100 protein-coding genes and 1 tRNA gene (1 of these 101 running past the window's edge) are annotated in these 115,343 nt (G+C 60.5%); 46 read left to right on the top strand and 55 right to left on the bottom strand.

Annotation, left to right across the window (positions count from 1 at the left end; genetic code table 11):
- The first annotated feature begins 412 nt into the window (after positions 1 to 412).
- Positions 413 to 2,359 (top strand): M23 family metallopeptidase, encoded by a 1,947-nt coding sequence (locus ACQZ5G_RS16150; RefSeq protein WP_020811299.1) that lies wholly within the window; start codon positions 413 to 415, stop codon positions 2,357 to 2,359.
- Between the two features lie 87 nt (positions 2,360 to 2,446).
- Here the strand turns inward: ACQZ5G_RS16150 and clpB are convergent, their stop codons facing one another.
- The 6 genes from clpB to ACQZ5G_RS16180 all read right to left on the bottom strand — a co-directional run bounded on the left by clpB (position 2,447) and on the right by ACQZ5G_RS16180 (position 12,418).
- A complete protein-coding gene (gene clpB / locus ACQZ5G_RS16155; RefSeq protein WP_003522543.1) occupies positions 2,447 to 5,071 on the bottom strand; it encodes an ATP-dependent chaperone ClpB in 2,625 nt (874 codons plus the stop codon).
- A gap of 366 nt (positions 5,072 to 5,437) precedes the next feature.
- Entirely contained in the window at positions 5,438 to 6,226 is a 789-nt protein-coding gene (locus ACQZ5G_RS16160; RefSeq protein ID WP_003522542.1) for a DUF4167 domain-containing protein, read from the bottom strand.
- Between the two features lie 396 nt (positions 6,227 to 6,622).
- A complete protein-coding gene (gene prmC, locus ACQZ5G_RS16165) occupies positions 6,623 to 7,492 on the bottom strand; it encodes a peptide chain release factor N(5)-glutamine methyltransferase (protein ID WP_448738269.1) in 870 nt (289 codons plus the stop codon).
- The gene (gene prfA / locus ACQZ5G_RS16170; protein WP_338808553.1) at positions 7,489 to 8,568 is read right to left on the bottom strand and encodes a peptide chain release factor 1; all 1,080 of its coding nucleotides are present in this window, start codon (positions 8,566 to 8,568) and stop codon (positions 7,489 to 7,491) included. Before prfA ends, prmC begins: the two co-directional genes overlap by 4 nt.
- Before the next feature lie 130 nt (positions 8,569 to 8,698).
- Positions 8,699 to 10,966: a phosphoenolpyruvate--protein phosphotransferase gene (ptsP, locus tag ACQZ5G_RS16175; protein ID WP_448738270.1), complete on the bottom strand. Its 2,268-nt coding sequence runs from the start codon at positions 10,964 to 10,966 to the stop codon at positions 8,699 to 8,701.
- Positions 10,967 to 11,140: 174 nt separating this feature from the next.
- A complete protein-coding gene (locus tag ACQZ5G_RS16180) occupies positions 11,141 to 12,418 on the bottom strand; it encodes an aspartate kinase (RefSeq protein WP_003522538.1) in 1,278 nt (425 codons plus the stop codon).
- Between the two features lie 390 nt (positions 12,419 to 12,808).
- On the opposite strand from ACQZ5G_RS16180, the gene ACQZ5G_RS16185 reads away from it, so the two are divergent.
- On the top strand, positions 12,809 to 14,656 hold the full coding sequence (locus ACQZ5G_RS16185; protein WP_448738271.1) for a DEAD/DEAH box helicase: 1,848 nt from the start codon (positions 12,809 to 12,811) through the stop codon (positions 14,654 to 14,656).
- A 297-nt stretch (positions 14,657 to 14,953) separates the two neighbouring features.
- On the opposite strand, the gene ACQZ5G_RS16190 is transcribed toward ACQZ5G_RS16185, so the two are convergent.
- Positions 14,954 to 16,192 carry a saccharopine dehydrogenase family protein gene (locus ACQZ5G_RS16190; RefSeq protein WP_448738272.1) on the bottom strand — a complete coding sequence of 413 codons (1,239 nt, stop codon included), beginning with the start codon at positions 16,190 to 16,192 and terminating at the stop codon, positions 14,954 to 14,956.
- A gap of 60 nt (positions 16,193 to 16,252) precedes the next feature.
- A complete protein-coding gene (gene nspC / locus ACQZ5G_RS16195; RefSeq protein WP_080853826.1) occupies positions 16,253 to 17,350 on the bottom strand; it encodes a carboxynorspermidine decarboxylase in 1,098 nt (365 codons plus the stop codon).
- A gap of 273 nt (positions 17,351 to 17,623) precedes the next feature.
- Between nspC and ACQZ5G_RS16200 the strand changes: the two genes are divergently transcribed.
- The 3 genes from ACQZ5G_RS16200 (at position 17,624) to galE (ending at position 19,581) form a co-directional block, all read left to right on the top strand.
- A complete protein-coding gene (locus ACQZ5G_RS16200) occupies positions 17,624 to 17,968 on the top strand; it encodes a DUF883 family protein (RefSeq protein ID WP_003522534.1) in 345 nt (114 codons plus the stop codon).
- Between the two features lie 10 nt (positions 17,969 to 17,978).
- Entirely contained in the window at positions 17,979 to 18,416 is a 438-nt protein-coding gene (locus ACQZ5G_RS16205; RefSeq protein ID WP_174000406.1) for a hypothetical protein, read from the top strand.
- 181 nt (positions 18,417 to 18,597) lie between these two features.
- Complete coding sequence (gene galE, locus ACQZ5G_RS16210) at positions 18,598 to 19,581, top strand: UDP-glucose 4-epimerase GalE (protein WP_035239308.1); 984 nt, start codon at positions 18,598 to 18,600, stop codon at positions 19,579 to 19,581.
- 102 nt (positions 19,582 to 19,683) lie between these two features.
- Here galE and ACQZ5G_RS16215 read toward each other — a convergent pair whose 3' ends face one another.
- The gene (locus ACQZ5G_RS16215; protein ID WP_003522532.1) at positions 19,684 to 20,259 is read right to left on the bottom strand and encodes a PRC-barrel domain-containing protein; all 576 of its coding nucleotides are present in this window, start codon (positions 20,257 to 20,259) and stop codon (positions 19,684 to 19,686) included.
- A 236-nt stretch (positions 20,260 to 20,495) separates the two neighbouring features.
- Between ACQZ5G_RS16215 and ACQZ5G_RS16220 the strand changes: the two genes are divergently transcribed.
- On the top strand, positions 20,496 to 22,220 hold the full coding sequence (locus tag ACQZ5G_RS16220; protein ID WP_035239305.1) for a sensor histidine kinase: 1,725 nt from the start codon (positions 20,496 to 20,498) through the stop codon (positions 22,218 to 22,220).
- Between the two features lie 297 nt (positions 22,221 to 22,517).
- Here ACQZ5G_RS16220 and ACQZ5G_RS16225 read toward each other — a convergent pair whose 3' ends face one another.
- The gene (locus tag ACQZ5G_RS16225; RefSeq protein WP_448738273.1) at positions 22,518 to 23,501 is read right to left on the bottom strand and encodes a sensor histidine kinase; all 984 of its coding nucleotides are present in this window, start codon (positions 23,499 to 23,501) and stop codon (positions 22,518 to 22,520) included.
- Positions 23,502 to 23,602: 101 nt separating this feature from the next.
- Entirely contained in the window at positions 23,603 to 24,397 is a 795-nt protein-coding gene (locus ACQZ5G_RS16230; protein ID WP_448738274.1) for a response regulator, read from the bottom strand.
- Between the two features lie 138 nt (positions 24,398 to 24,535).
- Between ACQZ5G_RS16230 and ACQZ5G_RS16235 the strand changes: the two genes are divergently transcribed.
- The gene (locus ACQZ5G_RS16235) at positions 24,536 to 24,742 is read left to right on the top strand and encodes a NepR family anti-sigma factor (RefSeq protein WP_003522527.1); all 207 of its coding nucleotides are present in this window, start codon (positions 24,536 to 24,538) and stop codon (positions 24,740 to 24,742) included.
- The gene (locus ACQZ5G_RS16240) at positions 24,742 to 25,308 is read left to right on the top strand and encodes an RNA polymerase sigma factor (RefSeq protein ID WP_003508744.1); all 567 of its coding nucleotides are present in this window, start codon (positions 24,742 to 24,744) and stop codon (positions 25,306 to 25,308) included. The genes ACQZ5G_RS16235 and ACQZ5G_RS16240 overlap by 1 nt, the downstream gene beginning before the upstream one ends.
- A 59-nt stretch (positions 25,309 to 25,367) precedes the next feature.
- On the opposite strand, the gene ACQZ5G_RS16245 is transcribed toward ACQZ5G_RS16240, so the two are convergent.
- A complete protein-coding gene (locus ACQZ5G_RS16245) occupies positions 25,368 to 25,838 on the bottom strand; it encodes an Lrp/AsnC family transcriptional regulator (protein WP_448738275.1) in 471 nt (156 codons plus the stop codon).
- 175 nt (positions 25,839 to 26,013) lie between these two features.
- On the opposite strand from ACQZ5G_RS16245, the gene putA reads away from it, so the two are divergent.
- On the top strand, positions 26,014 to 29,688 hold the full coding sequence (gene putA / locus ACQZ5G_RS16250) for a trifunctional transcriptional regulator/proline dehydrogenase/L-glutamate gamma-semialdehyde dehydrogenase (RefSeq protein WP_448738276.1): 3,675 nt from the start codon (positions 26,014 to 26,016) through the stop codon (positions 29,686 to 29,688).
- A gap of 41 nt (positions 29,689 to 29,729) precedes the next feature.
- Here the strand turns inward: putA and ACQZ5G_RS16255 are convergent, their stop codons facing one another.
- The 4 genes from ACQZ5G_RS16255 to amaB form a co-directional block, all read right to left on the bottom strand.
- Positions 29,730 to 30,551 carry an ABC transporter ATP-binding protein gene (locus ACQZ5G_RS16255; protein WP_448738277.1) on the bottom strand — a complete coding sequence of 274 codons (822 nt, stop codon included), beginning with the start codon at positions 30,549 to 30,551 and terminating at the stop codon, positions 29,730 to 29,732.
- 8 nt (positions 30,552 to 30,559) lie between these two features.
- Positions 30,560 to 31,339, bottom strand: coding sequence for an ABC transporter permease subunit (locus tag ACQZ5G_RS16260; RefSeq protein ID WP_020009953.1), 780 nt, complete (start codon positions 31,337 to 31,339; stop codon positions 30,560 to 30,562).
- A 20-nt stretch (positions 31,340 to 31,359) separates the two neighbouring features.
- Positions 31,360 to 32,313, bottom strand: coding sequence for an aliphatic sulfonate ABC transporter substrate-binding protein (locus ACQZ5G_RS16265; protein WP_448738278.1), 954 nt, complete (start codon positions 32,311 to 32,313; stop codon positions 31,360 to 31,362).
- 241 nt (positions 32,314 to 32,554) lie between these two features.
- Positions 32,555 to 34,084, bottom strand: a complete 1,530-nt coding sequence (gene amaB, locus ACQZ5G_RS16270; RefSeq protein WP_448738279.1) for an L-piperidine-6-carboxylate dehydrogenase — start codon at positions 34,082 to 34,084, stop codon at positions 32,555 to 32,557.
- 202 nt (positions 34,085 to 34,286) lie between these two features.
- On the opposite strand from amaB, the gene ACQZ5G_RS16275 reads away from it, so the two are divergent.
- A complete protein-coding gene (locus ACQZ5G_RS16275) occupies positions 34,287 to 35,189 on the top strand; it encodes a LysR family transcriptional regulator (protein WP_448738280.1) in 903 nt (300 codons plus the stop codon).
- 12 nt (positions 35,190 to 35,201) lie between these two features.
- Here the strand turns inward: ACQZ5G_RS16275 and ACQZ5G_RS16280 are convergent, their stop codons facing one another.
- Both ACQZ5G_RS16280 and ACQZ5G_RS16285 read right to left on the bottom strand, forming a co-directional pair.
- Entirely contained in the window at positions 35,202 to 36,182 is a 981-nt protein-coding gene (locus ACQZ5G_RS16280) for a glutathione S-transferase family protein (RefSeq protein WP_448738281.1), read from the bottom strand.
- 104 nt (positions 36,183 to 36,286) lie between these two features.
- The gene (locus tag ACQZ5G_RS16285) at positions 36,287 to 37,174 is read right to left on the bottom strand and encodes a DMT family transporter (protein WP_448738282.1); all 888 of its coding nucleotides are present in this window, start codon (positions 37,172 to 37,174) and stop codon (positions 36,287 to 36,289) included.
- A 384-nt stretch (positions 37,175 to 37,558) separates the two neighbouring features.
- On the opposite strand from ACQZ5G_RS16285, the gene ACQZ5G_RS16290 reads away from it, so the two are divergent.
- Both ACQZ5G_RS16290 and ACQZ5G_RS16295 read left to right on the top strand, forming a co-directional pair.
- On the top strand, positions 37,559 to 38,890 hold the full coding sequence (locus tag ACQZ5G_RS16290) for a UDP-glucose dehydrogenase family protein (protein ID WP_078052652.1): 1,332 nt from the start codon (positions 37,559 to 37,561) through the stop codon (positions 38,888 to 38,890).
- Positions 38,891 to 38,976: 86 nt separating this feature from the next.
- Entirely contained in the window at positions 38,977 to 39,999 is a 1,023-nt protein-coding gene (locus tag ACQZ5G_RS16295; RefSeq protein ID WP_448738283.1) for an NAD-dependent epimerase, read from the top strand.
- A 2-nt stretch (positions 40,000 to 40,001) separates the two neighbouring features.
- Here ACQZ5G_RS16295 and ACQZ5G_RS16300 read toward each other — a convergent pair whose 3' ends face one another.
- From ACQZ5G_RS16300 to ACQZ5G_RS16310, 3 genes are read right to left on the bottom strand one after another with little or no spacing between them, the layout of a single operon-like run.
- Positions 40,002 to 41,048, bottom strand: a complete 1,047-nt coding sequence (locus ACQZ5G_RS16300; RefSeq protein WP_003522515.1) for a glutathione synthase — start codon at positions 41,046 to 41,048, stop codon at positions 40,002 to 40,004.
- Positions 41,049 to 41,058: 10 nt separating this feature from the next.
- Positions 41,059 to 42,936 carry a flavohemoglobin expression-modulating QEGLA motif protein gene (locus tag ACQZ5G_RS16305; protein WP_448738284.1) on the bottom strand — a complete coding sequence of 626 codons (1,878 nt, stop codon included), beginning with the start codon at positions 42,934 to 42,936 and terminating at the stop codon, positions 41,059 to 41,061.
- Positions 42,933 to 43,763 (bottom strand): N-formylglutamate amidohydrolase, encoded by an 831-nt coding sequence (locus tag ACQZ5G_RS16310; RefSeq protein WP_448738285.1) that lies wholly within the window; start codon positions 43,761 to 43,763, stop codon positions 42,933 to 42,935. The genes ACQZ5G_RS16305 and ACQZ5G_RS16310 overlap by 4 nt, the downstream gene beginning before the upstream one ends.
- A gap of 292 nt (positions 43,764 to 44,055) precedes the next feature.
- Here ACQZ5G_RS16310 and ACQZ5G_RS16315 point away from each other — a divergent pair, with 292 nt between their 5' ends.
- Genes ACQZ5G_RS16315 through ACQZ5G_RS16340 form a run of 6 tightly spaced genes read left to right on the top strand, consistent with a single transcriptional unit; the run spans position 44,056 to position 47,934 of the window.
- The gene (locus ACQZ5G_RS16315; RefSeq protein ID WP_078052649.1) at positions 44,056 to 44,277 is read left to right on the top strand and encodes a hypothetical protein; all 222 of its coding nucleotides are present in this window, start codon (positions 44,056 to 44,058) and stop codon (positions 44,275 to 44,277) included.
- Between the two features lie 18 nt (positions 44,278 to 44,295).
- Positions 44,296 to 44,856 carry a type 1 glutamine amidotransferase domain-containing protein gene (locus ACQZ5G_RS16320; RefSeq protein WP_448738286.1) on the top strand — a complete coding sequence of 187 codons (561 nt, stop codon included), beginning with the start codon at positions 44,296 to 44,298 and terminating at the stop codon, positions 44,854 to 44,856.
- A gap of 59 nt (positions 44,857 to 44,915) precedes the next feature.
- The gene (locus tag ACQZ5G_RS16325) at positions 44,916 to 45,356 is read left to right on the top strand and encodes a PPC domain-containing DNA-binding protein (RefSeq protein WP_448738287.1); all 441 of its coding nucleotides are present in this window, start codon (positions 44,916 to 44,918) and stop codon (positions 45,354 to 45,356) included.
- A gap of 53 nt (positions 45,357 to 45,409) precedes the next feature.
- Positions 45,410 to 46,270, top strand: a complete 861-nt coding sequence (locus ACQZ5G_RS16330; protein ID WP_448738288.1) for a TIGR02587 family membrane protein — start codon at positions 45,410 to 45,412, stop codon at positions 46,268 to 46,270.
- 7 nt (positions 46,271 to 46,277) lie between these two features.
- Positions 46,278 to 46,688, top strand: a complete 411-nt coding sequence (locus tag ACQZ5G_RS16335; protein WP_448738289.1) for a TIGR02588 family protein — start codon at positions 46,278 to 46,280, stop codon at positions 46,686 to 46,688.
- A gap of 19 nt (positions 46,689 to 46,707) precedes the next feature.
- The gene (locus ACQZ5G_RS16340; protein ID WP_448738290.1) at positions 46,708 to 47,934 is read left to right on the top strand and encodes an NAD(P)/FAD-dependent oxidoreductase; all 1,227 of its coding nucleotides are present in this window, start codon (positions 46,708 to 46,710) and stop codon (positions 47,932 to 47,934) included.
- A gap of 6 nt (positions 47,935 to 47,940) precedes the next feature.
- Here the strand turns inward: ACQZ5G_RS16340 and ACQZ5G_RS16345 are convergent, their stop codons facing one another.
- Complete coding sequence (locus ACQZ5G_RS16345) at positions 47,941 to 48,426, bottom strand: MgtC/SapB family protein (protein ID WP_448738291.1); 486 nt, start codon at positions 48,424 to 48,426, stop codon at positions 47,941 to 47,943.
- A 172-nt stretch (positions 48,427 to 48,598) separates the two neighbouring features.
- On the opposite strand from ACQZ5G_RS16345, the gene ACQZ5G_RS16350 reads away from it, so the two are divergent.
- Positions 48,599 to 49,099: a YciE/YciF ferroxidase family protein gene (locus tag ACQZ5G_RS16350; protein WP_020811535.1), complete on the top strand. Its 501-nt coding sequence runs from the start codon at positions 48,599 to 48,601 to the stop codon at positions 49,097 to 49,099.
- 75 nt (positions 49,100 to 49,174) lie between these two features.
- On the opposite strand, the gene ACQZ5G_RS16355 is transcribed toward ACQZ5G_RS16350, so the two are convergent.
- The 12 genes from ACQZ5G_RS16355 to ACQZ5G_RS16410 form a co-directional block, all read right to left on the bottom strand.
- Positions 49,175 to 51,511 (bottom strand): glucose/quinate/shikimate family membrane-bound PQQ-dependent dehydrogenase, encoded by a 2,337-nt coding sequence (locus ACQZ5G_RS16355; protein WP_448738292.1) that lies wholly within the window; start codon positions 51,509 to 51,511, stop codon positions 49,175 to 49,177.
- Between the two features lie 103 nt (positions 51,512 to 51,614).
- Complete coding sequence (locus tag ACQZ5G_RS16360) at positions 51,615 to 51,956, bottom strand: hypothetical protein (protein WP_448738293.1); 342 nt, start codon at positions 51,954 to 51,956, stop codon at positions 51,615 to 51,617.
- A gap of 494 nt (positions 51,957 to 52,450) precedes the next feature.
- On the bottom strand, positions 52,451 to 53,494 hold the full coding sequence (locus ACQZ5G_RS16365; protein WP_448738294.1) for a helix-turn-helix domain-containing protein: 1,044 nt from the start codon (positions 53,492 to 53,494) through the stop codon (positions 52,451 to 52,453).
- A 118-nt stretch (positions 53,495 to 53,612) separates the two neighbouring features.
- On the bottom strand, positions 53,613 to 54,398 hold the full coding sequence (locus ACQZ5G_RS16370) for a 3-hydroxybutyrate dehydrogenase (RefSeq protein WP_448738295.1): 786 nt from the start codon (positions 54,396 to 54,398) through the stop codon (positions 53,613 to 53,615).
- A 4-nt stretch (positions 54,399 to 54,402) separates the two neighbouring features.
- Entirely contained in the window at positions 54,403 to 56,355 is a 1,953-nt protein-coding gene (locus tag ACQZ5G_RS16375; protein ID WP_448738296.1) for an acetoacetate--CoA ligase, read from the bottom strand.
- Positions 56,352 to 57,236, bottom strand: a complete 885-nt coding sequence (gene mmsB / locus ACQZ5G_RS16380; RefSeq protein ID WP_448738297.1) for a 3-hydroxyisobutyrate dehydrogenase — start codon at positions 57,234 to 57,236, stop codon at positions 56,352 to 56,354. The genes ACQZ5G_RS16375 and mmsB overlap by 4 nt, the downstream gene beginning before the upstream one ends.
- Positions 57,237 to 57,249: 13 nt before the next feature.
- Entirely contained in the window at positions 57,250 to 58,845 is a 1,596-nt protein-coding gene (locus ACQZ5G_RS16385; protein ID WP_003522498.1) for a GMC family oxidoreductase, read from the bottom strand.
- A gap of 74 nt (positions 58,846 to 58,919) precedes the next feature.
- On the bottom strand, positions 58,920 to 59,927 hold the full coding sequence (locus ACQZ5G_RS16390) for a branched-chain amino acid ABC transporter permease (protein WP_003522497.1): 1,008 nt from the start codon (positions 59,925 to 59,927) through the stop codon (positions 58,920 to 58,922).
- A 1-nt stretch (position 59,928) separates the two neighbouring features.
- Positions 59,929 to 60,816, bottom strand: a complete 888-nt coding sequence (locus ACQZ5G_RS16395; RefSeq protein ID WP_448738299.1) for a branched-chain amino acid ABC transporter permease — start codon at positions 60,814 to 60,816, stop codon at positions 59,929 to 59,931.
- A 2-nt stretch (positions 60,817 to 60,818) separates the two neighbouring features.
- On the bottom strand, positions 60,819 to 61,520 hold the full coding sequence (locus tag ACQZ5G_RS16400) for an ABC transporter ATP-binding protein (RefSeq protein ID WP_448738300.1): 702 nt from the start codon (positions 61,518 to 61,520) through the stop codon (positions 60,819 to 60,821).
- Position 61,521: 1 nt separating this feature from the next.
- The gene (locus ACQZ5G_RS16405; RefSeq protein WP_059756888.1) at positions 61,522 to 62,307 is read right to left on the bottom strand and encodes an ABC transporter ATP-binding protein; all 786 of its coding nucleotides are present in this window, start codon (positions 62,305 to 62,307) and stop codon (positions 61,522 to 61,524) included.
- Between the two features lie 25 nt (positions 62,308 to 62,332).
- Positions 62,333 to 63,541, bottom strand: coding sequence for an ABC transporter substrate-binding protein (locus ACQZ5G_RS16410; protein ID WP_448738301.1), 1,209 nt, complete (start codon positions 63,539 to 63,541; stop codon positions 62,333 to 62,335).
- Positions 63,542 to 63,772: 231 nt separating this feature from the next.
- On the opposite strand from ACQZ5G_RS16410, the gene ACQZ5G_RS16415 reads away from it, so the two are divergent.
- A complete protein-coding gene (locus ACQZ5G_RS16415; protein WP_003522492.1) occupies positions 63,773 to 64,690 on the top strand; it encodes a LysR family transcriptional regulator in 918 nt (305 codons plus the stop codon).
- Between the two features lie 133 nt (positions 64,691 to 64,823).
- Positions 64,824 to 65,846: an LLM class flavin-dependent oxidoreductase gene (locus tag ACQZ5G_RS16420; protein WP_448738302.1), complete on the top strand. Its 1,023-nt coding sequence runs from the start codon at positions 64,824 to 64,826 to the stop codon at positions 65,844 to 65,846.
- Positions 65,847 to 66,033: 187 nt separating this feature from the next.
- Here the strand turns inward: ACQZ5G_RS16420 and ACQZ5G_RS16425 are convergent, their stop codons facing one another.
- Positions 66,034 to 67,152, bottom strand: a complete 1,119-nt coding sequence (locus ACQZ5G_RS16425; protein WP_448738303.1) for a mandelate racemase/muconate lactonizing enzyme family protein — start codon at positions 67,150 to 67,152, stop codon at positions 66,034 to 66,036.
- Between the two features lie 230 nt (positions 67,153 to 67,382).
- Here ACQZ5G_RS16425 and ACQZ5G_RS16430 point away from each other — a divergent pair, with 230 nt between their 5' ends.
- Both ACQZ5G_RS16430 and ACQZ5G_RS16435 read left to right on the top strand, forming a co-directional pair.
- The gene (locus tag ACQZ5G_RS16430; protein ID WP_448738304.1) at positions 67,383 to 68,057 is read left to right on the top strand and encodes a GntR family transcriptional regulator; all 675 of its coding nucleotides are present in this window, start codon (positions 67,383 to 67,385) and stop codon (positions 68,055 to 68,057) included.
- A 109-nt stretch (positions 68,058 to 68,166) separates the two neighbouring features.
- Positions 68,167 to 69,636: a mannitol dehydrogenase family protein gene (locus ACQZ5G_RS16435; RefSeq protein WP_448738305.1), complete on the top strand. Its 1,470-nt coding sequence runs from the start codon at positions 68,167 to 68,169 to the stop codon at positions 69,634 to 69,636.
- A gap of 50 nt (positions 69,637 to 69,686) precedes the next feature.
- Here ACQZ5G_RS16435 and ACQZ5G_RS16440 read toward each other — a convergent pair whose 3' ends face one another.
- From ACQZ5G_RS16440 to ACQZ5G_RS16475, 8 genes are all read right to left on the bottom strand, one after another.
- The gene (locus ACQZ5G_RS16440) at positions 69,687 to 70,532 is read right to left on the bottom strand and encodes an ATP-binding cassette domain-containing protein (protein WP_448738306.1); all 846 of its coding nucleotides are present in this window, start codon (positions 70,530 to 70,532) and stop codon (positions 69,687 to 69,689) included.
- Positions 70,529 to 71,368 (bottom strand): ABC transporter ATP-binding protein, encoded by an 840-nt coding sequence (locus tag ACQZ5G_RS16445; RefSeq protein ID WP_003522485.1) that lies wholly within the window; start codon positions 71,366 to 71,368, stop codon positions 70,529 to 70,531. Before ACQZ5G_RS16445 ends, ACQZ5G_RS16440 begins: the two co-directional genes overlap by 4 nt.
- 3 nt (positions 71,369 to 71,371) lie before the next feature.
- Positions 71,372 to 72,286 (bottom strand): ABC transporter permease subunit, encoded by a 915-nt coding sequence (locus ACQZ5G_RS16450; RefSeq protein WP_080819996.1) that lies wholly within the window; start codon positions 72,284 to 72,286, stop codon positions 71,372 to 71,374.
- Positions 72,283 to 73,290: an ABC transporter permease subunit gene (locus ACQZ5G_RS16455; protein ID WP_448738307.1), complete on the bottom strand. Its 1,008-nt coding sequence runs from the start codon at positions 73,288 to 73,290 to the stop codon at positions 72,283 to 72,285. Before ACQZ5G_RS16455 ends, ACQZ5G_RS16450 begins: the two co-directional genes overlap by 4 nt.
- 61 nt (positions 73,291 to 73,351) lie before the next feature.
- A complete protein-coding gene (locus ACQZ5G_RS16460; RefSeq protein ID WP_137453361.1) occupies positions 73,352 to 74,956 on the bottom strand; it encodes an ABC transporter substrate-binding protein in 1,605 nt (534 codons plus the stop codon).
- Positions 74,957 to 75,073: 117 nt separating this feature from the next.
- A complete protein-coding gene (locus ACQZ5G_RS16465) occupies positions 75,074 to 76,261 on the bottom strand; it encodes a M24 family metallopeptidase (RefSeq protein ID WP_448738308.1) in 1,188 nt (395 codons plus the stop codon).
- Between the two features lie 553 nt (positions 76,262 to 76,814).
- Entirely contained in the window at positions 76,815 to 77,564 is a 750-nt protein-coding gene (locus ACQZ5G_RS16470; RefSeq protein ID WP_269829390.1) for an SDR family oxidoreductase, read from the bottom strand.
- The gene (locus tag ACQZ5G_RS16475) at positions 77,561 to 78,175 is read right to left on the bottom strand and encodes a nucleoside 2-deoxyribosyltransferase (protein ID WP_059756911.1); all 615 of its coding nucleotides are present in this window, start codon (positions 78,173 to 78,175) and stop codon (positions 77,561 to 77,563) included. The genes ACQZ5G_RS16470 and ACQZ5G_RS16475 overlap by 4 nt, the downstream gene beginning before the upstream one ends.
- 176 nt (positions 78,176 to 78,351) lie before the next feature.
- Between ACQZ5G_RS16475 and ACQZ5G_RS16480 the strand changes: the two genes are divergently transcribed.
- The 4 genes from ACQZ5G_RS16480 to ACQZ5G_RS16495 all read left to right on the top strand — a co-directional run bounded on the left by ACQZ5G_RS16480 (position 78,352) and on the right by ACQZ5G_RS16495 (position 82,451).
- Positions 78,352 to 78,978 carry a ribonuclease D gene (locus ACQZ5G_RS16480; protein WP_035263279.1) on the top strand — a complete coding sequence of 209 codons (627 nt, stop codon included), beginning with the start codon at positions 78,352 to 78,354 and terminating at the stop codon, positions 78,976 to 78,978.
- An 84-nt stretch (positions 78,979 to 79,062) separates the two neighbouring features.
- Positions 79,063 to 80,292 (top strand): hypothetical protein, encoded by a 1,230-nt coding sequence (locus ACQZ5G_RS16485; RefSeq protein ID WP_448738309.1) that lies wholly within the window; start codon positions 79,063 to 79,065, stop codon positions 80,290 to 80,292.
- Between the two features lie 48 nt (positions 80,293 to 80,340).
- On the top strand, positions 80,341 to 80,649 hold the full coding sequence (locus tag ACQZ5G_RS16490) for a hypothetical protein (RefSeq protein ID WP_448733856.1): 309 nt from the start codon (positions 80,341 to 80,343) through the stop codon (positions 80,647 to 80,649).
- A gap of 254 nt (positions 80,650 to 80,903) precedes the next feature.
- Positions 80,904 to 82,451 carry a hypothetical protein gene (locus tag ACQZ5G_RS16495; RefSeq protein ID WP_448738310.1) on the top strand — a complete coding sequence of 516 codons (1,548 nt, stop codon included), beginning with the start codon at positions 80,904 to 80,906 and terminating at the stop codon, positions 82,449 to 82,451.
- Positions 82,452 to 82,691: 240 nt separating this feature from the next.
- Here ACQZ5G_RS16495 and rpsA read toward each other — a convergent pair whose 3' ends face one another.
- On the bottom strand, positions 82,692 to 84,392 hold the full coding sequence (gene rpsA / locus ACQZ5G_RS16500; protein ID WP_003522474.1) for a 30S ribosomal protein S1: 1,701 nt from the start codon (positions 84,390 to 84,392) through the stop codon (positions 82,692 to 82,694).
- Positions 84,393 to 84,562: 170 nt separating this feature from the next.
- Positions 84,563 to 85,222: a (d)CMP kinase gene (gene cmk / locus ACQZ5G_RS16505; RefSeq protein WP_448738311.1), complete on the bottom strand. Its 660-nt coding sequence runs from the start codon at positions 85,220 to 85,222 to the stop codon at positions 84,563 to 84,565.
- 199 nt (positions 85,223 to 85,421) lie between these two features.
- Here cmk and ACQZ5G_RS16510 point away from each other — a divergent pair, with 199 nt between their 5' ends.
- Entirely contained in the window at positions 85,422 to 85,808 is a 387-nt protein-coding gene (locus ACQZ5G_RS16510; protein WP_003522472.1) for a TIGR02300 family protein, read from the top strand.
- Between the two features lie 152 nt (positions 85,809 to 85,960).
- Positions 85,961 to 86,036, top strand: a tRNA-Ala gene (locus ACQZ5G_RS16515).
- Positions 86,037 to 86,112: 76 nt separating this feature from the next.
- Here ACQZ5G_RS16515 and ACQZ5G_RS16520 read toward each other — a convergent pair.
- Both ACQZ5G_RS16520 and ACQZ5G_RS16525 read right to left on the bottom strand, forming a co-directional pair.
- Entirely contained in the window at positions 86,113 to 86,613 is a 501-nt protein-coding gene (locus tag ACQZ5G_RS16520) for a thermonuclease family protein (protein ID WP_448738312.1), read from the bottom strand.
- 73 nt (positions 86,614 to 86,686) lie between these two features.
- Complete coding sequence (locus ACQZ5G_RS16525) at positions 86,687 to 87,061, bottom strand: PAS domain-containing protein (protein ID WP_035239294.1); 375 nt, start codon at positions 87,059 to 87,061, stop codon at positions 86,687 to 86,689.
- A gap of 206 nt (positions 87,062 to 87,267) precedes the next feature.
- Here ACQZ5G_RS16525 and ACQZ5G_RS16530 point away from each other — a divergent pair, with 206 nt between their 5' ends.
- From ACQZ5G_RS16530 to ACQZ5G_RS16560, 7 genes are all read left to right on the top strand, one after another.
- Positions 87,268 to 88,170, top strand: coding sequence for an NUDIX hydrolase (locus ACQZ5G_RS16530; protein WP_137005294.1), 903 nt, complete (start codon positions 87,268 to 87,270; stop codon positions 88,168 to 88,170).
- A 69-nt stretch (positions 88,171 to 88,239) separates the two neighbouring features.
- Entirely contained in the window at positions 88,240 to 89,211 is a 972-nt protein-coding gene (nadA, locus tag ACQZ5G_RS16535; RefSeq protein ID WP_448738313.1) for a quinolinate synthase NadA, read from the top strand.
- Complete coding sequence (locus tag ACQZ5G_RS16540) at positions 89,208 to 90,779, top strand: L-aspartate oxidase (RefSeq protein ID WP_448738314.1); 1,572 nt, start codon at positions 89,208 to 89,210, stop codon at positions 90,777 to 90,779. Before nadA ends, ACQZ5G_RS16540 begins: the two co-directional genes overlap by 4 nt.
- A gap of 1 nt (position 90,780) precedes the next feature.
- Positions 90,781 to 91,638, top strand: coding sequence for a carboxylating nicotinate-nucleotide diphosphorylase (gene nadC / locus ACQZ5G_RS16545; protein WP_448738315.1), 858 nt, complete (start codon positions 90,781 to 90,783; stop codon positions 91,636 to 91,638).
- Between the two features lie 150 nt (positions 91,639 to 91,788).
- Positions 91,789 to 92,040 (top strand): GlsB/YeaQ/YmgE family stress response membrane protein, encoded by a 252-nt coding sequence (locus ACQZ5G_RS16550; protein WP_003522465.1) that lies wholly within the window; start codon positions 91,789 to 91,791, stop codon positions 92,038 to 92,040.
- 12 nt (positions 92,041 to 92,052) lie between these two features.
- Positions 92,053 to 92,463: a DUF3597 domain-containing protein gene (locus ACQZ5G_RS16555; RefSeq protein WP_448738316.1), complete on the top strand. Its 411-nt coding sequence runs from the start codon at positions 92,053 to 92,055 to the stop codon at positions 92,461 to 92,463.
- A 22-nt stretch (positions 92,464 to 92,485) separates the two neighbouring features.
- Positions 92,486 to 92,674: a hypothetical protein gene (locus tag ACQZ5G_RS16560; RefSeq protein WP_003522463.1), complete on the top strand. Its 189-nt coding sequence runs from the start codon at positions 92,486 to 92,488 to the stop codon at positions 92,672 to 92,674.
- A 147-nt stretch (positions 92,675 to 92,821) separates the two neighbouring features.
- Here the strand turns inward: ACQZ5G_RS16560 and cydX are convergent, their stop codons facing one another.
- The 7 genes from cydX to ACQZ5G_RS16595 form a co-directional block, all read right to left on the bottom strand.
- Positions 92,822 to 92,944, bottom strand: a complete 123-nt coding sequence (cydX, locus tag ACQZ5G_RS16565) for a cytochrome bd-I oxidase subunit CydX (RefSeq protein WP_003508602.1) — start codon at positions 92,942 to 92,944, stop codon at positions 92,822 to 92,824.
- A gap of 22 nt (positions 92,945 to 92,966) precedes the next feature.
- Positions 92,967 to 94,124: a cytochrome d ubiquinol oxidase subunit II gene (cydB, locus tag ACQZ5G_RS16570; protein ID WP_448738317.1), complete on the bottom strand. Its 1,158-nt coding sequence runs from the start codon at positions 94,122 to 94,124 to the stop codon at positions 92,967 to 92,969.
- A gap of 6 nt (positions 94,125 to 94,130) precedes the next feature.
- Entirely contained in the window at positions 94,131 to 95,708 is a 1,578-nt protein-coding gene (locus ACQZ5G_RS16575; protein WP_448738318.1) for a cytochrome ubiquinol oxidase subunit I, read from the bottom strand.
- 67 nt (positions 95,709 to 95,775) lie between these two features.
- The gene (gene cydC, locus ACQZ5G_RS16580) at positions 95,776 to 97,467 is read right to left on the bottom strand and encodes a thiol reductant ABC exporter subunit CydC (RefSeq protein ID WP_448738319.1); all 1,692 of its coding nucleotides are present in this window, start codon (positions 97,465 to 97,467) and stop codon (positions 95,776 to 95,778) included.
- Positions 97,464 to 99,260, bottom strand: a complete 1,797-nt coding sequence (gene cydD, locus ACQZ5G_RS16585; protein WP_448738453.1) for a thiol reductant ABC exporter subunit CydD — start codon at positions 99,258 to 99,260, stop codon at positions 97,464 to 97,466. The genes cydC and cydD overlap by 4 nt, the downstream gene beginning before the upstream one ends.
- 17 nt (positions 99,261 to 99,277) lie before the next feature.
- On the bottom strand, positions 99,278 to 99,856 hold the full coding sequence (locus ACQZ5G_RS16590; RefSeq protein WP_003522458.1) for a GbsR/MarR family transcriptional regulator: 579 nt from the start codon (positions 99,854 to 99,856) through the stop codon (positions 99,278 to 99,280).
- 506 nt (positions 99,857 to 100,362) lie between these two features.
- Positions 100,363 to 101,394, bottom strand: coding sequence for an L-idonate 5-dehydrogenase (locus ACQZ5G_RS16595; RefSeq protein WP_448738320.1), 1,032 nt, complete (start codon positions 101,392 to 101,394; stop codon positions 100,363 to 100,365).
- Between the two features lie 220 nt (positions 101,395 to 101,614).
- Here ACQZ5G_RS16595 and ACQZ5G_RS16600 point away from each other — a divergent pair, with 220 nt between their 5' ends.
- From ACQZ5G_RS16600 to ACQZ5G_RS16610, 3 genes are all read left to right on the top strand, one after another.
- A complete protein-coding gene (locus ACQZ5G_RS16600) occupies positions 101,615 to 102,370 on the top strand; it encodes an SDR family oxidoreductase (RefSeq protein ID WP_003522158.1) in 756 nt (251 codons plus the stop codon).
- Between the two features lie 88 nt (positions 102,371 to 102,458).
- A complete protein-coding gene (locus tag ACQZ5G_RS16605) occupies positions 102,459 to 103,352 on the top strand; it encodes an NAD(P)-dependent oxidoreductase (protein ID WP_448738454.1) in 894 nt (297 codons plus the stop codon).
- Positions 103,353 to 103,511: 159 nt separating this feature from the next.
- Complete coding sequence (locus ACQZ5G_RS16610) at positions 103,512 to 104,495, top strand: aldose epimerase family protein (protein WP_448738321.1); 984 nt, start codon at positions 103,512 to 103,514, stop codon at positions 104,493 to 104,495.
- An 18-nt stretch (positions 104,496 to 104,513) separates the two neighbouring features.
- On the opposite strand, the gene ACQZ5G_RS16615 is transcribed toward ACQZ5G_RS16610, so the two are convergent.
- Positions 104,514 to 104,975, bottom strand: a complete 462-nt coding sequence (locus ACQZ5G_RS16615; protein WP_003522155.1) for an Lrp/AsnC family transcriptional regulator — start codon at positions 104,973 to 104,975, stop codon at positions 104,514 to 104,516.
- 167 nt (positions 104,976 to 105,142) lie between these two features.
- On the opposite strand from ACQZ5G_RS16615, the gene ACQZ5G_RS16620 reads away from it, so the two are divergent.
- From ACQZ5G_RS16620 to ACQZ5G_RS16650, 7 genes are all read left to right on the top strand, one after another.
- Positions 105,143 to 105,856, top strand: coding sequence for an aspartate/glutamate racemase family protein (locus ACQZ5G_RS16620; protein WP_080819962.1), 714 nt, complete (start codon positions 105,143 to 105,145; stop codon positions 105,854 to 105,856).
- Positions 105,857 to 106,627, top strand: coding sequence for a class II glutamine amidotransferase (locus tag ACQZ5G_RS16625; protein WP_035263410.1), 771 nt, complete (start codon positions 105,857 to 105,859; stop codon positions 106,625 to 106,627).
- 441 nt (positions 106,628 to 107,068) lie between these two features.
- The gene (locus ACQZ5G_RS16630) at positions 107,069 to 109,531 is read left to right on the top strand and encodes a glycogen/starch/alpha-glucan phosphorylase (RefSeq protein WP_003522152.1); all 2,463 of its coding nucleotides are present in this window, start codon (positions 107,069 to 107,071) and stop codon (positions 109,529 to 109,531) included.
- Complete coding sequence (gene glgB, locus ACQZ5G_RS16635) at positions 109,531 to 111,738, top strand: 1,4-alpha-glucan branching protein GlgB (protein ID WP_448738322.1); 2,208 nt, start codon at positions 109,531 to 109,533, stop codon at positions 111,736 to 111,738. Before ACQZ5G_RS16630 ends, glgB begins: the two co-directional genes overlap by 1 nt.
- A gap of 21 nt (positions 111,739 to 111,759) precedes the next feature.
- Positions 111,760 to 113,022: a glucose-1-phosphate adenylyltransferase gene (gene glgC, locus ACQZ5G_RS16640; RefSeq protein ID WP_448738323.1), complete on the top strand. Its 1,263-nt coding sequence runs from the start codon at positions 111,760 to 111,762 to the stop codon at positions 113,020 to 113,022.
- 5 nt (positions 113,023 to 113,027) lie between these two features.
- Positions 113,028 to 114,470 (top strand): glycogen synthase GlgA, encoded by a 1,443-nt coding sequence (glgA, locus tag ACQZ5G_RS16645; protein WP_448738324.1) that lies wholly within the window; start codon positions 113,028 to 113,030, stop codon positions 114,468 to 114,470.
- A gap of 4 nt (positions 114,471 to 114,474) precedes the next feature.
- Positions 114,475 to 115,343 carry the 5' portion of an alpha-D-glucose phosphate-specific phosphoglucomutase gene (locus tag ACQZ5G_RS16650; protein ID WP_448738325.1) on the top strand. The gene runs 760 nt beyond the window's last position, so only the first 869 of its 1,629 coding nucleotides appear in the window; its start codon is at positions 114,475 to 114,477; the stop codon falls past the right edge of the window.

The raw sequence follows: 115,343 nt of genomic DNA on the forward strand, positions 1-115,343 counted from the left end.
GCCAGCAGCGCCGCCGCCCTCGTTCAGTGAGCGGACTTATAAATCCACACCCTCAAACAAGTCAACACAGCAATATCAAAAAAAATCAGAAATGTGATATCTAACTGATTGTAAAAGGGAATTTCGTTTTCATGAGCTTATCGGCATAAAAAGACGCAACCACACTCCTGGTTTTGCACAGGAGAACAGGCCGCCAGGCATCAAGGCAGGGCTCGCGCCTTCTTTTAGCCCCCTTCCTCGCTAATTGCTTCGTCAACGAAGCGTTAATAAGAGACATGCCTGCGCGTGTCCTTATATGGGCTGCTGCGACATGTCCCGCTGGTGCGTCGACCGATTTGACTCCCAGCTTTGAAAGTTGCACACCTTCGCCTGAAGTTTCTGGAGAGCGTATGACCGACGGGGCACAGCTGGTATGACTGCGGATCGCAATGTGATCCGGTCGCTAGGCACGGAACCGCCAATTCTGGCGGAAGGGCGCCGTGCACCCGATCGTCGCGAAATTTCGCTTCGATGGCTTTCCGGCACGTTCCTCACCGGCATTACCTCTTCCATATTGATGGGCGTGGCGCTGTTTGCCGCTCTTGATGGTCGCCAGCAGCTTGCCATTCCCGCCGAAGCCTTCGCCAAGGCGGATATGGGCAACAATGCCACGGAAGCCGCCCGTCGCGGAACGCGCCTCGTCGCACCGAATATTGCGGCCCGGCCGTCCGACCGGTCGATCATGGAAGTTTCCACCGTCATCAATGAAGGCGACAAGGAAGTGGTCCGCAAGGTCCCCTTCTCCCACGTCAAGATTCCGCTGGCGTCAAATTACGCCAAGCAGGATGACTATCCCGCCTTCGATCCCCTGAATATTTTTGCCAGCAACGAAGACAAGGACGCATCGGCACCCGCGCCTAGCCGGACGGGAACGATCTATGGCTCCGAAGTTGAATCCGAAGTCAGCCTGAAGACTGTCGCCTTTCCCGTACAGCATTCCAAATATGCCTTCGCCGGCTCATTGAGCTTCGACGAGGTCGAGGAGGCGGTGCGTTCGAACGGTTCGATCCTGACGGATGGCAACGAGCAGCTGGCCGCGCTCTATTATATCGACCCACGCCGTTTCGATAATGACGACGGCGATGTCGACATTACCGCTGGCCTTGCCGCCCGTGTCGTCGAACAGAACATGTCGGTCTCGACCCCGCAGTCCGCCTCGGTGCCTGTCAAGGAATATGCCGACGACGTGATCCCTGCCCGCCAGACCGAAACCATCGAGGCCGCCCTTTTCGGCGCCGGCTATTCGAAGGCGCAGTCCTCGGAAATCGCCGGGCTGCTATCGCCGCAAATCCAGTCGAACAATGTCGAAAGCGGCGATGTGCTGCGCGTCGGCATTATTCAGGAAGACGAGAAAAGCGACATCGTGCGCGTGAGCCTTTACCGCAAGGGCCGGCACATGGTCACCATGGCCATCGATGACAGCAAGCGCTTCATCAAGGCCAGCGAACCGCCGAAACTCGATGCCGTGGCGACCGCCTTTGACAGCACCCCGGCGCCTGCCGCCGGACGCGATCTGCCGAGCGTTTATGACGGGGTCTACCGTGCGGCTCTGGCTTACGGCATGAACCAGGGCATGGTTTCGCAGCTCATCAAGCTTCTGGCCAGCAGCGTCGATTTTCAGGCGCAGCTCAAGCCGGCGGATACGCTGGAAGCCTTCTTCTCCGTGGAAGACGCGGACGGCAAGGCGACGGACAAGTCGGAACTGCTCTATGTCAACGCCAAATTCGGCGACAACGAGACACGTTTTTACCGTTTCCAGAACCCGGACGACAACAGCATCGATTATTTCGATGAAAACGGCAAAAGCATCCGGCAGTTCCTGTTGCGCAACCCGGTTCCGAACGGCCGCATGACATCCGGTTTCGGCATGCGCCGCCACCCGGTTCTGAAATTCAGCCGCATGCATACCGGCACCGACTGGGCCGCCGCCCGCGGCACGCCCATCATCGCGACGGGCAACGGCACTGTCGAAAAGGCCGGATGGGCCTCCGGTTACGGCAACCAGACGCTGATCCGCCACGCCAATGGCTATGTCTCTTCCTATAACCACCAGAGCGCCATCGCCAAGGGTGTCACCGAAGGTGCAAAGGTCCGGCAGGGCCAGGTCATCGGTTATGTGGGATCGACCGGCCTTTCGACCGGCGCGCATCTGCACTACGAGCTGATCGTCAACGGCACCAAGGTGGACGCGATGAAGGTGCGCCTGCCGGGCGGCAAGTCGCTTTCCGGCGAGGCGCTGGCGCGTTTCTCCGACGAGAGAAAGCGCATCGACAATCTGCTGAATATTGACGAGAAGCCCAACCAGGTGGCGAGCCGCTGATCTGCGGGGAGACCCGAACGACAATCCCGGTCATATGAAAAGGGCCCGGTCATATGAAAAGGGCTCCGTTTCCGGAGCCCTTTCATTTTATGCCGCATCGGCCGTTTCAGCTTCGGCCTCACCCTTGGCGGGCTTGACCTTGAACAGCAGCCGATCCGTGCCCGAGGTCACCTTGACCCGCGATCCATCCGGGACTTCGCCGCCGAGGATCATTTCGGCAAGCCTGTCCTGAACCGCCTTCTGGATCACCCGCTTCAGCGGACGCGCGCCGTAAGCCGGATCGTAACCCTTATTGGCAAGCCAGTTGCGGGCATCCTCATCCAGTTCGAGCGAAATCTTGCGATCACCGAGCAGCGAGATGAGGCGCTTCAGCTGGATTTCGACAATTGCACCCATTTCGTCGCGCCGCAGGCGATGGAAGAGGATAATATCGTCGATACGGTTGAGGAATTCCGGCCGGAAATGCGACCGGACCCGCTCCATAACCAGGTCGCGAACCGAATCCACATCGTCATTGTCGCCCATCTGCGTCATGAATTCCGAACCGAGGTTCGAGGTCATGATGATGATGGTGTTCTTGAAATCGACGGTGCGGCCCTGGCCATCCGTGAGGCGGCCGTCATCCAGCACCTGCAAGAGGACGTTGAACACGTCCGGATGCGCTTTCTCGATCTCGTCGAACAGCACGACCTGATAGGGCCGGCGGCGAACCGCTTCGGTCAGGGCGCCGCCCTCTTCGTAACCGACATAGCCGGGAGGTGCACCGATCAGCCGGGCAACGGAGTGTTTCTCCATATATTCCGACATGTCGAGGCGAACCATCGCAGTTTCGTCGTCGAACAGGAAGCGGGCGAGCGACTTGGTCAGCTCGGTCTTGCCCACGCCCGTCGGGCCGAGGAAGATGAACGAACCGATCGGCCGGTTGGGATCCTGAAGGCCAGCGCGCGAACGACGAACCGCCTTGGAAACCGCCTGAACGGCCTCGCCCTGCCCGACAACGGACTTGGCAAGCTCGTCTTCCATGCGCAGCAGCTTTTCGCGCTGGCCTTCCAGCATCTTGTCGACCGGAATGCCTGTCCATCGGGAAACGACATGGGCGATATTGTCCGCCGTCACCACTTCCTGAACCATCGAGCCGGCACCGCTGCTATCGCGGGCTTCCGCCGCAGCCAGTTCCTTTTCGAGACCCGGAATGATGCCATAGGTCAACTCGCCGGCGCGCTGGAACTGGCCATTGCGCTGGGCAATCGCCAATTCGTTGCGGGCTTCGTCCAGCCGCTTCTTCAGGTCTGCGGCATGGCCGAGCTTCTGCTTTTCCGCCTGCCAGCGGGCCGTCAGCGCATCCGCCTTTTCTTCCGTATCGGCCAACTCATCCTCGAGCTTCTTGAGGCGGTCGGCGGACGACTGGTCCGTTTCCTGCTTCAGGGCTTCGCGCTCGATCTTGAGCTGGATGATGCGGCGATCCAGTTCGTCCAGTTCTTCCGGCTTGGAATCCACCTGCATGCGAAGACGCGAAGCGGCCTCATCCATCAGGTCGATTGCCTTGTCGGGCAGGAAGCGGTCGGTGATATAGCGGTTGGAAAGCGTCGCAGCCGCAACCAGGGCCGAATCCGAGATGCGGACCTTGTGGTGCTGTTCGTATTTTTCCTTCAAACCGCGCAGGATCGAAATCGTATCCTCAACGGTCGGTTCATCCACCAGAACGGGCTGGAAACGGCGGGCAAGGGCTGGATCCTTTTCCACATGCTTGCGATACTCATCGAGCGTGGTGGCGCCAACGCAGTGCAGCTCACCGCGAGCAAGCGCGGGCTTCAGCAGATTGGAGGCATCCATCGCACCATCGGCCTTGCCGGCGCCGACCAGCGTGTGCATCTCATCGATGAACAGGATGATGCCGCCATTTTCGGCCTGCACTTCGTTGAGCACAGCCTTCAGTCGTTCTTCGAATTCACCGCGATATTTCGCACCGGCGATCAGCGCGCCCATATCGAGCGCCATCAGCTTCTTGTCCTTCAGGCTTTCCGGCACGTCGCCATTGACGATGCGCAGCGCAAGACCTTCGGCAATCGCCGTTTTACCGACGCCCGGTTCACCGATCAGCACGGGATTGTTCTTGGTGCGGCGCGAGAGCACCTGGATGGTACGGCGGATTTCATCGTCGCGACCGATCACCGGGTCGAGCTTGCCTTCGCGGGCCTCTTCCGTCAGGTCGCGCGCGAACTTCTTCAGCGCATCGAAGCCCTGTTCGGCATTGGCGCTGTCGGCCGTGCGGCCCTTGCGGATATCATTGATGACCTGATTGAGCGCCTGCGCCGTTGCACCCGCCTTCTTCAGAGAAGCCGAAGTGGTGGCGGAACTTTCAATCGCAAGCGCCTGCAAAAGACGCTCGACGGTAACGAAACTGTCGCCGGCCTTCTTGGCAAGATCTTCCGCAGTCGAAAATACCTTCGCAAGCGGAGCGGTCAGCGAAAGGCCGCCATTGCCGCCGGAAACCTTGGGCAATTTCGCCAGAGCCGCATCATTGGCAAGACGCGCTTCCTTGGCGTTGCCGCCGGCGCGCTCGATCAGCGATGCCGCCATGCCCTGTTCGTCATCGAGCAGAACCTTCAGAACGTGTTCGGGCGAAAACTGCTGATGGTTCTCCGCCAACGCAAAGGTCTGCGCCGATTGCAGAAAACCGCGAACGCGCTCGGAGTACTTTTCAATATTCATAGTCGAACCTCCATAAACCGGCCCGCCCGCTTTCGGCACGGCTCCGGGTGTTAGGGTTGAGGCTCCCTCAAAAGGCAAGCCCCGCTGCGACAGCCGTGCTTAAAGGATTTCACGATTGCCGCCTCTCGACGGTCGGTTGCCGGCGAATGCGGCTTCCGTCCGTCCTGCACGAATATGGGAGGCATTTTCATCGGTTTAAAGGGAGAAAAACCCATCATCCGGGAAATTTTCACATGATTTGACAGGCATCAATTCGCCACATGAAACCACGCCGATTGCTGGCGGAATGTGCATAGCCAACCACCAAAAACAAAAAACTCCGGCAGGCCGGAGTTTTTCGATTGCAGAGTGATTTGCAGAAACTGCTTATTCGGCAGCGTTCTCAAGCGTGGCGGGTGCCGCCTCTTCACCGGCCGGCGCATCTTCGCCTTCGGCACCTTCCGCAGCGGCGGTGCGGCGCGGGCGGCGCTGGCGCGGTCCGGTCGCACGGCGCGTCTTCGGTGCGCGTTCGCCCGCCGGAGCTTCCGCCTGCTGCTGCTCTTCCTCGACGGCCACTTCCATGGGCGTGCCTTCGATGACGGGCTGCGGCGCCTGGCTAGCGTCGTAAACCGGCGGCTGCTGTTCGGCGGCCACCTGTGGCTGGCGCGGCTGACGCTCCTGACGTTCGCGGCGGTCCGGGCGCTCGCGACGCTCCTGACGCTGTTCGTTCCGCTCAGTACGCTCCTGACGTTCCGGCTGCTGCGCGCGCTCGGCCTGTTCGGCCTGCTGCTGCGGTGCAACGACGCCTTCATCGCCGTCGTTCACATCCATATCGTCGCCATCGGCAGCATTGTACTCGCCGCGGTCGTCGCGCTGGAAGCGTTCCTGCATCTGGGCCTGAGCCGAAGCGATGATGCGGTTATAGTGTTCAGCGTGCTGCAGATAGTTCTCAGCGATCACGCGGTCGCCGGAACTCTGCGCGTCTCGCGCCAGAGCCGCGTATTTTTCCGCTATGTGCTGGGCTGTGCCACGGATTTTAACATCGGGGCCGGAACTGTCATAAGTCCTGGTGAGCGGGTTGCCGCCCTTGCGGTTGAAGTTGTTGTTACCGCCACCATTGTTATTGTTGTTGTTTCCACGCCCCCGGCCGCGCTTGTTTTGCTGTCCTGGCCTCATCAATTGCTCACCTGAATTCTGTTTTGCTGACAATCTGGTTGTTTTCATGCAATTCCGGGCGGAAAACCGCTGGAAATTTTTCCTGAAATTGCTCCATCACGCGCCTTGCCGAAGATAACCCCAGGGCAAGACCTCGCGTATGACGACCGGCTGCGCAAATGCTGCACCGAGCCGCCTGCGAACAAAGTTTACTGATTCACATGCCGGAAACGCCCAGCCTTTCAGGGCTCTTTAAAGAACCCGCTTCGGGACTGACCCATACCCTGACGAATCTGTGTTCGTCCTCAGCCACCCGGCATGTGGCCGCAAACTATCCCGCTTCCTGCGGAAATCCAAGCCTTTTCTTTTGCTGTGCAAAATATCCTTGCAAAAAATCCGCAGACATATCGCGAACAACTATCTCCGGAAGGTCAAAACTCTGTCGTTACCGCCATAATCCTTCACGGCGTCCAGAAGAGAGAAGCCGTGGGAAGCAAATATAGCGGAAACATCAAGCCTTTGATCGAAACCGATCTCCACACCGACAATCCCGTTTTCCACAAGAAAGCGGCCTGCATCGGCAGCGATGAGGCGGTACGGTGCAAGGCCGTCCTGACCTCCATCCAGCGCCGCCATCGGGTCGTGGATACGAACCTCCTGGTCAAGCGTTGCTACGATATCAGTCCTTATATAAGGCGGATTCGACACAATTATGTCAAAGCGGCCAGAGATTTTTTCAAACCAGTCGCTGCGTATGGCCTCGAAGCGCCCACCGAGATCGTTTCGGGCCGCATTCCGGACCGCCGTTTCCAGCGCATCGGCGGAAATATCGCTACCGATACCGGTTGCTTCGGGACATTCCTTCAACAGCGCCAGACAGATCGCGCCGGTCCCGGTGCCCATATCCAGAATGCGGGCGCTGCCCTTGGCGGAAACGGCTTTTTTCAGCGCCGGCAACAGCGTATCGACAAGAACTTCCGTATCCGGCCGGGGTTCAAGCGTCTCCTTCGACAAAAGAAGGTCAAGGCCATGAAATTCCCGGTGACCGAGAATGCGGTGAACGGGTTCGCCATTCGCCCGTCTTTCGATCATGGCCGCGATACGGGCGCTTTCTTCCGGCGTCACGACACGATCGGGCTTCATCACGAAATCGGTCAATGAAAAACCGACGACCTCCGCAATCAAAAGCCGCGCATCGAGAAGCGGATCGGCGATCCCCGCCGCCTGCAGCCTTTTGCGGGCTGCGGCAAGCGCGTTCGCAACACTCGCTTCAGCCGCCGTGCTCAAAGCTGTTCGCCGAGCTGTGCAAGCTGCCCCGCCTGATAATCGGCGATCAGCGCATCCACAAGTTCATCGATCTCGCCTTCGATCATCCGGTCCAGCTTGTAGAGCGTGAGGTTGATGCGGTGATCGGTAACGCGGCCCTGCGGAAAATTATAGGTGCGGATACGCTCGGAACGGTCGCCGGAACCAACCTGGCTCTTGCGGTCGGCCGAGCGTTCGCTCTCCACCTTCTGGCGCTCGATGTCGTAAAGGCGCGAGCGCAGAACCTGCATGGCCTTGGCTCGGTTCTGGTGCTGCGATTTCTCCGAGCTGGTGACGATCAGGCCCGTCGGCAGATGGGTGATGCGAACGGCGGAGTCGGTGGTGTTGACGTGCTGGCCGCCCGCACCCGAAGCACGCATCGTATCGATGCGGATGTCTTCCGGGCGGATTTCGATATCGATATCTTCCGCTTCCGGCAGCACCGCAACGGTGGCAGCAGACGTGTGGATGCGGCCGCTCGCTTCCGTTTCCGGTACGCGCTGTACCCGGTGCACGCCGGATTCGAATTTCAGCTTGGAGAACACCCCGCGCCCGCTGATCGTCGCGATAATTTCCTTGTAACCGCCTGCTTCGCCCTCGCTTGCGGAAAGCACTTCCACCTTCCAGCCCTTGGTCGAGGCGAAACGTTCATACATGCGGAACAGATCGCCGGCGAAAAGGGCTGCCTCGGAGCCTCCAGTACCTGCGCGAATTTCGAGAATCGCGCTTTTTTCGTCCGCCGCATCCTTCGGCAGCAGCAGAACCTGCATGTCCTTTTCAAGCTCGCCGATGCGGACCTCAACATCCGGCAGCTCCATTTCCGCAAGCTCGCGCATATCCTTGTCGGTCGACTTGTCGGCCAGCAGCGCCTCGAGATCGGCGGCCTCGGAAACCGCCTTCTCGTAGTCGCGGATTTTCTTCACCACCGGCTCGAGTTCGGAATATTCCGAAGCGAGCTTCACATAGACATCCGCAGCAGGCCCGGCCGACATACGCGCTTCGATCTCACCGAAGCGTCTTTCCAACTCGCGCATTTTTTCGACGGGAAGCTTCGCCACCAGTCACTCCAATAATGAAACAGATCTTTTAGAGCGTTTTCGCTTTTCTTCGAAACGCGAAAACGCTCTAACTTTTTGCTTTAACGCATTTCCGGACGGAAAACCGGGGTCCACTTTTCCTGGAAATGCTCTAGATGGGAATGGAATGCGTCGCGGCAAAGCGTAACAACACCTCGCGCGCGCTTTCCAGCGAATTATGGTCGTCCAGCGCCGCGTTCAGCTCTTCGGCCAGGCGCACGGCATCGAGCCCGAGCAGCATGGCCTTGACCGGGCCGATGGCCGTCGGCGACATGGAAACAGACCGGAAGCCGAGGCCGATCAAAGCCATGGCCGAAAGCGGCTTGCCCGCCATTTCGCCGCACAGCGTAACCGAGGTGTGGTGCCTTTCGCCGGCGCGGACGATATCGCGCAGAATGCGCAGGAACGGCTTGCCGAGATTGTCGAAACGATCCGAAACACGCGCATTGCCACGATCGACCGCCATCGAGAACTGGAACAGATCGTTCGAACCGACGGAAACGAAATCCACCTCCTGCATCAGCTCGTCGAGCTGCCACATCAGCGACGGAACTTCCAGCATCGCACCGAATTGCAGCTTTTTCGGCAGCGCATGGCTGAATTTCGAAAGATGCTGCACTTCCTTCTGCAAAAGGTCGCGAGCGGCGCGGATTTCCGACACTTCCGTCACCATTGGCAGCATCATGCGCAGTTCCGCACCCGAGGCGGCGCGCAGCAGCGCGCGCATCTGCGTGCGCATCAGGCCCGGCCGGTCGAGCGACAGGCGGATCGCCCGCCAGCCCAGTGCCGGGTTTTCCTCTTCCTGACCGCGCATATAAGAAACGACCTTGTCGCCGCCGATATCGAGCGTGCGGAAGGTGACGCTCTTGCCCTTCGCCTGCCGCAGAACGGAGCGGTAGAACGCCTCCTGCTCCTCGCCCTTCGGCATGTTGGAGGCGATCATGAATTGCAGCTCGGTGCGGAACAGGCCAATGCCGTCGGCGCCGGATTCGTCGAGCTGCGGCAGGTCCACCAAAAGGCCCGCATTCATCTTCAGATTGACCTTCTGGCCATCCTTGGTGATCGGCTCGACGTTGCGCAGCGCGCGGAACTGCTCCTGCCGCTTGGCGCGCAGGCGCACCTTTTCTTCATAGGCACGCTGCAAATCCGACATCGGGCGCAGATGCACCTGACCGTCATCGCCATCGATAATGATGGGATCGTTGTTTTCCGCCAGAGCGACGATACCGGTCGCCTGCCCGATGATCGGAATGCCCATGGCACGCGCCACAATGACGACATGGCTCGTCACCGCGCCATCTTCCAGCACCAGACCACGCAGTTTTTCACGCGGGTAATCGAGCAGTTCGGCAGCACCCATGGCGCGCGCCAGAACGATGGCGTCGAGCGGGAAATCCTGCTCCGGCCCACGACCGCCGAAACCGATCAACTGCCGCAGCAGCCGGTTGGCGAGATCGTCGAAATCATGCATGCGCTCGCGCAGATAGGGATCGGTCAGGCGCATCATGCGCGCCTTGGTGTCGCTCTGCACCTTCTCGACCGCCGCTTCCGCCGTCAGGCCGTTGCGGATCGCCTCTTCCATGCGCCGCACCCAGCCCTGGTCGTGGGCGAACATGCGGTAGGTTTCCAGAACCTCGCGGTGCTCACCCTCGGTCGGCACATCGCGACGCTGCAACATGTCATCGATGGACAGACGCAGCGAACCGATGGCATCGGCAAGACGCCGGATTTCCGTATCGGCATCTTCATTCAAGAGATTGGTGACGACGATGCGCGGATCGTGCAGCACGACGTGGCCGAGACCGATGCCTTCGCCATAGCCGTCGCCATCGATGGAAACGGCGCGCGTCAGGTCCAGCTCCACTCCGGGGCGGGTGATCTTCTTCAACTCGCCGCTCGCCACTATTTCGGCAATGAGCATCGCGGTTGTCTCAAGCGCTTCCACTTCATCCTCCCGGTATGTTCGGCTGGCCTTGTTCTGGACCACAAGAACGCCAAGAGTGCGACCGGAACGCAAAATCGGCACGCCGAGGAAGGAATGATAAATTTCCTCACCGGTTTCAGGAAGATAGCGGAAAGCGGGATGCGCCTGCGCATCGGAAAGATTGAGAGGTTGGGCGGAAGCGGCGATGGTGCCGACAAGACCCTGCCCCATTTTCAGCTGGGCAAGATGCACGGCATCCTTGTTCAGACCTTCGGTAGCGTAAAGCTCGAGCACGCTGTCGGAACGCAGCACGTAGACTGAGCAAACCTCCGCCACCATGTTGCTGGCAATCTGACGGACGATCTGGTCCAGACGCTCCTGCGGTTCAAGGTGCTCCGCCATCATTTCGCGCAGCCGCTTGAGCAGGACGCGCGGACCTGCGGAAAGGTCTCTCATCGCGTTTGCTCCCCGACACTTCCGATCCGAATGTCATAATATTCGGGAATCAAAAGGTCATTTAAAAATTTATAGCGCGAGAAGCGCGTCCCGCAAGGGACACGCTTTCATGAAACGCCACATCGGAAGAACGCAACTCCGAAGAATCGGAGCATCGGGAACCGATGTCTCGGCTTAGCTCTTATCGAGACCGTAGGCGGAATGCAAAGTGCGAACCGCAAGTTCGGCATAGGCGCCGTCGATCAGGATCGAAATCTTGATCTCGGAGGTGGTGATCGCCTTGATGTTGATGTTCTTCTCGGCAAGCGCCTTGAAGGCGCTGGCGGCAACGCCGGCGTGGCTGCGCATGCCGATACCGATGACCGAAACCTTTGCGAGACCGGTCTCGTTCTGCGCGACGTCGAAGCCGATCTGGGCCTTGTTGTCTTCCAGAAGCTTGATCGCCTTGGCAACGTCGCCCGAAGGAACGGTGAAGGTCATGTCGGTGCGCGAACCGTCTTCGGAGATGTTCTGCACGATCATGTCGACGTTGATATGCGCTTCGGCAAGCGGCCCGAAGATCGCGGCCGAAACGCCCGGACGGTCGGCCACGCGGCGCAGCGAGATCTGTGCTTCATCCTTGGCATAGGCGATGCCGGTTACGACTTCCTGTTCCACGATTTCATCCTCGTCACAAATCAAAGTACCGGGCGGGTTGATGAGGTCGCCCATGCCCGGCGCATCGGGATCCTCGAAACTGGAGCGAACGAAGGTGCGCACCTTGTGTACCATGGCAAGCTCGACCGAGCGAACCTGCAGAACCTTCGCGCCGAGAGACGCCATTTCGAGCATTTCCTCGAAGGCGATCTTCTTCATGCGGCGAGCCTTGGGCTCGATGCGCGGATCGGTCGTATAAACGCCGTCGACATCGGTATAGATGTCGCAACGATCCGCCTTGACGGCGGCGGCAATCGCAACGGCGGACGTATCCGAACCGCCGCGGCCAAGCGTCGCGATGCGGTTGTCCGGGCCGATGCCCTGAAAACCGGCGACAACGGCAACCTGGCCTTCACCCATGCGATGGATGATATCCGAACCGTCGATTTCGAGAATGCGGGCGGCGCCATGCGCATTGTCGGTGCGGATCGGGATCTGCCAGCCCTGCCAGGAGCGCGCATTGATGCCCATGGATTGCAGCGTGATCGCCAGAAGTCCTGATGTCACCTGTTCGCCGGATGCGACAACCGCGTCATATTCGCGCGCATCGAAAAAGGAGGCGGCGTTGGCGCCGGCCACCTTCGCGGCGTTCTGCACCCAGTCCACCAGCTCATTGGTTTTGCCGGACATGGCGGAAACGACCACGGCCACTTCATGGCCGGCATCCACTTCGCGTTTCACATGCCGTGCGACATTGTGAATGCGTTCGAGGTTCGCGACGGACGTGCCGCCGAATTTCATGACAATGCGAGCCATAGCCGTGACCAGTACCATCCCATTTTCCCGCCGGCTCGTTCAAAGAGCGGACGGACAAGAACAAACCCAGTCGGCTCTTCCTGACAAAGAGCCTCAAGTTGCGGGTCTCTTAGCGAAAAGGCGGGGGGCACGCAATGCCGTTTATGAACCATGCGGTACGCCTTTTTCGCAGCATCGCTCCGGAACAATGGCGGGATGAAAACGTCGACGGGATAAAGCACCCGCAAAAGAGCGTACCGCAGTGCACTGTACAAACCGGCCCATTCGCAGTATGAGCGCGGCAATGCAACCGGCCAGATGGCCGAAATGGCCTGTATCGGCTGCCCCGGAGACTTTAGGACCTATTGGTTTCGGGCGGATGCGGGCAGCTTCATATCCGAAAGACGGTAGATGACAGACACCCAGGGTATCGCCCCGGCGATCGCGCAGGCGTTGGAAAAACGCGGCTATAAAGATTTGACCCCCGTGCAGCAGGCCATGCTTGCACCCGAACTGGCCGATAAGGATGCGCTGGTTTCCGCACAGACCGGTTCCGGCAAGACCGTTGCCTTCGGCATTGCACTGGCGCCGACGCTGCTGCCGGAGAACGGCCGCTTCGGTCAGGCTTCCGCACCCTTGGCGCTCGCCATCGCGCCGACCCGCGAACTGGCCATGCAGGTCAAGCGCGAGCTGGAGTGGCTCTATGAATTCGCCGGTGTCTCGATTGCCTCCTGCGTCGGCGGCATGGATGTGCGCAACGAGCGCCGTGCGCTCGAACGCGGCGCTCACATCGTCGTCGGCACACCCGGGCGTCTTTGCGACCACATCAAGCGTGGCGCGCTCGATCTGTCGTCCATCCGCGCCGTGGTGCTGGATGAAGCCGACGAAATGCTCGATCTCGGTTTCCGTGAAGATCTGGAATTCATTCTGGAAGAATCGCCGGAAACCCGCCGCACGCTGATGTTCTCGGCAACCGTTCCGCGCAGCATCGCCAAGCTTGCGGAAAGCTACCAGAAGAACGCCGTGCGCATCGCCACCGCTTCCGAACAGAAGCAGCATGTGGATATCGAATATCGCGCCATGCTGGTGACGCCGGCCGACCGCGAGAACGCCATCATCAATGCGCTGCGCTTTTATGAAGCCCGCAACGCCATCGTCTTCTGCTCCACCCGAGCAGCCGTAAACCACCTGACCGCCCGCCTGAACAATCGCGGTTTTGCCGTCGTGGCCCTTTCCGGCGAACTGACCCAGAACGAACGCACCCATGCGCTGCAGGCCATGCGCGACGGCCGCGCCCGCGTTTGTGTGGCGACCGACGTTGCCGCCCGCGGTATCGACCTGCCGGGTCTCGAACTCGTCATCCACGCCGACCTGCCGACCAATTCCGAAACGCTTCTGCACCGCTCCGGCCGTACCGGCCGCGCCGGTCAGAAGGGCGTCAGCGCCATCGTGGTGCCGATCAACCAGCGCCGCAAGGCAGAGCGCCTGTTGGAAGGCGCCAAGGTCAGCCCGGCATGGGTTCGCCCGCCTTCGGCCGAAGAGATCGTCGAGCGTGACGGCGCCCGACTTCTGGCCGACCCGTCGCTGACCGAGGCCGTGGCCGAGGACGAGCGCGATTTCGTCACCAGGCTGCTGGAGCGGCACGGCGCTGAAAAGGTCGCCGCCGCATTCGTGCGCCTGTATCACGCCGGACGTTCCGCGCCGGAAGACATCGCCGAAGTCTCGCTCGACAACAACCGCAAGCCGCGTCGTGACAGTTTCGAGACGGTCGAAAACAATGCGCCGCGCCGTGAACGTTCCGACTTCGCCGACAGCGCCTGGTTTTCGCTGTCCGTCGGCCGCAAGCAGAGCGCCGAACCGCGCTGGCTGATCCCCATGCTCTGCCGTTTCGGCAAGATCACCCGCCAGGATATCGGCGCGATCCGCATGCAGCAGACGGAAACTTTCGTGGAACTGGCGGCCGATGCCGTCGACCGTTTCACCTCCGCCATCGGCAAGGACATGACGCTCGAAAAGGGCATCCGTCTGAAAGCGCTGGAAGGCAAGCCGGAAATGACCGGCGGTTTCCGCGAAGACACGCGCCCGGCCAAGGCGCAACGGAAATTCAGCAAGTCGGACAATGCAAGCGGCCCCCGCGATGACCGCAAGGGCGACGACAAGCCCTGGAAAAAGAAAAAGCCCTTTGGCGACAAGCCGAAATACGAGGGCAAGAAGGACAAGCCCTTCGAAAAGCGCGGGCCGAAGCCGACGAAGGGCTGAGGACGCCCTTCGTTTTTAGCTCTTGCAAGAAAATGGGTCCCTTTTTGTGGGACTCAAGCCGGTCGACGACCTCCTCCGTCATGCCGGACCTGATCCGGCATCCAGCCACGACGCGTCTGCGTCGTGAGAAGACCCTTTTGCGATCAAAGACTTGATCGCGCTAGACCCCGGATCAAGTCCGGGGTGACGGAGTGGGGATGCGAAAACTTTGCAATCGATTCAGGTCGACAGATTCAGCAAAAAAGCCCCGCTTTCGCGGGGCTTTTATTTTGTCTCAACTTCTCAGAGCACCGGCAATCAGAACTCCAGCGCGCGATCGCCGCTTTCGTCCTTGATGCGGTTCGGCAGACCAATCTTGTTCAGAAGGTTCAGGAACGGCTTCGGCGGCAGTTCTTCCACATTGGCCATCTGCTTCACGTCCCATTCGCCAGTGGCGATAAGCATGGCAGCGGCGACCGGCGGAACGCCGGCGGTGTAGGAAATGCCCTGCGAGCCGACTTCTTCATAGGCTTCCTTGTGGTCGGCCACGTTGTAGATGAAGACTTCGCGTTCCTTGCCGTCCTTGATGCCCTTGACGATATCGCCGATGCACGTCTTGCCGACATAATCGGGGGCCAGCGAAGACGGATCGGGCAGCACGGCCTTGACGACCTTCAGCGGTACGACTTCGAGACCTTCGGCGGTCTTGACCGGCTTTTCGGACAGGAGGCCGAGGTTTTTCAGCACGGTGAAGACGTTGATATAATGATCGCCGAAACCCATCCAGAAGCGCACATCCGCGCCGTCCATGTTCTTGGACAGCGAATGCACTTCGTCATGGCCGGTCATATAGGCCTTCTGCTTGCCGACGATCGGCAGGTCGAATTCCTGGCCGACTTCGAACATCTGGTTCGTCTGCCACTCACCCTTCTGCCAGGAGTAAACGACGCCGGTGAATTCGCGGAAATTGATTTCCGGGTCGAAGTTGGTCGAGAACCAGCGGCCGTGGCTGCCGGCATTGATATCAACGATATCGACCGAAGTGACCTTGTCGAAATAATCATCCTTGGCGAGACGCGCATAGGCGTTCACCACGCCCGGATCGAAGCCGACGCCGAGAATGGCGGTAATGCCCTTTTCCTTGCACTCTTCCGCGCGCTTCCACTCGTAGTTTCCGTACCACGGCGGCGTCTCGCAAATCTTGGTCGGATCCTCGTGGATCGCCGTATCCATATAGGCAACACCCGTGTCCATGCAGGCACGAAGAACGGACATGTTGACGAAAGCCGAACCGACGTTGATGACGATTTCCACGCCGGTTTTCCTGATCAAGGCTTTCGTCGCCTCGATATCCATAGCGTCAAGCGCATGGGCCTCAAGTTTCACATCTGTCTTGAGGCTCTTCTTTTCGCGTACGGACTCGACAATCTTGCGGCACTTTCCCAAAGTCCGTGACGCAATATGAATGTCTCCCAATACATCGCTGTTCTGGGCGCATTTATGCGCCACGACCTGTGCTACGCCACCGGCGCCGATGATCAGAACGTTCTTCTTCATTTCAGGTGATGCCTCCTTTTCCCCGCAGGGATGAGCTTCGTTTCATGTTAAAAACAGGGTTTAAGACAGGCTTTGCTCAAAGTCTGCAAAGTCGAATTCACGAACGGCGCGAACGGTGCCGTCCAGTTCCTTGATGGCGATGGTCGGCATCTTCACGCCGTTGAACCAGTTCTTCTTGACCATGGTGTAGCCGGCCGCGTCCTGGAAGGAGATGCGGTCGCCGACCTTCAATTCCTTGTCGAAGCGGAAGTCGCCGAAAATATCGCCCGCAAGGCAGGATTTGCCGCAGACCATGTAGGGATGCTCGCCTTCGTTCGGCGAGACCTTGGCGGTTTCGCGGTAGATCAGCAGATCGAGCATATGCGCTTCGATGGAGCTGTCGACGATGGCGAGGTTCTTGCCGTTGAACAGCGTGTCGAGAACAGTCACCTCAAGCGTCGTGCTTTTGGTGATCGAGGCTTCGCCCGGCTCCAGATAGACCTGCACGCCGTATTTTTCCGAGAAGGCCGCCAAGCGGTCGCAGAACTGGTCGAGCGGATAATTGTCGCCGGTAAAGTGGATGCCGCCGCCGAGGCTCACCCATTCCGCACGCGACAGAAGCGATCCGAATTTCTCCTCGATCTGCGTCAGCATGCGGTCGAACAGGGAAAAATCGCTGTTTTCGCAATTATTGTGGATCATGAAACCGGAGATACGGTCCATGACCTTGTCGACCTTGGCGACATCCCATTCGCCCAGCCGGCTAAAGGGGCGCGCAGGATCGGCAAGATCGAAGCTCGACGAGCTGACCTGCGGGTTGAGGCGCAGACCGCGCGTGATGCCGGAAGCCTTGTCGGCGAAACGCTCGAGCTGACCGATGGAGTTGAAGATGATCTTGTCCGCATTCGAGATCACCTCGTCGATTTCGTAGTCGGCATAGGCGACGGAATAGGCGTGCGTTTCACCGCCGAATTTCTCGCGGCCGAGACGGACTTCATAAAGCGAGGACGAGGTGGTGCCGTCCATATATTGCGACATGAAATCGAACACCGACCATGTGGCGAAGCACTTCAGCGCCAGGAGCGCCTTGGCGCCGGATTTTTCCCGCACATAGGCAATCTTCTCCATGTTGCGAAGAAGTTTTGTCTTGTCGATGAGGTAATAGGGCGTCTGGAGCATGTCGTTTCACATATTGATTGAAGTCAAGGTACGTCTCGATGATGGGCCTTATAGGATGCTTGTGACAGGAAAACAAATGTCCGGCACCGAATTCCTCGAAAATCGCCCCCGAGCCGAAGTGCCATCAAGAAAACCCGTCCCGTTGCGGAACCAAGCCGGCATCGGCGCGTTTGACTAACGGACAGGCGGGTGTTTCGGCCGCCGAAACGAAGCTTCACGGACGACGGTGACGTGTCGTCGTCCCATCAATGATGTTCAGGAAGGACCTCCCCTATGGCAAGCGTGCGTAGCAGCGTCAGCGACAAGATCCAGCAATCCCTCGAAAACGGCGATGCGGCCGATGTGGCAGCGCAGCTCGCCCAGCTTCGCGAAGATCTGGCTAGTCTTGCCAAAAGCGTGAAGGCGCTCGGCGTCGGCGCTTCGCATGAGCTGAAGGCGCAGGCCGCCCGTGTGGCGGATGACGCCCTCACCGCATCCGGAGAAATGGCCGACAGCGTTCGCAATGAGATCTCCACGCTCAACGATAACCTCACCGACCACGTCCAGAAGAACCCGCTCCAGTCCCTCGGCATCGCCGTCGGCGTCGGTTTCGTGCTCGCCCTCCTGACGCGTCGATAAGGCCGCGCTCATGCTTGAGGCATTGCTGGTCTATCTGGGGGAGACCCAGCGCGAGGGGCGTGTCGTTACACGGCGATTGCGCGCGACCATAATCCTGTCGGTTCTGACCGGGATATTTTTTCTGATCGCCTTCATCGCCGCCGTGGTGGCGGGGTCAATCTATCTTGCCCGGCATGTGGGTGCAGGCCCTGCGGCGCTCGTCGTCGCCGGGAGCGCGTTCCTGCTCGGCGTCATCATGCTGGTGGCGCTGGCGATAGTCAAACGTCCGAGGGTCTATGCCGCACGTCCCGCTGTCGCGCCTTTGACGGCGGCGCCGCTTGCCGCAGCGCCGCTCGCCCTGCAATCGCTGCTGACGCTAGCGATCCAGGCACGTCCCTATGCGACGCTCGCCGTGGCCGTCGCGGCCGGTTTCCTGGCCACAAGGGTCAATACGAAAAAGTCCAAGTAATTTCTTGGCGACACGATAAGGCAAACCGCGCGTCCAGACGATGGATGCGCGGTTTTTTTTATGTTACCCGCGAAGGATAGACTGGTTGATGGCGTTACCCGCCATGCCGCCCTTATTTGAACAAAGTGACATACAGTCTCGGGCGGTCTCGGCGCGTCCGTAATTTTCTGAAAGGCAATTGATGAAGAAGAAAGTCCTTGTCGTCGGCGGTGCCGGCTATATCGGTTCGCACACCTGCCTTCTCCTGTCTGAGCGAGGATATGAACCGGTCGTTTTCGACAATCTGTCCAACGGGCATGAGGAATTCGTCCGCTGGGGACCCTTCGAACAGGGCGATATTCGCGACCGGGCGCGACTGGACGAAGTCTTCGCCAAACACCGGCCGGAAGCCGTTCTGCATTTCGCCGCGCTGATCGAAGTCGGCGAATCCGTCAAGCAGCCCGTGGCTTTCTACGACAACAATGTCATCGGCTCGCTCAACCTGCTCTCCGCCGCCATCGATGCCGGCGTCACGGCCTTCGTTTTCTCGTCCACCTGCGCAACTTACGGATTGCCGGAACAGGTGCCGATCGACGAGACGCACCGGCAGGCGCCGATCAACCCCTATGGCCGCACCAAATGGGTGGTGGAGCAGGCGCTGAAGGACTACAGCACCTATAAGGGGCTGCGTTCGGTGATGCTGCGCTACTTCAATGCCGCCGGCGCGGATTTCGAAGGCCGCATCGGCGAATGGCACAAGCCGGAAACCCACGCGATCCCGCTGGCCATCGAGGCCGCCCTCGGCCGGCGTCAGGGCTTCAAGGTGTTCGGCACGGATTACGACACGCGCGACGGCACCTGCGTGCGCGACTATATCCACATTCTCGATCTCGCCGATGCGCATGTGCGGGCGGTGGATTATCTGCTGGCCGGCGGTGAGACCGTCGAACTCAACCTCGGCACCGGCACCGGCACCACGGTGAAGGAACTGCTGGCGGCGATTTCGGACGTTTCCGGCCGCCCCTTCCCCGTTGAATATACCGGGCGGCGCGATGGCGATTCCACGACGCTTGTTGCCAATAACGACAAGGCGAAGGAGGTTCTCGGCTGGGAACCGCGTTATTCCCTGTCGGACATCATCAAATCCGCCTGGGCGTGGCATTCCTCCCGCAATGCCGGGGATTGAACAGCCGGCGAACAAACAAAAAAAGACACCGGCTGTTGGCCGGTGCCTTCCGCTGGACAGCTGATTGAAGCCGGTCCCGCTCCTGCCTCCCAGGGACGGGAATTAGGGCTTGGTGGCGGACGTCGTCGTGCTGTCAGGAGCCGCCGGCGTTGCCGCATTCTTTTCGCTGGCCTTCTGTTCCAGCGTCTTGAATTCGGGAGCGGCCTTCAGCGTTTCCGCCGTTTCCGTCGTTGTCAGGCGGATGGTGCCGTCCTGCGCGTTGCGCGTCATCGTCACCTTGTCCATCGGAACAGCGACGTCCTTTGCGCCGATACCCAGGAAGCCGCCAACGCCGATCACGGCCGCAACCAGACCACCGTCTTCTTCCATGATCAGGTTGGTGACGTTACCGATGCTTTCATCGGCCGCGGTATAGACCGCCTTGCCGATATAATCGTTGGCGCTGACCTGCGTTTCGCCCTGTTCGGTGAGATAAGCGCCGCCTGTCGTTGTCGCCGCGCTGTCATTTGTCGCGGGAGCGGCAGGCGTCATCGGGGTGGCGGGCGGGGTTGCCGGCTCCGTCTGCGCACCCGGATTTGCAGGCGCAGGCTGGGTCGTGCCCTGAGCGATGGCCAGCGGCGCGAAAGCCGTCGTGCCCATCAGAGCGGCAGTGACGAGGATCGTAAATTTCTTAGCCATTTCGTACCTTCCTTTCATCGTTCTCAACTGGCCGGCGGTGATGAATTTCATGTCCGCTCCTCGGCCGGTTCGTCTGGCAAACGGGTTGGTCGTTGAAATAGTTCCGATTTTTTCAACCGAGCCAGTGCAATTGTGACCTACCGCAACAACCGAAGGTAAAAATCAGGCATTGCTAAAGGGGGAGGGCACGGTATTATCCGTGTCGTAACAATGCCATAACTGCCGGAGTTTTTTGTATGCCTCGACCCGGCGACAGACTGAAAGACATGATCTCGGCTTTGCGTCGGCGCAGTGCGAATTTTTTCCCGACCGCCTCCATCGGCACCTATCTGGTGGTGATGGCTACCGTCATTACCCTGCCGCTCATTCTTTTCGGCGGCTATCTGATGCTGCGCCTCGAGGCGGAAAAACGCGACGACCTGCAACGGGAAACCATCGAGGATGTGCGGGTGGTCTCCCGCAACATCGACCGCCGCCTGCAGGAAATCGCCACCTCGCTCAATCTCCTGTCGCAATTCCCGGAACTTGAGAGCGGCAACCTCGCCGCGTTTCAGGGGCGCGTCGCCGACAGTCTGAAGCGGGAGGGCCTCTACGCCATTCTCGCCACCAAAGATGGTCAGCAGCGTCTCAATACGCGCGTGCCCTATGGCCAGCCGCTCGGCAAGGTGCCGGCGGAAGCCAATCTGGCTAAAGCGATCGACTCCCGCCGCATCACCGTCTCGGACATGTTTTTCGGCTCGACCAGCAAGGAATGGGTGTTCAACGTCACCATGCCGCTCGGCCCGGACCTGGACCCCGCCGGAGACGCCCTGATCCTGACGCAGAATACCAGCGACCTGAGCAGGCTCATCCCCACGGAAAACCTGCCGCGCCACTGGGCGGTCGCCATCATTGACGGCAACAACCGCGTTGTCGTCTCAAGCGCGCCCGAAGAGGCGGAAGTGGGCAAGCCGTTTGTCACCCCCGATGTCCTTTCGGAAATGCAGGCCTTCAGCGGCAATTTTTTCGACGGCAAGGGTAACCTCTATGCCTATGCTCAATTGCCGGGCTGGCAATGGAAGACGGTGATGTGGGGTCCGCTCGCCGCAAGTCAGGCGGCGCTGATAGACACCTGGCGGCAGATGATGATCGGCAGCCTGATGCTGGTGCTGATTGCCATTGGCGGCGCCTATCTGGTCGGCCGGCAATTGCGCAGCTCCATTCGTGACCTGACCCTGATGGCCGAGCGCATCGGCGAAGGCGAGATCGTCGCACCCGTCGATACCAAGATAAAGGAGGCCAACCAGGTCGCCATCGCGCTCTCCAACGCGTCCTTCGACAGAAGCCAGTCGGAAGAGCGGCTGCAACTGCTGCTTCACGAGCTGGTTCACCGTTCCAAGAACATTCTGACGCTGGTTCAGGCGATGATACGGCAATTGGGACGCGAAAATAAAAGCATTCCGGAATTTCAAAAGGAGGTCGATCACCGCCTGCGTGGCCTTGGAATGTCGATCCGGGCATTGGCGGAAGTTCAATGGCAGGGTCTGCCGATCCGCAAGCTGATCGAGACCCACCTCGATGTTTTCGGCACCGTGTCGCAGCGCATCGCGCTGGCGGGAGACGATTTCATGCTTTCTCCGGAAGCGGCACAGAATTTCGGTCTTGTCATCCACGAGCTGACGACGAATTCCATCAAATATGGCGCATTGTCGGTTCCATCAGGAAAAATTACCGTGCGCTGGCAGTCGCTTGAAAAAGACGGACGGCAGATGATCCATCTCGTCTGGACCGAGACGGGCGGACCGCCGGCCAGAGAGCCGAGCCGCAAAGGCTTCGGCACCACGGTCATCAAAAGGCATGCGGAAGGCGCCTTCGGCGGGCAGGTGCTGACGGAATATCGTGAATCCGGCTTCGAGTGGTCGCTGGAAGCGCCGATGCGTTACTTCACGCCCAAACGATCGGAACAGACAGGCACGCATTGAGGCCGAAACTTGCGGACCTATCCGCTGTGCAGACGGCAAAAAAGCCGGGGCAAAAATGGCTGGTATTTTGCGCAACGTTAAAAAAACGCATTTTTTGGGAACCGAATCCGGCTGGGCGTGTTTTTACTGCAGGCCAAGCAATTCCCCCGTCCCCGCCTGAAGCTTGGCTGAAAATAAACAGGTTTCGCCCCTGAAAACCTGTCATAAAAATAGCACGGCTCTTTCATGAGCCGTGCTTTTTGTTTTGGTTTTCATGAAATGAAAGATGAACCCGGCGCCGCGCGCGATCTTGAGATTTCAGGCATCCGCGCCGTCGCCGGAAGGAAATTTCAGCCGGTAGACGATCCGCTCCGGCGTCAACTCGTATTTGGCGCTTCCCCCCAATGCGGACGGAACCACCTTTTCCAGCACCACGCTGCCGAAGCTGCCGCGCCGGGTCTCCGCCGGCTCTTTCGACGGCATCATCGGCTCATTCCATTCAACGATATAAAAATCACCCTCCTGACGACATTGCAGGGATATGGGCGGGTGATAGGCGAGATTGCCGCTATGGCTGACGGTATTGACGACGAGCTCATGGAAGGCGAGCCCGATATAAAGCGCGCCATTCGGATTGAGCAGCAGGTTTTCGCCTTCCATATGGATGAGGTTCGGATATTCCGGCACATAAAGATCGAATTGCTGGCGCAGCAGCTCGAATATGCGCGCGCCCCGCCAGTCCGAATCCGTGATGAGATCCTGACTCTGGGCAAGAGCATGCAGTCGGCCGCGGAACTTGCGCAGGAAATCATCCTTGGTGAGGCTGAAACGGGCCGTCTGGCCGGCAAGGCTCTGGATGATCGCCAGGAGATTCTTGGAACGGTGGCTGACCTCGCGCAGCAGCGAGCGCAGAAGCTGCTCGCGCCGCCTTTCCGCGGTCACCTCGCGAATGGTGGTTTTCATCACCACCTGGTTCGTGTGGTTAAGGGTGGAATGAACCTGAAACTGGAAGACGCGATCATTGCCGGCATTGACTTCCAGCATGCCGCGGCTGCCCGCCGTATTCATGTCCTTCTTGAGATCGGCCAGCCGGGCGGAGAGATCGTTACCGAACAGATTTTCATCGGTGGGGCGAGATTCTGCCGGAATTTTCCAGACATCCGGCAGATTGGCCACGAATATATAGTCGCGGTTCCAGTCCTGCAGCATGACTGTCTCACCCGAATCGAGCAAGGCAAGGACAAGCGAATCGTGAAGTTCGCTTTCGTCCCTCTCCGCGTTATGCCATGCCAGCCGATGCAAATTCGTCTCCTTGCAGAAAGCCGCGGGGCAGCCCCACGACCGTAACCGCCAACGCCCGGGCACCAGAGTGGTTCCCGGTCAGCCTGCGGTTTCGGCAAAATTCACGCCGCGACGCGTGAGCTTTCGTTGAAAAACAGGGCCTGGCTGATAAGCGCTTTCACCATGTCCGGATTAAACGGCTTCGTCACAAGGAAGGTCGGCTCCGGCCGCTCGCCCGTCAGAAGACGCTCGGGGAAAGCCGTGATGAAGATTACCGGCAGCGTGGTCATCTGCAGGATGTCCTTCATCGCATCGAGACCGGAACTGCCATCGGCGAGCTGAATATCGGCAAGGATCATCTTCGGCTGGGTGCGATGGAAGAGATCGAGCGCTTCCGTGTGGGTGCGGGCGATGCCCGTGACGCGGTGGCCGAGATCGGTGACCATCTGCTCGATATCCATGGCGATCAGAGGTTCGTCCTCGATGATCATGATATCGGTCGCCACCTGCCGGGCGATTTCAGACGCTGCCTCGTCGATCAGCTTGCCGACCTGATCCTCGGAGACTTTCAGAACCTCGGCGGTTTCCGAAGGTGTGAATTCTTCGACCGTGGTCAAAAGGAATGCCTGACGGGCCAAGGCCGGCACGGCGGAGAGGTTGGCCGAGGCGCGTTTTTCCCATCCCGACAGGTTTTCGTCGGTCTTAATATTGATCGTGACGGAACTAAAGATCGATACGAACAATTGATAGAGCGAAACACGATCATTGCTAGTCTGCGGAAAAATGCTGATATCCGCGATCAGAGCTTCGAGGGTGGCGGCAACATAGGCATCGCCCGTCGATTGTGAGCCGCAAACGGCACGCGCGAACCTGCGCAGATATGGCAGGTGCGGTGCGATGCGTGTAGAAACTGACATGGAATTCTCCCCTTTCATGCGGTCTGCAACGCAAACCCACGATAGCAACGTGCGCATTGCAAAAAAAGTTCCGGACCGCCGGAACTATTTTTTTCACGGCGCATTCTTTGCCACGACGCAAAAGGAATACCGGACGTTATGAGCATATTTCAATCGGACCAAGATCAGCCGGACAATTCGGCCGCCCCCCAGGTTCCACACTCCGGGCGGGCGGTGATTTCCCGTAAGCTCAGGGAGCTTTATGATGCCGTTCAGGATGAAGGCATCCCTGACAAATTCCTCGACCTTCTCGAAAAACTCGATGAAGCCGAAAGCAGAGCCAAAATGAAGGCTTCGGAGGAATGATGGCGAAAGAGCCGGAGCAGACAGAATACAATTTCAAACGGGAAATGCTGGCGGCGCTGCCGAACCTGCGCGCCTTCGCGATTTCGCTCATCCGCTCGCGGGACCGTGCCGACGACCTCGTGCAGGACACGATCATGAAGGCATGGGCGAAACAGGACAGCTACCAGCCAGGCACCAATATGCGCGCATGGCTGGTGACGATCCTGCGCAACGAGTTCTACAGCCAGATTCGCAAATCCGGCCGTGAGGTGCAGGATACGGACGGGGTCTATACGTCCCGCCTGTCGGTGCCGCCGGAACAGCATGGTTCAGTCGACCTTCAGGATTTCCGCGCGGCACTCGCAAAGTTGCCGGACGACCAGCGTGAAGCGATCCTGCTGATCGGGGCTTCGGGTTTTGCCTACGAGGAAGCCGCCGAGATTTGCGGTTGCCCCGTCGGCACCATCAAGAGCCGGGTCAGCCGCGCAAGGCTGCGCCTGCAGGAATTGCTCGGCATCGAAAACGAAAACGAGTTCGGCCCGGACGCGCAGATGAGCGCGGTCACCGCCGCCGCCACGGCGCGCTGAGGAAAGTGAACATCAGAAACGGGCAGGCAAACGTCTGCCCGTTTTTTCATGTCTGCTTTTCAGATGCCGGTTTCCTTGACCGATTGCATGACCACGAAGGTCGAGGTGTTGGCGACGGATGGCAGGCTAGAGATTTTCTCGCCGAGCACCCTTCGATACTTGCGGATATCGCTGGTGCGCACTTTCAGGAGATAATCGAAGGCGCCGGCGATCATGTGGCACTCCTCCACTTCCTTGATCTTGCGCACCGCCGTGTTGAACTCCTCCAGCGCCTTTTCCCGCGTATCGGAAAGCTTTACCTCGGCGAAGGCGATGTGATCGACACCGAGTTTCTGCGGATTGAGCATGGCGCGGAAGCCGAGAATATAGCCCTCATCCACCAGCCGCTTCAGCCGCGTCTGGCAGGGCGTCTTGGAAAGACCGACCCTTTTCGAGAGCTGCAGCACGGACATGCGCCCGTCTTCGCTGAGCGCCTCGAGAATCTTGAGATCGAAGTGATCCAGATCGTCTGTTTTTTGACTAGTAACCATGTGATTTTACGCCATATCTCAAAAATAAAAGTTCATATTGCCTGTTTTATCCTGAAAATAGGGCCATAGCAATTTCTGCGGTGATGATATTGTCTGCGACAGGATGACAAGCGGCGGGCGGAGGACACGCTGCCGCCGACGGTCTGTCTTCAACAGCGTTTTCAGGATTTTTAGAATGGCCGATGGTGCAAGCAACGCCGGTGTAGTGGCGAACGGTATCTTCCAGAATTTTGCGCCGCCGGTGCGCGAGCAAAGCCTGCTGCGCAAGGCGATCACCGCCGCCTATCGCCGTCCTGAGGAAGAATGCCTCGCGCCGCTGATCGAGGCGGCAACGGTGACGGCTGAAGAGACGAAAGCCATTCGCGACACGGCCCGCAAACTGATCGAGGCATTGCGCGCCAAGACCAAGGGCACCGGTGTCGAAGGGCTGGTGCAGGAATATTCGCTCTCCAGCCATGAGGGCGTGGCGCTGATGTGCCTTGCCGAAGCGCTGCTACGCATTCCCGACACCGCCACCCGCGACGCGCTGATCCGCGACAAGATCGCCCGTGGCGACTGGAAGTCCCATATTGGCGGCGGGCGCTCGCTCTTCGTCAACGCCGCCACCTGGGGTCTCGTCATCACCGGCAAGCTGACCTCGACGGTAAACGATAGCGGCCTTTCGGCGGCGCTGACAAAGCTGATCGCTCGCGCTGGCGAACCCGTCATCCGTCGCGGCGTCGATATGGCCATGCGCATGATGGGCGAACAGTTTGTGACCGGCGAAACCATCGGCGAAGCGATCAAGCGTTCGAAGCCGCTGGAAGAACAGGGCTTCCAATATTCCTACGACATGCTGGGCGAAGCCGCGACCACCGCCAAGGATGCGGAGCGTTATTACAAGGATTATGAAAACGCCATCCACGCCATCGGCAAGGCATCGGCCGGGCGCGGCATCTATGGCGGTCCGGGCATTTCCATCAAGCTTTCGGCGCTGCATCCGCGTTACGCCCGCGCGCAGGCGGAGCGGGTGATGGCCGAGCTTCTGCCGCGCGTCAAATCGCTGATGCTGCTCAGCAAGAAATACGATATCGGCCTCAACATCGATGCGGAGGAAGCCGACCGGCTGGAACTGTCGCTCGATCTTCTGGAAGAGCTGGCGCTCGACAAGGACCTTGCGGGCTGGAACGGCCTCGGTTTCGTCGTGCAGGCCTATGGCCGCCGCTGCCCCTTCGTTCTCGATTACATCATCGATCTCGCCCGCCGCTCGGGCCGCCGCATCATGGTGCGTCTCGTCAAGGGCGCCTATTGGGATGCGGAAATCAAGCGCGCGCAGGTGGAGGGGCTGGAGGACTTCCCCGTATTCACCCGCAAGGTCCACACTGACGTCTCCTACATCGCCTGTGCCCGCAAGCTGCTCGCCGCGCGCGATCTGGTCTTCCCGCAATTTGCGACCCACAATGCGCAGTCCATGGCGACGATCTACCATCTCGCCGGCCCCGGCTTCAAACTCGGCGACTATGAGTTCCAGTGCCTGCATGGCATGGGCGAACCGCTTTACAGCGAAGTCGTCGGCAAGAAGAAGCTCGACCGGCCCTGCCGTTTCTATGCCCCCGTCGGCACCCACGAGACGCTACTGGCCTATCTCGTCCGCCGCCTGCTGGAAAACGGTGCGAACTCCTCCTTCGTCAACCGCATTGCCGACCCCGCCGTACCGGTGGATTCCCTGCTGGAAGACCCGGTTGCCGTGGTCAAGGCCTATGCCGTTCCCGGCGCGCGCCACGACCGCATCGCCGCCCCCGAAGGCCTGTTCGGCCCGGAACGCAAAAACTCCGCCGGCCTCGACCTCTCCAGTGAAACGACGCTCGCCGCACTGGACAAAACCCTGAAGGCAGGTGCTGCGACGGAATGGAAAGCGTCGGCACCGCAGGCAGGCGGCAACACGCGCCCGGTTCTCAATCCCGGCGACCACAATGATATCGTCGGCCATGTGACGGAGCCCACCGAATCCGATGTCGAGGCGGCAATGCGGCGGGCGGCGGCCTCTAGCTGGCCCTCCACCCCGGTGGAAGAACGCGCCGCCTGCCTGGAGCGCGCCGCCGACGCCATGCAGGCCGAAATGCCTGCCCTGCTCGGCCTCGTCATGCGCGAAGCGGGAAAATCCATACCCAACGCCATTGCCGAGGTGCGCGAGGCCATCGACTTCCTGCGTTATTACGCGGCGGAAGCCCGCAGGAACTTCAAATCCGGCGAAACGCCGCTCGGCCCGGTCGTCTGCATCAGCCCGTGGAACTTCCCGCTTGCGATCTTCATCGGTCAGGTGACGGCGGCACTGGTTGCCGGCAATCCGGTTCTGGCAAAGCCCGCCGAAGAAACGCCGCTGATCGCGGCGCAGGGCGTGCGCCTGTTGCATGAGGCCGGCGTTCCGCAGGATGCCGTGCAGCTTCTGCCGGGCGACGGCAAGACAGGGGCGGCCCTTGTTGGTTCACCTCTTACAGCCGGTGTAATGTTCACAGGCTCGACGGAAGTGGCGCGGCTCATTCAGGGCCAGCTTGCCGGCCGGGTTCTGGCCAATGACCAGCCGGTGCCGCTGATCGCCGAAACCGGCGGCCAGAACGCCATGATCGTCGATTCCTCCGCACTTGCCGAACAGGTCGTCGCCGATGTCATCGCGTCTGCTTTCGACAGCGCCGGCCAGCGCTGCTCGGCATTGCGCATCCTCTGCCTGCAGGAAGATGTGGCGGACCGCACGCTGACCATGCTGAAAGGCGCGCTGCATGAATTGCGCATCGGCCGCACCGACAAGCTTTCCGTCGACGTCGGCCCCGTCATCACCGCCGAGGCGAAGGGCATCATCGAAAAGCACATCGAGGGCATGCGCGGGCTCGGGCATCGCATCGAACAGATCACGCTTGCCGGCGAAACCGGCAAGGGCACCTTTGTGCCGCCGACCATTATCGAGATGAAATCGCTCGCCGATCTGAAACGCGAAGTCTTCGGTCCGGTGCTGCACGTCATCCGCTTCAAGCGCGACAATCTCGACCGGCTGATCGATGAGATCAACGCTACCGGCTATGGCCTGACCTTCGGCCTGCATACCCGTCTCGACGATACGATCCAGCACGTTCTCTCCCGCGTCGCGGCCGGCAATCTTTATGTGAACCGCAACATCATCGGCGCGGTCGTCGGCGTGCAGCCCTTTGGCGGACGCGGCCTCTCCGGCACTGGCCCAAAGGCCGGCGGCCCGCTTTATCTCGGCCGCATGACACAGGAAGCGCCGAAGATCGACCGCATTGCCAGCCAGCAGGATCAGGCCGCCGTCGATCTCGCCCGCTGGCTGGATGAAAACGGCGAGACAGTCGCGGCCGAAGCCGCACGGCAGGCGGCAGCTCTTTCCGGCCTCGGCTTCGAAACCGAGTTGGCCGGTCCCGTCGGCGAGCGCAATGTCTATGCACTGCATCCGCGTGGAAAGGTTCTGCTGGTTCCGGCAACCGAACAGGGGCTTTACCGCCAGCTTGCGGCAGCGCTTGCAACCGGAAACGCGGTTGTCATCGATAATGCCTCGAGACTGGAGAAATCCATTTACGGACTGCCGGCAACCGTGACCTCGCGCATCGTCTGGGCGGATGACTGGGAAAAATCAGCGCCCTTCGCCGGCGCGCTGGTCGAGGGCAACGCGGAGCGTATCGTGGCGGTCAATAAAAAGATCGCCGCCCTGCCCGGCCCGCTGGTTCTAGTTCAGGCCGCGGCAACGGAAGCGCTTTCCGCGGAAAGCCAGCCCTATAATCTCGACTGGCTGGTCGAAGAAGTCTCCGTCAGCGTCAACACCACGGCCGCCGGCGGCAATGCCAGCCTGATGAGCATTGGCTGATGATATCGTCCGGCGGGGTCTCGGCCCTGCCGGTTCATGCCTTATCCGTTGGTCTCGCCACGGCCGAAGAGCTGGTTCAGAACCTGCTCTTCCAGCCTTGCGAATTCCGCAGTGCCATGACGGCGCGGACGCGGCAGTTTCACATCGAGATCGAGCGCGATGCGCCCTTCATCGATGACGACGATGCGATCCGCAAGCGCCACGGCCTCCGATACATCATGCGTGACGAGAACGGCGGTGAATTTCTGCTTGCGCCAGATGCGCTCCAGCAGAAGCTGCATTTCGATGCGGGTGAGCGCATCGAGCGCGCCGAGCGGTTCATCCAGCGCCAGGATTTGCGGATGGGCCACCAGCGCGCGCGCCAGCGCCACGCGCTGCTTCTGGCCGCCGGAAAGCACATAGGGCCATTCGCCAGCCCGGTCTTCCAGACCGACCTCTTCGAGAATTGTAAGCGCCTGCTCCTGCGCCGCCTCGCCCTTGGCGATGCCGGTCAGCCCCACGGAGACGTTGCTCGCGATACGTTCCCACGGCAGAAGACGCGGCTCCTGAAACATCATGCGGGTGCGGCTCGATGCATCTTTCGAGACGGTTCCGGTGGTCGGCGTGTCGAGGCCGGCCAGAATGCGCAGGAGCGTGCTCTTGCCACAGCCACTCTTGCCGATGATGGCCAGAAACTCGCCTTCCCGCACATCGAGATCGATGCCGCGCAGAACCGGTTTGTCGCCGAAGCTCTTCGCCACATTGCGGAAGCTGAAGGCGACCTTGCCTTCTGTCGTCTTCTCGCGTTGTTCGATTTTCCCTTGGGACGGGAGGGATGGCGGGGCATCCGGGCGTCTCAGCGTCGTAACATTGCCGGTCGACATGGGTTACCTCAGACTTTCTTGAAGGCTGGATGCCATTGCAGGAAGATGCTTTCGAGGAAGCGGGCGAAACTGTCGGCCAGCTTGCCGAGAAGCGCATAGATGAGGATCGACAGTACCACGACGTCGATCAGCAGGAACTCGCGCGCCTGCATGGCCATATAGCCGAGGCCGGACGAGGAAGAGATGGTTTCGGCGACGATAAGCGTCAGCCACATGATGCCGAGCGCATAACGCAGGCCGGTGAAAATGGCGGGCAGCGCGCCGGGCAGGATCACCCGCCGGAACAGCGTGAAGGGCGACATGCCATAGGTACGGCCCATTTCCACCAGTTGCGGATCGACACCCTGAATGCCGAGCAGCGTGTTGATGTAGATCGGGAAAAACACACCGAGCGCGACGAGGAAAAGCTTCGCCTCCTCATCGATGCCGAACCATAGGATGACCAGCGGAATGAGCGCCAGATGCGGAATGTTGCGGATCATCTGCAGCGTCGTATCGGTGAAGCTGCGGGAGAATTTGGAGAGGCCATTGGCCAGGCCGAAGATGAAGCCGATGGAGCCGCCAATGGCGAAACCGGCGAGCGCGCGGGCGGAACTGACGCCGATATTGGCGACAAGCTCACCCGAGAGCAGAAGCCGCCAGAAGGCTTCCGCGACAGCCGAAGGGGCCGGCAGCACATTGGCGGAAATCAGACCGGCCCGCGCCGCCGCCTCCCAGCCTGCAAGAATGAGTGCGGGGAGCAGCCAGCCTGTGATGCCGCCAATCTCGATACGCTTTCCGGTGCTCATGGCGTGCCCTCGGCTCTTGCTCAGTTCGTCGCGCCCGACCAGACGGCATCCTTGATGCTGATCTGTTTCGGGATCAGACCGAGACGATAAAAGCGGTCGGCGGTTTCCTGCTGGCTGGCGACGATCTTGTCATCAATTTTGGTAATGCCGAATTCCGAGCGGTTCGCGGCGAGCGTCTGCGCCTCCAGCGGCACACCCGTCACCTCATGCAAAGCTGCGGCGACCTTGTCGCGGTTGGCGGCGGACCATTTCGCCGCCTCGCCCAGAGCATCGATGGTGATGTTGATCGTATCCGCATTGGATTTGGCGTAGTCGCGATTGGCGAGGAAATAGGTGCTGACAGCGAGCACATCGCTGGTGCGGGCCAGAGTGACCGGCTTGTAGCGGGTTTCGGCAATCGCATAGAAGGGATCCCAGACGGCCCAGGCGTCGATCTTGTCGCTGGCGAAAGCTGCCGCGGCATCGGCAGGGCTGAGATAGACCACCTCGATATCGCTGAATTTCAGGCCGTTCTTCTCAAGCGCCGCCACCAGCAGATTGTGCGCGCTGGTGCCCTTGCCGACGCCAACCTTCTTGCCCTTGAGATCGGCAACCGATTTGATGCCGCTTTCGGGCTTGGTGAAGATCGCCTCGCCCTTGCCGTTCGAAGGAAGGGCAGCGACATAAACGATGGCGGAACCTGCCGCCTGACCGAAGATCGGCGGCGCGTCGCCCGTCCAGCCGACATTGATGGAGCCGACATTCAGGGCCTCCACCAGCGGCGGGCCGGCGGTGAATTCGACCCAGGAAACCTTCACGCCTTTGGCCTCCAGCGCCTTTTCGATGACGCCCTGCTGGCGGGCGATCACCGGCAGGCCGGTTTTCTGATAACCGATCTTCAGCTCTTCCGCTGCCTGGGCCTGAAAAGGCAGAACGGATAAAGCAGCGGCAACAAGAATGCTGGCGGAAAGGGCGCGGCGGGTGACGGCTGGCATTTCATCTCCTTATCACCGGCGCTCTTGCCGGGTTGCGATATGGAGTAATGCTAGGGTTTTCCATTAAAACGATAGAGAGACGATAATTCAATATGAGCAATATTGCGGGAATAAAATTCCGCGCAAAGACCTCTTTTCCGCAAATCGTGGCGGGCGCCCTCGTCCGACCCATCGAATAGAAATGCCGGCGCGGATGGAGCCGCGCCGGCATGATGGATCAATTTTTCTACAGAGTAGGCGATTATTCGATATCGAAGGAAACGCCCTGCGCCAGCGGCAGCGCCTTGGAGTAGTTGATGGTGTTGGTGGCGCGGCGCATATAGGCCTTCCACGCATCCGAACCGGATTCACGGCCGCCGCCGGTTTCCTTCTCACCGCCGAAAGCGCCGCCGATTTCCGCACCCGAGGTGCCGATATTGACGTTGGCGATACCGCAGTCGGAGCCTTCCGACGACACGAACCGTTCCGATTCCTGCATGTCGCGGGTGAAGATCGATGAGGAAAGACCAGCAGCGACGGCGTTATGGTCGTCTATCGCCTGATCGAGATCGCTGTATTTCATGACATAGAGGATCGGCGCGAAAGTCTCTTCCAGCACAGGCCCAGCCTGCTTCGGCATTTCGACCAGAGCCGGCTTGACGTAATAGGCATCCGGCGCACCCGTATCCACGCGGCCGCCGCCATTCACCACGCCATCATGGGCTTTCGCCGCTTCGAGGGCCTTCTGCATGCCGTCGAAAGCCGCCTTGTCGACCAGCGGGCCGACGAGTGCGGAGGTTTCCAGCGGGTTGCCGACGGAAACGGAGGCATATGCCTTTTTCAGACGCGGCACGAGCTGGTCATAGACGCTGTCATGCACGAAGAGACGGCGAAGCGTGGTGCAGCGCTGGCCGGCCGTGCCCATTGCACCGAAAGCGATGGCGCGCAGCGCCATATCGAGATCGGCGGAAGGGCAGACGATGCCGGCATTGTTGCCGCCGAGTTCCAGAATGGCGCGGGCGAAGCGTTTCGCAAGGCGCGGACCGACATCGCGGCCCATGCGGGTGGAGCCGGTGGCCGAGACGAGCGGCACCTTCGGATTGTCCACCAGAGCTTCACCCACGGCACGGTCGCCGATCAGAAGCTGCGAAAGACCTTCCGGCGCATCGCCGAAACGGGCGGCCGCGCGCTCAAAGATGCCCTGAACGGCAAGCGCCGTGAGCGGGGTCTTTTCCGAAGGCTTCCAGACCACCGAATTGCCGCAGACGATGGCAAGCGCCGCGTTCCACGACCACACCGCAACCGGGAAGTTGAAGGCGGAGATGACGCCGACGACACCGAGCGGATGCCAGGTTTCCATCATGCGATGGCCGGGGCGTTCGGTGGCGATGGTAAGACCATAAAGCTGGCGGGAAAGGCCGACCGCGAAATCGCAGATATCGATCATTTCCTGCACTTCGCCGAGGCCCTCGGAGGGAACCTTGCCCGCTTCCAGCGATACGAGACGGCCGAGATCGGCCTTGAAGGCACGCAGCTCTTCGCCGAGCAGCCGGATCAGTTCACCGCGACGGGGCGACGGCACATTGCGCCATGTCTTGAAGGCGGCATCGGCCCGGTCGATCACGGCTGCTACACCCTCGACCGAAACGGTCTTGAGGCTTGCGACCTGTTCACCCGTCACCGGGCTGAAGGAGGCCATATCGCCGCCGGTATAAAGATCGCGGGCAACGCCCATCCTGTCGAGCAGGGCCGCGGCTTCCTGTTTCACGTCGAGCTTCGTGGTCGCATCCATGTCCATCGTCCTTTTGGCTTAAAAGGGGAGGAAAGGCCGTTTCGATACGGCGCTTTCAACTCCCGTCACTCTTCTTTCCCCGAATTTGCCATTCGTTCTATGAAATTGGCGTTTTACACCGTTCCATTCTTTCCCGTAATCATATATGGCCATAACGACCCTTTTCCAATGAGGAAAGCGGGTAAGTTGATGCGAGAATGGAATGGATCCGCGCAGAAGACTGGTCCCTGACATCGTTACCCTGCAGGCGTTCGAATGCGCGGCACGGCATGGCAATTTTACGCGTGCGGCGGAAGAACTCAACCTCACGCAGAGCGCGGTGAGCCGGCAGATCGGCGAACTGGAAGCGCAGACCGGAATGCAGCTTTTCGAGCGCATCCGCAGGCGGGTGGTGCTTTCGGAGGCGGGGCGTAAATTCCTGCCCGATGTGCGGCGCCTGTTGCAGCAATCCGAACAGCTGATGGTGCGCGCGGTCTCGGCCGGAACATCGCACGCATCGCTTTCCGTCGCGACATTGCCGACATTCGGCAGCCGCTGGCTGATGCCGCGCCTCCACCGCTTCATCGACGTCAGTCCGGAAATAAAGATCACCATCGGCTCGCGCTCGCACCCTTTCGATTTTGACGAGGAAGGTTTCGATCTCGCCATTCATTATGGCCAGCCGGTCTGGGCGCATGGCACCTGCACATTTTTGTGCAACGAGGTGATCGTGCCGGTCGCAAGCCCCGCCCTTGTGCGCCGCGCCGGCGTGAACCAGCCGCAGGATCTGACCGGGCAACCGCTCCTGCATGTGACGACGCGGCCGAAACTATGGACGGAATGGCTGGAGATGAACGGTGTGACGGCGGAGAATGCCTATCAGGGCAGCCGTTTCGACCAGTTCTCGATGATCATCGAGGCAGCCGCAAGCGGCATCGGTTTTGCTCTTCTGCCGAAATATCTCATCGAGGCGGAGATCGCCTCCGGCCGCCTCGAAATCGTCTTCGACATTCCCTTGCAGACTGACAAGAGCTATTACGTGGCCCTGCCGGAAGGACGGCAGGACAATGCGCTGGCCCGCGCCTTTCAGGCCTGGTTGCTCGATCAGGTCGGCAAGCCGGTGTAATCCGTCATCCGCTCAGTTCGAAGGGCGGAGAGAAACGTCATACAGCCCCGGAAGATCGGGACCGACGGGCACGATTCGGGTCGGGTTGAGCGCCTTGATGGAATAATAACCGCGCTTGATATGGTCGATATTGACCGTATCGCGCACGCCGGGAACATTCAGCACCCGCATCATATAGGCCTGAAGGGCGGGATAATCGGCGATACGGCGAAGATTGCATTTGAACAGACCATAATAGGCGGCATCGAAACGAACCAGCGTCACGAAAAGCCGGACATCTGCTTCAGTCAGCAGATCGCCGAACAGGAAAGGTCCGCCTGAGACGAGGCGGCTTTCGAGCTCCTGAAGCATTGCGAACACATCGGTAAAGGCCTCTTCATAGGCGACCTGCGTGGTGGCGAAACCAGTTCTGTAAACGCCGTTGTTGAGGCGCGGATAGATGTGGTCATTGAGAGCGTCGATCTCATCGCGCAAAGCTTCCGGATAGAGGTCCACGCTATTGTCGGCCAGAGCGCCGAAACCGGAATTCAGCATGCGCAGAATATCGGCGGATTCGTTGTTGACGATGGTTTTCGTCTTTTTGTCCCAAAGCACGGGCACGGTGGCGCGGCCGGTATAGTGCGGATCCGCGCTGGTATAGACCTCGTGCATATAGGTGAAGCCGTTGAGCGTATCACGATCCGACCCCGGATAGTCGCCGAATTTCCAGCCCTCGTCGGAAAGCGCCGGCTCAACCACGGAAACAGAAATCACCTCTTCCAGCTTCTTCAGCTTTCGGCCGATCAGCGTGCGCGATGCCCATGGGCAGATCAGCGCGACGTAAAGATGATAACGGCCGCTTTCGGCCGCAAAACCGCCCTCGCCCGTCGGCCCCGCCGAACCGTCAGGCGTTACCCAGTTGCGGAAGCCGGAGGTCTGGCGAACGAAGCCGCCCTTCTTGTCGGTTGCCTGCACCGGATGCCATTCGGCGGTCCATTTTCCATCCACGAGCATTTGCGGCTCTCCGTTCATCTAAAGATGAAAGCCTTATGGGCCGGGTTGCCGCCGCTTCACAAGCCGCGCTTCGGTTGACGCACTGTTTCCGATCAAGAGTGAGTTCAAAGCCGATTGCGGAAAAACGGGTTCCAGCGCACGGTGCCGAGCCTCACCTTTTCGCGGATCATGGTCAGAAGTCCCGATGCGGCGATGACGGCCAGACCAAGCACGGCGACCGCATCCGGATATTCGTGGAAGAAAGCCATGCCGATCGCCACGGCCCAGAGGATTTGCGAATAATGCGACGGCGCGATCTGGCTCGCTGGCGCGATGCGGGTTGCGACCAGAAGGGTGATCTGCCCCGTGGCCGTGCAAAGGCCGATGAAGGCGAAGGCCAGGAGCTGGTGCAGATTTGGCATAACGAATTCGGGGATGGAGGCAATGCCATTGAAGGTGAGGCCGTAGATCAGCAGCACGCCCATGATCGAGGTGCGCTTTTCCTTGCCGGCAAGCGAGCGCAGCAAAACGATGGTCATTGCCGCCAGGAAGGCGACGCCAATGGCGGCGAAATGTCCGATTTCGAGTGTCTTGAAGCCTGGCCGCACGACGAGGATCACGCCGACGATACCCGCCAGAACCGCCGCCCAGCGCCATGGACCGATATTCTCCTTCAGCACGACGGCGGAAAGCACGGTCACGAAGAGCGGCGACAGGAAGATCAGCGCATAGGCTTCCGCCAGCGGAATGGTGGTGAAGGCATAGATGCCGAAAATACCGGCGAAAAGGCCGGAGATGGCGCGCCCATGCACGGCGAACGGCCGGCTCATGCGCCAGAATTCACGCCACCTTTCCTCGCGCGGCTTACTGAAGAAAATGAAGATGCCGGAAAACAGAATGCTGAAGAAGCCGATTTCGAAAACGCTGATCTGCGATCCAAGCGACTTGATGGTGGCATCGCCCATGGAAAAGGTCGCATAAGCGAACAGACCGAGCAGAAAACCCTTTTGCATTTGAACGTCCCCAAACACCGACCGCAATGCAAAGCATCCCCCGGCCGCGTGGAACGCGACCCGGACGCCCCTTTCAAGGGACAGACAGTCTGGCAGATTTGATCCTCAGCCCTATGGCTAGACCCGGCTACCTATGAGTGCAAGCCGGAAAAACGGCAAAATTGCCCGATTGGACCCGGCCAGTGCAAATGGCTGCAAGGTGCGGCAAATTTGTCCCGCCATGGTCATCACATCCCCGTCATGGAAAGAGGTTAGCCGGTGTTGATCGTGGCGCTTGGCGACGGGCATGAAGGCGGCTAAATATTATCGTGCGATTTTCATCCGCCGATTTCCCCGGCTGATATTGCTGCGTTAACATGGCCTCGCTAACCGAAAGGAAAAAGAATGCGGATTGTGATGATCGGTTCGGGTTATGTCGGCCTTGTGTCCGGCGCGTGTTTTGCGGATTTCGGCCATGATGTGGTCTGCGTCGACAAGATGCCGGAGAAGATAGAGGCCCTGAAAAACGGCCATATTCCGATCTTCGAACCGGGTCTGGAGACCATTGTCGCCAACAATGCAAAGGCCGGGCGGTTGAGCTTCACCACCGATCTTTCCGCAGCCGTCGCCAATGCCGATGTCGTCTTCATCGCGGTCGGCACGCCCTCGCGGCGCGGCGATGGCCATGCCGATCTTGGTTATGTCTACGCGGCAGCGAAAGAGATCGCCCATGCGCTTGACGGTTTCACGGTCATCGTTACCAAATCCACCGTTCCCGTCGGCACTGGCGACGAGGTGGAGCGTATCATCCACGAGGAAAACCCCTCGGCCGATTTTGCGGTTGTCTCCAACCCGGAGTTCCTGCGCGAAGGTGCCGCCATCGAGGATTTCAAGCGGCCGGACCGCATCGTCGTCGGCCTATCGGACGAGCGCGCCCGCCCCGTCATGACCGAGGTTTACCGCCCGCTCTATCTCAACCAGTCGCCGCTGCTCTTCACCACAAGACGCGCTTCCGAACTGATCAAATATGCCGCCAACGCCTTTCTGGCGATGAAGATCACCTTCATCAACGAGATGGCTGATCTCTGCGAAAAGGTCGGCGCCAATGTGCAGGATGTCTCGCGCGGCATCGGTCTCGATGGCCGAATCGGCCCGAAATTCCTGCATGCCGGGCCCGGTTATGGCGGCTCCTGTTTCCCGAAGGACACGCTGGCGCTTGCCAAGACCGCGCAGGACTATGATGCACCGGTGCGGCTGATCGAGACCACCATCGCCATCAACGACAACCGCAAGCGCGCCATGGGCCGCAAGGTCATCAATGCGGTGGGCGGCGATGTGCGCGGCAAGAAGATCGCCGTGCTTGGCCTTACCTTCAAGCCGAATACCGACGACATGCGCGACAGCCCGGCAATCGCCATCATCCAGACCCTGCAGGATGGCGGTGCGAAAGTGGTCGGTTACGATCCGGAAGGCATGGCGAATGCCCGCCATCTGATGGAAGACATCGAATACGCGGCCGGCCCCTACGAGGCGGCGGAAGACGCCGACGCCGTGGTGATCGTGACGGAATGGAACCAGTTCCGCGCGCTCGACCTGCCGCGGCTGAAGGCGATTATGAAACATCCGGTGCTGGTGGATCTGCGCAATATCTACCGCACGGATGAGGTCGCCGCGCATGGCTTCATCTATGCCGCGGTCGGTCGCCCGCATGAAGGCGGTTCCGACAAGGGCGCATAGAGGTTTCGTTTTCGCCATTTCATTAAAAGGTTTTCTGCGCTTCGGTCAGACCGCAAACGCACCAACGAATTCGGGATATAATCATCATGCGTTATCTGGTTACCGGCACGGCTGGCTTCATCGGCTTTTATGTTGCGAAACGGCTGCTGGATGCCGGCCATTTCGTGACCGGCTTCGACGGCATGACGAAATATTACGATGTCAGCCTCAAGGAAAAACGCCACGCCATTCTTTCCCGCTCCAATGGCTTCCGGGCCGAAATCGGCATGCTGGAAGATACGGATGCGCTGAAGCGTGCGGCCGAGGCCGCCGAACCTGAGATCATCATCCACCTCGCCGCACAGGCGGGCGTCCGTTACAGTCTTGAAAATCCGCGGGCCTATATCAATTCCAATCTCATCGGCTCATTCAACATGCTGGAGCTCGCCAGAAGCCTTGAAGTCAAGCATCTGATGCTGGCATCGACCTCCTCCATCTACGGCGCCAACGAGAAAATACCCTTCGCGGAAAGCGACAAGGCCGACGAGCCGATGACGCTTTACGCCGCCACCAAAAAATCGATGGAGCTGATGGCGCACAGCTATGCCCATCTGCACAAGCTGCCCACCACCGCCTTCCGTTTCTTCACGGTCTACGGCCCGTGGGGACGGCCGGACATGGCGCCGATCAAATTCGTCGATGCCGTTTCCAACGGCCGGCCGATCGATATTTACGGGCAAGGCAATATGAGCCGCGATTTCACCTATATCGACGATCTGGTGGAGGGCATCGTCCGGCTGAGCACGGTCATCCCTTCCGAGGAAAACCGTGTTACACTGGAAGGTGTCACCGACACGCTCTCGCACCACGCGCCCTTCCGCGTGGTCAATATTGGCGGCGGCCAGCCGGTGGAGCTGATGCATTTCGTCGAGACGGTCGAAAAGGCGGTCGGGAAACCCGCGATCCGCAACATGCTGCCGATGCAGCAGGGCGATGTTCCCCGCACCTTCGCCTCGCCCGATCTTCTGAGGGCCCTCACCGGTTATGTGCCGCAAACCCCGGTCGAGGAGGGCATCAAGGCCCTCGTCGCCTGGTATCGCGAGATGCACCCGGCCGAATTACGGGAATAACCTCACAGCGTCGCCAGCAGGCGGTTGGAGATGGTGCCGCCGGAAGCGCTCTGCATGGTGATCTTGGTTTCCACGGCCTCAATGATCGTGTCGCTGAAATCCATCTCCGTCAGATCGCGGATATTGGAAAGCCCGCCCGGGGAAAACACGTTCACTTCCAGTATCTTGTCACCGACGATATCGAGCCCGACGAGGAACATGCCGTCCTCCACCAGCTTCGGCCGCACCATTTCGGCAAGCGCCACGATTTCATCCGTCACCTTCACGGCTTCCGCCGTGCCATGGGCATGGATATTGGAGCGCAGGTCGCCCTTGGCCGGCACGCGGCGAAGGGCGGCATATTTGCCTTCACGCATCAGCGGACGGCCGTTCATCATGAAGAAGCGGATGTCGCCATCCTTGGCGGCCGGCAGATAGGCCTGCGCGATCAAATAACCTTCGAGGCTCACCGCCTCGAAAATCTGGTTGAGATTGGTCTCTTTGCTGGAGCCGATCTTGAAGACGTTCTTGCCGCCGGAGCCCTGCAGCGGCTTGACGATGACGCCCTTGGGGTGCGCGTCGGCAAAGGCGCGGATTTCCTCGACATTGCGCGAAATGATCGTGGTCGGGCGGACGATTTCGGGAAAACTCTGGAAATAAAGCTTGTTCTGCGCAAGCGCCAGACCTTCGGGATCGTTCAGCACCACGACGCCCCGCTGTTCGGCAAGCCGTCCGAACAGGATGCCGGCATGCACCGCCCATGGCCGCGTCGTCTGGTCGAGCGAGGGATCGTTGCGCAGCATCAGCGCATCGATTTCCTCCACATCCATGGTTCGCCGCTCCAGCGCCTTGTCCTGAAGCGTGGAATGGAACGTCTCGCCTTTCTTGATTTTACCCTTCGGCAGCACGGTGGCGTGAATGGTCAGGCTGTCGTCCGAGCGCAAGGTGAAATCGCCGGGCGTTAGATAGACCACCTCATGGCCGCGATTGAGCGCGGCCATGGCAAGCAGGCCGGTCGCGTAGTTCGGTCCCTCGGTTTCGATGGAATTGACGAAAAATGCGATACGCATGAAGCCCCTCCTATAATGTCGCCAGTTCGGCAATGGATAATCCCGCCCGTATTTTTTCCAGCCGCTCATTGGCCTTGGCGGGCAGCAGAAATGCGGGCCTGACGCCCGGCGGGCGAAGCAGGCCGCGCAGGGCAAGCTCCTGCATCACCGGAAAATGGGCGGCGGCGATCTTGCCCATCCAGAACGGATCGAGCGCCCCGCCCCTGCGCAGATGGTCCAGCACCTCCGCCAGCCCGCGCAGATAGATCGCATCCTTGGAAAGACCGCCGCCGCGATAGATGCGCAGCACCATGTTGAAGGCCCCGGCCTCGTCGAAACCGTAATCGCGGGTCATGGTGCGGAAGGTCTCCACGAAGCTTGCCCCATCCAGCATGGCGGCGCAGCCGATAACACGGCCGGCGATCAGCCGCAGGCGCTCACGCGTCATGCCGCCGGCCAGATGTTCCGCCAGCACCGCCAGCCCTTCCTGCACGCCCTCATAACCGGAAAGGCCGGTGCGGAAGAGCCGCAGCCCCTGAAACGAGCCGTTGAAATACGTCAGAAGATGCACGCCGATCTCATGCGACAGCAGCGCCTCGACACGGCGCTGCTCCATGACGGTGTGGCGGGAAATCAAAAGCTTCTCGCCCGTCACCATCAGACCCGGCGGCAGGTCGTCGCGGATTTCGACGCGTGCCTTGAATTCCGGGTCTTCCGCAAGATAGGTCTCGACCATCTCCCGCGACTTCTTGGCGACCGCGTAACAATCGACCATGGCGATTTCGCTGCTTTCCTCCCTGCGCGGGCAATCCGCAAGCACCCGCAGCGCCAGCTGAAGAAGAGCCGGTTCGACAGCGCCATAAAGGGCGCGTGAAAAATCGGTGAAGGTGCGGTGGTGCAGATTGGCGAGCATCGTCAGCTGCAGATCGATCTCCTGCTGTTTCTCCCGGTAGAGATTATAAAGCACCGGGTCTTCCAGATGATCGAACACGACGGAATAAAGCTTGCGTTTCTGCTCCTCGACATCGACGCCGAGCGGCCGGTAGAGCAGGCGCGGCGCGAACTGAAAGCCGCCATCGCGAAATTCCTCGAAGGCCCGGCGGGCATTGATGGGCGTGACGGAAAGCAGAAAATCGAAGGATGAAACAATATCGTCGACGGACCGGTCGGCGCGCCTGACGGCATCGACGAAAGCCTTGCGCCCCAGCGCACGGTGGCTGGTAACCTTGAGCGCGTCCTTGCCCGAAGCGAAGGATGAAAAAGCCTGCAGGCCGGCATCGAAAAGATCGGCGATCATCGTCACCCGCAGGCCCGGATAATCCGCACCGGATTCCGGCTGGCGGTAGATCGGCGCAAAACGCACGCTGATGCAGGGAAAATCGAGGCCCGCTTTCTTGAAGCGCAGAACGGGATCGGCATCCGGTTCCGGCCGGGTGATGCGCGGCGTGCGAAAACGCACTTCGGCATCGCAAACCGCCTTGATGAAGACCCGGCGGGCATTCTGCGTTTCGGGTTCAGCCGTCGCCGAGACGGAAACCTCATAATGCGGCAGGAAAGGCGAATCGTCGGCCAGCAGGATGTCATGCTCCAGCTCGCCGATATCGAGGACGATGAATGCGCCGAAGCGCTGCCGCATGACCGTGCCAACGGCCTCGATCAGCGGCGCGGCCTCCTGAATGGTCGACGCGATCAGATAGGAGGCATGGGCGGCGGCGATATCGCGGGCGGCGAGATTTTTCGTGCCGCCGGTCAGATGCAGGCAGAGGAACGGCAGCGGCCGGTCGATATGCAGACGACCGTCTTTGCCGACATCGCGGCGGATGGCCTTGCCGGCCTCGAGGCAGGACACGACATCATCGACCAGATCGGCGATGGGAGACGGTGCGCTGCGGGCGGGAGAGAGATTCATCGCCGCGACCTCAGGCACTCTTCGAGCACCGGCTGGAGTGCTGTTATCGCTTGGCGAATATCCGCCACCACACGCGCATCCGGCTTTCCCGTCCACTCGTCCATGAAGAATTTCTTGAACTCGACCGCGATGGCGCAGCCATTTTCGGCGAACCTTTCGTGGATGAAACGGGTCTGCTCCCCCTTGCCCTGAAACGCCACGTTCTCGCGAACATCGAGGCGGCGGCCGCCGATGGTCACCGATGCGAAGTGGTGTCCGACCGCGCTCACGATATCGCCCCAGCGGCTGCGATCCATGGAAAAGGTGCCGATATTGATATCGGGCGCCTCCGCCTGCGCCGTCGGCGGCGCAGCGGCGCCCTGCCGACGATGATTATAGCTGTGTACATCCAGCACGACGAAGGCGCCGTGCCGCCTTTCGATTGCAGAGAGCACGGTCTCCAGCATCGCATAATAGTCGGCGTGAAAATCGAGCGATTGCCGGATAGCTTTCTGCGCCGGCTCTTCTTTCCAGACCTCAAGCCCCCAGGATTGTTCCGGCTTCAGATAGATCGCCTGATCGGCCGCACGGTTGAGATCGATTTCGAAACGCGAATGGTGAACGACGAGACGGTTCGTCAGCCCCGCGATCATCTCACCGGTGAAAGGGTCTTCCTCCCGCAGCCGCTGTTCCGGGGAAAGGGCGATGAGCCCGGATACGTCCGGTCTAATGCGATGACCGTCGTGAATGGCCGTGCCGATAACCGGTGAGTTGCCGAAATCGATCGACCAGAAACCCTTGTTTTCGTTGTCACCGCGGTATTTACCGTCACTCTGTCTGGCTGCCATGCTGCCTCCCCTGCATCGGGGATAAAACAGCGGGACATGCCCGTTTGTTCCGGTAAAAAATTGCGCGCGATACATTCGGCTTCGGCAACGACGCGCTGGAAAAAACTGCGGAACCTTACGGGAAAGCTCACGTTGTTCCAGCAGGAGGGGCTGCCGTGTCAAGCGGACGCGATGGCGCTGAAGAACATCGGGATTTTTCCGTTTTCTCCCGGTGGCCAACGAAATGGCAGCCGAGCTTCTTACCCATCCGGCACCCCTCCGTTCCCGCTTTCCACGCACAAGGAGCCGCGACATGGAAAAGACCGAAACACGCAAACTTGCGGAAGAATATTTGCGTCTCGGCGGCACGCGTCAGGTGATGATCGACGACAACAAGACCTTCGTGCGCCAATGGCAGCACGAACCGGCGGAAGCCGAACGGTTCTGGCAAACGCATATCGAAAATCTCGACGCGGAGCGGCTCAAGGACGTGGAATTTTTCCTGCCCTCCATCAATTCCGACAAGGAAGACTGAACCCGAAAGGAGACACACATGACTGCTATCAACGCTACAAAAATCCTCATTCTCGCAACGGACGGCTATGAGCGTTCCGAATTGCGCGTGCCCTATGACCAGCTGAAGGCCAAAGGTGCAGACGTGCAGGTCGCCTCCATCAAGGAGGGGGAGATCAAGAGCTGGGACAAGAAAGACTGGGGTGACAGCATCGCCGTCGATCTATCCGCCAAGGCCGTAAAAACCGAAGATTTTGACGCGCTGGTTCTACCCGGCGGCCAGATCAATCCGGACGTTCTGCGCCATGACGAGGATGCGATGCGGGTGGTGCGTGATTTCATCAAATCCGGCAAGGTGGTGGCCGCCATCTGCCACGCACCCTGGCTGCTTGTAGAAGCCGACGCCCTGCGTGGCCGCGACGCCACCTCCTATTGGTCGATCAAGACCGACCTCAAGAACGCCGGCGCAAACTGGAAGGATGAAAAGGTGGTGACCGACAAGGGGATCATTACCTCCCGCAGCCCTGACGATCTCGACGCCTTCGTCGCCAAGATCGTCGAAGAGGTCGAGGAAGGCCGCCACGAACGCCGCGCCGCTTAAGACACACCCTATTCCCGTGCCGCCGGTTTCCCGGCGGCACTTCTATTTGGGAGGAAGACATGAAAAGCAGATTGCTGGCAAGCGGCGCGGAGCGCACCTTCATCCTCGTCATCGATCCCGAGGAAGAAGCCTTCGAGGCCATCAGGCGCTTTGCCAAGGCCGAGAATATCAAGGCCGCCTCGGTGAGCGCGATCGGCGCCTTCGCGACGGCAACACTCGCCTTTTTCGATCTTTCGACGCAGGACTATAAGGAAATACCGGTCACCGACCAGAGCGAGGTTCTGAGCCTGCTCGGCGACATCACCCTTGACGAGAACGACACGCCCAATCCGCACCTGCATGTGGTTCTGGGGTTTGCCGATGGCTCCACGAAGGGCGGCCATTTTCTGAAGGGCATGGTGCGGCCGACGCTGGAAGTCGTCATCCGCGAAACACCTGCGGAATTGCGGCGCAGCTATCGCCCGGAATTCGGCATCGCTCTCATCGATCCCGCGAAATAAACCAACGGAACCGGAAAAACGCCATTGCGTTATCGCTGTGGACAGGGGGCGGCATGGTGACGGCGATCAATCGAAGAGATGCGGATGATGACGAGGTCGGGCAATTTCTGATCGGCCTCGCGCGCGGCACGGCAGGTGCATTGCTGTTTGCCCTGCCCATGCTGATGACCATGGAAATGTGGTTTCTCGGCCTTTACGCCAATCCCTGGCGGCTTCTGCTGCTCTGCATCCTCAACCTGCCGCTGCTGCTGCTTCTCGCCCGCCGCATCGGTTTCGAGAATATTCACTCCTGGAACCAGGCGCTGCGCGATGCGATAACGGCCTATGGGCTGGGCATTGCCGTCAGTGCCGCCGTGCTGCTGCTGTTCGGCATTCTAAACGACCAGATTACCGCCTCCAATATCGTCGCCAAGATTGCGCTGCAATCCGTTCCAGCCAGCATCGGCGCGCTGCTCGGACGCAGCCAGCTCGGTCAGCATTCCGACGCGGAGGATGAAGAGGAGGGCGAATATTCGGGCGAGACGGGTTATCTGCACGAACTGTTCATGATGGTGGTCGGCGCGCTTTTCCTCAGCCTCAATGTTGCGCCGACGGAAGAAATGATCCTGATCGCCTATAAGGTGACGCCCTATCACATTCTGGCGCTTTGCCTGCTGTCGGTCGCCATCATGCATGGCTTTGTCTACGCGCTTCACTTCAAGGGTTCGCACCAGCTTCACGAAGGGCAGAAGTGGTGGCAATCCTTCATCCGCTTCACCCTGCCCGGATATGTCATCGCCATCGCCATCAGCATCTATACGCTCTGGACCTTCGAGCGCCTCGACCACACCTCGCTGTCGCAGATCATGAATGCCGCCGTCATTCTTGGCGTCCCCGCCTCGATCGGCGCGGCCTCCGCCCGGTTGATCCTGTGAGGACAAGATGACGATATCCAAGGGCCGCAAACATACGGAAAGCCCCGAGCCTCACTGGGTGGAATGGCTGACGGGCGCCATCTGCGCACTTCTTGTCGCCGCCATGCTCGGCTGGATCGGTTATGACATCTATCGCTACAGGCCGGAGGATGCCCGCTTCGAAATCGCCGTTACCGGTGTGGAGGCGCAGGCCGGGCAATACCGGGTGCGGTTCGATATCCGCAATCTGTCCATGACGACGGCGGCGCAGGTGCAGGTGCGCGGCGACCTGCAGCAAAACGGCGCGACTCTGGAGAGCGCCGATGTGACGTTCGATTACGTCGCCTCGGAGTCTCGCGATACCGGCACGCTTTTCTTCCGCAACGATCCCCGCAGCGCAACGCTCACCATCAATGTCGCCGGCTATACCGAGCCGTGACACCTTTCAGGATGATTTCATGCCGACATCGGAACTGACGAAAGAACGCGACCTCAGGGATTCAAAGCCCGTGTGGGCGGATACGCCCCGCATTGGCGTCCGCAGCAGGCACACGCCGGAGGCCGACCATTACGACACGATCGTCGTCGGCGCCGGTATCAGCGGCGCGCTGGTGTCCCACGCCCTGCAACGACCGGGTCAATCCATGCTGATTGTCGACCGGCGCGAACCGGTCATGGGCAGCAGCGTCGCCAGCACCGCGATGATCCAGCACGAAATCGACACGCCGCTGACACAGCTTCGAAAGATGATCGGCAGGCACGCGGCCGACAGGGCATGGCAGCGTTCCGCCCACGCCGTCCTGCGGCTGGAGGAAATCGTTTCTTCGCTCGGCATCTCCTGCAGCATGAGGCGCAAACAGGCCCTTTATCTGGCTGGAGACGAAATGGGATCGCGCGCATTGAAGGCCGAAGCAGAAGCCCGCAAAGAAGCGGGCATCGAGGCCCGCCTCCTCACCGCCGCGGAACTGAGAGAGCAATACGGCTTGCACCGGACCGGGGCCATCCTCAGCGATATTTCGGCCTCCGCCAATCCCGCGCAGCTGACGGCCGGCCTTCTGCGCCACACGGCGGGCGCCGGCGCCGAAATCGTCTCCCAGCTTGAGATCACCGATCTCAGGTACCTCGGCGACGAGGTTGTCCTTGCCACCGCCGGCGGCAAAATCCTTTCAGCGCGCAATGTCGTTTTCTGCACCGGCTATGAATTCCTGAAAATGCTGGAGAGCCCGAAACACCAGATCATTTCCACCTGGGCGCTGGCGAGCAGAAAGGGGCTCGACCTACCCGACTGGCTGGAGAACCATATCGTCTGGGAGGCCTCCGATCCCTATCTCTACCTGCGCACCGACCGCGAGGGGCGGATGATCGCCGGAGGCGAGGACGAGGAAAACCCCACCGCCTACCAGTCGGAGCGCAAGCTCGCCACCAAGGCGGAGACAATCCGCCGCAAGATCGAAAAGCTTCTTGGCATCGATATGGGAAAGCCGGAATATCGCTGGGCGGCCGCCTTCGGCACGACCACCACCGGCCTGCCGCTGATTGGCGCGATGCCCGGAATGAACAACGTCTATGCCGTGATGGGTTTCGGCGGCAACGGCATCACCTTCAGCCAGATCGCCGCTGAAATCGTGGCCGCCGCCATCAATGGCGGCAAGGACCCCGACGCCGATCTTTTCCGCTTCGGCTGATCTCGTTCATTCCCCCTTGATGCCCGCCGCCACCTGTATGCGGCGCAGCATCCACAGGACGACAATGCCCATTCCCGAAGCAAGAAAAGCAAGCGGCCACATGCCAAGACCGGCCGAGAGGCCGATTGCCGCCGAAAGCCACATGCTGGCGCCCGTCGTCAGGCCTTTGACATCGCCTCTGGTATAAACGACCACACCCGCCGCGAGAAAGGCGATGCCCGCCGTCACGGCCTCCACCAGCCGGATGGGGTCGAGCCGTGCGGCCTCATGACCTTCCGCCATCGTCTCCATCATGTGAATGGTGATGACGCAGAAGGTGACGGCGGCAAGGCCGATCAGCATGTTGGTGCGCAGGCCGGCCGTGTTCTTGTGAAACTCACGTTCCAGACCGATCAGGCCGCACAGGATGACCGCGCCGAATACACGCACCAGCAGCACCTCGAAGGGGATGGAAATATTCATGGAAAATTCTTCTGCAAGGCTCTGGGGCACTGTCGCGTCTCCTCCCGAAATTTCTTCACACTAAGTTCGCAGAGGCGTGTTGGTTCCGCGCGGCAATATAAACGTTGCGCGCAACCGAGCCGGAACCATGGGCGCAGCAAAGGGTTTGTTTCCCGTGCGCATGGGCGCACGTCATGCATTTTCACACATGGGAGAAGGAACAATGGCCGAGAAGAAACTCGACGACCTGTTTTACGATACGCTGAAGGATATCTACTACGCCGAAAGGCAGATCCTGAAAGCCCTGCCGAAAATGGCGCGGGCGGCGACCGATCCGAAGCTGAAACAGGCCTTTGAAAAACACAAGGAAGAAACGCAGGGACACATCGAACGCCTGCAGGAAGTGTTCGAGATCATCGGCAGGCGGGCGCAGGGCAAGACCTGCGAAGCGATCCAGGGCATCATTGCCGAGGGTGAGGAGATCATCGACGATTTCAAGGGCACCGCGGCTCTCGATGCCGGCCTCATCTCGTCGGCGCAGGCGGTCGAGCATTACGAGATCGCCCGCTACGGCACGTTGAAAGCCTGGGCGGAAAAGCTTGGACACGGCAATGTCGTTTCTCTGCTGGACGCCACGCTGAAGGAAGAGTCCAAGACCGATGACGCGCTGACTTCGCTCGCCAAGACCTCGATCAATGCGGCAGCCCAGAAAAAGGCGGCATGACGCTGTCTGCGACACCAACAAAAAACCGGAATGGTCGCCGATTCCGGTTTTTTTGTATCTTGAAACCTGCAGAGATTACGGCAGGGTATAGGCGATCACATAGTCGCCCGGTTTGGTTCCGACGGAGCCGTGGCCACCCGCAACCATCACCACATATTGCTTGCCGTCATCCAGCGCATAGGTCATCGGCGTTGCCTGACCGCCGGCCGGCAGGCGCGCTTCCCAAAGCTGCCTGCCGGTGGTCAGATCATAGGCGCGCAGGTAGTTGTCGACGGCAGCACCGAGGAAGGCGACGCCGCCCTTGGTGATCATCGGCCCGCCAATACCCGGCACACCCACCTTGAAGGGCAGCGGCAGCGGCGTCATGTCATGGACCGTGCCGTTCTTGTGCTTGTAGGCGATATCGCCGGTGCGCAGATCAGCACCCGCGACATAACCCCATGGCGGGGCCTGGCAGGGGATCTGCAGCGGACCGAGGAACGGGCCCATGAACACGCCATAGGGTGCGCCGTCATTGCGGTTGAGGCCCTGTTCGCTACCTTTTTCGTCCTGACCCTTCGGCGGAATGTCGGCGCGCGGAACGAGCTGCGAGGTGAAGGCGAGATAGGTCGGCATGCCGAACATTACCTGACGCTCGGGATCGACCGCCACGCTGCCCCAGTTGAAGGTGCCGAAATTGCCGGGATAGATGATCGAGCCGGTCAACGAGGGCGGCGTATAGCGGCCCTTATAGTTCAGCTGATGGAAGCGGATGCGGCAGGCGAGCTGATCGAACATGGAGACGCCCCACATGTCCTTTTCCTGCAATGGCTCCGGTTTGAAGGACAGGGCCGTCGTCGGCTGCGTCGGAGAGGTGAAGTCCTCCGGTATGGCGCCGCCCGGCGCGGGCTCTTCGGTGATCGGCAGAAGCGGCTCGCCGGTGCGCCGGTCAAGAACGTAGATATCGCCCTGCTTGGTCGGGCCGACGAGAGCCGGCACGGTCTGGCCGTCCTTGGTGATGTCGAGCAGCACCGGCTGGGCCGGCACGTCCATGTCCCAGAGATCGTGATGAACCGTCTGGCGCACCCAGCGATCCTTGCCGGTGTTGATATCCAGCGCGACGATGGAGGAGGAATATTTCTCCACATTCTCGCTGCGGCCCATGCCGAGCTGATCCGGCACCTGATTGCCAAGCGGGATATAAACGAGGCCGAGGCCTTCATCATAACTGAAGACCGACCAGCTGTTGGGCGAATTGGTGGTGTAGGTTTCACCCGCCGCAATCGGTTCGGTTTTCGCCGGGTTGCCGGAATCCCAGTTCCAGACGAGCGCGCCGCTGTTCACATCGAAAGCGCGGATGACGCCGGACTGTTCCTGCGTGGAATAGTTGTCGTTCACCGCGCCGCCGATGATGATCTTGCCCGCCACGATGACGGGCGGCGAGGTTGAATAATAATAACCGGCGGGATTATATTTCATGCCCTGCTCGAGATGCAGCACACCCTGATCGGCAAAGGACGTGCAGACCTGACCGGTGGCGGCGTCGAGCGCGATCAGCCGCGCATCCGAGGTCGGCAGGTAGACGCGCTCGGCGCAGGCCGTGCCTTGAGCGGCATTCGGCTCGGCATAATAGGAAACGCCACGGCATGTCTGATGCTGGCGATCCGGATTGAGACCGACATTGGGGTCGTATTTCCATTTTTCCTTGCCGGTGGCGGCATCGATTGCGATCGCCCAATTATGCGGCGTGCAGATATAAAGCGTGTTGCCGATCTTCAGCGGCGTCACCTGATAGGTGGTTTCCCCCACATCATCGGGCAGCTTCACATCGCCCGTCTGGTAACGCCAGGCTTCCTTGAGCTGCGAGACATTGTCGACATTGACCTGGGTCAGCGGCGAATAACGCTGGCCATAGGGCGTGCGGCCATATTGATGCCAGTCACCGTCAGGCACATTGCCGCCATAGGCGGGCGTGGCCGAGGCGGTTTCCTGAGGCAGGGAACCTGCCGTATCGTGCGGATCCTGCGCCATGGAATATCCGGCCACGACGATGGAGGCGAGGACGGAAAGGGCAAGCGGCCAGGCATTCGGCCCGTAGCTAAGCCCGGTCGGGCTCGAAAAACCAAGCGGCTTTCTGACCCATGGAACCAGAAGCCAGAGGCCGATGAGAATGATGATGCCGCCGCGCGGGCCAAGCTGCCACCAGTCGAAGCCGACTTCCCAGATGGCCCAGGCGAGCGTCGCGACAATGAAGACGGCATAGACGTGAAGGGCTGCGCGATTGCGCTTGAACAGCAGAATGGCCGTCAGCAGAAAGGCCAGTCCGGAAAGCACGTAATAAAAGCTCCCGCCCAACATGACGAGCTGAGAGCCGAAACCGAACAGCGCAAGACCGATCAGCGTGAGAACAACTGCAGTGACGGTGACTGCCATGAATGAAACCCCCGATTCCTGTCACTTTGCGTGAAATGAAATCGGGCGCGATCTGGTTCCATGAAAATTATCATCGGAACGAAAAAACTTCACGCCATGGTGGTCACGGGTTTTGCGGTGCTCCGGTCGAATCCTGCGGCGCGGGATTTGTCTCTGTCGATGACGGCGGCTGGGGGCGGCCATTCGCCGGATTGTTGTCGAAGCTTCCGGATCCGGACGGCTGCTGCGGCACGGGCGCAGTCTCGGTCTGCGGGTTCTGCGGCAGGTTTTCGTCGGGTTCGAAAACCGAATATTCGACAACGGCCCAAACCACCAATGCGAGAAGCACGCTGACGATCAGAATGACAAGGACGGGACGTCCGCGCGATCCCTGCCGCGCACGCGTTGCCGTTTCGCTTTTCGGAGTATCCCGACTGTCGAGATAGCTGGCATTTTCTCTGGCCATGTCTTTCACTCCCTGTAACCCTGTTGATCTAATCCTTGGGGTAAGGGTTTTGTTCCAGATCGCCGGAGAACGACGTTAACCGCACTCGGCCGGCCAACGCGCCCTGTCACAGTCTTCCGCATCCAGCGCGCTGAAGCTTTGCCCAAGGCCGAGCCAGGAAACCGGCAGGCGTGCTTCGCCGTCATCCGTTTCCGATGGATCGTCTGAGGAACTGTCAAAATTCGCCGACGGCGGGGGCGATGGCGGCCTGTGAAATGTGGCGCCGGAAAAAGAGAGGTGTTGTTTTACCGCACGGCGCCATTGGCGACACAGGTCCAGAAAAGCGAGGATTCTCAACATCATGATTGTCAGGCAATATATTGATAAAAATAACCTGCCCTGTTTGGCACGTCTGAAAGACATGCGCATCCCCATCGCGCCGCAACCGCAGCGAATGGTCGGATTGTGCCAACAAACCGTCATAAAGTGTCAGAAGGGCACCCCTAAAAGCGTGGTCAGCGGCCGAGTTGCACGATCCAGCGGGTCCATTCCGCGCTATCCGGCTTCACAATATCCGACGTGAGGTCGCGGTTTTCCGAAGCGAAATGCCGCATCTGGCGCGGCGAAAGACCGAAGGTCTTCTTGAAGACGCGGCTGAAATTTTCCGGATTGGTGAAACCATAGGACGCCGCCACCTCGGCAATCGTCATATGCGCCGATTGCGGTGCCCGCAGAAAATCCATCGCGCGTTCAAGGCGCCGATGGGTGAGGCAGGCCGAAAACCCGCCCAGCGGCTCAAACAGCCGGTAGACGGTGCGTCGCGACACGCCAAATTCGCCCATCACCTTTTCCACTGACAGGGCCGAATCGAGCAGGTGATTGTCGATGTAGCGCCGGATGGATGCCCTGAGCGCCCGCTGCACGCCCTGCGCATTTTCGTGCCCGACATGATTGTTGATGGCGGCCGCAGCAAGCTCCAGAAGCGGCGAGACCGTCGCTGCGCCCTCACTGGCGTTCATTACGTCGAAATGGCGATAGATGCTCGTCATCGTTTCACGCAGCAGCGATACCAGCGGCAAACCGGCCGGCAGAACACGTTCATGATGATTGCCGGAACCGACAAGCCTGCCCTCCAGCAGCCGGCGCGGCACGACGAGGCTGAGATGGTCATGGTCGGTCGTGGCGGTGGCAAGCGGCTGCGCCATATCGATGAGATAGAGGTCGCCGGGGCCTGCTGTCTCGCCCGATCCGCGCCGCGACATGCTCTTCCCGTTGGCGTAGAATTGCAGGAGAAAACCGTCCATGCCGTCGCGGGCAAGCTTGTGGCGCGAACGGTCGAAATCCTGCGCCGAGGACTGGGTACGGCCGAGCGCGACATTGCCGATGAAAGCCGCATCGACGCTGGCGAAGAAACCGTCATCCTGCGGGCGACGTAGGCGGGCATCGAACAGCACGTTGATCGAATCCCGCCAAAGCCCCATGGCGTCGCGTTTCGGCACCTGGCGCGTATCGAAGCGGGAGCGCGCCAGCGGCGCTTCAAAAGACCCTGTGTTCATCATGATGCTTTTCCGTGAACACGGCGCTGAACCCGCCGTCCACGAAAACTATACAGGATTGAAACCACTCAACAATGCCGGAAGCCAATGAGACGGTTCGCTTAAAGCGCGTGCGCGAAAATTATTTCGCGGTCCAGCCGCCATCGATGGAAATGGTGGTGCCGGTGATGGAGCGCGCCATATCGCCGGAGAGATAAAGCGCCATTTCCGCCACTTCTTCCGGTTGCACAAACCGCCTGGTCGGCTGGGGCGCAAGCATCACCTTCTTCACCACCTCCTCCTCGCTCATGCCATGTACGCGCGCCTGATCGGCGACCTGGGCGGCGACAAGCGGTGTCCAGACATAGCCGGGGCAGATGGCGTTGCAGGTGATGCCGAGTTCGGCCACTTCCAGCGCCACGCTTTTCGTCAGGCCCACCACCGCATGTTTGGTCGCCACATAAGGCCCCTTGAAGGGCGAGGCGCGCAGGCCGTGCGCGGAAGCGATGTTGACGATGCGGCCCCAGCCCCTTTCCTTCATGCCCGGCAAGGCCGCATGGATGGTGTGAAACGCGCTGTCGAGCGAGATGGCGACGATGCGGGAGAAATCGGCGAAATCGAACTCATCGATCGGCGCAACCTTCTGAATGCCGGCATTGTTGACGAGGACGTCGATATGACCGAATTCGGCGATGACGGTTTCCGGCAGATGCGCGCTCTCGTCATAATGGGCGAGATTGGCTGAAAAATAGACCGGCCGGTGCCGCGCCACTTTCGCAACCGCTTCAAGGGCCTGTGCGCCCTCCTCCGCTTTCTCCACGCCGTGGACGGCAACCAGATACCCCGCCTCGGCGAAACGCTTGGCGATGGCGAGCCCGATGCCGCTGGTGGAACCCGTGACGAGCACGGTTTTCGGTTGATCCTCCATCGGCCTAGTCCTTCAGCTCCGGCAGGTTGCGGAAAAGTTCGAGCGCTTCGGGATTGGCGAGCGCATCGGCATTCTTCACCGGCCGACCATGAATGGTGTCGCGCACCGCGATTTCGGAAATCTTGCCGGAGCGCGTGCGGGGAATGGCGCTGACGGCAATGATCCTTGCCGGCACATGCCGCGGCGTCGCACCCGAACGGATGCGGCTGCGGATGATCTTTTCCAGCTCTTCCGTCAGGGCTGCACCGCCCTTCATGCGCAGGAAGAGGATGACCCGCTGGTCGCCGTCTATATCCTGCCCCACGGCAATCGCCTCCTCGACTTCGGGCACGGTTTCCACCTGCCGGTAGATTTCCGCAGTCCCGATGCGAACCCCGCCGGGATTGAGCGTCGTATCCGAGCGTCCATGGATGACATAGCCGCCGGAGGGGCGCATTTCGGCGAAATCGCCATGCGCCCAGATGCCCGGAAACCGGTCGAAATAGGCGGCCTGATAGCGCGAACCGTCCTCATCGCCCCAGAACTTCACCGGCATGGACAGATGCGCATTGCGGCAGACGAGTTCGCCGGCAACACCGCGAACGGAACGGCCCTCATCGTCCAGCGTGTCGATATCCATGCCGAGCATCGCACCCTGCAATTCGCCGCGATGCACCGGCTGCAAGGGATTACCGCCAAGGAAACAGGCGCAGATATCCGTGCCGCCGGAAATGGAGGCGAGGTGCACGTCGGCCTTCCAGTCGCGATAGATATAATCGAAGGATTGCGGGATGAGCGGCGAGCCGGTGGAAAGAATTGTCCTCAGCGACGAAAGATCGTGGCTTTCGCGCGGCTTCAGCCCGGCCTTCAGGCAGGCATCGATAAACTTCGCCGACGTGCCGAAAGTGGCGATCCGTTCGGCGTCGATGAGGTCGATCAGCCGCGCAGGGTTGGGATAACCGGGATTGCCGTCATAGGTGACGAGCGTAGCGCCAAGCGCCAGACCGGAGACCTGCCAGTTCCACATCATCCAGCCGCAGGTGGTGAAATAGAAAAAGCGCTCCCCTTCCTGAACATCGCATTGCAGCTTCAGCTCCTTCATGTGCTGAAGAAGCAAACCGCCGCCGGAATGGGTGATGCATTTCGGTTTGCCGGTGGTGCCCGAGGAATAAAGGATCGCCAGCGGCGCCTTGACGGGCAGACGGTTGAAGGCAATCTCGCCCGCCGCATAAGGCGCGACGAAATCCTTAAGCGTCACGCAGCCGAGATCGGCAAGGCTTGCGGGCACGGCATCGCCGATCAGCACGATCCTTTCAGGAGTTGCACTTTCCGCCACCGCCCGAATGGTCGGGCCGACATCGATGCGTTTGCCGGCATAACCATATTCCGGCACCGCGATGAGGATTTTCGGGCCGATCTGCGACAGGCGGTCGGAGGCTCCCGCCGGGCCGAAATCCGGCGAGCAGGACGACCAGATCGCCCCGATGGCGCTGACAGCCAGATAGCTGACAATCGCCTCGATATCATGGGTGACGATAGCGCCGACGCGGTCGCCTTCGCTCACACCTGCATGGGTAAGCGCCTGCACCATGCGGGACACTTCGTCGTAAAGCTCTCTGCGGCTAATTTCACGCCGTGTGCCATCGTCGCGATGGGCGATGATGGCCAGCCGCGTGTCGGCATCGCGAAGCAGGTTCTCGGCATAATTAAGCCTCGCGCCTGGATAGAACTCCGCCTCCCGGATCGTCGCGCCCGGTTTGAACGCCGCGTCGCCGCGCGTGCCGATAATGCCGAGTTCGTCCCACAGCGCATCGTAAAATTCATCCGGCGCGTCGATGGACCAGCGCAGCAGGCCGGCATAATCACCGGCGACCTGCCCGTGCAGCTTTGCCGTTTTCGTCGCGAAGGCGAAAAGCGCCGAGCGTTCCAGCCTCTTCTCCGGCGGCACCCATAAGATGTCGGATGGCGCGTCCGTCATGCTTCGCTCCCGCGCAGCATTTCGACGATGGCGGAAAAATCGCGCCCGCCGCTCCCCTCGTCGACGAAGTTCTCATAAAGCGCCGCCGCAGCCGCACCGAGCGGGGTGGAAGCCCCGGCTCCATTCGCGGCCTCCTGCGAAAGCTTCAGATCCTTCAGCATCAAGGCCGCCGCAAATCCGGGCTGGTAATCCTTGTTGGCGGGCGATGTCGGCACCGGTCCCGGCACCGGGCAATAGGTGGTGAGCGACCAGCATTGCCCGGAAGAGGTGGAGGCGACATCGAACAGCGCCTGATGCGAAAGCCCGAGTTTTTCGCCCAGCACGAAGGCTTCGGAAACCGCGATCATGGAAATGCCGAGGATCATGTTGTTGCAGATTTTGGCTGCCTGGCCGTTACCGCCATTGCCGCAATGCACGATCTTCTTGCCCATCGCCTCCAGCACCGGCTTTGCCGCAGAGAAAGCCTCCGCTTCGCCGCCGCACATGAAGGTCAGGGTGCCCGCCGCAGCCCCGCCCGTCCCGCCGGAAACGGGCGCATCGACCGAGTGGCAACCGGCGGAAGCGGCCAGTTCGTGCGCCTTAAGGGCGCTTTCCATATCCACCGTCGAGCAATCGATGAGCAACGTTCCAGCAGGGATTTTCCGAACCAGATCGCCATAGACGGAAACCACATGTTCGCCCTTCGGCAGCATGGTGATGATCACCTCAGCCGCTTCGATAGCCTCGGCGGAATCCGCCGCTACGGGAATGCCCGCCTCTTTCGCCGCCGCGCGGCAGGCTTCGGAAAGATCGTGACCCCTGACGGCATATCCGGCCTTGACGAGATTGGCGGCCATGGGCAGGCCCATATGTCCCAGCCCGATAAAAGCGACGGTCTTCATCGGAGCGCTCCTTTCAGCGATTATCCGCAAGGATCATGTCGGCGGCCTTTTCGGCAATCATGATCGTCGGGGAATTGGTATTTCCGGATGTTATGCGCGGCATCACCGACGCGTCGGCGACGCGCAGCCCGGCGAGCCGGCGGAATTTCAGCCGCGCATCGACAACGCTTTCCATGTCCGAACCCATGCGCAGCGTGCCGACAGGGTGGAAGATGGTGGTGCCGATATCGCCCGCCGCCTTTGCGAGATCATTGTCGTTTTCGAAGGAGGGACCCGGCTTGTATTCCTGCGGCTTGAAGCGCGCGAAGGCCGGTTGGGCGACGATGCGGCGTGTCAGCCGCATGGCGTCTATGGCGACCTGGCGGTCGCCTTCGGTGGAAAGATAGTTCGGGCGGATTTCCGGCTGCATGGCGAAATCCGGTCCTTTCACATGCACTGAGCCCCGGCTTTCCGGCCGCAGATTGCAGACACTTGCGGTAATGGCCGGAAAAGTGTGAACCGGATCACCGAACTTGTCGAGCGAAACCGGCTGGACATGATATTCCAGATCGGCGGTTTCCTTCTCGGGTGAAGAACGGGTGAAGACACCGAGCTGGCTCGGCGCCATCGACATCGGCCCGGAGCGCGTCAGCGCATATTCGAGACCGATCCGCGCCTTGCCGAACAGGGTGGAGGCCCTTTCATTCAGCGTCAGGACGCCGGAGACCTTGTAGACCATGCGCAACTGCAGATGATCCTGCAGGTTTTCGCCCACACCCTGAACCTCCGCCACCGTGTCAATACCGGCCGCCTGCAGCACATCGCCACGGCCGACACCGGAAAGCTCCAGAATATGCGGCGAGCCGATGGCACCGGCGGACAGCACCGTCTCGCGCCGCGCCCGCATCTTTTTCAAGACGCCGTCATGGTGAAATTCAACGCCGGTGACACGACCTTCTTCGATGATGAGACGCTTGACATGGGCCTTGGTCAGAACCGTCAGGTTCTTGCGACCAAGCGCCGGCTTCAGAAAGGCTTTCGCCGTATTCCAGCGCCAGCCGGCACGCTGGTTGACGTCGAAATAACCGGCGCCTTCATTGTCGCCCCGGTTGAAATCATCGGTCGCGGGAATGCCCGCCTCGCCCGCCGCCTTCTGGAAGGCGTCCAGCACATCCCAGCGCACGCGGGCCTTTTCCACGCGCCATTCGCCGCCGGCGGAATGCATCTCGTTCTTGCCGCGATAAAAGTCTTCCGACTTCAGGAAATAGGGCAGGATATCGTTCCACCCCCAGCCCTCGCAGCCAAGCTGCCGCCACATATCGTAATCGCGCGCCTGGCCGCGCATATAGATCATGCCGTTGATGGAGGAGCAGCCGCCAAGCACCTTGCCGCGCGGATAGATCAGCGAGCGGCCGTTCAGCCCCGGCTCTTCCGCCGTCTTGAAACACCAGTCGGTGCGCGGATTGTTGATGCAATAGAGATAACCGACCGGAATATGGATCCAGTGGTAATTATCGTTGCCCCCCGCTTCCAGCAGCAGCACACGGTTGTTCGGATCTTTCGAAAGGCGGTTGGCGAGAACGCATCCGGCACTCCCCGCTCCGATGACGATATAGTCATATTCGCCCATGCTCTTCTCCATACGCCACCCTTGCCGCGCCGTCCCGGACGCGGAGGAGGCCTTGTCTGTGTTTTCAAAAATGTCTAGCTGCGGTGCTGAAAGCCGAGTTTTCTCCCGAGCCGCGACGCGTAAAATTCACCGATCAGACCGCGCCGGAACACCAGAACGCAGGCCATGAAAACGAGGCCGGTAATGATGGTGACCGGGAAATCCGATGTCGCGAGATAATTCTGTAGCGTGACAACGAGACCCGCACCGAAGATCGGACCAATCATTGTGCCGATGCCACCGAGCAGCGTCATCAGGATCACTTCGCCCGACATCTGCCAGGTGACGTCGGTGAGCGTCGCGAACTGGAAGACCAGCGCTTTGAGACCGCCCGCAAGACCGGCCAGCGTCGCCGACATCACGAAAGCACCGAGCTTGTAACGCTGCACGCTGTAGCCCAGCGAAATGGCGCGCTGCTCGTTTTCGCGGATCGATTTCAGGATCATGCCGAAGGGTGAGTTGACGAAACGCCAGATAACCAGAAGCGCGAGCACAAAGGCGGCCAGCACCGTGTAATAGATGTTGAGCGGCGCATTGAGATCGAGAAGGCCAAAGAGATGGCCGCGCGGCACGCCCTGCAAGCCATCCTCACCATGGGTGAAGGGCGCCTGAAGGCAGAAGAAATAAAACATCTGCGACAGCGCCAGCGTGATCATGGCGAAATAGATGCCCTGGCGGCGGATGGCGAAGAAGCCGATGACGAGGCCGAGCAGCGCCGCACCCGCCATGCCGATGACAAGGCCGATCTCGGGCGTCACGCCCCATTCCTTCACCGAATAGGCGGTGAAATAGGCTGCACCGCCGAAAAACGCCGCATGTCCGAAGGACAGAAGGCCCGTGTACCCAATCAGCAGATTGAAGGCGCAGGCAAACAGCGCGAAGCACAGCAGCTTCATCAGAAAGATCGGATAAACGAACATCGGCGCGGCGATGAGGACGGCAAGCCCTGCAAGAATAAGCACGGTCTTGATGGTGCCGGCAGTCGTCGAAACCTCCGTCTGCGGCATTGCTCCGGCAGTGGGGCTATGGGTGGCTTTGGACATATCAGGCGTCCTTTCCGAAAAGTCCGGCGGGGCGGATGAGCAGCACAAAGGCCATGATGACGAAGATGACGATGTTGGAGGCTTCCGGGTAGAACACCTTGGTCAAGCCTTCGGCGACGCCCAGCATATAACCGGTGACGATGGCGCCCATGATCGACCCCATGCCGCCGACCACGACCACCGCAAAGACGACGATGATGAGGTTCGTGCCCATCAGCGGCGAGACCTGATAGATCGGCGCGGCGAGAACTCCGGTGAAACCGGCAAGGCCGGCGCCCAGCGCGTAGGTCAGCGTCAGGAGAACGGGCACATTGATGCCGAAAGCCTGCACCAGCGTCGGGTTTTCCGTCGCAGCGCGCAGATAGGAGCCAAGCCGCGTCTTTTCGATCAGCGCCCAGGTGGCGATGCAGACGATGAGCGAAATGGCGACGACGAAAGCGCGGTAATTCGGCAGGAACATGAAGCCGAGATTGGTGCCGCCGGCAAGCTCGCGCGGCACAGAATAGGGTTGGCCCGCCGCGCCATAAAGCCAGCGGAACGTGCCTTCCACCACCAGCGCCAGGCCGAAGGTGAACAGCAGCCCGTAAAGCGGATCGAGATCGTAAAGCCGCGACAGCAGGAAGCGTTCGACGATCGCGCCGAAAAGCGCCACGACGAAAGGTGTGACGATGAGCGCCACCCAGAAATTGATGCCGAAATACTGAAGGCCGAGGAAGGCGACGAAAGCACCGAGCATATATTGCGCGCCATGGGCAAAATTGATGACGCGCAGCAGGCCGAAAATGACGGCAAGGCCAAGCGACAGCAGCGCATAAAACGACCCGTTGATGAGGCCCACCAGCAATTGCCCGAGCAGTGCCTGAATTGGAACGCCGAAGATCATCGTCATCGTTAAACCCCCAGCACCTTGTTGAGCTCGCCCATGCGGCCGGAAAGCTCGCTGACCGGAAAATTGCTGACCATCTGGCCGTGATCCATCAGGTAGAAACGGTCGGCGATACGGCTGGCAAAACGGAAATTCTGTTCGACCAGAACAATGGTCATGCCGCGGCTCTTCAGCTTTTGCAGCACCTCGCCGATGCGCTGAACGATGACCGGGGCAAGTCCCTCGGTCGGTTCGTCAAGCAGCAGCACCTTCACCCCGGTGCGCAGGATGCGCGCCATGGCCAGCATCTGCTGCTCGCCGCCGGAAAGCTTGGTGCCGGGGCTGGTGCGGCGTTCGTAGAGATTGGGAAACAGCTCGTATATCTCATCGAGCGTCATGCCGCCGGATGCGACGACGGGCGGCAGCTTCAGGTTCTCCTCGACGCTCAGCGTCGCGAAGATGCCGCGCTCCTCCGGCACGAAACCGAGGCCGTATTTCGCCGTGCGATGCAGCGGCACCGGCATCAGATCCTTGCCACCCAGCTTGATGACGCCCTTGCGGTTGCGGATGATGCCCATGATGGTGCGCAGCGTCGTGGTCTTGCCCACACCGTTGCGGCCGAGAATGGTGATGGTTTCGCCCTCGCCGACGGTGAGATCGACACCGTGCAGGGCCTGGCTTTCGCCATACCAGGATTTCAGGTTGGAGACTTCGAGCATTGCCGCCATATCAAGCCTCCTCCGTGCCCATATAGGCCGTGCGCACACGCGGATCGGCGGCAACGGCGGCATAGTCGCCCTCCGCCAGAATTTCACCGCGTTGCAAGACCGTGACGTGGTGGCAGATATCGGCCACGACTTTCAGATTATGTTCGACCATCAGCACCGCGCGGGTTTTGGCTACCTCGCGGATGAGTTCGGCCACATGGGAGACATCCTCACCGCCCATGCCGGCCATCGGTTCATCGAGCAGCAGAACCTTCGGATCGAGCGCCAGCGTGGTGGCGATTTCGAGGACCCGCTTGCGGCCGTAAGAAAGATCGGCCGCAAGCGCATGTTTTTCCCGTGTCAGGCCGACCATGGCGATCAGCTCCTCGGCGCGGGCGTTCAGCCTGTCGAGCGAGGAGAGCGGCAGCCAGAACTGCGTTGCAAGGCTGTTCGGCCGCTGCAACGCCACCCGCACATTTTCCAGAACCGTCAGATGCGGAAACACCGCCGATATCTGGAAAGACCTGACGAGGCCGAGACGCGCCACCTTGTCCGGTGGCGTCCTTGTTATATCCGTTCCCATGAAGGTGATCGCCCCGCCTGTCGGCTGGAGAAACTTGGTCAACAGGTTGAAGACCGTGGTTTTGCCGGCGCCGTTCGGACCGATAAGCGCATGCACGCGGGCATGGTGGACGTCGAGATCGACGTTTTTCACGGCCGCGAATGCGCCGAAGGTCTTGGAGAGACCGCGCGCCGAAAGAACGACGCGAGGTTCGGCCTGCCCGGCAAGGGCGGGAGCGATCGTCATCAAGCTTTCCCCTTTTTATTCTTCTTTACTGCGTTACCAGCGGGCAACCGCTCTTTGCGGGGTCCATGAAGGCTTCCTTGCCGGGGATGGTGGCCAGTACCTTGTAATAATCCCACGGCTGCTTGCTTTCCTCCGGCTTCTTCACTTCCATGAGATACATGTCGTGGATCATGCGGCCATTGGCGGCCACATGGCCGTCCTTCGAGAAGACGTCATTGACCGGCATTTCCTTCATGGCCTTGGCGACGGCATCGGCATCGTCGGTGCCGGCCTTTTCGATGGCTTTCAGATAATGCAGCACGGCAGAATAGGTACCGGCATGGACCATGTTCGGCATGGCGCCAGTGCGTTCCTTGAAACGCTCGCCGAACTTGCGCGATTCATCGTCGCGGTCCCAATAAAAACCTTCCGTCAGCGTCAACCCTTGAGCCGCTTCGAGACCGAGGCCGTGGACTTCGGCAAGCGTGAAGAGAAGCGCCGCAAGCCGCTGGCCACCCGCCACGATACCGAATTCAGCCGCCTGCTTGATGGCGTTGGAGGTATCGAGACCGGCATTGGCAAGGCCGATGACCTTCGCGCCCGAAGACTGCGCCTGCAGCAGGAAGGAGGAGTAGTCCGTCGTTGCGAGCGGATGGCGCACGGAACCCAGAACCTTGCCGCCATTGGACTTGACGAAATTGGCGGTATTTTCTTCAAGCGAATAACCGAAGGCATAGTCGGCGGTCAGGAAGAACCAGCTGTCGCCGCCCTGCTTGACGAGCGCGCCGCCGGTGCCGACCGCCAGCGAATAGGTGTCATAGGCCCAGTGGAAACCATAGGGGCTGCACTGCTTGCCGGTCAGCTCGGTGGTTGCCGCGCCCGTATTGATGGTGATCTTCTTCTTGTCCTTCGACAGCGCCTGCACGGCAAGGCCGACCGACGACGAGGTCAGTTCCATAATCGAATCGACCTGTTCGGTATCGTACCATTGGCGGGCGATATTGGAGGCCACATCCGCCTTGTTCTGGTGGTCGGCGGTCACCACTTCCACCGGCGCATCGAGCACCTTGCCGCCGAAATCCTCGACCGCCATCTTCGCGGCTTCATAAGAGTATTTGCCGCCGAAATTGGCGTAGACGCCAGACTGGTCGTTCAAGATGCCGATCTTGACCTTGCCGTCCGAAATCTCGGCGGCATAAGCGGCGGTGCCAGCGGCCAGCGCCATGGCCGTGGATAAAACGATACTCTTGCGCATGACTTCTCCTCCCAGAGATGATTGCGAGCCTCAGATTGTCTGTGCAACGGTGAACGAACCGCGTGGGGGACCTGCATGCCATTGCACCCGAATGGTCACACCGCCCTCCTCAAAGCGATGCATCCTGAGCCTAGACTTCTCGAATTCGGCCGTTGACACAAGAGCGGGGCATCATCAAATTGCGAACAGGAACTGTTCATTTTTGAACAGAACTCTTGATGGGAGACAAATATGGCCACCCCTTTCACCTGGGACGACCTGCAATATTTTCTGGCCGTGGCCCGCACCGGACAGCTCTCATCGGCAGCCCGAAGCCTGCGCACCAGCCACGCCACCGTCTCCCGCCATATCGACCGGCTGGAATTCTCGCTTAAAACCAAGCTGTTCGAGCGAAACCCGCGCGGTTATGAACTCACGACCGTCGGGCGGCGGCTGGTGGATACGGTCGAGCGTATCGAGGCGGAAGCCGAAAGGCTGCAGTCGGATATTTCCGAAAGCGGCAGCCTGCTGCGCGGCGTGGTGCGGCTCAGCGCGCCTGAAGGTTTTTCCAATTTTTTCTTCGTGGAGAGGCTGAAAGACTTCGCCGTCACCCACCCCCACATCATGGTGGAGATGGTGACGATCCAGCAAATCATGGCGCTGTCCAAAAAGGAGGCGGATGTGGCGGTAACGCTCGATCCGCCAAAGGCCGGTCCCTACATCAATGAACAGATCATCGATTACACGCTGCATATCTATGCCTCGCGTTCCTATCTCGCCGGGCAGCCGAAAATCGTAAAGCGCGAGGACCTGCTCGACCACTTCTTCATCGGCTACGTGCAGGACCTGATCTTTTCACCGGGCCTCGATTATATGCGTGACGTGCTGCCGGGTCTGCGGCCGAGTTTCCAGTCCTCGAGCATTTTTGCGCAGCTGACCGCAACGCTGAGCGGCAGGGGGCTGTGCATCTTGCCGAATTTCATCGCCGCCCGCTTTCCGGATCTGCAAATGGTGCTTCCCGGTGAAGTGGAGCTGCGGCGAGGCTATTGGCTGACGAGCCACCAGGACCTTGCCAACGTGCCGCGGGTGCGCTCGCTTATGGATTTCATTCTCACCACGGCCCGCGCCCACCAAAATCTCTTCGTTCTCGACCGAAAGACGACCGCCTGAGCGGCATCGTTCACATTTCGGCGACACCGTGTCTACCGGTGGCGAATTGGAGAATGCGCTCAACTGCTTATATGACTGACAACAACGAAGCCGGCTGGCAAAGCCGGCATCCTCCGACATCTGGAAGGTCATCATGAAAAAGATCGGATTTTTATCCTTCGGCCACTGGACGCCCTCGCCCCAGTCGCAGACCCGCTCGGCTGCGGACACGCTGCTGCAATCGATAGACCTCGCCGTCGCGGCGGAAGAGCTGGGCGCCGACGGCGCCTATTTCCGCGTGCACCATTTCGCCCGCCAGCTTGCCTCGCCCTTTCCGCTGCTGGCCGCCGTCGGCGCGCGCACGAAAAAGATCGAGATCGGCACCGGCGTTATCGACATGCGTTATGAAAACCCGTTCTACATGGCGGAGGATGCCGGTTCGGCCGACCTCATCGCCGGCGGACGCCTGCAACTCGGCATCAGCCGCGGCTCGCCGGAGCAGGTGATCGATGGCTGGCGTTATTTCGGTTACCGTCCGGCCGAGGGCCAGAGCGAAGAAGACATGGCGCGTCAGCACACCGAAGTCTTCCTCGAGCTTTTGAAGGGCGAAGGTTTCGCTGAACCGAATCCGCGCCCGATGTTCCCGAACCCGCCCGGCCTTTTGCGGCTGGAGCCGCATTCCGAAGGGCTGCGCGAGCGCATCTGGTGGGGTTCGAGTTCCAATGCAACGGCGGTCTGGGCGGCAAAGCTCGGCATGAATTTGCAAAGCTCCACCCTGAAGACCGATGAAACGGGCGAGCCTTTCCATGTTCAGCAGGCGCAGCAGATCCGCACCTTCCGGGAAGCCTGGAAGGAAGCAGGCCACACCCGCGAGCCGCGTGTGTCGGTCAGCCGCAGCATCTTCGCTCTCGTCGACGACCGCGACCGGTCCTATTTCGGTTACGGCAACGAAGGCGACGACAAGATCGGTTATATCGACGACAAGACGCGCGCGATCTTTGGCCGCAGCTACGCCGCCGAGCCGGAAAAACTGATCGAACAGCTGAAAGCCGACGAGGCCATCGCCGAGGCCGATACGCTGCTCCTGACCGTGCCGAACCAGCTGGGCGTCGATTACAACGCCCATGTGATCGAGACGATTCTCAAGCAGGTGGCGCCGGCTCTCGGCTGGCGCTAAATTTGGAAAAATTGCATCATCCACACTCCGTCACCCCGGAATTGATCCGGGGTCCAGCGCGATCAAGTCGTTGATCGCGAAGGACTCTTTTCACGGCGCAGACGCGCCGTAGCTGGATGCCGGATCTAGTCCGGCATGACGGAGGACGGGCTTTCCCTCCCTTAAAATCCGGGCTGTATACCGCTGCTCATTTCACCGCCTTGCCATAACGGGCGAAGCTTTCAGCCAGCGGCGTGGTGCTGGCGCCGGGGTGCTCCGGACGTTTGTAAACGCCATCCCGCACATGGATCGGCTCCTCGAAATGATCCTTGATCCAGGGAATATATTCGAGAATGGTCGAAGCCGGGTGCCAGTAGCTCAGATGCACATGCACCTGGCTCATCTCGCCGGCATGCGGCACCACGGGCAGGCGATGGGCGAGCGCGAGATCGGCAACCTGAATATATTCGGTGATGCCGCCAAGCCGGGTCACATCAGGCTGGACATAGGCAACCGCACCGGCATCGATGAATGAGCGGAACGCATCCACCGTGTAAAGCTGCTCCCCGAGCGCAATCGGAATGGACGTATTGCGCGCCAGCCGCGCATGGCTCGTCACATCGTCATACCAGAGCGGCTCCTCGAACCAGTAAATGTCCAGATCCTTCGCCGCCGCGCAGAAACGCTGGCATGTGGGCAAATCCCACTTGCCGTTGCCGTCAATGGCGATGCGGATGGACGAACCGACACGCTTGCGAACGGCGGCAAGGCGGGCAATGTCGATATTCGGATCGTCGTGCCCGACCTTGATCTTCAGCCGGGTAAACCCATCCTCCTCCACCGCTCTCGCGCTACCCGCCAGCAAATCCTCCAGCGTGAAGGAAAGCCAGCCGATATCGGTATTATAGGCCTCCACCGCCGCGGTACGCGCGCCGCCGAGATAGTGCCAGAGCGGCACGCCCGCCTTTTTCGCCTTCAGGTCCCAGAGCGCAACGTCAATTGCGGCCAGCGCCAGATGGGTGATGCCCGCCCTGCCGACCCATTGCAGTGCCGGATAACGGGCCAGTTTCGTCCACAGCCTCGAGTGCTCCGATGCATCCTCCCCCAGAAGCAAGGGCGCGTAACAATCGCTGATGCAGGATGTGATCAGCCTGTCCGACGGCAGATGCGCGTGGGTGCCGGTAAAACCATAGCCCTCAAGGCCATCGCTGGTGGTGATCTTTGCACCGACGACGCCCCAATGGGTGATGCTGTGGGTGGAATCGGAAATGGATTCCGATGTCAGCGGCAGGTGCAGGATGAAAGGTTCGACAGCGGTAATTTTCATGATCGGTCATTCCTCGATTGCTGATTGCTTGCGGGGAGGAATAGACGCCGCGTCCCCGCGACCATGGCCGCGAAGATGGCTTTCGGGAAATCGCCAGACCGCCCTCCTCCAGCAGCCGGCTTCCGATGACGGATAGAGCTAAAGGAAAAACGGCTTTTGTAAAATAAAAAATTTTTTATTTTTAATATTCAGCCATTGCCAGTCCTTCGAAGCTGGGCAATGATGCCGCCATGAACTCGCTGGTCAAAGTCACGCTCGCCGAACAGGCGCATCAGGAACTGCGCGCGCGCATCGTCAGCGGCAAATTGCGCGGCGGCGAACGCCTGCTGCCCAATGAGCTTGCCGCCGATCTCGGCATCAGCCCCACGCCGGTGAAGGAAGCCTGCCTGAAACTCGAGGCCGATGGGCTGGTGGTCAATTCCTCCCGGCGCGGCATGGTGGTGCGCGATTTCACCGTGGAGGATGTGGAGGAACTTTACGCTGCCAGAATGCTGCTCGAAAAAGGCGCGGTGGAAGTGGCCTTCGACGCCGGGCAACTGGACGGAGCGCTGCACGCGGAACTTCTTAAAAGCCTTGCGAAACATCGTGAATTCGCCAAAGGTTCAACGCTCGACGAATTGTCGAAAGCGCTTTTTTACGACCGCAGCTTCCACACGACCCTTGTGTCGGCGGCGCGCATTCCGGTCATTTCCGGCTCGCATGAGCGCATTCTCGACCAGACCCACACGGTTTTCGTCTCGATCCTTGGCGACTACGCCCGCTCGGTCGAGGAGCATCAGAATATCGCCGATGCCATCGCCGCCGGCAGCAAGGCCCAGATCGTCGATGCCCTGTGGCGGCATCTCGAGCGCAGCCGCCAGAATACGCTGCGCCAGGTCCGGCTGCTCAAAGAGGCTGGCGCCTGATCATTCCGCATATTAGGGGAGGAACCGACATGATGCGCCACAAGCCGGACACCGCAATGAGAGCGGCGCGAGCCACAACCGCCCCGTTCCGCATGGGGATTTCGCATCGATGACAGACCGGCTTTCCGCTGCAACCCTGCCCCGCCTGCCGCAATCCGTCACGACACCCGCCTATGACCGCCGAAGCGTCACGCCCGGCATCGTCCACCTCGGCGTCGGGGCCTTTCATCGGGCGCATCAGGCGGTTTTCATCGACGATTGCCTTAATCGCGGCGAAACCCGATGGGGCATCGTCGCCGCATCGCTGCGCAGCCCGGACACGCGCGACGCCATCGAGCCGCAGGATAATCTCTACACTTTTTGTCTGCGAGACGGTGAGAGCGAGCGCCTGCGCATCATCGGTTCGATTCTCGAAACCATCGTCGCCCCGGAAGAGCCCGAGCGGCTGGTGGAGCGGATGGCCGATCCGCGCGTCCTCATCGTCACACTGACCGTGACGGAAAAAGGTTACCTGACCAATCTCGCCTCCCGCAGCCTGCTGCGCGATCATCCCGATATCGTCCATGATCTCGAAAACCCGGAGCGGCCGCGCTCCATCTTCGGCTTCATCCTTGCCGCTACACGGCGCAGGCGCAGGCAAGGTTCTCAGCCCCTGACGCTCCTTTCCTGCGACAACCTGCCCGCCAACGGCCATGTGCTGCAAAAGCTTCTGCTGGAATTTGCGGAACTGGCAGATCCGGAACTGGCTTCCTTCATCGAAACCAATATTACCTGCCCCTGCTCGATGGTGGACCGGATCGTTCCCGCCACCACGGATGCGGACCGGGAGGCGATTTCGGCCGCACTCGGCCTCAGCGACGCCTGGCCGGTGGTGGCCGAACCCTATTTCCGTTTCGTCATTGAGGACCGTTTTCCGCATGGAAGGCCGGCGCTCGAGAAATCGGGCGTGGAATTCGTCGGCAATGTCGAGCCATACGAGCATATGAAGCTCAGAATGCTGAACGGCTCCCACAGCGCCATCGCCGCCATCGGCCAGATTGCCGGCCTTGCGACCGTGGCGGATGCCTGGGGTGAAAAACCCGTGCGCGATTTCATCGACGCCTATTGGCGCGAGATCGAACGGACGCTCGACCCCGCCGTCGACGGGGCGGAATTCGCAGCCGGCCTGCGGGAGCGTTTCGCCAATCCCTCATTGCAGCACAAGACCATGCAGATCGCCTCCGATGCATCGCAGAAAGTACCACTGCGCATTCTTGGCCCCTTGCGTGAATTGCTTGCGGAGAAGGCTGAAAGCCGGACGGTCATTTTCGCCGTCGCGCTCTGGATCAGGTCCTGCGCGGACAAGAATGAAAAGGGGCAGCCGATCACCATTCTCGATCCCGCTTTCAAGGAGTGGGATGCGCCGGATCAACTGGCAATGGCGCCGGATGCGGTCGTCGACCATTTTCTGACTTTCGAACGCACATTTGGCAGCGACCTGCCCAGGAACGAAACCTTCGTCCCAACCCTGAAAGCCGCCTATCGCGACATTCGGGAACACGGCGCACTTGCGGCAATCGAGCGTTTCCTGAAGTCCTGAAAAAGAACAGGCCGGAAATCCGGCCTGTTCCTAACCTCGGTCGTCGGCCTTCAGGCTGTCGCTGCCAGCCGTGCCGCCTTGCGGCGTTCCACGCGGGCGCGGATGGCATCGACATCCGTGATCGGTGTCGCGGCGAAGAGCTGGCGGGTATAGGGGTGCTTCGGATCGGCGAAGAGTTCCTCGCGCGTGCCCTGCTCCACCGCCACACCCTTCGAAATGACCATCACATCGTCAGCGATGTAACGCACCACAGAGAGATCGTGGCTGACGAAAACATAGGTCAGCTCGAATTCTTCCTGAAGGTCGGCGAGAAGGTTCAGCACCTGCGCCTGCACGGAAAGATCGAGCGCGGAGACCGGCTCGTCCAGCACCAGCAGCGCCGGGTTCAGCATCAGTGCGCGCGCAATGGCGATGCGCTGGCGCTGGCCGCCGGAGAACATGTGCGGATAACGGTTGAAATGCTCAGGACCGAGACCGACCTTCACCAGCATGGCTTCGGCCCGCTCGCGGCGCTCGGAAGCCGGTATTTTGGTGTTGATGACCAGCGGCTCCATCAGCACGTCTCCCACCTTCTGGCGCGGATTGAGGCTGCCATAGGGGTTCTGGAACACCATCTGCACCTTGGAGCGCATCTCCGTATCGGGACGGCGTCTGGCGATATCGACCGGCTTGCCTTCGATCTTCAGTTCGCCGCCGGATGCCGGATCGATCAGCGCGATGATGCGGGCCAGCGTCGATTTACCGGAGCCGGATTCACCGACGATGGCCAGCGTCTTGCCGCGCTCGACAGCAAAGTCGATGCCCTTCAGGGCCTGCACCGTCTTGGCGCCGCCGAACAGGCCGCCGGGAACGTGATAGTCGCGGGTAATGCCCCTGCCTTCGACAACGATACTCATTGAACGCCCTCCTTGCCGAAGAAATCGGAAACCGTGGGCAAACGGTCGCCGGTCGCATTTTCCGGCAGGGCCGAAAGCAGTGCCTTGGTATAGGGATGCTGCGGAGCCTCGAACAGGCTCAAGACATCCGCCTCCTCCATCTTGCGGCCCTTATATTGCACCACGACGCGGTCTGCGGTTTCCGCCACAACGCCCATGTCATGGGTGATGAGGATCAGCGCCATGCCATATTCCGCCTGCAGGTTCATCAGCAAATCGAGAATCTGCTTCTGGATCGTCACATCGAGCGCGGTGGTCGGCTCGTCGGCGATCAGCAGGCGCGGTTTGGAGGCGATCGCAATCGCGATCATCACGCGCTGGCACTGGCCGCCCGACATCTGGTGCGGATAGGCCTTGAGCTTGGTTTCCGGCTCGGGAATGCCGACAGCCCGGAACAGCTCCAGGGCGCGGGCACGCGCGGCAGCGCCGCTCATGCCGAGATTGAGGCGCAGAACCTCCTCGATCTGGAAACCGACCGTGAAGGACGGGTTGAGCGAGGCGACCGGCTCCTGGAAGATCATGGTGATCTCGCGACCGATCACCCGGCGGCGCTCCTGCGGCGACATCGCCAAAAGGTTCTTGCCGTCGAAGGTCATCTCGTCGGCGGTAATCGTCGCCGTATCGGGCAGAAGCCCCATGACAGCGAGCATCGATACCGACTTTCCGGAACCGGACTCGCCGACGATGGCCAGCACCTCGTGCTTGTCGACGGAGACATCGATGCCGTTGACGGCCGTGAAGGCTCCGGTGGCGGTTGCGAATTTGACGGTGAGGTTCTTGATTTTCAGCAGGCTCATCGCTCAGCTCCGCTTCAGTTTGGGATCGAGCGCATCGCGCAGGCCGTCACCCATGAGGTTGATGGCGAGCACCGAGATCAGGATCGTCAGGCCCGGAAGGGTCACGACCCACCAGGCGCGCAGGATGAATTCACGCGCTTCCGCCAGCATCGTGCCCCATTCGGAGGCAGGCGGCTGCGCGCCCATGCCGAGGAAGCCGAGAGCCGCCGCATCGAGAACGGCGGACGAGAAGGAAAGCGTCGCCTGAACGATCAGCGGCGCAAGGCAGTTCGGCAGGATGGTCTTGAACATCAGCCGGAAATTGCCGGCGCCTGCCACGCGGGCGGCGGTGACATATTCGCGCCTGAGTTCGCTCATGACCGCCGCACGTGTCAGACGCGCGAAATGCGGCTGGTAGACGATGGCAATCGCGATCATGGCATTGGTGAGACCCGGCCCGAGGACCGCAACCAGCACCAGCGCCAGAAGCAGCGACGGAAACGCCAGAATGACGTCCATCACGCGCATGATGACGGTATCCACCCAGCCGCCGAAGAAGCCGGCGACGAGACCGATGACGATACCGCCGACAAGGGCGATGGAGACGACGACGACGCCGATGAACAGCGAATATTGCGCGCCGTAGATCAGCCGGGACAGCATGTCGCGGCCCACCGCATCGGTGCCGAAGAAGAAGCCGGCGCGGCCGCCTTCCTGCCAGACCGGCGGGACGAGCAGCGCATCGCGATATTGTTGTGTCGGATCATGCGGGGCAAGGATGGGCGCGAAAATCGCCACCAGCACAAGCAGGATGAAGACGGCAAGCCCGATGACGGCGCCGCGGTTCTGGCGGAAATAGAACCAGAAATCGGCAAGCATCCGGCGGCGGATGGCGGCGTCCGAAAGGCGGACGCCGGGGGTGGTGGTCACATCGGTCATTTGTGACGGATCCTCGGATTGATGAGGCCATAGGTCAGATCGACGAGCAGGTTGACGATCATCACCAGACCCGCGATCAGGAGCAGGCCGCTCTGCACGACCGGATAATCACGGCGCGAGATGGAATCGATCATCCACTTGCCGATACCCGGCCAGGAAAAGATGGTTTCGGTCAGGATGGCGCCCGCCATCAGCACGCCGATCTGCAGGCCGATGGTGGTGATGACCGGGATCATGGCGTTGCGCAGCGCATGAATGCCGACGACGCGGGCGGACGACATGCCCTTGGCGCGGGCGGTGCGCACATAATCCTCACCCATGACTTCCAGCATGGCCGAGCGCGTCTGGCGCGCAATCACCGCCAGCGGAATGGTGGCGAGCACGACGGAGGGCAGGATGAGATGCGAAAAGGCCGACGCGAAGGCGCCCTTCTGGCCGGAAATCAGGCTGTCGATCAGCATGAAACCGGTGACGGAGGGGAAGAAATACATCAGCGAGATGCGGCCCGACACCGGCGTCCATTGCAGGATGCCGGAGAACATGATGATGAGCAGCAGCCCCCACCAGAAGATCGGCATGGAGAAGCCGACGAGCGCGGTCGTCATGGAAATCTGGTCGAACCAGGAACCGCGACGGATGGCGGCGATGACGCCGACCGGCACGCCGATCAGGGTTGCGATGATGATGGCGACGAGACCAAGCTCAACCGTCGCGGGGAAGAGCGACAGGAACTCGGTGAGAACCGGCTTCTTGGTGACCAGCGAATTGCCGAGATCGCCCTGAAGCAGCCGTCCGAGGAAATGAAGATATTGCTGCCAGATGGGCTGGCTGAAGCCGAGCTGTTCGGCAAGCTGCGCATGCCGTTCGGGTGAAATGCCGCGTTCGCCCGCCATCAGCAGCACGGGATCTCCCGGCAGGACGCGCACGAAGGAGAAGGCGACAAAGGCGATCCCGAGAAATGTCGGAACGAGATAGAGAAGTTTGCCGAGAATGAACCGGATCATGGCTTTTTCCTGAAAAGACGCGCGGAAGAACAGGGTTCTTCCGCGCGTCCGTTGTTTGGGATTATTCCGCGATGTCGACGTTTTCGAAGGTGAAGTCGCCAAGCGGGCTCATGGTGAAGCCGGAAACCTTGGCGGACATCGGAACGAACTGCGTGGAATGCGCAAGCGTCGCCCACGGAGCCTGTTCCTTGAAGATCACCTGCGCCTGCTCGTAAAGCTTGGTGCGCTCGGCAACGTCAGTCGCCTGCTTCGCCTTGGAAATCAGCTCGGAGAACTCCTTGTTGCACCACTGCGCACGGTTCGTGCCGCCTTCGCCCGCCGAAGCGCAGGAAAGCAGAACGCCCATGAAGTTGTCCGGGTCACCGTTGTCACCGGTCCAGCCGAGGATGACGGCGCCGTCGCGGTTCACTTCGGTCGACTTCTTGAGGTATTCACCCCATTCATAGGAGACGATCTCGGCCTTGACGCCAACCTTGGCGAAATCCGCCTGGATGAGTTCGGCGGTGCGGCGTGCGTTCGGCATGTAAGGACGCTGAACCGGCATTGCCCAGATCTTCATCGACAGATCCTTGACGCCAGCGGCTTCGAGAGCCTTCTTGGCCGCTTCCGGATCGTAAGCATCGTCCTTGATGCTGTCGTTATAGGACCACATGGTCGGCGGGATCGGGTTCTTGGCAACCTGACCGGCGCCCTGGAACACGGCGTCGATGATGGCCTGCTTGTTCATCGCCATGTTCAGCGCCTTGCGGACTTCCGGCTTGTCGAAAGGCGCAACGGTGGTGTTGTAGGCGAAGTAGGCGACGTTCAGACCCGACTGTTCATCGAGCTTGAGGTTGGAATCGGCGCGGATGGCGGCAAGGTCAGCCGGTGCCGGGTAAGGCATCAGGTGGCATTCGCCGGCCTTCAGCTTCTGCAGACGAACGGCGGCGTCCGGCGTGATCGCGAAGATCAGGTCGTCGATCTTCGGTGCTTCGCCCCAGTAGTCGGCGTTCTTCTGGTAGCGGATGACCGCGTCCTTCTGATAGGCGACGAACTTGAACGGGCCCGTGCCGATCGGCAGGTTGTTGAAGTCTTCCTTGGTGCCGGCCTTTTCCAGCGTATCGGCATATTCCTTCGATACGATGGAGGCGAAAGGCATGGCGATGTTGGCGAGGAACGGCGCTTCCGGACGCGTCAGCACGAACTTGACGGTGTAATCGTCGACCTTGACGATTTCCTTGATCAGCGACGGCATTTCCATGGAGTTGAAATATTCGTAGGTGATGCCTGCGATATACTGGTTCCACGGGTTCTTCGCATCGCGCTGGCGGTCGTAGCTGAAGATCACGTCATCGGCGTTGAATTCGCGGCTCGGCGTGAACTTGTCGTTGGCGTGCCACTTCACGCCTTTGCGCAGGTGGAAGGTATATTCCAGACCGTCGCTCGAAACTTCCCATTTTTCGGCAAGGCCGGGCTCAACTTCGGTCGTGCCCTTCTTGAACTCGGTCAGGCGGTTGTAGACCGGATGCGCGGAAGCGTCGAAGGTGCCGCCAGCGGTGTAGGGCGACGGATCGAAGCCTTCCGGCGATGCCTCGGAGCAATAAACGAAGGTCTTCGCCATGGCGGGCATGGCGGAAGTGATCGCAATCGCAGAGGCGATAAGCAAACTGCGGGTCAGCGTTTTCATCTGGTGGTCCTTTCCCTCTTTCTGAGTTCCTGCGGCCCCGTCCGGGGGCCTACCTCTTCTGGTCAGCAGCGACATGGGAGGCCCGTGTCGCCGTTCGGTCCTTTGCCTCCCGACCAATTACCCGGCGACCGGCTGAAACAACCGGTCGAGGTTCTTCTCCGGTGGGCAGAACCAGCGCGGTCCCGCCTCCGTCATATAGGCTATATCCTCGAGACGGACGCCGCATTCGCCATAAACGCACAGCATCGGCTCGATGGAAAAACACATGCCCGGCTCCAGCGCCGTGGCATTTCCTGCAACGATATAGGGTTCTTCGTGAATATCCAGCCCAAGCCCGTGGCCGGTGCGGTGCGGCAGGCCGGGAAGCTGATAATCCGGGCCGAAACCGGCCGCTTTCAGGCTGTCGCGCGCGGCCCTGTCCACATCCGAGCAGGCAGCGCCGACTTTGGCTGCGGCAAAGGCCGCCGCCTGCGCGTCGCGCTCGGCGTTCCAGAGGAAACGCTGCCGTTCCGTCGGTTTGCCGAAGACATAGGTGCGGGTGATATCGGAACGATAGCCATGAAGAATGCCGCCGAGATCGACCAGCACCATATCGCCTTCGCTGAGCGTCTGCGCATGGGGCACGCCATGCGGATAGGCCGTCGCCTCGCCGAACTGCACCGCCACGAAAAGCGGCTTCAGGCCAAGCACAATATGAGCCGTGTTAACGAAATCAGCGACTTCCGTGGTGGAAACACCAGGACGCAGCCCCTCGAACACGGCCTTCTGCACGCCGTAGCTCGCATCCATCGCCGTCTGGATGATGGCGATCTCGGCTGCGGATTTGACCTGCCGCTGGGCGACGATCATCGGCTGGGCGGAAATGATGCGCCCTTCAAGACGCTGCATGAGGGCCGATGCGAAGACAAAGGGGGTGGCGGGATCGATCGCGACAAGATGACCGGGACAGACCAGCGCCTCAATGCGCCTTGCCATCAGGTCGAAGGGGCTTTCATCCTCTTCCCAGACGACAACCTCACCCGCAATGCGGATGAGCGTCTGAAGCTTCGGCTCCTCGAAGGTCGGGCTGACATAGACCGGCACACCTTCCGCCGGCACCAGGGCGCCGTGAATGCGCTCGGAAAGACCAAGCGACAGGCCGGTATAATAGGTTAGCGACGATGATGCATCGAGCCAGACCGCCTTGATATTTTGCTGGATCATTCGCGCCTGCAGGCCGCGTAGTCGCAACCTGAGCTCGTCTTCAGCGATCGATGAAACCGCGATCGGCTGAAACCGCTTCAGCGCCTCTTGAAAGTCTGCCATTCTCTCCCCGCCGCTTTCGGGCCGCAGACACAGGCGTGCCGACAACCTCCCAAGCGTTCTTTTGCCCATGCTTAAACACAGGGCGGGGGGTAAGCAATGGCCCGGCAGGGCGCGCCACCACAAAACTGTGCAAATTTATCTAGACATAACGAAAATGTGATCGATGCACGCCTGATTTCAACATTCGTTGCCTTGACGCAGAAATTCAAAATCCCCCGGAAATCCAAGGGGAGACTGCGGAGCGTCTTCAGCACCGAGCCGGTGCACGGGAAGTAAACGGCCAAAAATATTCAAGGAAAAGACGCCCAGAAAAGGAAAAAGCCTGCCGCGGGAGGAGGTGCGGCAGGCTTCAAACTTGATCGGTGATTGGGAGGAGGAGTACCACCGATCCACATCGAGCGACGCTGGGAGGAGGAGTGCGTCGCTTCGATGATTTGAATATAGCGGTATCCGTGATTTTTAACAGAGCAAGTCTCGCAATGCAGCATTGCATTTCTGCATAGCTCGAAAATTCCTGCCCGGTTTTTCAGCACTCCCCAAAATCGCGGGAAAATCAGCTGTCCCGATAGACCTGGAAACCGGCGAAGGACTGGTTGACCGGCATGAGTTCGAGGCTGTTGATGTTGATATGCTTGGGCTGCGAGGCGACCCAGTAGATGGTGTTGGCAATATCGTCCGCCGTGATCGGATTGACGCCCTTGTAGAGATTGTCCGAGGCTTCCTGATTGCCGCCGGTGCGCACCAGCGTAAATTCCGTTTCGCACATGCCAGGCTCGATGGATGTCACCCGCACGCCCTTGCCATGCAGGTCGGAACGCAGGCCGAGCGAAAACTGCCGCAGGAACGCTTTGGTACCGCCATACACATTGCCGCCCGTATAGGGGTAATGCGCGGCCACAGACGAGAGGTTGACGACAATACCCTTGCGCCCGATCAGCGTCGGCAGCAGATGGTGGGTGATGTTCAGGAGACCGGTGATGTTGGTGTCCACCATGATCTGCCAGTCTTTCAAGGGCACCTGCGGTGCGGGCGCGGTGCCGAGTGCGAGACCGGCATTGTTGACGAGAACGTCGATATCCCGGAAGCCTTCCGGCAATCCGGACAGCGCCTTTCCTGTCGCCTCCTCGTCGGTGATATCGAAGGCGAGGCCATGAAAGGCGGAACCGAGCTCCGCGGAAAGCGCCTCCAGCCGTTCCGCCCGCCGACCCGTGCCGATGACCTTCCAGCCCTCCTTGACGAAGCGCCGCGCCGTGGCCTGTCCGAAGCCGGATGTCGCGCCGGTGATGAGGATGGTTCCGCTCATGATGATGCCTCCACTCTATTCGTTTTTTCAGGGTCAATCGGTGTCAGTAACTTTTCGGCCGCCGCCGCGAGACAGCGCCTGTAGGCCTCGAGATCCGTATACAAAGCCTCTTCGGGAGCATCGCCAACGATGATGACGCCGCCGCGCCGCAAAATCCCGCCATGCAGCATGAGATTGTCGACCATGTCGAAATTCTCGATCGACAGCCCGTCCGGCCCGCGATAACGGCCCGTTTCATCCAGGGTGGCGACGCCACCATAATGCGCCTTGATGCGGGTGAAGTGATTGGCCGCGACATTGGTATAGGCGAAAACCGGCTTGCCCAGCGCACACATGAAGCCCAGCTCATAGCTGGTTCCCGTATCGGCGGCGATGCCGCGAAACGGCGTGAGGTTGGCGATCACCGCATCCGCTTCCAGCATCATCCGCTCATCGACGGCATTGATGTTGCAGCCGTGACCGACCCTGGTATCCGCCGGCGGAATTTGCAGATCGCCCGGCGAAAGCGGCGTGAAACCGGCTTCCCGCGCCAGCGAGGCCTTGAGATCGAGCATTTCGCGCGCGTTCGGGAGGAAGACTTCCGGTCCGGCGAGATAGATTTTCTTTGTCATCGGGAATTCATGCGATTTGTCAGGAAAGGATTTCCCGACCCTAACCCGGGGACTTTCGCAAAGGCAAGTGCCAAGGGCGTGCAGCGTGACGCACCGGGCGAGCCGATAAAACGGTATCGTCCCGCCGCTCTTTCCGTTATAGCCGGAGCAAGAAACTGGAATTTCTGGAGCAGGACATGGCAGCACCCATCCGTTACCACGAAGGCGATATTTCCGCCGAAGATGCCGCGCGTTACACCGGCGCCATCGCAATCGATACGGAAACGCTGGGACTGGTGCCGCGCCGCGACCGCCTCTGTGTCGTTCAGCTTTCGCCGGGCGACGGCACGGCGGACGTCATTCGCATTGCCGCCGGCCAGAGGCAAGCGCCGAACCTCGTACGGATGCTTGCCGACCCTGCCCGCCAGAAGATTTTTCACTATGGCCGTTTCGATATCGCCGTTCTGTTCCACACCTTCGGCGTGACGACCACACCGGTCTTCTGCACCAAGATCGCCTCGCGACTGACCCGAACCTATACGGACCGGCACGGGCTGAAGGATAACCTCAAGGAAATGCTGGAAGTCGATATTTCCAAGGCCCAGCAATCTTCCGACTGGGCGGCCGAGACCCTGTCGCCGGCCCAGCTCGAATATGCCGCCTCCGACGTGCTGCACCTGCACGCGCTGCGCGACAAGTTGACAGGGCGTCTCGTGCGTGACGGCCGCCTCGACCATGCCGACGCCTGTTTCGCCTTTCTGCCGACCCGCGCGAAGCTCGACCTCCTCGGCTGGGAAGAAACCGATATTTTCGCCCATAGCTGAGCGAGCCCGCATCCGGTTTAAGCACTGATTTACCAGAATTGCCTATTCTCGGCCGCAACTTTGGGCGGCCGGGGACTTTGAGGGATGATTACTCCGCTACAGCAGACAGCGGGCATTGCAGTCAGCGACCTCATGCGCTCGATGGTCCAAACCATCGAGGAACGCCAGCGCGAAGAGCAGGAAAAGGCCAACGGCACCAAAAAGGACGATGCGGTCAAGACAAACCCGCAGCCGGACGAAAGCCAGCGCGCCGCCAATGAGAAGATAAGCGCCTATCTCTTCGGCGTCATGAAGCCGGATGCCGATGCCTTCGCCTCGCTTGTCTCCCGTTTTTCCTCCGCGCTGGGCATCACACAGGAAAAGGACGAATCGAGCTTTTCCTTCGCACGAAGACTTCAGGATGCGCTGACCCTGACCGACAGCTTCGAAAAAACCGATGCTCAGGGGAAAGCCACAAAGATTTCCCTGAAATCCTTCGGCGTTTCGGAGGCTGAGGTCGTGGACGTGCTGAACAATGGCGTCAACACCAAGACCGATCCCATGGCCGCCCTTGCCGCCCGCATCGCGAAGGGTGCAGGCCTCACAGGCACGGAAGAGGATTTCGGCGAGCAGATGTCGAAAGCCATCATGGCGGCGCGCGCGACCCTGCCGAAAAACGTCGACGATCTGGAAGAATCGACCGGCCTCAAACAACTCGGCGTCTCCGCCCGTCAGATGATCTCCGCCATCGCCAACCCCTATGGCGATGAGGCGCGCGCGGTGAAGGAGGCCTTGGACGAACAGGCGCAGGGCACCCGCTTCATGACGCGTGAAACCCTGAAGGTCATCCAGCGTCTCGAAGATGTCGCCGATCCCAAAACCAGGGAAGAGTTGCAGGCCGAACACGGCAAGGATCGTATCGGCGAAATCAACGATGCCGAGGTGAAGGCGGAGCGGGAACAGGATATTCAGGCGCGCGATGCGCAGGGCAAGCTTGAAGACGCGCAGGAGCTTCAGGACGTCGTGAAGGAGCATATCGATGCTTCCGGCGACGAAAAAACGGAAAGCGTCGACCCGCAGGCGCCGGCCGACACATCGTCGGAAACGGCCCTGATCGCCGTGCTTGCGGCTGCGCCTGCTGAGCAAGCCGCCCCGGCGGAAAACGAAAATGAGCCTGCGAAGACAGACGCAGGTACCGATCCGGCCGATGCGGAAGACGACGGCGAAAAACTGCTCGATGCGCAGGCGCTTGTCGAAGACACCCGCAACGCCATTTTGCCGATCTCGATCGACGACAATGGCCTTTATGAACTGCTGAAGAAAAAGGCGGCATGATTGCCGCTTCCGATCGTCACTTGAGCGAAACATGATGTGAGTTCAGACATGACCGATATTTCCAGCCTATCCGGCAGCGCCGTTTACGACACAGAACCCAATGCCGCGCAGGCGCTGCTATCCATGGCCGCCCCGTCGCTCGTTCCGGATGATGCGGCCTTCACCGCGCCCGCTGAGGAAGACAGCCTCATCGAACCGGTGAACATTCAACCGGATCGAAATCTTCCCAAGGCAAGCTGGCTCGATGCCATGCCGCCGGAAGCTTTTGAGACGGCGCCCAGCGATCCCGACCATATTTCCTCGGTCAATTCCGACGATAACGGTCTTTACCGCATGTTCATCGGCGTTTCGCCCTGACCGGACGCGCAATTCGTTGGTTAGCCAAATCTTAATATCTGCAAGCCAAGATTGAGCTTGATGATTCTGTATGCGCTGCAACCGGCATTGCGGCCAGAGGCGTATACGGCGCTCCCGCATGAGCGGGCGAGATGACACCTGTCCATCACCGGCGCGGCGATTTTTCAACATTCAAGCCAGATGCGGATCACAGAGCCAATGGGGATTGGCCCTTTCGCAGCCAGCGGCGGTCACCGATAGAAACGGAGCGCAGCATGTTACCGCCTGTACCGAAAATTGCGGCAACCGATGCCGCCTATGGAACCACGGTTTCACTGACACCGCGCGAGCAGGTGAAACAGACTGCACCGCCGCAACCGAACACTCCCGCCCCTGAAAACAGCAGCCTTTTTGCCCGCGCGGCAATCGCCTCCCTTGCCAGCGAATTTCAGCTCTCGCGCAGCACCGCCGTTCTGGCGGAAGCGCTCGGCAAGCTGATGAACCTGCCCCGACGGGATGGCGAAGCCATAGAGACCTATGTGACGCGGCTGACGGAGGCGCTCCGCACCCTGCCCGCGCCACAACGCCTGGCACTGGAACAGCAGGTCGGCAAGGCCCTGCAGGGCCTGACCCTTTCGATGCTCGCCGAAATCCTGAAACAGCCGACCGGGCCGGATGCTGCCCGCCTCGCGCTGCTGATCGAGCTTTCCCGTTACAAGGGAACGGATCTTGCGGCAAAGGCGGTGGTTTCCTCCTATCAGCAGAACAATTCCTCCAATCCCGCCGCCGCGCAATCGGCCCAGCCGAAACAGCAGAACGCGCAGAGCCAGAATGCGGAGGCTCGCCCGTCTCCGGCCGCGACAGCGCAGGCGGCAAATTCCGCCACCGTCAGCCGGCTCCTGCCAATGCTCATCGGGCCGCTCGCCCTCAGTGGCGCAGCGATGAAAGCCACGGTGGCGGCGCTAACGGCGCAACTGGACCCCCGGCCCACGCTTTCCACCCCGCCTGCCGACACACATGATACGCCGACCGTTGCCGCAAAGCCGGATGGAAGAGCCGAAAACGCGGTACGTCCGCTTCCGCCACAAGCCGGCAGCGTGATGAAGGAAGTGTCGGCCGAGGCCCGCCCGGCAAATCCGCCCCGCGCCGAAACCGGCGAAGCCCGCCCTGCCCTTGCGCATCGGGAGACGATGAAGCCGGAGCAGAAAGAAATCCGCACGGGCCTTACCCCGCCATCCGGTTTGTTCGCAGACGACGCCGAGACCGTGAACAGCCTGCTGCTTGCCGCCACCGCCGGCAAACTTCCGCTCAAGCCGACCGGCACGCAAGAGCCTCCGCCCGCACAGCAGGGTGTTGCACAGCAACCGTCCGACGATCAGCCCGCCGAAAAACCGGCCCTCGCAACAGCCGCCGCCCGCCCCTCGGGTGAGGAAACGGAAACTGCGACCCAACGCCCCGAAACCCAGCCGCTGCCGCGGGGCATGCTGGACCCGGAAGCGAGGATGGCGATGCTGGAGCAATCGGCTTCGCAATCGTTGATCGCCGCGGCTCTGGTAAAAGACGGCACACCGCTGCCTCTCGTCGCCTATCCGCCGGCGGATGAGGACTATGAATCGGAAACGCCGCCGCGCGGAGGCGGTCCGTTTTCCGAGGATGAGGCAAACGACGAGGCCGAAGCCGGCGCTGATAATTCCGACGGTCAGGACGAAAAAGAAGAGCGCATCGCCGCCAATGACGGGATCGACACGCAGGAAAGCCCGACAGCGGTGGCTTCCGACGACAGCGCGGAAAATTATTATCTGAAGATGAGCGGCATGCTCTGAATTCGGCGTGGTCAGATTGGAATGTAAGTCGCGCCAATCACGCCGACGTCATCCTCGGGCCTGTCCCGAGGATCTGCGACCGATTGATTTTATTCGACGTGATTAGATCCTCGGCACAGGGCCGAGGATGACGTCGAGAGAAGCCTTACCCTTCGCGCTCAAGCGGGCAAGGCCCGGTGAACCCAACAAAAAAACCCGCCGGAAATTCCGGCGGGTTCTTCATTTCAAAGATCGGAGCGATTATTCGCCGCGGTTCTTCAGAGCCGCGCCGAGGATGTCGCCGAGCGAAGCGCCCGAGTCGGACGAACCGAACTGTGCGACGGCTTCCTTCTCTTCAGCGATTTCCAGAGCCTTGATCGAAAGCATGACCTTGCGGTCCTTCTTCGAGAAGTTGACGACGCGGGCGTCGACAACCTGGCCAACAGAGAAGCGCTCGGGGCGCTGCTCGTCGCGGTCACGGGAAAGATCAGCGCGACGGATGAACGAGGTGAGGTCTTCGTGGTTGACGAGCTTCACTTCGATGCCGCCATCGTTGACGCCGATGACTTCAGCGGAAACGACTGCGTTCTTGCGCAGGTCGCCGGAAGAAGCGGCTTCGCCGACAGCATCCTTGCCGAGCTGCTTGATGCCGAGCGAGATGCGTTCCTTCTCGACGTCAACGTCGAGAACGACAGCCTTGACGACGTCACCCTTGTTGTACTCTTCGATGACCTGCTCGCCCGGACGGTTCCAGTCGAGATCCGACAGGTGAACCATGCCGTCGACATCGCCTTCGAGGCCGATGAACAGACCGAATTCGGTCTTGTTCTTGACTTCGCCTTCAACTTCAGTGCCGGCCGGATGGCTGTAGGCAAATGCCTGCCACGGGTTTTCCAGCGTCTGCTTGAGGCCGAGCGAGATACGGCGCTTGGACGGATCGACTTCGAGAACGACAACGTCGACTTCCTGGCTCGTGGACAGGATCTTGCCGGGATGGACGTTCTTCTTGGTCCAGGACATTTCGGAAATGTGGATCAGGCCTTCGATGCCCGGCTCCAGCTCGACGAATGCACCGTAGTCGGTGATGTTCGTGACCGTACCGGAGATCTTCTTGCCAACCGGGTACTTGGCGGAGATGCCATCCCACGGATCGGACTCGAGCTGCTTCATGCCGAGCGAGATGCGGTGGGTTTCCTGGTTGATGCGGATGATCTGAACCTTGACCTGCTGGCCAATGTTGAGGATTTCCGAAGGATGGTTGACGCGGCGCCATGCCATGTCGGTAACGTGCAGCAGGCCGTCGATGCCGCCGAGGTCAACGAACGCACCGTAATCGGTGATGTTCTTGACGACACCGTCAACAACCTGGCCTTCTTCGAGGTTCTGAACGATTTCAGAACGCTGCTCGGCACGCGACTCTTCGAGAACCGTGCGGCGCGAAACAACGATGTTGCCGCGACGCTTGTCCATCTTGAGGATTTCGAAGGGCTGCGGGTTGTGCATCAGCGGGGTAACGTCGCGGATCGGACGGATGTCGACCTGCGAACGCGGCAGGAAGGCGACAGCGCCGTCCAGATCGACGGTGAAACCACCCTTGACCTGGTTGAAGATAACGCCTTCGACGCGCTCGCCGGCTTCGAACTTGGCTTCGAGCTTGACCCAGCTTTCTTCGCGGCGAGCCTTCTCGCGCGACAGAACGGCTTCGCCGAGTGCGTTTTCGATGCGCTCGACGTAAACTTCGACTTCGTCGCCGACCTTCAGCGTGCCGTCCTTGGACTTCGCGCCGAATTCCTTCAACGGTACGCGGCCTTCAACCTTGAGGCCGACGTCGACGATGGCAACGTCCTTCTCGATTGCCGTTACGATACCCTTGGCAACATAGCCTTCGGCAAGATCGTTGGAGGCAAAGGATTCTTCGAGAAGCGCTGCGAAATCTTCGCGCGTGGGGGTAGATACTGACATGAAATCTCCTGATTGCATCCGCGCAATGGCGAATACAAAAGCGCCGGTGGGCTAGTGTTGTTGATACCCGACCCCATGCCCGCCTTTTTAAAAGGCTTTCCGGCGCAAGGACATGTCTTCGGGCAATTCCGGACTAAACGCGGACGGCAGGAAGCCGTTCCGCGAGAAACCTATCTCTTCAGGGCGGCCTCGATGATCTTCCGCGCGGCCTGAAACGCCGCCTCTATACTCATTTCCGACGTATCTAGCAAGTGCGCGTCTTCAGCCGGCTTCAACGGGCTGTCGGCGCGGCCCATGTCGCGCTCGTCGCGTTTTTTCACTTCAGCGAAAATGGCATCATAATCGCCGCTGCCGCCATTGGCCAGAATTTCATCGTAACGGCGTCGCGCCCGCACGTCCGCAGAGGCCGTGACATAAAGCTTCACCGGCGCCTCAGGGCATACCACCGTGCCGATGTCACGGCCGTCGAGCACCGTGCCCGGCTCCTTTGCGGCAAAACGCTGCTGCGCCTTCACGAGCGCGCGCCTCACCGGCGTCATCACCGCGATTTTGGATGCGGCCTCGCCGATATCGTGCCGGGAAAGAACGGCGCGATCGAGCCCCGCAAGATCGACTTCCAGCGCGATCTTTTCCGCCACGGCCTCATCATCGAGCGGCAGGCCGGCATCCAGAAGCGCCTTGGCGGTCGCCCTGTAGGTCAGCCCGGTATCGAGATGGTGGAAACCATAGGTCTCGGCAATCCTGCGCGACAGGGTTCCTTTGCCCGCCGCAGCCGGCCCGTCTATGGCGATCGTGAAGGTCATGAAGCTTTCCGCCTGTGCATTCGTCATTCATATAATAGAGTGCGCAACGCCTTCCTATTTATATCAGCATCCCCGCATAGGGGTTGCGCCGAGGCAGGCGGCACCCGAAGTTTGTCTTTGACACGAAAGAGCGCAACGATTAAGGGGACCGGCTATAAATTTTACCGTCTATGCCGGTTTTACGGCGTACACACCGAAACTCATTCGACAATTTGAGGCTTAGACAGTGGCAAAAGCGGAACTTGGTACCAAGCGCACAGACCCCGATACCGGCAAGAAGTTCTACGATCTGAACCGCGATCCGGTCGTTTCTCCCTACACCGGCAAGTCCTGGCCGCTCTCCTTCTTCGAGGAAAGCACCGCCCAGGCCAAGATGGAACAGGCTGAAGAAGAGGAAGTGGCGGAAGTCGATACCGAAAACACGGAAGTCGAACTCGTCTCGCTGGAAGATGCCGATGGCGACAACAACGGCGACGATATCCCCGATCTCGGCGACGACGATGACGTCGAAATCGATGACGACGACGACACCTTCCTCGAAACCGACGACGAAGATGACGACGACGACATGTCCGGCATCATCGGCGTATCGGGCGACGACGAAGAAGCTTGATTTTACTTGATAATTCGGCCCGACGACAAAAAAATGACGCCGGGCCGTTTTTTATGCTTGCACTCGTCGGAAAGCCGCAGTAGTAAGCCGCCACCGAACGGAACAACAACCGCTTCGGTTCCCGGAACCGGAAGAAATGCCGGAACCCTTATGGGGCTATAGCTCAGCTGGGAGAGCGCTTGCATGGCATGCAAGAGGTCAGCGGTTCGATCCCGCTTAGCTCCACCAAACCTTCCCAGACAAAAAATATTTTCCCTTCGGCAAGTCGCTCTCGCGCATCTCGCAAGCCGTTCGGCCCGATCACCTATTGCAGCAGCGCCCGCACATCCTGCCCGTTGATCCGGCACTCCACGGAACCGCCGGCACCACCTTCCTCCACCGTCCGACATTCCAGATATCTGCCGCGCAGCCGGTTCTCCAGCGCCTTGAAGGCGTTGAGGCCGCAGGCGTAACGGCGGCCGTCGGGGCCGGTGCAGACGCGGTTGCGCTCGACATCCTCCACGCCGGCGAGGCGGAATTCCTTGCCCTTGAAAGTGAAGCGGCTGCTGGAGATGACGCGCAGGCGCTGGTCCGCATGCATTTTCAGCGGATAAAGATCGGGAGGCGTCGGAATGCGCTCGTAATTTTGTCTACGCGGATCGACCCGCACCGGCGAGGTCGTCCACAGCAGTTCCGTATTGGCCGCAAGGCCTGCTGGCGCCGGGGTTGCCTCGCCATTGACGAGCGAGGCGATGCGGATGCCGGCTATGCCGAGGCCAATGGCCAGGACGATCTGAAACAGCAAAATTGCGATCTGCCGGACCATGTCACCGCAACATCAAAACAATGAACGAATTAAAATCGATCGGCCGCCGCCTCGCGAAGAGGTCCGCCGCTTATCACATCAATAAAATCTTGCCCGCACTGACATCCCGCACCGTGCCCATGGCCATGATCGGAAGCTGGTCGCTGTCCAGGATCACCCGTCCGGTTGTCCGCAACCAGCGGAAGCCGCCAGATTTGAGCTGAATGCGATATTCCTGATCATAGAACACGCCATTTGTCAGCGAATTGTAGACCGCCTTGGCGACGCGTGCGCGCGAGCCGCTTTCTATCTGCGCGATGAAATCTTCGACCGGAATGCCGCAAGCGGCTTTTTCCGGGGAGAATTCGCGCAGGCGGGCCGCCACGGCATCGAGGTAAATCAGGTTTTGCCCGATGTTCCAGGTATAATAACCCACAAGTGTCTCTTCGAGAGATATGTTCTCCAACATCGGCCTTCTACAGTCTGAAATGCTCGTGCGGGTCTGTAACATATCAGATGACGGACGACTAACCACAAGAATTCATCCTTTTGTCGGATAGCGTCCCGTTTTCAGTGAGACTATTTATCGACAGCCCTTTTCTGCCGCCATGTTGGCGAAGCAACCTTCCTGTGCCAAAGAAGATTGATCTTGCGCCAACGACCAGAGGAGCCGCCGTGACCATCGGGCTTGCCCATGCCGAACTCATCGCCGTCGTCACCGCCATCACCACGGATGAGCCGCGGGTCATGACCGTTCGGGAAGGTGCAGCGCTTCCGTCGGGACCATTCGAATTCGGGCACAGAACCCTCCAGAGCGGCTTGCGGGAATGGATTCACGAACAGACCCATCACCCCGTCGGTTATCTCGAACAGCTCTATACTTTCGCCGACCGCGACCGCAACAACGACATTTTAGGCGGCAGAACCATCTCCATCGGTTATCTCGGACTGGTTCGCGAACAGGAAGCCTCCGGCGGCAAACGCCCGCTCTGGCACGGCTGGTACGAATATTTCCCCTGGGAGGATCACCGTCAGGGACGCCCGGAAGTTCTGGACAGCATCATCGACAGGCTGCGCGCCTGGGCGGATTCCGATCCCGCCTGCAAAAGCCAGCGCCATTTGCGGGCCGATTTCACCTTCGGCCTCGATGGCGGCGGCTGGAACGAGGAATTGACCCTGCAGCGTTACGAGTTGCTGTATGAAGCCGGGCTGGTCGAAGAGGCGCAGGGCGAACCGCGGATCAATTTCGGCAGGCCAATGTTTGCCGATCACCGCCGCATCCTTGCCACCGGCATCGCGCGTCTGCGGGCCAAGATCAAATATCGCCCCGTGGTGTTCGAACTGATGGCCGACGCCTTCACGCTCCTGCAGCTACAGCGCGCCATCGAGGCGCTGGCCGGGCTGACGCTGCACAAGCAGAATTTCCGCCGGCTGATCGAACAGCAGCAACTGGTGGAAGAGACCGGCGAGATGGCGACCGAAACCGGCGGCCGCCCGGCAAAGCTCTTCCGCTTCCGCCAGACCGTTCTCGATGAACGCGCCCTTTCCGGAACGAAACTGCCACTCTCCCGCAATTGACATATGCTCACAATGAGAATATGTCTTTGCCCTAGATATACTCAAAAAGAGTATAAATGGGAGAGCACCGTGAACGAGCAGATTTCCGCCGCAAGCCTTTACGACCGCGTTGCCCGCGTCATTCCCAAGGCCGAATGGATGGGCTTTCAGGACGATGTGGAGGCGATCCTCGAGCTGAAGCGCAAGCGCAATGCCGTCATCCTCGCCCATAATTACCAGACACCGGAAATCTTCCACGGCGTCGCCGATATCGTTGGCGACAGCCTCGCCCTTGCCCGCAAGGCGATGGAGGTGGAAGCGGATGTCATCGTTCTGGCCGGCGTGCATTTCATGGCCGAGACGGCAAAGCTGCTCAATCCGGAGAAAACCGTGCTCATTCCGGATATGGCCGCCGGTTGTTCGCTGGCCGATTCCATCACGCCCGAGGACATCGCGCTTCTGCGCAAGGCCTATCCCGGCGTTCCGGTCGTGACCTACGTGAACACCTCCGCCGCGGTGAAGGCGGCATCTGATATCTGCTGCACCTCCGGCAATGCCCGTCAGGTGGTGGAATCGCTCGGCGTACCGCGCGTGCTGATGTTGCCGGATGAATATCTGGCAAAAAACGTAGCGCGGGAAACCTATGTCGAGCTGATCGCCTGGCGCGGCCATTGCGAGGTGCACGAGCTTTTCACCGCCGATGATATTCGCGAATTGCGCGAAAGCCATCCGGGCGTCACCGTGCTGGCGCATCCGGAATGTCCGCCCGATGTCGTCGAGGCTGCGGATTTTTCCGGCTCCACCGCCGTCATGTCGGATTATGTCGGCCGCGAGCGCCCCGCCCGCGTGGTGCTTTTGACGGAATGCTCGATGAGCGACAATGTCGCCGTGCATCACCCGGATGTCGAATTCATCCGCCCCTGCAATCTCTGCCCGCATATGAAGCGCATCACGCTTGGCAATATCCGCACGGCGCTGGAGGAAAACCGCCACGAAGTGACGGTCGACCCGGCCATCGCTGTCGCTGCCCGCCGCGCCGTGGAAAGGATGCTGGAAGTATGAGCGAACGCCTCCCGTCGCATACGGGCTGGACGGTCATTGTCGGCAGCGGCATTGCGGGCCTGATGGCGGCGCTGACGCTTGCGCCGCAGCCCGTGCTGCTTCTCACACGCGGCGTTCTCGGCGGCGAGACTTCCAGCGCCTGGGCGCAGGGCGGCATAGCCGCCAGCCTCGGGCCGGACGATAGCGCCGCGCTGCATCTTGCCGATACGCTCGCCGCAGGCGACGGCCTCTGCGATGTAGATATGGCCGCAGAGATCGTTTCCGCCGCTCCCGCCGTCATCGAGGCGCTGGAGCGGGCCGGGGTGCGCTTCGACCGGGATACCGAAGGCAGGCTCGTCTTCGGGCTGGAGGCCGCCCATGGCAGAAGGCGCATCCTGCATGCCGAAGGCGACGGCTCGGGCGCGGCCATCGTCAGGGCTCTCGCCGCCGCCGTTCTTCGCACGCCGTCCATAACAGTTCTGGAAGGCACGGAGGTTCGCCGCCTGCTGACGGAAAATGGCGTCATCGCCGGCCTCGCCTGCATCGGGCCAAAAGGCTGCTTCACTTTGCCGGCAAGCCAGGTCGTTCTCGCCACCGGCGGCCTCGGCGGGCTTTATGAGGCGACGACCAATCCCTCCGGCAATTTCGGGCAGGGCATCATGCTCGCCGCCCGCGCCGGCGCCATCCTCGCCGATATGGAATTCGTGCAATTCCATCCGACGGCGCTTTCCTCGCCCCGACGGCCGCTGGCGCTGGTGAGCGAAGCGGTGCGGGGCGAAGGCGCGCTGCTTCTCAACGAAAATGGCGAACGTTTCATGGCGGGAGTTCCGGGTGCGGAACTCGCCTCGCGCGATATTGTCGCCCGCGCCATCGACCGCGAAATACTGCGTGGTGGCAAGGTCTTTCTCGATGCCCGCAAGGCGCTCGGCTCCGGCTTTTCCGCCCGCTTCCCCTCGATCGACCTGCTCTGCCGCGAAGCCGGGATAGACCCCGCCTGTGAGCTCGTGCCGGTGCGCCCGGCGGTGCATTACCATATGGGCGGCGTCGCCACCGATGGTAAAGGCCGAAGCTCGGTGCCGGGCCTGTGGGTTGCCGGCGAAACCGCCTGCACGGGTCTGCATGGCGCGAACCGGCTTGCCAGCAATTCCCTGCTGGAAGCGGCGGCCATGGGCATGCGCGCGGCGCAAGACATTGCCGGCAGGCCGGCATATGCGGGAAAACAGGCAGCGGATATCGCAACACTCCCCGTGCCCGATTTCCCGGCAGCCGACCTCTCCCCCGTCCGGCCCATCGTTTCCCGCCATCTCGGCATCGTAAGACATGCGGAAGGGCTGACGGGCGCGATCCGCGATCTTCTGCCACTGGCTGAGCGGAACGGCCCGGCATCCGATCCTGCCCTTGTCGGGCTGGCCATCGCCGTCTTTGCGGCGCTGCGCACGGAATCGCGCGGCGCGCATTTCCGCGACGATTTCCCTGAAAAACATGCGACGGCGACGAGGCGCAGGCTGAACCTCAGCGACGTCCTCACCATCGCCCATGAATTCTCCTCTTCCAGCCATTCTTCGGCCAGCCTTGCGCGGAGCGCCTGACATGACCCTTTCACCCCTGCCACGCCTCATCATCGAACCGCTCGTGCGCAACGCTCTTCTGGAAGACCTCGGACTGGCGGGCGACATCACGTCCGCCGCCGTCATTCCCGCCGATCATCGCTCGGTCGTCGTCATGGCCGCGCGCGAACCGGGCGTTATTGCCGGTCTCGACGCGGCGGAACTGGCTTTCCAGCTCGTGGATCCGGCCATCGTGATGAAACGGCATGTGCAGGATGGGGCCGCCGTGACGCCCGGCGATATCATCGCGACGATCGAAGGCCCCTCGCGCGGCCTTCTGACGGCGGAGCGCACGGCGCTGAATTTCCTCGGTCACCTGTCGGGCATCGCTTCCGTCACCGCAAAAATCGTTGCCGCCATTGCCGGCACCAAGGCCTCGGTCGCCTGCACCCGCAAGACGACGCCGGGGCTGAGAGCGCTGGAAAAATATGCGGTGCGCGCCGGCGGTGGCATGAACCACCGATTTGCGCTTTATGACGCCGTTCTCATCAAGGACAACCATATTGCCGTGGCCGGCGGCGTGCGCGACGCCATCCGCCGCGCCCGGCAGGGCGTGGGGCATCTCGTCAAGATCGAGGTGGAGGTCGATACGCTTGCCCAGTTGCGCGAGGTCATGGATGAGGGCGTCGATGCGGTCCTTCTCGACAATATGACACCCGAACAGCTGCGCGAGGCGGTGGGGATCGTCGCCGGTCGCGCCATTACCGAAGCGTCGGGCCGCATCAATCCGCAGACGGCCGCAGCCATCGCCGCGACCGGCATCGATCTCATCTCCGTCGGCTGGCTGACCCACAGCGCGCCGGTTCTCGATATCGGCCTCGACTTTCAAGGCCAGAGCTAAAGAATATGCGGCGCATGGTTCGCCGCACGGAACCAATCGCCCATATCGCCGTTATTGCTCTGCCTGAGGTCTATTCAAGGCGGGGGGATCAGTGCGCGCAAAAGCCTGTCCATATGCCTGCGGACCTCTCTCACAAAGGAAAGGCTTGTTATGGAAGACGCACAAGTTGGCTGGATTGCAGCAATCATCATCGGCGGCGTGGCCGGTTGGCTCGCCGAACAGTTCATGAAAAGCAATATGGGTCTTTTCATGAACATTATCCTCGGCATTGTCGGCGCCATCGTCGCCAATTTCCTTCTGGGGCTCGTGGGCATTTCGCTCGGAGGCTGGATTGGCTATCTCATCGCCGGTTTCATCGGCGCCTGCATTCTCATCGCCGTCGGGCGGGCATTTCGCCGCTAAGGAGAGGACACCATGAGCTTTTTCGACAAGATCAAGAACGCTATTTTCGGCAAGGCCGAAGCCGCGCCGCAGACTTCCGCTCCGGCCGACACGCCGGCAGCCACGGCAAGCCCGGCCGCACCGGCCGCACCCGCTCCGACAGCCGCGGCTCCGGCCCCCACCGGCAATGTTGACGTCGCTTCGATCCTGGATGCGGCGGTCAAGCAGAACGGCCAGAAACTCGACTGGAAACATTCGATCGTCGACCTTCTGAAAGCGCTCAATCTCGAGAGCAGCCTCAGCGCCCGAAAGGAACTGGCCGGTGAACTCGGTTATACCGGCGACACTTCGGATTCGGCGACCATGAACATCTGGCTGCACAAGGCCGTCATCAAGAAACTGTCCGAAAACGGCGGCAAGGTTCCAGCCGACCTTCTGGATTGAACCGATAAACGGGAGCGCCGCGATGGACGACTATTCCAGCCTTCGAGAGCAGATCGGCCAGGACCTCGACACCCTGCACAGGACCGAGAATCCGAAGTCGATCTTCGAGATCGCCGACGACTATCTTCTGGGAAATCCAAATCTCAAGAGGGCCATCGTCGAAGACATCATCAAGGAAGAAGCGGACAAGCGCGGCATCGCGATCCACTGACGCCGCGCATCGCGCGCACGGCTGTGTACCCAAAGGGCGGCATCCCAACCGGATGCCGCCCTTTTATATTTGGTGGAGTTGCATCATCCGCACTCCGTCACCCCCGACCAGATCCGGCATGACGGAGGAGAGGCTTCCGCCAAAGCCCTATTTATCCAGCTTCGCTTCGGCCTTTTTCGCGTTTTCTTCCATCAACTCATACCACATGGCGTTCATGACGGCGAAGATGGCGGCGAGAGGCAGGCCGAGCAGCCAGGCGAAATACCACATGTTCGATCTCCTTCTTTCTCAATCAATAAGCATGACCGCTGTCGTCGCGGATCGCCTTTTCATCCACCTTGCCCCACAGCACACGATAGACCCATGACGTATAGGCAACGATGATCGGGATGAAGATGAGGGCGACGACCAGCATGATGAACAGCGTCATATGGCTGGACGACGCATCCCAGACTGTCAGGCTCGATTTCGGATCGACCGAAGACGGCAGAATAAAGGGAAACATCGTCAGCCCCACCGTTGCGATGATGCCGAAAATGGCGAGCGAGCTGGAAAGCAGCGCCAGCACTTCCCTGCGGGCCCGGAGCAAAACGAAAGCGACGAGCGGGAAGACAAGACCGAGCGCCGGCGCCAGCATCATCCAGGGATGCGCCGCATAATTGGCAAACCAGACACCGCCCGCAACCTCGACTGTCTTCGACAGCGGATTGGACGGACCGTCCGTTACGACCTCCGAGGTGAAGCGATAGCCATCGATACCGAGCCACAGAAAGACGCCGCCGAGCGCAAAAAGAACGGTGGTGGCGAGCGCCGCGGCGCTGCCGAAACCGCGAGCGCGGGCCGCGACCGGACCATCCGTTTTCAGCACCAGCCATGCCGCGCCGTGCATGATGAGCATGGCGACGGAAACGAGGCCGCAGAGGATGGCGTAGGGGTTCAGAAGCTCGAACAGCGTCGTGCCGTCATAGAAAATCCTGAGGTCGTCATTGAGGTGGAAGGGAACGCCCTGCAGCACATTGCCGATGGCCACGCCGAAGATCAGCGCGGGAACGAAGCCGCCAATGAAAAGCGCCCAATCCCAGCCGGTGCGCCAGGCGGCGCTTTCACGCTTGGAGCGATATTTGAAACCGACCGGCCGCAGGATCAGCGCAAACAGGGTGGCGAACATCGCCAGGTAAAACCCTGAAAACGACACCGCATAAAGCGGCGGCCAGGCGGCAAAAATCGCGCCGCCGCCAAGGATGAGCCAGACCTGATTGCCCTCCCAGACCGGGCCGATCGAATTGATGACGACACGCCGCTCGATATCCGTTTTCGCCACGAAGGGCAGAAGCGCGCCGGTGCCGAGATCGAAACCGCCGGTCACGGCAAAACCGATCAGCACCACGCCAAGCAGCAGCCACCAGATGACGCGGAGAATTTCGTAGTCGATGAGTTGGTGCAATATCATGATCGTTTACTCCGCAGCGACGAGTTTTTCAGGAACGAGCGGCGCTTCCGGCTCATGGTCCGGCTCGGGGCCCTTGCGGATCGCCTTCAGCATCAGCCCCATTTCGACGATGAACAGCACCGTGTAGATGGCGATGAAACACAGGAGCGTGATGAGGACGGTGGAGGCGCTGAGGCTGGAGACGGCCGCGGCCGTGGGCAGCACGCCCTCGATGATCCACGGCTGGCGGCCGAACTCGGCCACCACCCAGCCCATTTCCGCCGCGATCCACGGCAGGGGAATGGCGAAGACCGCCACTTTCAGCAGCAACGGATAATGATCCAGCCGGCGGCGGGCCGAAAGATAAAAGAATGTCGCCGTCAGCAGGATGAAGAAGATGCCAAGGCCGACCATGATGCGGAACGACCAGAACAGGGTCGGCACATGCGGAATGGTATCCGCCGCCGCCTTGGCGATCTGCTCTTCATTCGCCTGGCGCGGATCGTCGACATATCGTTTCAGCAGCAGGGCATAACCGAGCTCATGGCCGAGTTCGGCAAAGGTGCCGCGCACCTCTTCCGGCAACTCCGCGCCCTTGCCGGTAGCGCGGATCTGCATCAACGCGTCATAGGCCTTGATGCCGTCGCGGATGCGGGTCTTGGCCTGCTCCACCAGATCGTTGATGCCCGGAATTTGCGTGTCGAGCGAGCGGGTGCCGATAAGGCCCATCACCCACGGGATTTTCACGGCGAAATGCGTTTCGCGCGCTTCCTGATCGGGAAAACCGATGGCCGTGAAGGGTGCCGGGGCCGGCTCGGTTTCCCACATGGCCTCGATGGAGGCGAGTTTCATCTTCTGGTGTTCTGTGGAGAGATAGCCGCTTTCATCACCCAGCACGACGACCGACAGCGCGGACGCCAGACCGAAGGAGGCGGCAACAGTCATCGAACGCTTCGCGAGATCGACATGGCGGCCTTTCAGCACATACCAGGCCGAAACGCCGAGCACGAAGATGGAGGCCGTAACATAACCCGCAGACACCGTGTGAACGAACTTCGCCTGCGCCACCGGGTTGAACAGGACCTCGAAGAAGTCAGTTACTTCCATGCGCATGGTCTGGGGATTGAAAGCGGAGCCCGTGGGGTTCTGCATCCAGCCATTGGCGATCAATATCCATAGCGCCGAAAAATTCGAACCGAGCGCCACGCACCATGTCGCGACGAGATGGCCGAGTTTCGTCAGCTTGTCCCAGCCGAAGAAGAACAGCCCGACGAAGGTGGCTTCCAGGAAGAAGGCCATCATGCCCTCGATGGCCAGCGGCGCACCGAAAATATCGCCGACATAGTGGCTGTAGTAGCTCCAGTTCATGCCGAACTGGAATTCCATGACGATGCCGGTGGAAACGCCGAGCACGAAGTTGATGCCGAACAAGGTGCCCCAGAATTTCGTCATCTGCCGCCAGACCGTGCGGCCGGTCATGACATAGACCGTTTCCATGATGGCGATCACCACCGATAGTCCGATCGTCAGGGGAACGAACAGAAAGTGATATAAAGCCGTCACTGCAAATTGCAGGCGCGACAGCGCCACTATGTCGAGTTCCATAGTCCTATCCACCTTTTCCGGAAGGCCGGCCTTCCATTTCAAAGACGACGCCGGCTCTCAAAAAATCTCAGTCCGGGCGCAGTGTCTCCAGCACTACGCCGTATTCCGGGGTGCCGCTTTGACATTCATCAAATTGACGCCCCTCTTTGAGCACGATGATGCGATCGGCAAATTCCGCCTCGCGGCGATTATGGGTGATCATCACGACAGTCTTTTTCTCTGCCCTCGCAAACAGCCGGGTGAGCACGTCGCGGGCGGTCTCGCCATCCAGCCCTTCCGTCACCTCATCAAGAAGCCAGAGCGGCCGGTCGGCGAGCAGGAAACGGGCGAGCGCCAGCCGGCGCGACTGGCCGCCGGAAAGCCCCTGGCCCGCCTCGCCAAGCCTTGTCTCCAGCCCGGCGGCCAGGGTTTTGACGTGTTCGGCAAGGCCTGCCGCCTCGAGCGCGTCCCATAATTCGGCCCCGGTTGCGGTGGGTTTCGCCAGCCGCAGATTGTCGGCGATGCTGTCGCGGAAAAGCTGGCTTCGCTGCGTCATCAGTGTGGACGGCAGGGCGCTGGCCGTGCCCGCAGCCGGCCACAATTCACCCGCCAGAAGCTGGATGAGGCTTGTCTTGCCCGCACCGCTCTGGCCGATGATGGCAACCCGTTCCCCGGAGGCGATTGCAAGGTTGATATCCGTCAGGATCGGATTGTCGTTCCCGTCCCGCTCCAGACGCACATTTTTGAGCTCTGCCGCCATGCCGTCGACCGGCGAGACGGGACAGCGGCCTTCAGACGTTGCCGAAAGACGCGGCGCGATGCGCCTTGCGGAAAACAGCGTGCGCCCAAGTTCCATCGCTCCACGACGAAGCGCCGTAAAAGGCTCCAGCGCGGCAAAACAGACGAGCAGCCCGAGTGCTGCGGCCGGCGCGCTCACCGCCCCGTGTTCCGCGAGCCAGGCCATGCCGAGAAGGGCAGCGCTCAAAAGAACGGCCGCTGAAACCCCGAAGGAAAAGCCGGCACTGGTCTCGATGCGGTTCAGGGTATCATCGCAGGCAGAGAGGTAATCATTCGCCCGCTTTACCGCCGCGACCTGCGCGGAAAGGCGGCCGGTGGTCAAGAGCTCCGTCTGCCCGCTCACGAGATCGGCCGTGCGAGCCCGAAGGGCTTCCAGCCCGATTGCCCGGCGGCGCGAGAATGTTTCTGCCTGCAAGGCGGCGCGCACCGAAATTCCAAGCCCCGCCGCGATGAGGAAAACCGCCGCCAGAATGCCCGCCAGAGGATGAAGAAAAGCAAGCCCGAGGCCCGTCGCGATTGCGGCAAGGACCGCCACGACAGCGGGAACCAGCACGCGCAGATAAAGCGAATCCAGCGCATCGATATCCGCCGTCAGCCGGTTCAGCAGGCGCGCAGGTCTCGCCTCCAGGGATTTCGCGGCCTGCGGCGCGGCAAAGCCGCGAAACAGCTTTTCCCGAAGTGCTGCAAGCACGGAAAGCGTGGCGTCATGGGTCGTCATGCGTTCGCCGTAACGGGCGGCGGTGCGCGCCATCGCCAGAAGACGAATGGCGGCCGAAGGTGCAAAAACATCGAAGGCATAGGCCGTTGCCGGCAAAAGACCGGCAATCGCCGTTGCGGTGATGAACCAGCCGGAAACGCCGAGAAGGCCGATGCCCGCCAGCACCGTCGTCACCGCCAGAGCCGCGCCCGCCATCAACATGCCGCGCCGCGCCGACCAGAACAGGCCGATAATGGGTCTCAATATCGCAAAACGCGCGATCATGGCTGCCCCCTCGAATGGATCGCCGTCATATCCACGATCCTGTCCATGCGCGCCGCAAGCACCGGATCATGGGTCGCGACGATCAAAGTCCTGCCATTTGCCAGTTGCAGCAGGTTTTCCGTGACGAGAGCAGCCGTTTCCCGGTCGAGATGGGCTGTCGGCTCATCGGCCAGAACAAGCTGCGTTGCGGGGTCTGCGAAAGCACGCGCAATGGCAAGCCGCACCGCCTCCCCGCCCGAGATTCCATATCCGCCATCGCCGATCTGCAGATGCCGGCGCGCCTGCGACAAGCCATCGAGCCCGGTGCGGCACAGCGTCTCTTCCACCATGCCATTGCTGACAACCGAACGGCCGAAACGAATATTCGCCTTCAGCGAACCGGCAAAAAAGAACGGCTTCTGGCTGACCCAGCCGATCGTCCTGCGCAGCCCATCCGCCGTCGCATTATCGAGCTTGATGCCGCCGATCCTGATCGAGCCCTCTCCAGCCTCGGCCAGCCCGGCAATCAAGGAGAGTACAGTGGATTTGCCACAACCGGAAGGCCCGAGAATCGCAACTCTCTCACCTGGCTGAACTGTCAGGTTGAAATTTTGGATGACAGGTGGAGCGCTCGGATAAGCGAAGGAGAGATTGTCGATCTCCAGCAGGCCGGGCGTCGGGGATGGAACAGACGCCCCATCCGCGCCCTTGCCCGCGATGGCCGCACCGCCGGCCGTCAATTTACCGAGCGCATCAAGCGCCGCTTCGCCGGCCGCGCGGTCGTGCCAGACGGCGGAGAGTTCCCGCAGCGGCTCGAAAAAGGCGGGCGCCAGCAGCAAGATGAAGAGGCCTTCGGCGAGGGTCAGCTTGTGGCCCCAGGCCCCGAAATCGAGAAAACCGAGCAGATGAAAACCGATATAGACGGCGGTCATGGCAACGCCGAGCGCTGCGAAAAGCTCCAGCACCGCCGAGGAGAGAAAGGCGATCCTGAGCACCGCCATCGTCCGCTTCTTGAGGTTTTGCGCATCGGCGCTGAGGCGTTCCGCCGTCAGATCGACGGCTTTCAGCGTGCGGATCGTTTCCAGCCCGCGCAGACGATCGAGCAGGAAGGCATTCATATTGCCCGTCTCGGCAAGCTGCTTTTCGCTGGCGGCCTTGGCCTGCCAGCCGATGAGCGCCATGAAAAGCGGGATGGTTGGCATGGCGAGCAGCAGCACCAGCGCCGCAATCCAGGTAAAGGGCAGGATCGCCAGCACGAAAACCAGCGGCACGATGGTCGCCTTCATCCGCGCCGGCTGGAAACGGGAAAGATAAGGCACCAGCGCTTCCGCAGCCTCGGCCACGACGCCTGCCGCCTCACCGGAGGCGGTGCGCGACAGATCGAGCGGGGAAACCTTCGCCACAGCCTGCAACGCCTCCAGCCGCCGCTGCGACAGCGCCGCACGAGCGGCACGAAACGACAGCCGCGCCGCGATCTTTTCCAGCCATGCCTTGATGAGACCGAGGATGAGAACCGCGGCCGCAGCCGGCACGATCGCCATCATCGGCGCGCCATCGGCAATTATTCCGACTGAAAAGGCAAGCAAACCTGCCTGCGGCAACCAGAGCAAAGCCGCCAGGACATGCAACAGAGCCACGGATCTCCCAACCGCCGGCGCGCCTGTCATTTTCGCCCGCTCGGCCGCTCTGTCGCGAGAGGTTTTGCGATTGGCCTTGCTGAAGAAGCGCCGCCGCGTCGCGTCGGGCGAGACTCCAACCGGAGCGGGACAGACTGACCCGTCACCATCGGCCCCCTTACGGATTTCCACGGACATGCTCACGGCCGATCTCCTCACCCGTCCTTCTTCGCGCCACGGGGTCTGGCGAGGGAGACGATCTTGTCCTTGGCCTCCAGAAGCTTCGTGACCTTCGAACCGAGCGCCAGAAGCGAAGCCAGCCTTTCCGTCTCCAGCCGCTTCACATCGTCATACCAGCCGGTAAGCTGCTCGATCAGCGTCTTCATCTCGTCGATGCGCTTTTGCGCATGCCGCTCATCTTCGTTTTCCGGCGTCTCCATCAGAATTTCGCGCAGCACGCTGAGCGTGGGATCGATCTCGCGTTTCTTGCGCTCTTCGGCAAGGGTGCGGAGAATTTGCCAGACATCGTCAGGCGTCGTGAAAAAATCGCGCCGGTCGCCGGGAAAATGCTTGAGAATTGCAAGGTTCCACGCCTGCAACTCCTTCAGGCTCATCGACACGTTGGAACGGGAAATGCCGAGCGCCTCCACAATCTCGTCCGCACACAATGGCTGCGGCGAAATATAAAGCAAAGCATAGACTTGGCCGACAGTGCGGTTGATGCCCCAGCGGCTGCCCATCTCACCGAAATGCAGCACGAAGGACTGAACGAGCGGGGACAGGCTGGTTGGCATTTTTACGTTTCCTGAATTTTCAGTAATTTCTGAAATTTCGATAACGCAAAAAACGACGGGCGGCAAATCACCTTTTTGACCTGCGTCAAAATGTGCAAATGGGCAGAGACGACGTCGGTAAAGACGGCCGTGGGCGCAGCCCGGAACCAAATATGCGGTGGTCATGTTGGGGCTTTATGACGGGCTGGGCGTTTGCTGGGCCTGTCACTCTTCGTCCGTCATTCCGGCCCTGAGCCGGAATCCAGCCGACGCGCGTCTGCGCGGCGAGAGGAATCATTTCAGCCCAAGGACTTGGGCTGGCTGGATACCGGCTCAGGGCCGGTATGACGGCAATCAAGCGTGGACTCGATGGAATTACCGCCTTGCGTCCATACCTTCATACTCATCGATGATATCGATAACATCGCCATCGCATGGAGGCGGGCGGAAAACCGCCCATAAAAATCGGCGGCGGGATGACCCGCCGCCGATCAAAACGTCGGCACATTCGCGCGTAAAAACGTTGCTTACGAAAAAGCGATCTGCACCTTCATCGCACGGCTGCGGTCCGAGGCGAATTCGAAGGCCGAGATGGCGTCGGCGAGATCGACGGTCTGGGTGATGAACGGCTTGACGTCGATCAGGCCCTTGCGCATCAATTCGACCCCGGTGGCGAATTCCTCGTGGAAGCGGAAAGAGCCCCGCAGATCCAGTTCCTTGGCGGTGATCGCCATCATCGGCAGGCTCATATCGCCGCCAAGGCCGAGCTGGACGATGATGCCGCGCGGACGAAGCGCCGCAATGCCGCCGGCAAGCGCCACGGCGGCGCCCGAGCATTCATAGAGAACATCGAAGGTTCCCTTGTTGGCACCATAGGCGGCAAGTGCGTCGGGCTCATCCTTGCTGTTGATGACACGATCCGCACCGGCCTCTCGCGCTTTGGCAAGCGTGAAATCGGAAAGATCGGTCGCGACGATCTCAGCTGCGCCGGCCCGACGCGCCGCCAGAATGGACAGGATGCCGATGGGGCCGCAACCCGTGACGAGCACGCGTTTTCCGAGCAAATCCCCGGCGCGGCGCGTGGCATGCAGCGTCACCGCCAGCGGTTCCGCCATGGCCGCCTCGCCGGCGCTGAGGCCATCGGCCGGCACGCATTGCAGGGCGTCGGCCACGAGAACCTCACGGAAAGCGCCCTGAATATGCGGGAAAGGCATGGCGCTGCCATAAAAGCGCATGTTGAGGCACTGGTTGTGCAGACCTTCCTGGCAAAAGCGGCAGGTTCGGCATGGGCGGGACGGCGAAACCGCAACCAGACCGCCGATCTTCAGCCCTTCCACGCCTTCGCCCAGTTCTTCGATGACGGCGGAGACCTCATGGCCAAGCACCATGGGTTCACAAAGCCGCACCGCACCGAAACCGCCATGATTGTAATAATGCAGATCGCTGCCGCAAATTCCACCCCGGACCAGACGAAGCCGCACTTCTCCCGGCCCCGGCGCTTCCTCGGGCCGCTCCTCGATGCGCACATCCTTCGCCCCATGGGCAACAATCGCTCTCATAAATATCTCCCTTTCGACATCGCGCCTGAGCGGCGCGACAAAATAATCCGCATCCCTGTCACCGCCGCCTGCCGCGCATTTGCACGTCCTGCAGCCTCCCCGCCCGCCCGATCCGTACCGAAACCGGGCGTTTAAGCCTTGACATCCACGTCTGAAAGGGATGAATGTTATCGATAACATAAACCTGTATGAATGCAATGTCGAGAGACTGGAGGAAACAGTGGGCCTTAAATTGTTCGATCTTTCCGGCCGCCGCGCCCTGATCACGGGTTCGTCCCAGGGCATCGGCTTCGCGCTGGCGCAAGGGCTGGCGGAAGCGGGAGCGGAAGTGGTGCTGAACGGGCGCGACGAGGCGAAGCTGAAAGCCGCCGCCGCCGGCATCAAGGGTGCGAAAACGCTTGCCTTCGACGCCACCGATCATGAAGCGGTGCGCAAGGCCATCGACGGCTTCGAGGCGGAAGTCGGCCCCATCGATATTCTGGTCAACAATGCCGGCATGCAGCACCGCACGCCGCTCGAGGATTTTCCGGCGGATGCCTTCGAGCGCCTGCTGCAGACCAACATCGCTTCGGTGTTCCACGCCGGACAGGCGGCCGCGCGCCATATGATCAGCCGCGGCCGTGGCAAGATCATCAACATCGCCAGCGTTCAGACCGCCCTTGCCCGCCCCGGCATCGCGCCCTACACCGCCACCAAGGGCGCCGTCGGCAACCTGACGAAAGGCATGGCGACGGACTGGGCCAAATACGGCCTGCAATGCAACGCCATCGCGCCCGGCTATTTCGACACGCCGCTCAACGCGGCCCTGGTGGCGGACGAAACCTTCTCGGCATGGCTTGAAAAGCGCACGCCCGCCGGTCGCTGGGGCAAGGTCGAAGAGCTTGTCGGCGCCTGCATCTTCCTGTCGTCCGATGCCTCGTCCTTCGTGAACGGACATATTCTCTACGTCGACGGCGGCATCACCGCTTCGCTTTAAAAACACCGAAACCGGATGGCCGGCTGCGGCCGCCATCCGGTTTTGAACCGACGACACCACGACACTTTGGGAGGAGGCCGTGAACACCATGACCGAGAAGAACAAAGTCGCCCTCATCGGCGCCGGCGCCATGGGCGGGGCAATCGGCACACGGCTCATCGAGACCGGAAATCAGCTGACGGTTTTCGATCTGGATGCGGAAAAGGTGGCGGCGCTGACGAGCCTTGGCGCGCAGAGCGCGGGTACGGCGGCGGAAGCGGCTTCGGTTTCCGATGTGGTCATCCTCAGCCTCAATTCGCCGAAAATCGTTCGCATCGCCGTCTTCGGCAAGGATGGCGTCGCGGCGGGAGCGAAGCCCGACACGCTCATCATCGACATGTCCTCCATCGATCCGGAAGCGACGAAGGAACTGGCGGCCGATGCCGCGGAAAAAGGCCTGCGCTGGGTGGACAGCCCGCTTTCGGGTGGCGCGCCCAAGGCGCTCATCGGGCAATTGACACTGATGGCCGGCGGCAGCGAAACGGATGTGGCCGATGCGCATCGCGTGCTGCAGCATGTGGCCAGCAATTATACCCACATGGGACCCTGCGGCGCGGGGCAGACGACGAAACTCATCAACCAGGTCCTGTGCGGGCTGAACTTCCTTGCGGTCGCGGAAGCAACGCAGCTTGCGCTGGATGCCGGCGTCGATGCCGCCAAAATCCCGCAGGCACTGAAGGGCGGCCGCGCCGACAGCGCCATCCTGCAGGAATATATGCCGCGTTATGTGGCGAGGGATTACCGCCGCACCGGCCGCATCGACAATATGGTGAAAGACCTCAACGGCGCGCAGGATCTCGCCCGGCGCACCAACACGGCGATGCCGCTGACAGCGGTTTGCGCCGAGGTACACCGCATGCTGACGGCGGCCGGGCTGGGTGGGGAGGATCAGGCCGCGCTGATGGAATATTTCAGCGGCGCGAAACGCACTTTTCCGGACTGATTGCCCGGCAGACATAGGATGGCAGGAGCCTGTTGATACAGCCCTTGCGGGCCCTTAACGGCCATTGCGAAATTGTCCTTCAGCGAAGATGATCGGGCGAATCGGCACGGCAGCTGCCCCGATGACCGCAGACGCATGCATGCAAAGGACAATTTCCCGATGACACCCTCCACCACAGGCACGGGGATTGCCGGTCTGACCGTTTCTGGAAACGGTTTCACTGCCGAAATCGCTTACGAGGGCGCGACGCTTCTAAGCTGGCGGCCGGTCTCTGCCAATGGCGGCAAAAGTGAAAATCTTGTCGACGGATATTCGACGCCTGCCGAAATGCAGTCGCAAAACGGCGTGAGAAACGGCATTCTCGCGCCCTTCACCAATCGCATCCCGGATGGTCGGTTCAGTTTTGGCGGGCAGATGCACCGCATTGAGCCGGTGCTTGCCAATGAAGCCCCCGTCTTCCACGGATTTGCGAGAGCCCTGCCCTTCGCGCTTGCGCAGTCTTTCGAGGAAAACGGCGCTCACATTCTCGTCTTCCGCGCCGAAATAGCGCCTGTGGATTTCAAGGGTTATCCCTACCGTCTCGCCATGGAGGTGGAATATCGTTTCGCCGGCCATGAGGTCACCATCGACATACGCGGCATCAATCGCGATGACCGACCCCTGCCTTTCGCCGCCGGCTGGCATCCCTATTTCCGCCTGCCCGGCACGACGTCTATCGACGACCTTCTTCTCACGCTGCCCTCGCGAACGGCGATTGAAACAGACGAAGACCTGATCCCCCTGCGCAACCCACAGGGCGGGATGGTCAAACGGGACGACACCCGTTTTCTCCATGCGCCGCTGGCCGGCCATGTGCTCGATGTCTGCTTCACCGACCTCATCGCATCCGAAAACGGGCTTTACGAGACGAGGCTCGAAAACCAGCACGACGGTTCGAGCCTGACGGTATGGCAGGAGCGCGGGCACATGCATGTCTTCACCGGCGACACACTCGCCCGCGACAGGCGGCACTCCATCGCGCTCGAACCGGTGGAGACGCCGACCAACGCCTTCAACCAGCTGGAACTCGCGGATGCGATTGCGCTGCAACCGGGCAAGACGCGAAGCTTCCGCTTCGGCGTTCGTTTCGAGACGGCGCGCTGACCAAGGTTCGATGAGCCCTCAGATATGTGTCGTCGGCAGCGAAGACGACAGCTTCACCGTTTCCATCGAGATATAAGCGGACATGTCGTAAAGCTCGACGCGGCGCAGGATCTGTTTGTAGATCGTGTCGTAATATTCGACATTCGGCAGCACCAGTTTCAGAATATAATCGAAATTGCCGGTCAGCCGGTGAACCTCGACAATTTCCGGTATGGTGCTGACGGCGGCATGGAACCGGTCCAGCCAGTCCTCCGCATGCAGGCCGGTTCTCACCAGCAGGAAAACCGTGGTCGGCAGGTTGATCTTGCGTCGGTCCAGCAGCGCCATCGTACCCGTCACATAACCTTCCGCCCGCAACCGCGTAATGCGTCGCGAACAGGCGGACAGCGACAGCGACACTTCCTCCGCGATATCGGCGAGCGGCGTTTCTGCATTCTCCTGGAGAATCGCAAGGATTCGGCGGTCACGATCATCAATCATCGATAAAGAATGCACAGGTTAACGCAAGGGCGCAAGAAGTTTGCGATATTTTGACAAATAGCGCCTCAATTTTGCATATATGCCGCGAAATCCCTGCAAAAACGCATGCCGTTTTCGTCCCGACGATGGCATCCTTATTTTCAATCAAACTTGATAAGGGAACTCTTATGAAACGGATCGGCCTGATCGGCGGCATGAGCTGGGAATCCACCGCAACCTATTACCGCATGATCAACGAGGCCGTGCGCGACAGCCGCGGCGGACTGGTCTCGGCCGACATCGTCATGCATTCGCTCGATTTTTCCGAAGTCGTCGCCCTTCAGAAGGCCGATCGCTGGGATGAGGCAGGTGCGCTTCTGGGTGCGGCCGGCGCGCGCCTTGCCAATGCGGGCGCCGATTGCGTGCTGATCTGCACCAACACCATGCATCTGGTCGCTGACACCGTGGAGAAGATGTCCGGCGTGGCGCTGATCGATATCATCGATGAAACCGCCGCAGCCCTGAAGGCGGACGGACGCCGCAAGCCGCTGCTGCTCGCCACCCGCTATACGATGGAACACGGTTTCTACACCGACCGCATGCGCCGCCACGGCGTCGAGGTGGTCGTGCCCGATGCGGAAGACCGGGTTGCGATCCACGACATCATCTTCGGTGAACTTTGCCAGGGCGAAATCAAGTCCTGCTCGCGCGAGCGCTATCTCGCGGTCATCGAGAAGGCCCGTGCACTCGGCGTCGATTCCGTCATTCTCGGCTGCACCGAGATTTCGCTGCTGATCGATCCCGATGCCCTGCCGCTGCCGGGTTACGATTCGACCGCCATTCACGCGAAGGCCGCCGTCGGCTTCGCGCTCGGAAACAAGGCCCTGAACAGAGCCGCATGAATGTGCCGCCTCTTTGCCTATTCCGGTAAGCCGGTCTGGCTCGACAGCCTGCTGATCGAGCCGGAAGCATCGCTGGTCAGCCAGTCCATGGCCGCAAGGGAAGCGAAAACCGTCGTCAATGGCGATGGCTGCGGCCTTGGCTGGTATGGCGAACGCGGAACGCCCGGCGTTTTTCGCGATACAAGGCCCGCCTGGTCGGACGCCAATCTGGCAGCGCTTTGCCACCAGCTCCGCTCGGGCATGTTCATGGCCCATGTCCGCTCCGCCACATCAGGCGAAGTGTCCCGCGCCAATTGCCATCCCTTTGCGCATGGGCGATACCTGTTCATGCATAACGGCCAGATCGGCGGTTACGAGCAGATCAGGCGCGATATCGATTCCCTCATCCCCGACGATATCTATGCATCCCGGCGTGGCACCGGCGATAGCGAAGCCATTTTCCTGATTGCCGCCGGGCATGGCCTCGACACCGAACCGGTTCGCGCCATTTCCACCGCGCTGCGGCTTTGCCAGGAAAAGATGATGGCGGCAGGCGTCTCTTCCGCGCTGCGATTCAGCGCCGTTCTTATGGATGGCGATTGCCTGCATGCCTTCCGCTGGTCAAGCGACGACAAGCCGCCGACACTCTACTGGCGTGGGCTCGATGACGGCATCGCATTGAGTTCCGAACCCTTTTCCTTCGATTGCGCGCCATGGTGCGCCGTTCCCCCCAATACCAGGGTGACGATCCGCGCCGGCGAGATGGCGATGGAGCCTTTTCTCCTGCCGTAAACAGCGCCACTGGCGATGATCGCAGCCGGTTTTTACACCCGCGCCACCACAGGTCGGCGCGGCGGCAGCGCTGCCCTGTTTATTTTCATTGAATTTTCACAACCGCGAAGGCTAGTGTGTGATCCGATAGTTCGAAACAGATTTCAGGACCGGTGAACCATTTCAGAAGTATTGCAGCCTCTTCCCCTTTTCCGAGCGATGCCCGGCATCGCAAGGACCAAGAAAATCCGCTGAAGAACGGCGCAGACAGGGCGATCAATGCCTTCGGCGATCCTTTGGGCGCCGAGAAAAACACTTATTTTTCATTGCGCTAAGCTGTTCAATTTTCCGAAAAAATTGCTGTTGCCACGCCTCCATATCGATGCATAAACTGGCATCAGCAAAGGCAAGCCGGATCGACCTCATCAGACCCTCTCCTCCCACCAAGGTGCTGACCGACCAATGATCAATAATCTTAACGCCGCCGATCTTCCCCGTCCCGCCCCGCGCAGTTCCAACCCGGAAATCATGGCGTCGGAAATCATCGAACGCCTCACCTACCGTATCGGCAAGGATGTCAAGGTTGCCAAGCCGCATGACTGGCTGACCGCAACCATCCTCGTCGTGCGCGACCGCATCATCGACAAGTGGATGGAATCCACCCGCAAGGCCTATGCCAACAATTCCAAGCGCGTTTATTACCTGTCGCTCGAATTCCTGATCGGCCGCCTGATGCGCGACGCCATCTCCAATATCGGCCTGATGCACGAAATCCGCGATGCACTGTCCTCGCTCGGCGTCGATCTGGATGTCATTGCCGGTCTGGAGCCGGACGCCGCACTCGGCAATGGCGGCCTTGGCCGTCTCGCGGCCTGTTTCATGGAATCCATGGCGACCGTGGACATTCCCGCCTATGGCTACGGCATCCGTTACGTGCACGGCCTCTTCCGCCAGCAGATGGCGGATGGCTGGCAGGTGGAACTGCCGGAAACCTGGCTGGCGCACGGCAACCCCTGGGAATTCGAGCGCCGCGAAAGCTCCTATGAGGTCGGCTTCGGCGGCTCGGTGGAAACCATCGGCGGTTATGAAGATCCGCAGCGTTTCGTCTGGAAACCCGCCGAACGCGTCATCGCCATGGCTTACGATACGCCGGTCGTGGGCTGGCGCGGCACCCGCGTCAATACGCTTCGCCTATGGTCGGCGCAGCCGATCGACCCCATTCTGCTGGCCGCTTTCAATGCCGGCGACCATATCGGTGCATTGCGCGAAAGCAACAAGGCGGAAAGCCTGACGCGGGTTCTCTATCCTGCGGACGCGACGCCCGCCGGTCAGGAACTGCGCCTGCGGCAGGAATTCTTCTTCTCCTCCGCCTCGCTGCAGGACATTCTGCGCCGTCACCTGCAGCAGTACCCGGATTTCACCTCGCTACCCGAGAAGGTCTCGATCCAGCTCAACGACACGCATCCGGCCATTTCCATCGCTGAAATGATGCGTCTTCTGTGCGATGTGCACGGGCTGGAATTCGAGGAAGCCTGGAAGATCACGCAGGGCACCTTCTCCTATACCAACCACACACTTCTGCCGGAGGCGCTGGAAAGCTGGCCGGTGCCGCTGCTCGAGCGTCTTTTGCCAAGACATATGCAGATCGTCTATGCGATCAACGCCAACACGCTGGTCTACGCCCGCAAGGAAAAGAAGATGGCGGATCAGCAGATCCGTTCGATCTCGCTGATCGATGAAGGCGGCGAACGCCGCGTGCGCATGGGCAACCTCGCCTTTATCGGCTCGCATTCCATCAACGGCGTTTCCGCCCTTCATACAGACCTGATGAAGGAAACGGTCTTTGCCGACCTGCACAGCCTTTATCCTGACCGTATCAACAACAAGACCAATGGCATCACACCGCGCCGCTGGCTGATGCAGTGCAATCCGGGCCTCACCAGCCTGCTGCGCGAAGCAATCGGCGACGATTTCCTCGACGATGCGGAAAAGCTCACCGCGCTCGACCGTTTTGCCGACGATGCCGGTTTCCGCGAAAAATTCGCCGAGGTGAAGCGTCTGAACAAGGTGCGGCTTGCCAATACGGTGGCGCAGCGCATGGGCATCCGCGTCGATCCCTCGGCCATGTTCGACATCCAGATCAAGCGTATCCATGAATATAAGCGCCAGCTTCTGAACCTTGTTGAGACTGTCGCCCTTTACGACCAGATCCGTTCCCACCCGGAACTGGATTGGGTGCCGCGCGTTAAGTTCTTCGCAGGCAAGGCGGCGCCGAGTTATCACAACGCGAAGCTGATCATAAAGCTTGCCAACGATATTGCCCGGGTCATCAACAACGATCCGGCCGTGCGCGGGCTTCTGAAAGTGGTGTTTGTTCCGAACTATAACGTCTCACTTGCGGAAATCATGGTTCCCGCCGCTGATCTTTCCGAACAGATATCGACGGCCGGCATGGAAGCTTCCGGCACCGGCAACATGAAATTCGCACTCAACGGCGCGCTCACCATCGGCACGCTCGATGGCGCCAATGTCGAAATGCGCGATCATGTCGGCGCGGAGAATATCGTCATCTTCGGAATGACGGCGGACGAAGTGGCCAAGGCGCGCGCCGAAGGCCACAATCCCCGCGCGATCATCGAAGGATCGGCCGAGCTGTCGCAGGCGCTGTCTTCCATCGCCTCCGGCGTCTTCTCGCCGGATGACCGCTCCCGTTTCGCCGGCCTGATCGACGGTATCTACAACAGCGACTGGTTCATGGTCGCCGCCGATTTCGACGCCTATGCCAATGCACAGCGCGAAGTGGACGCGATCTGGAGCGATCCGGATAGCTGGTATGCCAAGACAGTGCGCAACACGGCGCGTATGGGCTGGTTCTCGTCCGACAGGACAATCCGCCAATATGCCACCGAGATCTGGAGAGCCTGATGAAAAAACCGCTCAATTCGGCCGAAGAGAAAAAGACTGGCGACATCACGAAGGCTGAAATCGAGGCGATCAAGAGCGGTTTGCATTCCAATCCCTTTGCCCTTCTCGGCGTTCACGAAACGCCGGAAGGGTTTTCCGCCCGCTGTTTCATTCCCGGCGCCGAGGAGGTTTCCGTCCTGACGCTGGACGGAAATTTCGTGGGCGAATTGAAGCGGATCGATCCGGACGGCTTTTTCGAAGGCCGGATCGATCTTTCGAAGCGACAGCCGGTGCGGTATCGCGCCAGCCGCGACGATGCCGAATGGGCGGTGACCGACCCCTACAGCTTCGGCCCGGTTCTCGGCCCCATGGACGATTATTTCGTCCGCGAAGGATCGCATCTGCGGCTCTTCGACAGGATGGGCGCGCATCCGCTGAAGCTCGAGGGCGTCGAGGGCTTCCACTTCGCCGTATGGGCTCCCAATGCGCGGCGCGTTTCCGTCGTCGGCGATTTCAACAATTGGGATGGCCGACGGCATGTCATGCGGTTCCGCAAGGATACCGGCATCTGGGAAATCTTCGCGCCTGACGTCTATGCCGGCTGTGCCTACAAGTTCGAAATCCTCGGCGCAAACGGCGAGCTTCTGCCGTTGAAGGCAGACCCCTATGCGCGGCGCGCCGAGTTGCGGCCGAAGAACGCCTCCGTCACCGCGCCGGAACTCACCCAGAAATGGGAAGACCAGGCTCACCGGGAACATTGGGCGCAGGTGGACCAGCGCCGCCAGCCGATCAGCATTTACGAGGTTCACGCCGGCTCCTGGCAGCGTCGCGAAGACGGCACCTTCCTAAGCTGGGACGAGCTCGCCGCGCAGCTCATTCCCTATTGCACGGATATGGGCTTCACCCACATCGAGTTCCTGCCGATCACCGAACACCCCTATGACCCGTCCTGGGGGTATCAGACCACCGGCCTTTACGCGCCGACCGCACGCTTCGGCGACCCCGAAGGTTTCGCGCGGTTCGTCAACGGCGCTCACAAGGTCGGCATCGGTATCCTCCTGGACTGGGTTCCCGCGCATTTTCCCACCGACGAACATGGACTTCGCTGGTTCGACGGCACGGCGCTCTATGAGCACGCCGATCCTCGTCAGGGTTTCCATCCCGACTGGAACACGGCGATCTATAATTTCGGCCGCGTCGAGGTCATGTCCTACCTCATCAACAATGCGCTTTACTGGGCCGAGAAATTCCATCTCGATGGCCTGCGCGTCGATGCAGTCGCCTCGATGCTCTACCTGGACTACTCCCGCAAGGAGGGCGAGTGGATACCCAACGAATATGGTGGGCGCGAAAATCTCGAATCCGTGCGCTTCCTGCAGAAGATGAATTCCCTCGTTTATGGTACCCATCCGGGCGTCATGACGATTGCCGAGGAATCCACCTCGTGGCCGAAAGTGTCGCAGCCGGTACATGAGGGCGGCCTTGGTTTCGGTTTCAAGTGGAATATGGGCTTCATGCACGACACGCTGAGTTATTTCTCGCGGGAGCCGGTGCATCGCAAGTTCCATCATCAGGAACTGACCTTCGGCCTGCTTTACGCCTTCACCGAAAATTTCGTGCTGCCGCTGTCCCACGACGAGGTTGTCCACGGCAAGGGATCGCTGATCGCCAAAATGTCCGGCGATGACTGGCAGAAATTCGCCAATCTTCGCTCCTATTACGGCTTCATGTGGGGTTATCCCGGCAAGAAGCTGCTGTTCATGGGGCAGGAGTTCGCACAGTGGAGCGAATGGAGCGAAAAGGGCTCGCTCGACTGGAACCTGCGCCAATATCCGATGCATGAGGGCATGCGCCGCCTCGTGCGCGATCTCAACCTCACCTATCGATCCAAAGCCGCCCTGCACGCCCGCGATTGCGAACCCGAGGGCTTCCGCTGGCTTGTGGTCGATGATCACGAGAATTCCGTCTTCGCCTGGCTGCGCACGGCACCCGGCGAAAAGCCGGTCGCAGTCATCTGCAACCTCACCCCGGTCTATCGGGAAAACTATTATGTGCCGCTGCCCCAGGCGGGGCGGTGGAGGGAGATTCTCAACACCGACGCCGAAATTTATGGCGGCAGCGGCAAGGGAAATGGCGGACGCGTTCAGGCGGTCGATGCCGGCGGCGATATCGGGGCGATGCTCGTCCTGCCGCCGCTCGCCACGATCATGCTCGAGCCGGAAAACTGACAGACACAGAGGGAGGACACCATGTCGGAAAAAAGAGTTCAGCCTTTGGCGCGTGATGCAATGGCCTATGTCCTCGCAGGCGGAAGAGGAAGCCGCCTGAAGGAACTGACGGACCGCCGGGCAAAACCCGCCGTCTATTTCGGCGGCAAGGCGCGCATCATCGATTTCGCGCTCTCCAACGCGCTTAATTCCGGCATTCGCCGCATCGGCGTTGCCACGCAATACAAGGCGCATTCCCTCATTCGGCACCTGCAGCGCGGCTGGGACTTCTTCCGCCCTGAACGTAATGAGAGCTTCGACATCCTGCCCGCCTCCCAGCGCGTTTCCGAAACGCAATGGTATGAAGGTACGGCAGACGCGGTTTACCAGAACATCGACATTATCGAGCCCTATGGGCCGGAATATATGGTCATCCTCGCCGGCGACCATATCTATAAAATGGACTACGAATACATGCTTCAGCAGCATGTCGATTCCGGTGCGGATGTGACGATCGGCTGCCTTGAAGTGCCGCGTATGGAAGCAACGGGCTTCGGCGTCATGCATGTGAATGAAAAAGACGAGATCATCGATTTCATCGAAAAGCCGGCCGATCCGCCCGGCATTCCCGGCAATGAGGGTTTTGCGCTTGCCTCAATGGGCATCTACGTCTTCCACACGAAATTCCTGATGGAAGCGTTGCGCCGCGACGCCGCAGACCCCACCTCCAGCCGCGACTTCGGCAAGGACATCATTCCCTATATCGTAGAGCACGGCAAAGCCGTCGCCCACCGCTTCGCAGACTCGTGCGTACGTTCGGATTTCGAGCATGGCCCCTACTGGCGGGACGTCGGCACCATCGACGCCTACTGGCAGGCCAATATCGACCTGACGGATGTGGTGCCCGACCTCGATATCTACGACAAATCCTGGCCGATCTGGACCTATGCGGAAATCACACCGCCGGCGAAATTCGTGCATGACGATGAGAACCGCCGCGGTTCCGCCGTGTCTTCGGTTGTTTCCGGTGACTGCATCATTTCGGGTTCGTCGCTCAACCGCAGCCTTCTGTTCACAGGCGTGCGCGCCAATTCATACTCACGCCTTGAGAATGCCGTAGTACTGCCGAGTGTGAAGATCGGGCGTCATGCCCAGCTCAGCAATGTCGTCATCGACCATGGCGTGGTCATTCCGGAGGGACTGATTGTAGGAGAAGACCCAGAACTGGATGCCAAACGTTTCCGCCGTACCGAAAACGGCATCTGCCTTATCACCCAATCGATGATCGACAAGCTGGACCTGTAGCGCCGATGAATGTCCTTTCGGTTTCATCCGAAATCTACCCCCTGATAAAGACCGGAGGGCTCGCCGACGTTGTCGGCGCGCTTCCCATCGCGCTGGATGCGCTTGGAATCAAGACGCGGACGTTAATCCCCGGATATCCGGCGGTGAAAGCCGCTGTAACCGATCCCGTCAAATGTTTCGAATTTGCTGATCTGCTCGGTGAAAAAGCCGATGTGCTGGAAGTGCGGCATGAGGGACTCGACCTCCTCATTCTCGATGCGCCCGCCTATTACGAGCGCTCGGGCGGCCCCTATCTCGACCAGACCGGCAAGGATTATCCTGACAATTGGAGGCGCTTTGCGGCGCTGTCGCTGGCGGCGGCCCGCATTGCGGCCGGCGCTTTTCCTGGCTGGCGGCCGGATCTTGTGCATGCTCACGACTGGCAGGCAGCGCTTTCGCCGGTCTATATGCGTTATGCTGAAACGCCTGAAATTCCGAGCCTTCTCACCATCCATAACATCGCCTTCCAGGGCCAGTTCGGGGCCAATATCTTCAGCAAGCTTGGTCTGCCCGCCCATGCTTTCGGCATGGAAGGTGTGGAATATTATAATGATGTGAGTTTCCTGAAGGGTGGCCTGCAAACGGCGACGGCGCTCAGCACCGTCAGCCCGTCCTATGCCGAGGAAATCCTCACCGCGGAATTCGGCATGGGCCTGCACGGCGTCATCGGCAGCCGCGCCCATGTGCTGCACGGCATCGTCAACGGCATCGACGCCGATGTCTGGAACCCGGCAACGGATCATCTGATCCACGACAATTATTCAGCCGCCAACCTCAAGAACCGCGCACTGAACAAGAAGGCCGTCGCCGAACATTTCCGCATCGACGATGATGACAGCCCGCTTTTCTGCATCATCTCCCGCCTCACCTGGCAGAAGGGCATCGACCTCATGGCGGAAGCCGTGGACGAGATCGTTGCCCTCGGTGGCCGCCTCGTGGTGCTTGGCGCGGGCGAAGTGGCGCTGGAAGGCGCGCTTCTGGCGGCCGCGTCCCGCCACCATGGCCGCGTCGGCGTTGCCGTCGGTTACAACGAGCCGCTGTCGCATCTGATGCAGGCGGGCTGCGATGCGATCATCATTCCCTCGCGTTTCGAACCCTGCGGGCTTACCCAGCTTTACGCGCTGCGTTATGGCTGCATTCCGGTCGTCGCCCGCACCGGCGGCCTTGCCGACACGGTGATCGACGCCAACCACGCCGCCATCGCCAATAAATCGGCGACCGGCGTGCAATTTTCACCCGTCACGCTCGATGGTCTGAAACAGGCGATCCGCCGGACCGTCCGTTATTACCACGACCCGAAACTATGGACACAAATGCAGAAACTCGGAATGAAATCCGATGTTTCCTGGGAAAAAAGCGCCGGTCTTTACGCCGCGCTTTACAGCCAGCTTATTTCGAAAGGCCATTGAAACAATGATCAAGACTGTTCAGACGAAGCCCTATCAGGACCAGAAGCCGGGCACATCCGGCCTGCGCAAGAAGGTGCCAGTCTTCGCCCAGGAAAATTACGCCGAGAATTTCATCCAGTCGATCTTCGACGCGCTTGAGGGCTTTCAGGGCCAGACGCTGGTGATCGGCGGCGATGGCCGCTATTACAATCGCGAAGTCATCCAGAAGGCGATCAAGATGGCCGCCGCCGCCGGTTTCGGCAAGGTATTGGTCGGTCAGGGCGGCATTCTCTCGACGCCTGCCGCCTCCAACGTCATCCGCAAATACAAGGCCTTCGGCGGCATCGTGCTTTCCGCCAGCCACAATCCCGGCGGCCCGAACGAAGACTTCGGCATCAAATACAATATCGGCAATGGCGGCCCCGCACCGGAAAAGATCACCGATGCGATCTATGCCCGCTCGAAGGTCATCGACAGCTATAAAATCTCCGACGCCGCCGATATCGATCTCGACAAGGTGGGCAGCTTCAAGATGGACGACCTGACGGTCGAGGTGATCGATCCGGTTGCCGATTACGCCGCCCTGATGGAAGAGCTGTTCGATTTCGCCGCCATCCGTGCGCTGATCGCCGGCGGTTTCAAGGTCGTGGTCGATTCCATGAGCGCCGTTACCGGCCCCTATGCCGTGGAGATCATCGAAAAGCGCCTCGGCGCGCCGAAGGGCTCCGTCCGCAACGCAACGCCGCTGCCGGATTTCGGCGGCCATCATCCAGACCCGAACCTTGTCCACGCCAAGGAGCTTTATGACGACGTCATGAGCCCGGAAGGCCCCGATTTCGGCGCGGCCTCCGATGGCGACGGCGACCGCAACATGGTGGTCGGCAAGGGCATGTT

This window comes from Agrobacterium sp. 22-214-1 (assembly GCF_053522465.1).

Bases quoted from the DNA above. Each gene is read 5' to 3' on its own strand.
- ACQZ5G_RS16150 (WP_020811299.1), top strand. From the start codon at position 413: ATGACTGCGGATCGCAATGTGATCCGGTCGCTAGGCACGGAACCGCCA.
- clpB (WP_003522543.1), bottom strand. From the start codon at position 5,071: ATGAATATTGAAAAGTACTCCGAGCGCGTTCGCGGTTTTCTGCAATCG.
- ACQZ5G_RS16160 (WP_003522542.1), bottom strand. From the start codon at position 6,226: ATGAGGCCAGGACAGCAAAACAAGCGCGGCCGGGGGCGTGGAAACAAC.
- ptsP (WP_448738270.1), bottom strand. From the start codon at position 10,966: ATGAGAGACCTTTCCGCAGGTCCGCGCGTCCTGCTCAAGCGGCTGCGC.
- ACQZ5G_RS16180 (WP_003522538.1), bottom strand. From the start codon at position 12,418: ATGGCTCGCATTGTCATGAAATTCGGCGGCACGTCCGTCGCGAACCTC.
- ACQZ5G_RS16185 (WP_448738271.1), top strand. From the start codon at position 12,809: ATGACAGACACCCAGGGTATCGCCCCGGCGATCGCGCAGGCGTTGGAA.
- ACQZ5G_RS16190 (WP_448738272.1), bottom strand. From the start codon at position 16,192: ATGAAGAAGAACGTTCTGATCATCGGCGCCGGTGGCGTAGCACAGGTC.
- nspC (WP_080853826.1), bottom strand. From the start codon at position 17,350: ATGCTCCAGACGCCCTATTACCTCATCGACAAGACAAAACTTCTTCGC.
- ACQZ5G_RS16200 (WP_003522534.1), top strand. From the start codon at position 17,624: ATGGCAAGCGTGCGTAGCAGCGTCAGCGACAAGATCCAGCAATCCCTC.
- ACQZ5G_RS16205 (WP_174000406.1), top strand. From the start codon at position 17,979: ATGCTTGAGGCATTGCTGGTCTATCTGGGGGAGACCCAGCGCGAGGGG.
- galE (WP_035239308.1), top strand. From the start codon at position 18,598: ATGAAGAAGAAAGTCCTTGTCGTCGGCGGTGCCGGCTATATCGGTTCG.
- ACQZ5G_RS16215 (WP_003522532.1), bottom strand. From the start codon at position 20,259: ATGGCTAAGAAATTTACGATCCTCGTCACTGCCGCTCTGATGGGCACG.
- ACQZ5G_RS16220 (WP_035239305.1), top strand. From the start codon at position 20,496: ATGCCTCGACCCGGCGACAGACTGAAAGACATGATCTCGGCTTTGCGT.
- ACQZ5G_RS16230 (WP_448738274.1), bottom strand. From the start codon at position 24,397: ATGTCAGTTTCTACACGCATCGCACCGCACCTGCCATATCTGCGCAGG.
- ACQZ5G_RS16235 (WP_003522527.1), top strand. From the start codon at position 24,536: ATGAGCATATTTCAATCGGACCAAGATCAGCCGGACAATTCGGCCGCC.
- ACQZ5G_RS16240 (WP_003508744.1), top strand. From the start codon at position 24,742: ATGGCGAAAGAGCCGGAGCAGACAGAATACAATTTCAAACGGGAAATG.
- ACQZ5G_RS16245 (WP_448738275.1), bottom strand. From the start codon at position 25,838: ATGGTTACTAGTCAAAAAACAGACGATCTGGATCACTTCGATCTCAAG.
- putA (WP_448738276.1), top strand. From the start codon at position 26,014: ATGGCCGATGGTGCAAGCAACGCCGGTGTAGTGGCGAACGGTATCTTC.
- ACQZ5G_RS16255 (WP_448738277.1), bottom strand. From the start codon at position 30,551: ATGTCGACCGGCAATGTTACGACGCTGAGACGCCCGGATGCCCCGCCA.
- ACQZ5G_RS16260 (WP_020009953.1), bottom strand. From the start codon at position 31,339: ATGAGCACCGGAAAGCGTATCGAGATTGGCGGCATCACAGGCTGGCTG.
- ACQZ5G_RS16265 (WP_448738278.1), bottom strand. From the start codon at position 32,313: ATGCCAGCCGTCACCCGCCGCGCCCTTTCCGCCAGCATTCTTGTTGCC.
- amaB (WP_448738279.1), bottom strand. From the start codon at position 34,084: ATGGATGCGACCACGAAGCTCGACGTGAAACAGGAAGCCGCGGCCCTG.
- ACQZ5G_RS16275 (WP_448738280.1), top strand. From the start codon at position 34,287: ATGGATCCGCGCAGAAGACTGGTCCCTGACATCGTTACCCTGCAGGCG.
- ACQZ5G_RS16280 (WP_448738281.1), bottom strand. From the start codon at position 36,182: ATGCTCGTGGATGGAAAATGGACCGCCGAATGGCATCCGGTGCAGGCA.
- ACQZ5G_RS16285 (WP_448738282.1), bottom strand. From the start codon at position 37,174: ATGCAAAAGGGTTTTCTGCTCGGTCTGTTCGCTTATGCGACCTTTTCC.
- ACQZ5G_RS16290 (WP_078052652.1), top strand. From the start codon at position 37,559: ATGCGGATTGTGATGATCGGTTCGGGTTATGTCGGCCTTGTGTCCGGC.
- ACQZ5G_RS16295 (WP_448738283.1), top strand. From the start codon at position 38,977: ATGCGTTATCTGGTTACCGGCACGGCTGGCTTCATCGGCTTTTATGTT.
- ACQZ5G_RS16300 (WP_003522515.1), bottom strand. From the start codon at position 41,048: ATGCGTATCGCATTTTTCGTCAATTCCATCGAAACCGAGGGACCGAAC.
- ACQZ5G_RS16305 (WP_448738284.1), bottom strand. From the start codon at position 42,936: ATGAATCTCTCTCCCGCCCGCAGCGCACCGTCTCCCATCGCCGATCTG.
- ACQZ5G_RS16310 (WP_448738285.1), bottom strand. From the start codon at position 43,763: ATGGCAGCCAGACAGAGTGACGGTAAATACCGCGGTGACAACGAAAAC.
- ACQZ5G_RS16315 (WP_078052649.1), top strand. From the start codon at position 44,056: ATGGAAAAGACCGAAACACGCAAACTTGCGGAAGAATATTTGCGTCTC.
- ACQZ5G_RS16320 (WP_448738286.1), top strand. From the start codon at position 44,296: ATGACTGCTATCAACGCTACAAAAATCCTCATTCTCGCAACGGACGGC.
- ACQZ5G_RS16325 (WP_448738287.1), top strand. From the start codon at position 44,916: ATGAAAAGCAGATTGCTGGCAAGCGGCGCGGAGCGCACCTTCATCCTC.
- ACQZ5G_RS16330 (WP_448738288.1), top strand. From the start codon at position 45,410: ATGGTGACGGCGATCAATCGAAGAGATGCGGATGATGACGAGGTCGGG.
- ACQZ5G_RS16335 (WP_448738289.1), top strand. From the start codon at position 46,278: ATGACGATATCCAAGGGCCGCAAACATACGGAAAGCCCCGAGCCTCAC.
- ACQZ5G_RS16340 (WP_448738290.1), top strand. From the start codon at position 46,708: ATGCCGACATCGGAACTGACGAAAGAACGCGACCTCAGGGATTCAAAG.
- ACQZ5G_RS16350 (WP_020811535.1), top strand. From the start codon at position 48,599: ATGGCCGAGAAGAAACTCGACGACCTGTTTTACGATACGCTGAAGGAT.
- ACQZ5G_RS16355 (WP_448738292.1), bottom strand. From the start codon at position 51,511: ATGGCAGTCACCGTCACTGCAGTTGTTCTCACGCTGATCGGTCTTGCG.
- ACQZ5G_RS16360 (WP_448738293.1), bottom strand. From the start codon at position 51,956: ATGGCCAGAGAAAATGCCAGCTATCTCGACAGTCGGGATACTCCGAAA.
- ACQZ5G_RS16365 (WP_448738294.1), bottom strand. From the start codon at position 53,494: ATGATGAACACAGGGTCTTTTGAAGCGCCGCTGGCGCGCTCCCGCTTC.
- ACQZ5G_RS16370 (WP_448738295.1), bottom strand. From the start codon at position 54,398: ATGGAGGATCAACCGAAAACCGTGCTCGTCACGGGTTCCACCAGCGGC.
- ACQZ5G_RS16375 (WP_448738296.1), bottom strand. From the start codon at position 56,355: ATGACGGACGCGCCATCCGACATCTTATGGGTGCCGCCGGAGAAGAGG.
- mmsB (WP_448738297.1), bottom strand. From the start codon at position 57,236: ATGAAGACCGTCGCTTTTATCGGGCTGGGACATATGGGCCTGCCCATG.
- ACQZ5G_RS16385 (WP_003522498.1), bottom strand. From the start codon at position 58,845: ATGGGCGAATATGACTATATCGTCATCGGAGCGGGGAGTGCCGGATGC.
- ACQZ5G_RS16390 (WP_003522497.1), bottom strand. From the start codon at position 59,927: ATGTCCAAAGCCACCCATAGCCCCACTGCCGGAGCAATGCCGCAGACG.
- ACQZ5G_RS16395 (WP_448738299.1), bottom strand. From the start codon at position 60,816: ATGACGATGATCTTCGGCGTTCCAATTCAGGCACTGCTCGGGCAATTG.
- ACQZ5G_RS16400 (WP_448738300.1), bottom strand. From the start codon at position 61,520: ATGGCGGCAATGCTCGAAGTCTCCAACCTGAAATCCTGGTATGGCGAA.
- ACQZ5G_RS16405 (WP_059756888.1), bottom strand. From the start codon at position 62,307: ATGACGATCGCTCCCGCCCTTGCCGGGCAGGCCGAACCTCGCGTCGTT.
- ACQZ5G_RS16410 (WP_448738301.1), bottom strand. From the start codon at position 63,541: ATGCGCAAGAGTATCGTTTTATCCACGGCCATGGCGCTGGCCGCTGGC.
- ACQZ5G_RS16415 (WP_003522492.1), top strand. From the start codon at position 63,773: ATGGCCACCCCTTTCACCTGGGACGACCTGCAATATTTTCTGGCCGTG.
- ACQZ5G_RS16420 (WP_448738302.1), top strand. From the start codon at position 64,824: ATGAAAAAGATCGGATTTTTATCCTTCGGCCACTGGACGCCCTCGCCC.
- ACQZ5G_RS16425 (WP_448738303.1), bottom strand. From the start codon at position 67,152: ATGAAAATTACCGCTGTCGAACCTTTCATCCTGCACCTGCCGCTGACA.
- ACQZ5G_RS16430 (WP_448738304.1), top strand. From the start codon at position 67,383: ATGAACTCGCTGGTCAAAGTCACGCTCGCCGAACAGGCGCATCAGGAA.
- ACQZ5G_RS16435 (WP_448738305.1), top strand. From the start codon at position 68,167: ATGACAGACCGGCTTTCCGCTGCAACCCTGCCCCGCCTGCCGCAATCC.
- ACQZ5G_RS16440 (WP_448738306.1), bottom strand. From the start codon at position 70,532: ATGAGTATCGTTGTCGAAGGCAGGGGCATTACCCGCGACTATCACGTT.
- ACQZ5G_RS16445 (WP_003522485.1), bottom strand. From the start codon at position 71,368: ATGAGCCTGCTGAAAATCAAGAACCTCACCGTCAAATTCGCAACCGCC.
- ACQZ5G_RS16450 (WP_080819996.1), bottom strand. From the start codon at position 72,286: ATGACCGATGTGACCACCACCCCCGGCGTCCGCCTTTCGGACGCCGCC.
- ACQZ5G_RS16455 (WP_448738307.1), bottom strand. From the start codon at position 73,290: ATGATCCGGTTCATTCTCGGCAAACTTCTCTATCTCGTTCCGACATTT.
- ACQZ5G_RS16460 (WP_137453361.1), bottom strand. From the start codon at position 74,956: ATGAAAACGCTGACCCGCAGTTTGCTTATCGCCTCTGCGATTGCGATC.
- ACQZ5G_RS16465 (WP_448738308.1), bottom strand. From the start codon at position 76,261: ATGGCAGACTTTCAAGAGGCGCTGAAGCGGTTTCAGCCGATCGCGGTT.
- ACQZ5G_RS16470 (WP_269829390.1), bottom strand. From the start codon at position 77,564: ATGAGCGGAACCATCCTCATCACCGGCGCGACATCCGGCTTCGGACAG.
- ACQZ5G_RS16475 (WP_059756911.1), bottom strand. From the start codon at position 78,175: ATGACAAAGAAAATCTATCTCGCCGGACCGGAAGTCTTCCTCCCGAAC.
- ACQZ5G_RS16480 (WP_035263279.1), top strand. From the start codon at position 78,352: ATGGCAGCACCCATCCGTTACCACGAAGGCGATATTTCCGCCGAAGAT.
- ACQZ5G_RS16485 (WP_448738309.1), top strand. From the start codon at position 79,063: ATGATTACTCCGCTACAGCAGACAGCGGGCATTGCAGTCAGCGACCTC.
- ACQZ5G_RS16490 (WP_448733856.1), top strand. From the start codon at position 80,341: ATGACCGATATTTCCAGCCTATCCGGCAGCGCCGTTTACGACACAGAA.
- ACQZ5G_RS16495 (WP_448738310.1), top strand. From the start codon at position 80,904: ATGTTACCGCCTGTACCGAAAATTGCGGCAACCGATGCCGCCTATGGA.
- rpsA (WP_003522474.1), bottom strand. From the start codon at position 84,392: ATGTCAGTATCTACCCCCACGCGCGAAGATTTCGCAGCGCTTCTCGAA.
- cmk (WP_448738311.1), bottom strand. From the start codon at position 85,222: ATGACGAATGCACAGGCGGAAAGCTTCATGACCTTCACGATCGCCATA.
- ACQZ5G_RS16520 (WP_448738312.1), bottom strand. From the start codon at position 86,613: ATGGTCCGGCAGATCGCAATTTTGCTGTTTCAGATCGTCCTGGCCATT.
- ACQZ5G_RS16525 (WP_035239294.1), bottom strand. From the start codon at position 87,061: ATGTTGGAGAACATATCTCTCGAAGAGACACTTGTGGGTTATTATACC.
- ACQZ5G_RS16540 (WP_448738314.1), top strand. From the start codon at position 89,208: ATGAGCGAACGCCTCCCGTCGCATACGGGCTGGACGGTCATTGTCGGC.
- nadC (WP_448738315.1), top strand. From the start codon at position 90,781: ATGACCCTTTCACCCCTGCCACGCCTCATCATCGAACCGCTCGTGCGC.
- ACQZ5G_RS16550 (WP_003522465.1), top strand. From the start codon at position 91,789: ATGGAAGACGCACAAGTTGGCTGGATTGCAGCAATCATCATCGGCGGC.
- ACQZ5G_RS16555 (WP_448738316.1), top strand. From the start codon at position 92,053: ATGAGCTTTTTCGACAAGATCAAGAACGCTATTTTCGGCAAGGCCGAA.
- ACQZ5G_RS16560 (WP_003522463.1), top strand. From the start codon at position 92,486: ATGGACGACTATTCCAGCCTTCGAGAGCAGATCGGCCAGGACCTCGAC.
- cydX (WP_003508602.1), bottom strand. From the start codon at position 92,944: ATGTGGTATTTCGCCTGGCTGCTCGGCCTGCCTCTCGCCGCCATCTTC.
- cydB (WP_448738317.1), bottom strand. From the start codon at position 94,124: ATGATATTGCACCAACTCATCGACTACGAAATTCTCCGCGTCATCTGG.
- ACQZ5G_RS16575 (WP_448738318.1), bottom strand. From the start codon at position 95,708: ATGGAACTCGACATAGTGGCGCTGTCGCGCCTGCAATTTGCAGTGACG.
- cydC (WP_448738319.1), bottom strand. From the start codon at position 97,467: ATGATCGCGCGTTTTGCGATATTGAGACCCATTATCGGCCTGTTCTGG.
- cydD (WP_448738453.1), bottom strand. From the start codon at position 99,260: ATGTCCGTGGAAATCCGTAAGGGGGCCGATGGTGACGGGTCAGTCTGT.
- ACQZ5G_RS16590 (WP_003522458.1), bottom strand. From the start codon at position 99,856: ATGCCAACCAGCCTGTCCCCGCTCGTTCAGTCCTTCGTGCTGCATTTC.
- ACQZ5G_RS16595 (WP_448738320.1), bottom strand. From the start codon at position 101,394: ATGAGAGCGATTGTTGCCCATGGGGCGAAGGATGTGCGCATCGAGGAG.
- ACQZ5G_RS16605 (WP_448738454.1), top strand. From the start codon at position 102,459: ATGACCGAGAAGAACAAAGTCGCCCTCATCGGCGCCGGCGCCATGGGC.
- ACQZ5G_RS16610 (WP_448738321.1), top strand. From the start codon at position 103,512: ATGACACCCTCCACCACAGGCACGGGGATTGCCGGTCTGACCGTTTCT.
- ACQZ5G_RS16615 (WP_003522155.1), bottom strand. From the start codon at position 104,975: ATGATTGATGATCGTGACCGCCGAATCCTTGCGATTCTCCAGGAGAAT.
- ACQZ5G_RS16620 (WP_080819962.1), top strand. From the start codon at position 105,143: ATGAAACGGATCGGCCTGATCGGCGGCATGAGCTGGGAATCCACCGCA.
- ACQZ5G_RS16625 (WP_035263410.1), top strand. From the start codon at position 105,857: ATGTGCCGCCTCTTTGCCTATTCCGGTAAGCCGGTCTGGCTCGACAGC.
- ACQZ5G_RS16630 (WP_003522152.1), top strand. From the start codon at position 107,069: ATGATCAATAATCTTAACGCCGCCGATCTTCCCCGTCCCGCCCCGCGC.
- glgB (WP_448738322.1), top strand. From the start codon at position 109,531: ATGAAAAAACCGCTCAATTCGGCCGAAGAGAAAAAGACTGGCGACATC.
- glgC (WP_448738323.1), top strand. From the start codon at position 111,760: ATGTCGGAAAAAAGAGTTCAGCCTTTGGCGCGTGATGCAATGGCCTAT.
- glgA (WP_448738324.1), top strand. From the start codon at position 113,028: ATGAATGTCCTTTCGGTTTCATCCGAAATCTACCCCCTGATAAAGACC.